Here is a 115,343-nt window from a genome sequence, read left to right as displayed (position 1 = left end):
TATTTCGTGCGTAAAAGAGTTCCTTACGTAAATTTCTTCTCTTATTATGTCTACGTCATATACGATTTTGACAGGTCTTCCTGGACCAAGCATTTTTCACTCTCATTCGTTAAAAGTCCATTTTTTTGTAAAGATATTCCAAAACAGACTTAGCCGAAATAAGACTTTCACTTCTCGTTGGAAGATAAAATCCACCCAGGACTTTGTCCATTGCATATGATAAGATTTCCAAAGGTTACTTATACACGTAAACCGATCCGACAACTGGGTCGACGTTTTTTCTCCTTTCTATGATTTCCAATACATGCTCCGTTATCCTTGATCCTTTTGAAAGAATCTTTGTCCCGTTCACTGAATACAAATCCTCCGCTATTACCATTCCGGGTTTCAGCTCATAAATAGGGGTCTTTGAGATCCTAGAATCCGTCACTACCTCTTTTTCCATTACGTATTCTGCGAGATAACATGCGATGGAAGGATCTAGGACTTTTCCGGAGGCGAAGTAAATGTATTCTAAAATGGCATCCTTTTCTAACTCTTTTGCTAAAACTTCCTCGTAAAATACTATGGCCTGAAGGATTAAGGCTTTTTTCGACATCTGATTACCCCTTAGGCCTTCGGGAAAACCCTCCCCATCGAACCTCTCGTACTGTTCTCCAACAAGAAGTGAAACATTTTGGAAGTCCTTAAGGCATGATAAAATCTTCCTACCTATCAGGGCATGTGACCTATATTGCCGTATTACCTCAAGAGAAGTTGCCTCCTGGCCTTTATGTAGAATTTGGTCAGGCAGTTCAATCTTTCCGACTTCATGTAGTAAAGCTGCTAATGTCAGTTCCTCCTTTTCCTGCTCATTGAGATCGATTTTTTCTGATAGAAAGTAGGCTAGATCTCTGGCGGCATAGGCCCTATCCTTTATTCCCGGTACCTTTAGATCAAGGATGGTGAGGATGAGTTCCTCGAGGTCCCGCACAAAGCTTCTGTTCTTTATAAGGAGCGTTTCAAGTTCCATAACCTTCGATTTAAGTCTCTGGCTTTCAGCATGAAGGAGCAATTTTTTCTCAAAAACGGGTAACAATAATTCATCCATACGCACAAAATCCGATATATAGTCCATCCACTTTGTGCATGATACCTTTTCTGGGTCCAAATAGAGAAAAAGGATAGAAAAGGGCATCTCTTTTTCATCGATTCCCTTACCCAAAAGGTTTCCTGGCGAATAAGCAAGCGCAGTTTCATCAAGCAAGATAACTTCAGGTCTTATGGTCTTAACTATAAGAAGAAATTCGTTTGGTTTTTCAGACACAGAGAAATGAAATTTGGATAAATCCCCTCCGGCAAGCCTCGTTTTTACGCTAAGCTTTCCGCTGAATACAGCAACCCTGTATTTTCCTTTCTCGTTCATCACTTGAATTCTTGAAGCTTAACGCCGATTGAAGATTTTTCCTTCTTAGGCTCCGCTTTCCCCTTCGAAGTGGTAACTATAATTGCCACTCTCCTGTTGGAGAAATCGAACGGTTTATCAGGATTTTTTAGGGCCCTGTCTGCAAGACCTTTTACCATTATTACTTGGTTTTTCTTAAGTCCATTCTCTTCGAGGATCTTTCTTGCCGCATTGGCCCTGTCTACACTTAGTTCCCAGTTTGAGTAGCCGACGGTTATATACGGTCTCGCATCGGTATGTCCCTCAATAATGATCTCATTGTCGAGTTTACCGAGCTCAGCCGCGATCATTTTGAGTAGCTCTTCTGTCTCCTTTTTTACTTTTGCACTTCCTACATCGAAGAAAAGACCTTCCGATGTCTCAATTAACTCTATCCGCATCCCCTCCTCGGTCACTTTGATCTCAACTTTGTCTCGGAATTTTTTGAATTCTGGGTATGAAGCAACAATCTCGCCGATTTTTTTCCCTTGCTCCCTCAGTTTCTCTAATTCCTTTTCTTGTGGGTCAGCAGTAATTGGAGGGTTTTTGGGAAAGAGCAGTGGTTCACCGGTTAAAATCCCAGCTTTTTTTTGGGAAGTGAAAACACCTGGCTCGCGAAAGTAAGCTGCAACTGCCTCTCTTATCTGTTGATTCTGGCTCATTATCCAAAGGACTATAAATAGCGCCATCATCGCTGTCACAAAGTCTGCGTACGCAACCTTCCAAGCTCCACCGTGATGCCCTCCGTGACCTTTTTTCTTTTTGACAACGATTATAGGGGGTACCCTTTCGCTATCCTTCACTTTTCTGTCCTCCTTGAAGCCCTTTTACATACGCTTCCATCTCCTCAAATGTAGGCCTGAAATCACTAGAAATAGATCGTCTTGCGAACTCTATAGCGACCAACGGATTAAAACCTTTCGCGGTGCATATTATTCCATTTTTTATCACCTCGAATAGTCGTGTCTCATCTTCATTGGTTATCTCGATATTGGTTGCTATTGGTTGCAAAAAGCCATAGCACATAAAAACCCCCAAGAAAGTTCCTACTAGAGCTGCTGCAACCTTCTTCCCTACTTGTTCTGCCGGTCCCCCTATTGCCTGCATGGTTATTATAATGCCCAAAACTGCTGCGACGATTCCGAGTCCGGGCATCGAATCTCCTATTTTTGAGAGAATGACGCCTGGCTTCGCACCTTCCGTATGGTGAATCTCTATGTCCTGATCCATTATCATTTCTATCTCATGTGCAGAAACACCTCCCATGATTATAAGTCTTAATGTGTCGGTCAAGAAATTCATGATGTGCTGGTCGTTAAGAAACCTCGGGTATTTTTGGAATATTGGACTCTCTTTAGGTCTTTCGATATGCGCCTCCAGAGCGATAAGACCATCCTTTCTTATGACTTGGAAGAGTTCGTATAGGAGCTTAAGTAGTTCTAGGTACACCGTTTTGTTTATCCTATTACCCTTGATAAGACTTACGACTCTTCTTCCAATTTTTTTTAAAAGATTCGGCGGGGCCGAAATCAGCAGTGCGCCGAGGGCAGCTCCGCCAATTATTATGAATTCCCCAACCTGTAAGAGGACGGGAAAAGGACCACCGGCCTCTGCAAAACCGCCTAAAACTGCCCCTAGAACTACAATAAATCCAAACATGACAAGCATTGGCCAACCTCCGGTCTGGCTGTAACTCTAAAATGATTATCGTCAAATATGGAAAATTCTTGAGATCATTCTCCGGGTAAAACTTTTTCGAAAAATGACCCGATAGGCTTTGCTAAAATAAATGCTTCTTTGTGCTCCTAAAGCATTTCTATTCAGGCTCCGATGGGTCTAAAACTACGGTCTTTACAGTTGGAGGATGACAAAGTTTTGGTAGTGCAGAGTAGGTTGCATCAAAAAGATTATTCTATTGACACTTCTTAAAGTTAAGGATATAAAGATACCAACTGGTAGGTTTCTGAATCTAAGTTTATGAAAAGACGAAAATTTTCCAAAAAAAATACAAATGGCGCTCAAATCTTGGAAATCTTGAATGCGGCGAGCAACCTTTTCAGCAAAAAGGGTTACGTTGAGACAACAATAGATGAGATTGCGAATCTTGCCGGAGTTACAAAAGGTGGGGTGTATTACTACTTCGATTCAAAGGCGGATATCCTTTACAGGATATGTTTAAGTTACGTAGAGGCCGACATAAAGGCGCTAGAAGAAAAGGTCGGAAGGATCCAAGACAGCGAAAAAAAACTTAAGTATATAGTGGATCTCCATATAGGCCACTACGCAAAGCAAAAAAACTACGCTAAAACACTCCTACACGAATCGTATAATTTGCCCAGGAAGTACCTTGCCGATATAAAGGCAAAAGAGAGGAGATATTATGAGATGGTTCTAGAGATTGTCAGCGATCTAGTCGGTGAAGGGACAAAAAAAGAAGTCGCCGTAGCTTTGACTTTCAGTCTTTTTGCCATGATGAACTGGATCTACAAGTGGTACGATCCTAAAGGACCGTTAAAACCAGAAGAGCTTTCAGCGATTGTGTTTAATCTTTTCATGAATGGCCTAAAGGGCATAAGAAAGAGCAGTGCTTTAGGAGGGGGGGATGCCTGATAAGTTCGTAACCACGTATGATCACACAGTTGGTGAGAGACTTCCCCATTTTAGATCCCTATCTGGAATCGAGTACAAAAGAATCTACGATGAGAAATGCTGGAACAAGAAGCTTCCAGATGCAGGCGAGTACCCGTTCACAAGGGGAATTTACAAGGACATGTACAGGAGTAGGCTTTGGACGCGAAGGCAGCAAAGTGGATTTGGAACTCCAGAAGAGAGTAACGAACTACTTAAGTTCCTATTCAAAATGGGGCAGACTGGAATAAACATAGACTCAGATATAGCTTCAAAACTCGGTCTAGACCCAGACTATCCTTTGGCCCAGGCGGATGTAGGTCTCCAGGGTACTTCAATGTGTACTTATGAAGATATGACCGTCCTTTTCAAGGATATACCGATCGATAGGATAAGTACAACCCTTATTTTTCCGCCCCCATCTTCCGCTGTTATGATGGCTCAGTACCTACTTATGGCCGAAGAAAGGGGCATCCCTGCATATCAACTCCAGGGCACGATAATGAACTGTCCTTTCACACAGCTTGTTGGGCCGACCTATCAAGCCAACACGGCTTTTTTTCCGATAGATGTCGCTTTGGAGATAGGACTTGACCTTGTGGAGTATCTTTTAAAGGTAGCTCCCAGATGGAATGTGCTCAACGTAAACTCAAGGAACATAAGGGAATGCGGTGTAGATGCAGTGTGGGAGGCCGCATTCGGTATTTCCTTAGGCATGGATTACGTAAGAAGGCTTATAAGGAGGGGGCTCCATGTGGATAGTTTTGCGCAAAGGATAGGGTTTTTCTGCGCCGTCCATATGGATCTTTTTGAAGAAGTTGCCAAGTTTAGGGCCATGAGGCGGATATGGGCTAGAGTTATGAAGGAGATTTTTGGTGCAAAAAGTGAAAAAAGCATGCAATTTAGATGTGCAGTTCAAACGTCCTCTCTCACTTTTACAGCACAAGAACCATTGAACAATATAGTGAGAGCTTCTATTCAGACACTTGCCGCGATTCTAAGCGGGGTTCAATCGATTCATACAACATGCTACGACGAGGCCTACTGCTTACCGACAGAAAAAGCCCAAAAACTGGCACTTAGAACTCAGGAGATCTTAGCTTACGAAACAGGATGTGCGAAAGTTGTTGATCCTTTGGGTGGCTCATATTTTTTAGAGGCCTTAACTGATGAGTTGGAGGAAAAAATTTGGGAACTTGTAAAAGATATCGAAAAAAGAGGAGGGTTTATAGAATGTTTTAAAAGTGGTTTTGTCGAAAACGTCCTAAATGAAGCAAGGTACAGATTCGCTGAGCAGATTGAAAGTGGGGAGCTTCCAATTGTGGGCCTAAACATATTTAGGGATGAAGAGGCTAATACAGACATCGAGATATTCACCCAAAGACCTGACATGCAGAGACAGAGGATAGAATATGCGATAAACTACAAAAATAAAAAAGGCAGAGATTCAGCATTTAGGGCTCTTAAAGATTTGTATCTGGCAACAAAAAGGGTACCAAGAGAAAACCTTGTCTTACCTATTATGGAGGCTACTAGACAAAGGGCGACCTTGCAAGAGATATGCGATGCCATGAGAGATGCTTTAGGATTCGAAATTCCGCATTAAGGCGATTTAGGGATCGGTAAATGGATGGGGTGACAAAAAAGCGGATAATTATGGCAAAGATGGGTTTGGATGCACACGACAATGCCCTAAGGATAGTTTCAAAGTGGTTAAAAGATTCCGGGTACGAAATCATATACGCGGGCCTTTACAACTCTCCGGAAAAAATCCTAAAGATGGTTATCGAGGAAGATGCAGATGCGATTGGGCTTAGCTTTCACGGTGGAGAGCACCTATACCACACTTCAAGACTTATCGAGCTTTTAAAAACCCACAATCTAACGCACATTAAGATCTTCGTAGGAGGGATCATAGCGCCTTTCGATGTAGAAAAGCTAAAAAAAATGGGTGTTAGTGCTGTTTTCACGCCGGGCTCGAGAAAAGAGGATATCCTAAACGTTATAAAAAAGTCATTCGATGAAAACTAAAGGGGGAAAGATGTTCACGATCGTTGATCTCGTCGTGAAAAATGCGAGGCTTTATCCTCAAAAGATAGCCTACGTTGAGGTAAGGCCCTTAACCAAAAAGAGAAAAGAGATAAGCTGGTCCAGATTTTATGAAGACATAAGAAGGATTGCGACTTACTTGAGGCAAAAAGGCATAAAAAAGGGGAAGCGAGTTGCTTTGCTTGGAAGAAACTCAATAGAATGGCTCTCAGTCTATTTCGGAGTCTTGGCATCAGGGGCATGGATCTGTCCGCTAAATTACAGATTCACGGACGAGGAGATAAAGTACTGTTTAGACACTGCCGAGCCCCAAGCATTCTTCTTCGACGAGGAGTATTTAGAGCGAATAATGGCGATGAGGGATTCGCTAAGTACGGTAAATACCTATGTCTCCTTAGGAAAGAAAGAAGTAGAGGGTGTGGATTTACTACAAACTGTACTCGAAAAAATACCTCCAGAACCTTTAAGAGTTGAGCTAAAAGACGAAGACGAATGTGCCCTTTACTTCACGTCGGGTACAACTGGCACCCCGAAGGCAGTCTTACATCCCCACAGGACGCTTATGGTTTCTGCCCTGGCTGAAGCGATATGCCACGAGTGGAGGCCAAACGACATACAACTCATGATGCCCCCCCTTTACCATTTAGCGATAGGTCATTTGCTCGGTGGACTTATTGTGGGAGGTACTAATGTGCTTTTAACAGAGCTTATAAGACCGGACATTGTGATCGAGACGATATCCAAAGAGAAGTGTACACTCGTCTTTCTTTTAGTTCCATGGGCTTTAGACATAGTAAAAGCGATTGAAGGAAATGAGATAGACCTCGCCATGTATGATCTTAAAAGCCTAAGGCTGATCCATATGGGAGCACAACCTATCCCTCCTGCCCTCATAAGAAGACTCAAAACATACTTTCCTTACGTTGCTTACGACACGACTTACGGGTTAAGTGAGGCGGGTGGCCCAGGCATTACCCACCTAGGTAAGGCTCCCGATTCGAAGCTCGGATCCATAGGAAAACCCACCATTCTTTGGGACGTAAGAATAGTGGATGAAGAAGGAAAGGATGTAAAGATTGGGGAAGTAGGGGAAATAATCGTAAAAGGGAATGGCATAATGAAGGAGTACTATAAAAACCGAGAGGCCACAAGCCAGGCTATAAAGGACGGTTGGCTATACACTGGGGATTTGGCTAAAGTAGACGAGGACGGCTATATCTACATAGTTGATAGGAAAAAAGACGTTATCATTTCTGGAGGAGAAAACATATATCCTGCTGAGATAGAGTCTTGTCTCCATAAGCATCCTAAAATCTTTGATGTGGCAGTTATCGGTGTACCAGACGAAAGGCTCGGTGAAACAGTCGCTGCCATAATAGCTCCAAAACCTGGTGAACGAATAACGGAAGATGAATTGAAAGCATACTGTGAAGCCAATCTGCCAAGGTACAAAAGACCACGCCATTTCTTTTTCGATGAAATTCCCCGAAGCCCCTCTGGGAAAATAGAAAAACCGAAGCTTAGAGCCAAGTACTCAAGGCTGGGAGGTCTTTATGAAGAGGGAAATAGATTTTGACGCATACATAAGGGGAGAAAGACCGAAAAACTTCAAAACCGCATCCGGAATCGAAGTTAAGGAGTTCTATACGATCGAAGACGTAAAAGATAAATCAGAGATCCCCGGTCAGTACCCTTTCACAAGAGGCATTCATCGAGATATGTATAGGGGGCGGTTTTGGACAAGAAGACAGCAGACAGGTTACGGGACCCCGGAAGAGAGTAACAGAAGGATGAAAGCGGTCCTTAGAGCGGGTCAGACGGGTCTAAATATAGATGTGGATGTGGTTGTTAAACTTGGGCTCGATCCGGACCATCCTTTGGCCTTTGGAGACATAGGTCTCGTTGGCACGAGTATCTCTACTTTCGAGGACATGGAAAAGCTATTCGATGGAATCCCCCTCGATAAAGTAAGTACTACTCTAATTGTGTCACCTCCTGCCTCTTTAGTCATAATGGCTATGTACATTCTGCTTGCTCGAAAAAATGGGATTCCAGAGGATGCGCTTATGGGCACGGTCATGAACGACAGTTTCAATCAACTTGTGGGTCCCACAAAAGAGGCGGAACTTCCACTATTTCCAATAGAGGCAAACATAAAGATAGGAATTGACTTGATGGAATACTGTGTAAAAAGGATTCCGAAATGGAACATTCTAAATGTGAATGCTTATAACATGAGGGAGACATGTCTTGATGCAAAGGAAGAAGCTGCTTTTGCCATGTGTATCGCTAAAGAATACATAAAAAGGCTCATCGAGCGAGGATTGGACATAGATGACTTTGCAGGAAGGATAGGCTTTTTCTCTGACATTGGCATGGATTTCTTCGAAGAGATAGCAAAGATCCGGGCGATGAGGCGAATATGGGCCAAAATGCTAAAAGAAGAATTCAAAGTAAAAAAGGAAAGGAGTCTTTGGTTTAGAACCGCAATCCAGACTTCAGGGCTAGCTTTGACGGCAAAGGAGCCTCTAAATAACATAGCTAGGGCAACAATACAGACCTTAGCTGCGGTATTGGCAGGGGCTCAATCAATCCACACCACTTCATACGATGAGGCTTACGCTTTACCCACAGAGGAAGCGCAAAAATTGTCAATCAGAATCCAAGAGATACTCGCTTATGAAACGGGAATAACAAAAGTTGCAGATCCGCTTGGCGGTTCTTACTTTGTAGAATGGCTTACCGACAAATTGGAAGAAGAGATCTTAAAGCTTATGGAAGAAGTCGAAAAAGAAGGTGGCTTTCTCGAATGTTACAAGAAAGGCTGGGTCGATGAGAGAATAGCGAAAGGAAGGAAAAGGTACGCAGAACGTATCGAAAAAAAAGAAGATTTGATCGTTGGGGTGAACATCTTTGAAGATGATGAAGAAAAACCGCCCATTAGTATCTCCAAAGTTTACTCCAGCACCATGCAAAAGAGTAGAATCGATTACGTAAGAGAATACAAAAAGCGAAGAGACACATCCAAAGTAAAACGGGCCCTCGAAAGCGTCTATCGAGAGGCGAAAAAAGGATCTAATGTCTTTTTTCCGATTCTCGATGCCGTAGAAAGTATGGCAACGCTTGGTGAGATCTGCGAAGCTCTAAGGAGGGCATACGATTTTGAGCTTCGCATAGGGTAGATGGGGGAGGAAGATTATGACAAAAAAAAGGATTATCCTTGCAAAACTCGGCCTTGATGGTCACACAAATGGGATAAAGATAGTAGCCAGCTGGCTTATGGAAGCCGGGTTCGAAGTTATATACATGGGCCTTTACAATACACCTGAAAAGGTAGTAAAAGCTGCAATTGAGGAAGATGCTGACATAATCGGTCTAAGTTTTCTTGAGGGTTCTCACATCTATTATGCGGAAAGGGTAATCGAGGTTATGAAGTCTTACGGAATAGAGGGCAAGAAGCTGGTCTTTGGAGGAGTTATCCCTCCGGATGATGTGGAAAGGTTAAAGGAGATCGGAGTTACTGAGGTATTTCTTCCAGGAACGCCAAGAGAGATCATAATCTCAAAGCTTGAAAGTATGATAGGGGAGCGAGATGAGAACTGAGGATAGACTCGTCGAGTTTATACGTAAGTTTTCCTTTGAAGAGATTCCGAATGACGTTCTAACCGTCGTCAAAAACGTAATCCTCAACGTGTGTGGAACCATAGTGGCCGGTGCTAAAGAAGAGGGTATAAAAACTCTCTACGATTACTACAGAAGGATGGGTGGTATACCTGAGGCAACGGTCTTTAGGTTTAACGACCGTCTTCCTGCCGAAAACAGTGCTCTCATAAACGGAGCGATGGCAAGGGCTTTGGATTTCTGTGATGCCATGGTTCCGGGGCTACATATGGGCTCAACGGCCATTCCTTGCGCTTTGGCCGCCTCCGAACTTGTAGGCTACGTTTCTGGAAAAGAGTTTGTTACTGCCGTAACTGTGGGATTGGAGGTTGGATCGAGACTCAATCTTAGTGAGAAGGCTTATGACGGATTCGACCCGACAGGTGTTGTGAGTACCTTTGTTGGGACGTCAGTTGCCGCAAGGCTTTTGAGGCTTGAACATTCAGCGTGTTTAAACGCACTGGGTCTTGCTTTTAATAGATCCGGGGGAAGCTTCCAGTCGAACATAGACGGAACACTTGCGGTTCGCGTAATTCAGGGATGGACCGCCCAAACAGGAATTATGTGCGCAAGGTACGCGAAGGAAGGAATTACTGGTCCGAAAAACTTTTTGGGAGGTATTTACGGATTCTACCATCTTTATGGAAAAGATCTTTTTCGGCCTGAAGATGCGATAAAGGATATAGGCGAAAGCTTTTTGTTAAAAAGGACAGTTTTTAAAAAATATCCAGCATGCGGAGCAATCCAAAGTAGCGTAGAGGCGATTCTTAACCTTAAAAAAGAGCACGAAATCGAACCATCTTACGTTGATAGGATAGAAATCGAAGTAACGCCTTACGTTTTTCGGCTTGTGGGACGTGAGTTCAAGATCGGAGATAATCCCAGAGTGGATGCTCAGTTTAGTCTAAGATATTGTGTAGCAAGCGCTCTCACAAAAGGAAGCTTAAGGCTTGAAGATTTTGAGGAAAAAGCTTTACGGGATCCATCCATTGGTGAGCTAATCCAGAAGATCCAGGTGACACCCAAGAGTGAACTCGATTACGTGGACCATACGGCAGTACGGGTCAAAATAATATGCAAGGATAAAAAAGAGTACTTTATGGCAATAGACATAGCCCCGGGCTTTCCGGGCAATCCTCTAAGCGATGAGGAGCATGTAAAAAGGTTTCTTAATTTGGCGGATTACGCAAAGATAGGAAAAGATAGAGCGGAAAGGATCATAGATTTTGTAAAAAGCGTAGAGAAAAAAGAGGATGTGGGAGAGTTGATCGGATATCTAAGCCACTAAATAGTTACAAAAAGTCAGTACATAAGGCTCAAAATTCAGGTCATTAGAAAAGAGGTAAAAATTGGAACAAATTTCAAAAAAATCGTTGAATATGCTTGACAAAACGGTGCCTATAGTGAAAAATTTTTGTAAAAAAAGAAGAGGGGGTCGCTATGAAGAAACTATTGATTGCAGCTTTAGCTTTTGCGGTCATTTTCACATTTTACGTCCCTAAAGGTTTCGCCCAGCACAAAGTCACACTGAGTTTTGCTCACTTCTGGCCGGCAACGCACTACATCCACGTGCATCAGTTTCCAAGATATTTCAAAATGGTTGAGGAAGCAACCAAAGGAAAGTATGTACTGGACATCAAGTGGTACCCGGCTGAAAGCTTGCTTAAAGCTGCGGATTTGATAGGAGGTGTTGAGAAAGGTATCGCGGATACGGGAACGGCAAGTTTCGGGTATAATCCTGGAAAGTTCCCTGTTATGCTCACACTTACACAGCCCGGAATCGCTCCACCTAATAGTTCGGATGCGGCGGCCCATGCGGGATGGGAATTCTATAAGATCATGAGGCCTAAGGAACTGGACACTGTAAAGATTTTATATGTCTACGCAACCGGTCCTGGTTGGCTCCATTCAAACAAGCCGATAACCAGAATCGACCAGCTCAAAGGAATGAAGATAAGGGTAACCGGTGCTGGAGTTTTAGGTGTTAGAGCTGTTGGAGGAGAGCCTGTCGCTATGCCTATGAGTGAAGTTTACCTCGCAGCTTCCAAGGGTATAATCGACGCATTGGTTTCTCCAGCTGAGACCCTTGAAGGTTGGAAGCATGCCGAGGTTTTCAAATACTCCACCTTCATGCCCTACTTTTACTCCGAGTACTTCTGGGTAGCCATGAACCTTGACAAGTGGAAATCTTTACCTAAGGATCTTCAGGATGCATTCGAAAGTGTCGCAGAGGCAGCTATGAAGGAGGCAGGACAGATATGGCAGTACCAGCAGCAGAGAGGGATAGAATTTGCGAAGAAGAAACCTGGCGGTCATGAGTTTTTGACCCTTCCCGATGCGGAAGTTAAAAAACTCGCAGAACTTCTAAAACCTGTTGAGACAGAATATGCTAAATCTCTAAGAGAAAAGGGCCTAGATGCAGATAGGATCATAAAGACAGCAAAAGATCTGGTCGAAAAATACAACAAACTCACATATCCGGTCTGGAAGCCTTAAATCTGGAAAAGAGAAGGGGGTAATACCCCCTTCTTTTCGTGGGGGTTAAAATGGGCTTGTTTGAGAGAGGAACGGTTATTGTGTCAAAATTTTTCGATTTCGCCGCGCGCCTAGGTGTGTTCGTGATGATGGCTCTCGTCGTTACGGACATAATCATAAGAAGACCGCTTTGGCCTATTCCCGGTCTTTACGACTACGTCTCACTTCTTGGTGCGGCAATCATTTCGCTTGCTATTCCCTTCAGTGCTGTGCAAAAAGGTCATGTTCAAGTGGAAATCTTCGTTTCAAAGTTGCCGTCCCGGGCCCAGGCAGCAATAGATGCCATCATGGGAATTTTGAGTCTTGTATTTTTTGTGATAGTTTCGTGGCAAACCTTTGTTTTAGGTACAGAGGTTAAAAGGTCTGGAGAGGTTTCCATGTCGGCCCATCTTGAGTTTTATCCGTTTATATACCTGGTATCGGTTATGTGCGCTCTCCTCTGCGTCGTACTTATTGTGGACGTAATAAAATCGGCTAAAAAGTTGTCGAGGTGACGGGATGACCCCAGGACAAATAGCTTTGATTGGAATCATTGCCCTTGTTGGGCTCTTTTTACTTAGGATGCCTGTTGCTTTCGCGATGGGACTTGTTGGTTTTTTTGGATTTGCTGCTATGACTTCTTTTAAAGCCGCTTTGGGTATACTGAGTAAGGATATATGGGCTAATTTTTCTTCCTATGCTTTGACAGTAATACCGATGTTTATCCTTATGGGATCTTTGATCTCGTATTCTGGTATTGCTGAAAGGCTCTACAATTCAGCTCATAAAGTGTTCGGTCAGCTTCCGGGAGGTATTGCCATAGCTACTTGCTATGCCTGTGCCGCATTCGGTGCCTGCTGCGGCTCTACGACAGCGGCTGCTGCAACTATGGGAAAGGTTGCTCTTCCTGCCATGAGAAAGTACAACTACGATCTCTCTTTATCCTCCGGGTGTGTTGCGAGCGCTGGTTCATTGGCTATACTTATTCCACCAAGCACTATACTTATCATCTACGGAATTCTCACGGAACAGTCCATTGGAAAGCTCTTCGTTGCTGGAATAATCCCGGGAATAATGCTCGCTACGATCTTTGCGCTTACTGTCTACATAATATGCAAAAGAAGACCTGAGCTTGGTCCTCCGGCAGAAAGGACGAGCCTAACGGAAAAGATAAAGGCAATAAGTGGATTATTAGAAGTCGCAATTCTTTTTCTCGTTATTATGGGTGGACTCATCATCGGAATTTTTACCCCTACCGAAGCTGGGGCCGCGGGTGCTTTTGGGGCATTACTCATAGCGATTGTCAGGAAACAGTTAAAATTTACGGATTTTATAAGTGCACTTGCGGAGACGACGAGAATTACAGCCATGATATTTTTGATTCTCTTTGGAGCGACTGTCTTCGGTCATTTCATGGCTGTAACAAGGGTTCCCTTTATTCTTTCCGAATGGGTTGGAGGGCTAGAGGTTTCTCGCTACGTGATTATGAGTTTTATTATATTCGGGTATTTAATCGGGGGATGTTTTATGGATTCTCTGGCACTAATTACTCTTACTGTTCCGATAATATACCCGGTTGTTATGAAGCTCGGCTTTGATCCGATCTGGTTTGGGGTCATAATAGTTCTGGTCACAGAAATGGGGGTAATTACCCCGCCTGTGGGAATTAACGTTTATGTGCTTAAATCTGTTGCTCCGGATGTGCCGATGGAGATTATATTCAAAGGGATATTTCCTTTTCTTCTGGGTTTAATTGTGTGTACGGCTATCCTTATAGCATTTCCGGAGATTGCGACCTTTTTGCCAAAGTTTGTAACTTACTGAGGACAGGCTATCTACCTATGGAAATAGGCTAAAGTGTAATTGAAGTTTTAAGAAAGAGAAACATAGAAGAAGTATGAAAGCTGGATCCAAAAGAAGTGCAGAATAAAAAAGCCAAAACTACGAAACGATGAGAGAGAAGTTATATTGGAAAATGCTCTCTTCTTCTCTGAGTGAAAAGTAGATCTGAGCCAAAAATGGTATAAAGACTGTTCCTTGTTTTCGTCGGATCTTTTTTGGTTTTTATTCGAATAGCTGTGTTATACTAATGCAAAAAACTAAGGAGAGTGGGAATGATCGATGAAAGGGTTGTAACCAAAGCCATAATCGAAACGTATACCGAAAAACTCCTTTCTGTTCTAGATGTGGATGTGGTTGTTTGCGGAGGGGGTCCTTCCGGGCTTGTAGCTTCTTACTTTCTGGCTAAAGGAGGCCTTAATGTCACAGTTTTTGAGCGGAAGCTTTCGATAGGAGGCGGAATGTGGGGTGGAGGGATGATGTTCAACGAAATCGTCGTGCAAGAAAAAGGAAAAGAGATTTTAGATGAGTTTGGGATACGCACTAAAAAGTACGGAGACGGATACTATACGGCGGATGCGGTTGAGGCCATATGCGGAATATGTTTCAATGCGATAAAGGCAGGGGCAAAAGTATTCAACCTTATAAGCGTTGAAGACCTTGTAGTCAGGAAGGACCGAGTAGTAGGAGTCGTTATAAACTGGACCTCGGTTGAGATGGCCTCTTTACATGTGGATCCTCTTACAGTTATGGCAAAGGCTGTAATTGACGCGACGGGCCATCCAATAGAGGTAGTAAGAGTTTTGGAGAAAAAGATGAACGTTCAGCTTAAAACTCCCTCCGGAAAGGTAGAAGGGGAAAGATGCCTGTGGGCAGAGGTCGCCGAGGATACGACCCTTGAGAATACAAAGGAGGTGTACCCTGGTCTCTACGTAGCTGGCATGGGTGCGAATGCGACATTTGGCTCCTACAGAATGGGACCAATATTTGGAGGTATGCTCCTTTCCGGAAAGAAAGTAGCCGATCTTATATTAAGTGAGATCAAATGAAGAGCCTTGTTTCGGTTGCAGGTCTTGATCCCACATCAGGAGCGGGAATAACAAAGGACCTGGAGATTTTTGCGGGTTTGGGGTTTCACGGTATCGGAATTCCAACATCGATCGTAGTCCAGGGACCCGGCGGAGTTAAATCCATAAGCCGAATACCCTTAGGCACATTTGAAGAAATGTTGAAAGTCTTTGAAAGCGAAGAAATAGAACTCTCAGGTGTAAAGACAGGGGTTCTTGTGGGAGAAGAGTACGTAAAAACTATAAGCGGAATGCTTTCCAACCTAAAAAAGGCAGGAAAACCAGTAGTTGTGGACCCGGTCCTAAAGGCCAAAAACGGTTACGAGTTACTGAGTAGAGAAGGCATCGAGGCGCTCAAAGGTTTTGTTCTCCCAAAATGCACCATATTGACGGCCAACGTAGAAGAGGCTCAGATTTTGGCCGATTCTAAGATTGAGGATTTAGACAATATGAGGGAATGTGCAAAGAGGTTAAAGGATCTCGGACCAGAGGTCGTAATCATAAAAGGTGGCCATTTGAGTGGGGACCCTGTAGACGTCTATTACGATGGACATTCTTTTATAGAGAAAGAGAAAGTGAGGCTCGAAAAGGAGGTACACGGAACGGGCTGTGTATTTTCTTCATCTTTACTTGGTTTTCTGGCCCGCGGACTTAATCCGAGGGAGGCCTTTTTTGAGGCCGAGAATTTGACTTTTTCACTCATTAAAGATTCATACAGGATAAATGCAGACGGTTATTACTATCCGTCACTCTATGAGCGCCTAAGGACCAACGCAGAAAGATTCGAGGCTATAAGCTCCCTCAGAGAGATAAGGGAAAGACTTGAAAGATTAAATCCGGTTGAACTTATTCCAGAGGTTCAGATGAACATATGTTACGCTATACCAGATGCAAGAACTGTTGAGGATGTTTGTGCTTATCCCGGTAGAATCTCAAAGCACAAAGGGAGGATACTCATAAAATCGGACCCTGAGTTTGGAGCCTCAAGCCATGTGGCCCGAACCCTTCTCGCTTTTATGAAGTTTTTCCCGGAGATGAGAAGCTGTGCAAATGTTAAGTTTGACAAGAGTCTTTTGGAGAAGGCAAAAAAAAACGGGCTAAAAGTTGTACTTGCCGATAGGAAATCTGAGCCGGAAAGTATAAAAGAGAAGGAAGGAAGAAGCTTGGAGTTTCTCGTAGAAAAGTCCTTATCTTCAGCCAATTTTGTGCCAGACATTATATACGATGAGGGAGACATAGGAAAGGAACCTATGATAAGGCTTTTTGCTAGAAACCCTTTTGAATTGCTTGAAAAAATGGAGAAATTACTACGATGAGAAACCAAATAATTGAAGCAAGAAACGGAATTATAACTGAAGAGATGAAGAAAATTGCCCAAGATGAAGGGGTTGACCCCGAATTTGTCCGCGAGGGTGTAAAACAGGGAAGGATCGTGATCCTCGCCAATAATAGGCATAAAAACTTCACCCCAAAAGGCGTAGGTCAGGGGCTTTCAATTAAAGTCAATGCCAATATTGGAACGTCCCCGGAAATTTGCGACATAAAGTTAGAGCTTGAGAAACTGGAAATGGCAAAAAAGGCCGGTGCTGACACAGTGATGGATCTGAGTACAGGAGGAGATCTCGACGAAATAAGAAGAATAATCATTGAGCACGCAGAGATACCTGTAGGTACAGTCCCAATTTACCAAGCTGCGATAAATGCTGCAAAAAGAAAGAAGAGTATCGTATATATGGAGGTGGATGAAATCTTCGAAGTGATAGAAAAACACGCAATGGATGGCGTTGATTTTATAACCGTCCACTGCGGAGTGACGAAAAAGACGATAGAAAGGCTGAAAAAACAAGGAAGGATCACGGACATAGTGAGTAGAGGTGGGGCATTCCTTGCGGAATGGATGATGGTGACAGGAAAGGAAAACCCTCTTTACGAACATTTCGATAAGTTGCTGGCCATTGCGAAAAAGTACGACCTAACTTTAAGTTTAGGGGATGGCTTAAGGCCAGGATCCGTAGCTGATGCAACGGATAGAGCCCAGATCGAGGAGCTATTAACCTTAGGGGAACTTGCGCAAGTCGCAAGACAAAACGGAGTGCAGGTGATGATAGAAGGTCCGGGACATGTTCCGATAAATCTTATAGAGACGAACATACTTCTTCAAAAGAAAATCTGTGATGGTGCCCCGTTCTACGTGCTTGGTCCAGTCGTAACGGATATAGCACCTGGATACGACCATATAACATCGGCAATAGGTGGAGCCCTGGCAGGTTTTTATGGGGCCGATTTCCTTTGCTACGTAACCCCGTCGGAGCACCTAGGTCTACCCACGCCTCAGGATGTGTGGGAAGGGGTTATAGTAACGAAAATTGCAGCCCATGCTGCTGACATTGCGAGGGGAAATAAAAAGGCTTTAGAGAAAGACCGGAACATGTCGATCTCGAGGAAGGCCCTAGACTGGGAAGGCCAGATGAAGTATGCCATCGATCCGGAAAAAATAAAAAGCTTCAGGAGGAACAGAAAGCTTAAAAACGACGTTTGTAGCATGTGTGGCGAGTTCTGCGCAATGAAGGTGGTTCAAGACCACTTGAAATCTTAATGGCTTTTTTTTGGCCTACAAGGATATACACCGTCTCGGAGCTTACTTACGAAATAAGAAAATTAATCACTTCAGAGCTTAAAGATGTCCTTGTAGAAGGAGAAATATCCAACCTTAGACTTTACCCGTCTGGTCATCTCTATTTCTCTCTAAAAGACCAAAATTCCGTCATAAAGTGTGTCATGTTCAACTTTTTGGATAGGTACTTTGGAGAGGAGTTAAAAGATGGAATTAGTGTGATTTTAAGAGGAAGAGTCGATGTTTACGAGAAAAGGGGGGAGTATCAGTTTGTGGTTGAAGATGTGGAACCGAGAGGGATTGGACTTTTAGCGCTTAAGTTCGAGCTGCTAAAGAGAAAACTCAAACAAGAAGGAATGTTTGACGCAAAATGGAAAAAAAGGATCCCTCTTCTGCCAGAAAAGGTAGGCATCATAACATCTCCCCACGGAGCTGCAATAAGGGATATGTTGAAAATAATAGATAGAAAGTTCTGCAACATGCACGTTCTAATATACCCCGTTAGGGTTCAGGGAGACGAATCTGCCAATGAAATAATCGAAGGATTGGAATACTTCAACAGAGTAAAAGAAGTCGATGTTATCATCCTTGCCCGAGGCGGTGGTTCTTTAGAAGATCTTGCTCCATTTAACGATGAAAGACTCGCCCGTACGATCTTTGCTTCAAAAATCCCAGTAGTAACAGGAATAGGGCACGAGATTGATTTCACTATAGCAGACTTCGTTTCAGACTTACGGGCACCAACTCCAACTGCGGCTGCCGATTCTGTAGTTCCTGATAAGGGATTACTCAAAGAAAACTTAAAAAGCTTAAAACAGAGGCTTAAAAGGGGTATGGAACTTTTCTTAGAGAAGGCAAAAGCGAGTCTTCTATGTCTATTTATGGAGCTAAGGGAGAACAAAGTTTTCTTTGAAAGGCAAAAGATTTACTTAGATGAGCTGAGTAACGCTCTTTCGGTTGCCATCTCGGAATACATTAAGGAAAAAAGGGACAAGCTCCTTTCTTTCTCCATCAGGCTAGAAAGCTTAAATCCGGAATCTGTTCTAAGAAGGGGCTATAGCATAGCGATCAAAAAAGAGACAGGAAAAGTAATAAAAGACGTAGACCAGGTTGCACTTGATGAAGAGATCTACGTTCGCCTCCACAAAGGAAAACTTCTCTGTGCAGTTCAAGACAAGTCGAACTGAAAACTCCGTTATAAAAACGAAAAGCCTTCTATTTTACCCTTTCTTAAAGAGAAAGATGCTTGTTATGAGTTTTTTAGGTTTCTCTTCTGGGCTTCCTCTACCCCTTAGTTCTGGTACGCTTCAGGCTTATCTTTCGATCTTTGGCGTTGACATAAAGACGATAGGGATATTTGGCCTCGTTGGGCTTCCTTACACATTAAAGTTTCTTTGGGCTCCCATTTTTGACCGTTTCAGTGTTCCTATACTTTCGCGGAGACGGGGATGGATCCTTCTGACACAGATCGTACTTGCTATCTTAATCTTTACCTTTCCTTTTATCGACCCTAAAGCAAAACTAAGGCTTTTGGGAATAATTGCTGTTCTTCTTGCTTTTATCTCTGCATCCCAAGATATCGTAGTCGATGCGTATAGAACTGACTCATTAAAGGAAGAGGAGAGGGGACCAGGCGTCTCTCTCTTTATCATGGGGTACAGGGTAGCCATGCTTATGGCTGGAGCTGGTGCACTTGTCCTCTCAGAAAGAATCGGTTGGCAAATGACTTACGCGTGTCTCTCTTTAATGATGGTTGTGGGTATTTTAGGGACTCTAGCTGGGAAAGAAGAGCAACTTTCAGTTCAAATATGTGAAATTAAAGATTTGGTGGTAAAACCCTTAAGTGCCATTCTTAGGAGAGAAAAATCGCTACTTATGCTAGCATTGGTTATTCTTTACAAACTCGGTGATGCATACCTTGGTGCTATGACTATTCCGTTTCTTATTAGAGGATGCGGCTTCAGCCCAACTGAAGTAGGTACAATCGGGAAAGCTATGGGTATTCTCTTTACTATAGTCGGTGCTTTTTTCGGTGGAGCAATCATGGTAAGATGGAGCCTATGGAAAGCTCTCTTTTACTTTGGGGTTCTTCAGCTGGTATCGAATTTTGGATTTGTTGCGCTTTCGATCTATGGAAAAAGCCTTACACTTCTCGTTCTCTGTGTAGCGTTTGAAAATCTGTCAGGCGGGATGGGAACATCTGCATTTATAGCGTTTCTTATGTCTTTGTGTGACAGAGCCTATAGCGCCACTCAGTTTGCACTTCTTTCGTCGATTTCAGCACTTGGAAGGGTAATTATTTCTCCAAGCTCCGGTTTTGTTGTCGACTACGCAGGCTGGGTTCCCTTCTTTATTATAAGTGCGGCCTTTGCCCTTCCTGGCCTTTTTATTCTTTTTATCGTTAAGGACCATCTAGGGAAAGGAGAGGCAAAATTGCCTCTCCAAAAATCTTCATAGCTTGAATATTAAAAGGAGTGACACGACAAGGGAGTATATGACGAGAGACTCGATCATGGCAAGCCCTATAATCATCGGGGTTACAATTTTTCCGGATGCCCCTGGATTACGGGCGATACCATCGAGGGCTGATACGATTCCCCTTGCCTGTCCCAGTGCTCCCCCGAAAGCTGCAATGGCGACCCCGAACCCAGCGGCAAGAGCGATCATCTGTTTTACAGAGGGATCGAGGGCTGCTTTTTCTTCTGCTGCCATTGCCAGTTCGGTGGAAATTCCCAGAATCAGAAGAAGAACCACGAGCTTTAGCACCTTCTTCATCACGTCTCACCCCTTTCTTTGGATTTTAGTGTTCTTCATGGGATATGGCTCCAGAAAAGTAAGCCATTGAGAGCAGTATAAAAACAAAGGTCTGAACAAAAGCAACGAATAGTCCGAGAAACATAACTGGAAGAGGTATTATGAGTGGTATAAGGCCAAAAAATATGGCCGTTACGAGATGGTCACCGGTTATGTTTCCAAAAAGCCTAAGTCCCAACGATAATGGTCTTGCCAAATGACCTATTATTTCAATAGGGACCATAAGCGGAGCAAGCCACCAGAAAGGTCCAGTAAAATGCCTTAAGTACTTCACTCCGTGTTCCTTAAACCCGTAGTAATGGGTCAAAACAAAAACAGTGAGGGAACATGCAAAGGTGGTATTGACGTTATCGGTTGCGGGTAAAAATCCAGGCACAAGGCCAGAAAGGTTATTAAAAAGGATAAAAAGGGCCAAAGTTCCGACTATCAAAATGAATTCCCTACCTCTCGGTCCCATCGAATCCGTAACAAGTTTGGAGATAGCTTCAACGATCACTTCAACTAGGTTTCGGAAGGTGAATTTCGGTTCAGGTACGATCTCATCCTCGGTTCTTTTTAATTGCCTATAACCGCAGGCTACAACGAATATAAGTATTGCAGAGACAACTATGGCGTTTGACACATGGGGCGGGAGGTCCTTCAAGAAAGGAATGAGAGATGCCCACGTAAAAGCTTCATGTTCCATCTTTGTGTCTTCCTCCCTCGAAGAGAAGCTTTATTAAGGGGATCTGACTAAGGATAATAGAGAAAAACACTGTAGAAAGGCCAAGGACGAAGTATAAGATATCCACATCACCATACACAATAACGAGTGAAACCGCAAAAAGAAGCCCAAAAAATTTTAGAGGAAGCTTTATAAGTAATCCCTTTTTTTCTATTTTGGAGTCCGCAAGACTTCGAAGGATTATCGATTTGAGGAACCGGAAATTGAGACTCATCATCGCGCTTCCGAGAGCAAAGCTCAAAAAATACCGGTAATCTTGGAAAATGAGAAGGATAACGATGGATCCGATGGTTAAAATCCCGACATTTATCTTTTCGATATCTCTAACTATCTCTTCCTTCACTGCTTTCCTTTTCCACTCTTTTTATAACCCTGTATACTGTCCGAAAACCAGAAACTACACCGAAAATTAAAAAGATAACGGTGAGATACGGAAAAGTCCGAAAAACTTTGTCGAGAAAGAAACCCATGCCTATCCCAATGGCAACTGACAAACCCATCTCGATTCCCAAAGAACTGTAACTTAAAAGACTCCTTATATTTTCCTTCATTTTTGGCCCTTCGAGCATTATGTTTGTAACACAGGAGGAGGGGTTAGTCAAACCTTTTTCTCTGAACAAAACCTTTGAAATTTTTAAGGCTATATGTTATCAAGACAAATGTTGGGCCGTTAGCTCAGTCCGGAAGAGCAGCTGACTCTTAATCAGTTGGTCGGAGGTTCAAATCCTTCACGGCCCAAAATTTCTAAAAAATTACTTCTTTGGCGGAAGTTAAGTGTTCGTTAAGTTAGTGACACAAACTGATTTGAACCAAAAAGAAGATATACCTTCTTTTACCTCCTCGCTACTTATTCGGGCGCTTTAGTTCCTTATGAAAACCCCAAAAATTTGTTGACTTTCATTTAGATTTGCTTTAGAGAGTTAAAGCTAGCAAAATCAAAAAATCTTTGAGGGGGTTGAAATGAGGGATTTCGAAAAGGAGCTCGAACTATACGGGGTTACGCGCAGGGATTTCTTAAAGTACTGTGCAGTGCTTGCCGCTTCATTGGGCCTTTCTCAGTACGATGTGAGGCGTCGTCTGGCATATGCCCTTGAGTCGAAAAAACCTCCAGTAATATGGCTTGAAGGACAGGACTGTGCCGGCTGTACGATATCGTTTACGGGGCTTACTGACCCACCGGTTGCATCTATACTTCTTGACAAAATATCGCTCAGATACCACGAGACGATCATGGCCGCTGCTGGTCAGATGGCAGAAGATGTCTTACATGAGACTGCAAAGAAGGGAGGACATGTACTAATAGTCGAAGGGTCCATCCCGGAGGCGGATGATCGGTTCTGCTACGTAGGGGGCAAATCCTTTAAAAAGATAGTTGAAGAATGTGCGGAAAAAGCGGTTGCTATCATAGCTACCGGTGCATGTGCAGCATACGGAGGTATACCAAAGGACACTCCATCAAAAGGTGTTGGTGTTGGAAAAATTGTTAAAGGAAAGACGGTAATTAATCTTCCAACATGTCCGGTACATCCCGACCATCTTCTCGGAACCGTGGTTTACTTCTTGACAACCGGGAAGGTACCAGAACTTGACGAGATAGGAAGGCCAAAGATCTATTTTGGCCAGTCCATCCATGACAACTGCAGAAGGAGAGCCCATTTCGATGCGGGAAGATTCCTAACGGACTGGAATGATCCGAACCAAAAGGAATACTGCCTCATCGAAAGGGGCTGTAAAGGTCCGGCAGCGAAATCTGACTGCGCAATCAGAAGATGGAATGACGGGATAAACTTCTGCATAGATTGTGGTGCCCCTTGTGTTGGCTGCTCAGAACCGGGCTTTTACAGCGAGATGTCTCCCATTTACACAGCAGAGAGCGAAACTTCCCGAAAGATTTACGCTATGAAGGAAAAAGGTCTACTATAGGAGGTGAAGGATGGGACAGAAGATTAAGATAGATCCGGTAACGAGAATAGAAGGACATATGGCAATTGAAGTGGAGATCGAAGGTGGAAAGGTAAAAGAGGCTATAAGCAGTGGTACGATGGCCAGGGGTTTTGAAGCCTTACTTATTGGTCGTGATCCTAGGGATGCATCTTACGTGACAAGCCGGTTTTGTGGGGTTTGCTTTAGCGTTCATCAGCTTTGCTCCGCAAGGGCACAGGATATGGCCTTCGGTGCAAAGGTTCCATGGGGAGGGGAACTCATAAGGAACCTCGTTATGGGAGCAGAATACATATACGACCATCCGCTTCATTTTTATCAGCTTTCGGCCCTCGACTTCATAGATATAATGGCTGTGGCCAACTACAAAGGGAAAGACAAGGATCTTCTCGCAGTAAAAGAAAAGATCCTCCACCTTGTGAAGGTGAAGGATACGTATCCTTTTACTCCGAGATACAAGCCCGACGAGTACTGTGTTAGGGATCCTGATATTGTCATACACGCAATTAAGCACTACATAGACGCTCTTAAGATGCATGCCAAGGCGCGAAATATGGGTGCCATTTGGGGAGGTAGAACACCCCACTATATGAACATCATAGTCGGGGGTGTCACATCCTATCCTGATGTGAATCAGGTATTAAGATTCAGGTCCATGCTCGATGAGCAAAAGAAATTCATAGAGGAAGTCTATATACCTGATGTGATTGCCTTTGCGGAAGGACCGTTGTTTCCGCTTGCAAAGGCAGGGGTTGGTGGTGGACATAGAAACTATCTTGCCTGCGGTGATTTTCCGCTTGATCCGGAACGGAAAAAACTTGTATTCCCAGGGGGGGTCATAGTCAATTTCGATCCGAAGAACTTTAAAGTTTTACCTTTCGACCAGGCAAAGATAACAGAGTCAGTAAAGGCTGCCTGGTACAAAGAGAGGGATCCAGTCCATCCGTACGATGGTGAACAGGTCTTCCATCTCGAAAAGAAGGGAGCTTACACTTTCATCAAAGCGCCTAGATACGACGGTATGGCATTTGAAGTCGGGCCTCTTGCGAGAATGCTTATTGCGAAGAACAAGAAGGTCTTCGATTTTATAAATAAGGGCGCAAAACCGGGAGTGGTTCTGAGGCATTACGCTCGAGCCATTGAAACTAAGTTAATTGTGGATGCGTGTTACAATTGGCTCGACCAGCTTCTCGTAGAGATGACAAAACCTGGTTTCAAGATTCATGATACGGATCACTTTGAACCTCCCAAAGAAGGGATGGGGTATGGATTCCTTGAGGCACCGAGAGGGATGCTGGGTCACTGGATAAGGATAAAAGACAAAAAGATACAGAATTACCAAGCTGTTGTTCCCTCAACATGGAATATATCACCTAGAGACGAGAAAGGTATAAGAGGGCAGTGTGAGCAGGCCCTAATAGGTGTTCCTGTTCCCGATCCCAAAAATCCGATAAACGTGGTACGGGTTATACGTTCGTTCGATCCTTGTATCGCCTGTGCTGTCCACATAGTCAACGGCAATTTCTCACTCGAAAGGTTCATTATCGCTTAAATTGTTGGCGTCCCGTGGTAGGATTTCCCGGGACGCCCATCAAGATAATCGGCAAAGGAAAAAACTAAAAGACACCGTAAGACCAAAATTTACGTTATAATATACGACTGGGTATAAGATCAAAGATGCGCCCATAGCTCAATAGGACAGAGCGTTGGACTACGAATCCAAAGGTTGCAGGTTCGACTCCTGCTGGGCGCACTCAATTTCTTTTAAAGCCTGGGCCGAGTACTCGGCAAGTCTATAGTAGTACTCTGCTTCCTCCAACTTATTCCTTTTTTTTGCTCCGTTTGCCACAATAAGGGATTTTCGTTGAATCTCTTCGAGCGTGATCTTTTTCATCTGGGGAGTTAAAACTCCTGTGTCAAAAATTTTGAGAAGGGCTTTGATCCTCATACGGTCTATCGCCTCGTACTTTTTAGACAGTTGATCCTCATGGCCTCCCCTTTTCACGATTAAGGGTTTTTCAATGAAAAGGACAGGATAGAGGGCAGTAATTCTAAGCCACATATCGTAATCCTCACACACGGGAAGCGATTCATCGAATAGGCCAACTTTTTCGAAAACTTGCCTTTTTATCATGACTGACGAAGGGCTTATGATGCAGAGGGGAAGGCATTTATCGTATATAAATCCGGAGTATTTTTTGTGCTTTTTTTTGGGATTGACCCTTCTTCCGTTCCTTATCCATATTTCATCGGTGTAGGATACGTGGTATCCCAAACTCTCCATAAGGTGAACCTGTGTCGATACCTTTTTTTTGAGCCAGAGATCATCGGAGTCTAAAAATGCAATATATTCACCGTTTGATATCTTTATGCCCAAATTTCGAGCAGAACTTACCCCTCCATTTTCCTTCCATACGTACTTGACGGGATACTTCTTCACTTCTTCTTCGGTCCCGTCGTCGGATCCGTCATCGACAACTATTATCTCTTCGGGCCTGTGATCCTGATTCAAGACAGATTCGATTGCCTCTTTTACGAAATCCCGCCTGTTATACGTGGTTATTATGGCTGAGACCATTTATCTCGAGTTCGATTTGGAACCCCGCAACACCCTCTTTTAAATCCACATGCCAAAGAGGCATAAACATGGTTGACTGATAGTTTCTTTCAAAGCCTTCCTCAGAGAGGGAAACTACTTCCACAGGATGAGTCCAAATCTCTTGCGGTTTTTCCATCCTCATGAATATTTCTACCTCTTGGTACGGATCGAAGAAGCGCGCTATACTCGATGGCTCAATTGCGCCCATCTTTGTGAGGGGAAATCTCTTTTTGTTCAATTCAATATATCTCTCTCCACCCGAACCCAGAAAGGAAAAGTTGAATTCGACCCCCAAAATGAAAGCCTCTTTCACTTCACCTAATATTTCATAAGTCACGATGAACTTATCCTGATACAAAGGAAATTTTACTCTCTTTATGATACTAAGAGGGATACCAGCGTGCCCTTTCCAGAAATGTCCATCTCTTCTGAGAGTGAGAATCAACTCACCTTCTGTCTTATCTATTTTTGCCTCATAAGGCTCCTTCACAAAATCTCCTGGCTCGCAATACTCACATCTATAAAAACTTAGAAAACTGACATCTTTGCCAAGTACGTGGTCGACAAGACATGCCCTTCTATACCAGTCATAATGGAGAAGATTTTCTAGTCCCACCTCCTTAATAAGCAGAAGCTCATGGATAGTTTTGGTACCATCTGTCTTTTCGGCAGGTATTGCCTGCTTTAACTTCTCATGATAAGCCTCGTATCTTCTCCTCAAAGTAGCAACTAAATTGACCTTCTTAGGCTTATAGTCTAATTCGTAAAGAACCCCTCCTTCCCTGAGAAGAAAGTAAGCTTTGACATTTTTCGTATTGAGGATAACTTCCTCAAACCCGTCAAGATTTACATCCTCTAAATAAGCCTCGGGAAAATCCTTTTTGGCCTCGGCTAATATTTCGGCTTCGATAAGGTTTCGGTATACCGTGGAGCGTAGATGTGGAAGGTATAGCCCCCCAAAAACCCCATGCCAGTAAGCGTCGTTGCACTGTGCCTTATAAAGGGCCCTCTTTACTTCTTTGTTATTCTTCTGGTTTTTTGAAACATAAAGCATCTTTTTATGCATATCATTACTTTCTTCATACTTGACAAGGAAGTGTTTGAAATACCCCCCTTCTATGAATTGTCGCAAATTAGGTTTCGAAGTGTTGAATAAGTCGTTATAATCGTTCACCATTTTTGACGGAAGACACCACTCGTCCATCTCCCTGTAAGAATTACAGTTAAGATACGCGACCCCCGAAGGTTTATGATTTTTAATGAATTCTCCGAATGTTGTGGTTTTGATCCATTCTCTATTGTCGCTGAGGTAAGTAAAAAAACTCCTTATCCATCCATTTTTGTACACGTGATCGAAAGTACCGGGCCAAAGTCCGAACTTTTCTCCGTCATCTGCAAAGACTAAGAGATTTCCTGCGTTTTTCTGAACATGTCGAAAGTAACTATCGATTTCGTTCACTTGCTTGAAAGGGATGGCGTATCTTAAGTACTGGAGACCCGCAAATACGCCTATCCTATAGTTTTCAAACTCAGTGAGATAATATCCGTAAAGTTCTCGCTCCGTAAACCCTATGGCGGTAAAATGGTGATCATCGAGGACTATGTAGGACACTTTAGCCTTTGCAAGAATGAGAGGAAGGTGCGGTTCGTAAACCCGTTCGGCAACCCACATCCCTTTAGGATCGTAGTCGAAGACATCTTTTATGAGCTTTTTATGCATCCTTATCTGTCCGATACCGTCCCGCCAAGGAATCATAGTTAAAATAGGTTCGTACATTCCCCCAGTTAGAATCTCCACTCTATTTAACTTTACGAGTCTCTTAAGTCTTTCGATGTAACTTGGCTTCCTATCTATAAGCCATTCCAGCAAATACCCTGAGATGTGAAGATTAAGTTTTATGTTGGCAAATTCCTCAAAAACATCAAGAAAAGGACCATAAGCATGAGCATAGGCTTTCTCGAGTATATCTTCGATGTTTCCGACGGGCTGGTGGAGGTGGAGACAGAAGATAAATTCCATCAACGTCCTTTTTATGGCGGGGACGACGAGATTTGAACTCGCGGCCTCCGGCGTGACAGGCCGGCGTTATAGACCAGGCTTAACTACGTCCCCGCATATACCCTACTGGGAGTATGGTAGGCGGGAGAGGGTTTGAACCTCCGGCCCCCGGCTTGTAAGGCCGATGCTCTCCCACTGAGCTACCCGCCCAGGTGGAACTTAATATACCAAGTTTGGCGAAACTAATCAATCTATGCGATCTCAGCCTTTTCCTCATATATCATTATGGGCCGCTCTTTGTTAAGTATGGTATCCTCGTTGATTACGCACTCCCTGACATTGGGAAGAGAGGGAATCTCGTACATCACGTCGAGCATCACTTTTTCCATAATGGCTCTGAGTCCACGAGCCCCTGTCTTTTTCTTCATTGCCTCTCTTGCTATTGCTCTTAAGGCACCTTCAGTGAATGTTAAAGTCACATTGTCGAGCTCAAATAACTTTTTATACTGCTTGACAATAGCATTCTTTGGGGTTTTCAATATCTCCACAAGCTGGTCCTCTGTAAGTTCATCGAGGGGGGCAATGATTGGGAGCCTTCCAACAAACTCCGGTATCAAACCATATTTTATGAGATCTTCTGGCTGAATCTCCCGTATAAGTTCGGAATACCTTTTATTCCTGCCACCTTCAACCTCCGCACCAAAACCTATGCTTTTTTTGCCTATCCTATTTGCAATGATGTTTTCTATCCCGATGAAAGCCCCGCCACATATAAAAAGGATGTTAGTAGTATCGACTTTTATGTAATCCTGCTGCGGATGCTTTCTCCCACCCTTTGGCGGTACATTTGCTATCGTACCCTCTATTATCTTTAATAGGGCCTGCTGAACACCTTCCCCAGATACATCCCTCGTTATTGATGGACTGTCACTTTTCCTGGAAATCTTGTCGATCTCATCTATGTAAACGATCCCTTTCTCAGCCTTCTCTATGTTGTAATCCGCTGCCTGTAGCAAGTACAGAATTATGTTTTCCACGTCCTCTCCAACATATCCGGCCTCGGTCAAGGTTGTGGCATCAGCTATGGTAAAGGGAACGTGGAGAATCTTTGCAAGTGTTTTGGCAAGGAGGGTCTTTCCTGAGCCTGTAGGTCCAATAAGGAGGATATTGCTTTTTTGGATTTCCACATCGTCACCTGTGGCTTTCGATTCTATCCTTTTGTAATGGTTATAGACCGCAACTGAAAGGATCTTTTTTGCGTATTCCTGTCCAACAACGTATTCATCGAGCTGCTTCATAATCTCGTGGGGCTTTGGTATCGACGTCCTTATGTACTCGAACTTTTCTTTTTTCATCTCCTCCTTAATAATCTCGTTACAGAGCTCCACACACTCATCACATATGTAAACCAAAGGCCCCGCAATAAGCTTCTTTACCTCATCCTGGCTTTTTCCACAGAACGAGCAATGTAACTTCATCGTTCTTCCGTTATTTCTTCTTATCATGCTCATTGCCTCTTCTCCACGATCTTATCGATAATTCCGTATTCGAGAGCCTGCTCGGCACTCATGTAAAAATCCCTTTCGGTATCCCGCGCTATCTTTTCGAGAGGCTGACCCGTATGTTTAGTTAGAATTCTGTTTATTCTATCTTTCATTCTTAAAATCTCTTTCGCCTGAATATCGATGTCGGTTGCCTGACCCTGAAATGCCCCTAATGGCTGATGGATAAGTATCCTGGAATTTGGTAGAGCATACCTTTTACCCTTTTCTCCACCTGCAAGGAGTACCGCCGCCATGGACGCAGCCTGTCCTATGCAGATGGTTGATACGTTAGGCTTTATGTACTGCATGGTATCGTATATGGCAAGCCCACTCGTTATGTATCCTCCAGGCGAATTGATGTAAAGGTAAATATCTTTTTCTGGGTCCTCAGACTCTAAAAAAAGTAACTGGGCTATCACAACATTCGCCGTCTGGTCATCTATAGGTGTGCCAAGAAAGATTATGCGCTCTTTTAAAAGGCGGGAATATATATCGTATGCCCTTTCTCCTCTTCCATCCCTTTCAATGACTATGGGAATTAGGGTCATGGTATCTCCTTGGGTTGAGCCTGTTCGATAAGAAAATCCTTTGTTTTCCTCAAAAGAACTTTACTTCTAATATAACCCAGAAGTCCATTTTTTTCAAAGAATGACCTCACCTCTTCGTAGGACCGTTTCATCTCATCTGCTATCTTTTTTATCTCGGAAATCAGTTCCTCGTCGCTTACTTCTATCGCTTCCTTTTTTGCCACGTTTATGAGGACAATCTCTTCTTTTAGCTCCTCTTTTACCCTCCTTTCCACCTCTTCCCTTAGCTTTTCCTCCTCCTCTTTGAGCAAATTACTGTCCTTCGTTTTCTCCTTGAAGTCCTCGAGAACGTCTTCGATTCTCTTATTCAGATAACGAGGCGGAATGGGAATCTCAATTCCGTCTAGAATCTTGTCGATTACCGTCCTATATATGTATTCCCTTCTTAGTGCTTCCTTTTCCTTTTTAATTGACTCTTTAATCCCTTCCTTGAGTGCCTCCAGGTTTTGAAAACTCAAATCCTTGGCGAATTCATCTGAAAGCTCTGGCAGAACCTTTTCCTTCAATTCCTTTAAGGTCACCTTAAAAAGAACTCTTTTACCGGCCACTTCTTTATCTGGGTAATCCAAAGGAAAATCTATCTCTACGTCCCTTTCCTCCCCTTTTTTCATCCCTACTATCGCATTTTCAAATTCTGGCAAAAACATACCTTTGCCGAGCTCAAGTGGATAGAAGTCCGTTCCTGCCTCTTTTAATGGTTTGCCGTCAAGATAACCCCGATACTTTATTATAGCCACGTCTCCAAATCTAGCTTGATCGTCTTTTTCTTTTTCCCTTATTAAGGCGTGCATGTTTCTTAAGCTTTCCAATCTTTCTACTATCTCGTCATCTTTTACATCGGCCTTTTTTACCTCTACCTCAATGCCCTTGTATTCTTTGATCTCCAATTCAGGAATTACCTCACAATCCATGACATAACCTTCACCGTCCTCCGTTTCGATGAAATCGACTATCGGTCTCACAAGTGGATCGACATTGGCCTTTTCCAGAGCAGAACTTATGGTCTCATCTATGACCTTCCTTTTTGTCTCTTCTTCGATCAGATCAGAATAATAACTGAGTACCAACGCGCGGGGAACCTTCCCCGGTCTAAATCCTCTTATCCTGACTTTTTTTCTTATCTCATCAATCGTCTTTTCCCTTATGTCTTGAACCTTCTCCTTGGGAAGAATGACCTCTATTCTTTTTGTCGTTTTGTCGACATCGATAAGCGAGACTTTCACTCCATCCTCCATTTTTGGCGCCCTAATTATACCGGATAAACCTTCCCTATATCAAGCAGGATCCCTCTTTGTTGACAAAGTGGCTATGCCCATATATTATTTTAGCCCGTGAATCTTACGGCTCTTCCTCTTATTTTCGAAGAGATCGCGGCTCTTTTGGAGATAAAAGGGGAAAACCCCTATAAGGTTAGGGCTTATCAGAATGCGGCAAAAGTACTTTCTCAAATTGACAATCTCGAGGAACTCATAATTGAAGGGCGGCTTAAAAAGATAGAAGGGATAGGGGAGGGCCTCTCGAGAAAAATAGAAGAGTATTACGAAAGGGGAACTATCTCTCTTTATGAAGAGTTAAAAAGAGAATTTCCTCCCTCTATCCTTGAGCTTATGAAGGTTCCCCACCTAGGTCCGAAAAGGATAAGAGTAATTTACGAGAAACTCGGGATAACGAACCTGGGAGAACTGGAATACGCTATCAAAGAGAACCGATTGATGACCCTTTTCGGTTTTGGAAAAAAAACGCAAGAGAAAATACTGGCGGGTATAGAATTCCTAAAAAAGCACCAAAATGAGTTCTTGCTAGTGGATGCTGAACCGAGAGCTTTAATGCTAAAGGAGATTTTAAAAGAGCGTTTCCCTCTATGCCGTGTTGAGATTTGTGGGAGCATCCGTAGAAGAAAAGAAACTGTAAGGGATATAGATGTTCTTGTTGGGGGAGAATCAAAAGAGAAAGTAATCGAATACCTATTGAGGCTCCCCTTAATCCAGGGCCTAATATTTGAAGATGAAAACTCAGCCGTTTTTAAAACAGTTTCGGGAATTAACGTGGAGATAAGAATAGCAGCTCCACCCGAGTATGCACATCTTTTGCTTCATCTGACAGGTAGCGAAAACCACATAAAAAAATTGAAAGCCCATTTCAAAAATGAAGGTCTCAGTCTTAATCCATCTTCGATCACAAATGGCGAAAAACTGATCACCTTAAATACGGAAGAGGAGATTTACAATTTTATAGGGCTCCAGTTTATACCTCCAGAGCTTCGAGAAGATATGGGAGAGCTAGAAGCGGCAAAAAAGAATGGTCTTCCTGAGCTTGTAAAAGAAGAGGACATAAAAGGTCTCTTTCATGTCCATTCTGACTTTAGTGACGGGATCGATCCAATAGAGAAGATTATCGAGTTCTGCAAAAAAATGGGAATGGAGTATGTGGGTATAAGCGATCACAGTAGAAGCGCTTATTATGCGAGGGGTTTAAAAGTTGAGGATTTAAAGAGGCAGTGGGAGATCATAGACGAGATAAATAGGAAGGAGGAAAGCTTTTATGTCTTTAAAGGCATTGAGAGTGACATTCTGCCTGACGGAAGTCTAGATTACCCTCCAGAAATCTTAAGAAATTTTGACTTTGTTATTGCTTCGGTACATTCCCATTTCAATCTCGGAATTAAAGAACAGACAGAAAGGATAAAAAAGGCCCTTGAAAATCCTTATGTGACAATGCTCGGCCATCCAACAGGGAGACTTCTTCTATCAAGGAAAGGATATGCCGTCGATATGGAGGAGATTTTAAGGACTGCAAAAGAAAGGGGGATTGTGATAGAACTTAACTCCAGTCCTTATAGACTAGATATGGACTGGCGCTATTTGAAGATGACAAAATCGAATGGGATTTTGATTTCCATAAATCCCGACGCCCACTCTAAAACCGAGCTTACGGATTTGGCGTACGGTGTGGCCATTGCGAGAAAGGGATGGCTCGAAAAAAAAGACGTTTTAAACACAAGAAGTTCTTCTGAACTGAGGGAGTTTTTCTTGAAAAAGAGAAAAAACAGCCTATGAAAAACGTAGAAGAACTCATAGAACGACTTAAAAATATGCACGGAGAACCGAGGTGTGAACTTAACTTTTCGAATCCTTTGGAACTTACTGTGGCAACGGTTCTTTCAGCCCAGTGCACTGACGAGAGGGTAAATAAGGTAACTGAAAAATTGTTTAAAAAGTACAGATCACTCGATGATTACATTGCTGTTAAGATCGAGGAACTAGAAGAGGACATAAAACCTACGGGATTTTTCAGAAACAAAGCGAAGACGCTGAAAAACATTGCGGAAGAGATAAAAATCCGTTTTTCCGGAAAGGTACCCGAAGATATAGATCTCCTTGCGAGTGTGAAAGGGATTGGAAGAAAGTCAGCCAACATGATAGTGGGTTGCGCTTATAAGAAACCGGCTCTCATTGTAGATACTCACGTAAAAAGGGTAGCGAATAGAATCGGTCTTACCGATTTTGAAGATCCGGAAAGAATAGAGATCGATCTGAAAAAGAAAGTGCCTAGGGATAGATGGTTAGACCTCTCTTTACTCCTTATCCTTCATGGAAGGTACGTTTGTAAGGCTAGAAAACCTGAATGTAACAGATGTGAGCTGAAAAATAGCTGTAATTTCTTCATAAAAGGAGAGAAGTGATGTTTGATAAAGATTCATTGTCCGATGCCGAATGCTTGCGTCTTGCAGAACTTGCCCGCTTAGCAAGGGGTGACATACTCAAAATGACAACCTTAGCCAAATCTGGGCATCCCGGTGGTTCAATGTCATCAGTCGACATTTACATAGTTCTTTTTTCGTACGCAAAACTTACGGAATCCCCGAGAGACAGGATAGTGGTAAGCCACGGTCACACATCGCCAGGAGTTTACGCGGCCCTAGCCCGCACAGGATATCTTCCCCTTGACGAGGTCATCGCTTTTTTTAGAAAAGGTGGAAGTCCCTACGAAGGTCACGTTATAAGGGGTATCCCATTTATAGACTGGTCCACGGGCAATCTGGGTCAGGGGCTTTCTGCGGGTTGTGGGTTCGCTTTAGCTTCAAAGCTCAAAAAAGAGAATATTAACGTCTTTGTGATTATGAGTGACGGGGAACAACAAAAAGGTCAGGTTTCAGAGGCAAGGAGATTCGCCGTTAAGTACGGCCTTAACAACATCAGAGTCATAATAGATTACAACAAACTCCAAATTTGTGGCAGGATCGATAAGGTTATGCCTCAAAATATCGTGGAAAACTACCTTTCCGACGGATGGGATGTCCTAGAAGTAGATGGGCATGATCACAAAGAGATATACACGGCAATAAAAAGATCACTAGAGATAGAAAACCCGGTTTGCATTCTGGCGCATACAGTAATGGGTAAAGGTGTTCCTTTTATGGAAAACAATGAAAAATACCATGGTACTCCGCTTACGGAAGAAGAGTACAGAGAAGCCATAAGAATTTTGGGCATCCATGATGACCTTGAGGAATACAGGGAAAAAAGGAAGGGATGTTGGTCCTTCGAGATCAAACTCGAAAAAGAGGATTTTCAAAGGTACGATGTCGGGAAACCTTTCACTTACCACGAAGAAGAGAAGATCGACAATAGAACGGCGTTTGGTCGGGCCTTAAAAGACATTGCGGACAGAAATATCCCATACGGCAGGTACGTTTCGGTTTTTGACTGCGATCTCGCACCATCGGTTAAAACTGTAGATTTTTCCAAGGCGTATCCAGATTACTTCTTTCAGTGTGGAATCCAGGAACATAGTACCGCAACGTTAGCCGGGGCCGTCTCGATTACGGGGATTCTCACATTTTTTGCCGATTTTGGGGTATTCGGGATAGACGAGACTTACAATCAGCATAGGTTAAACGACATAAACGGAACGAATCTCAAGCTCATCCTTACACACGTAGGTCTCGATGTAGGACAGGATGGAAAGACTCACCAGTGTATCGACTACATAGGACTCGCCCGCAATCTTTTCAGTTACAGAGTGATTGTTCCCTGCGATCCAAACCAGACAGACAGAGTGATAAGATACGTCGCAAGTAGACCCGGTAACTTTATAGTGGCCATGGGCAGAAGTAGATGGCCCGTCATTTACTCTGAGGATGGAAGGCCCCTATACGGTGATTCGTACGAGTTTGAATACGGCAAAGCAGACATTGTGCGAGACGGCAAAGATGCGGTTCTAATAACTTACGGAGGGATGGTTGACCGGGCAATAAGGATAAGGAAAAATTTAGAGAAACACGGTATATCACTTGCCGTAGTCAACATGCCCTGTGTCCTTGAAGTCGACAGAGACACGTTTAAACGTTTTATTTCGTTTCCCCTTGTGATAACGTACGAGGATCACAACGTAAATACCGGCATAGCTCAGGTCCTTTGCAAATTTTTCCTTGAGGAAGGATTTAGAGGAAAGTTTATCTCCTTCGGTGTAAAAAAGTACGGAGTTTCTGGTGATACGGAGGAGACTCTCACTTATGAGAGTCTTGATGTAAATTCCATGACGGAAGCAATTAGACGAGAATTTTCAAGGCTCTAAGAGGAGGATGGAAATGGAAATAAAAAGCATGTACAGAAAGATAGTAAAGGACAACTTCCCTGAAACCATAACCATCGACATTGGAGGTCAGAAGCTTATATTCAGAAAAAGGACATGGAACATTTACGACGAGGACGAAAAATTGAATGTGGAACGGGGCTTAAGGTACGGAGAAAATCCGGACCAGCCCGCAGCCCTTTATGAGCTTATAAACGGTAACGTGATTCTTGGGGATGTTCGGTTTTTCGATCCTGAAAGGGGACTTGTAAGTAAGATAAGAGAGGAGGATATGTTACAGACTGGAAAGCACCCCGGAAAGATAAACCTTACAGATGTGGACAATGCCCTAAACATTTTAAAATTTTTGGATAAAAAGCCGGCCTGTGCCATCATGAAGCACAATAATCCTTCCGGAGTTGCATACGGATCGACCCTCGCAGAAGCTTTTGACAAAGCATTTTGGGCTGACCGAATTGCTGCGTTTGGTGGGGCGGTAGTACTTACAAGGACAGTTGATAAAGAGACTGCCGAACTAGTAGCGAGAAATTACTTTGAAGTTGTGTGTGCTCCTGACTATGAGGGAGGGGCTTTAGACATTTTAAAGAAATGGAAGAACCTTAGAATTCTGAAAATTGAAGAGATTGAGAGGCTCTACGAGTATAAATTCAAACGCTTCCTTGATATAAAGACCTTGATAGACGGCGGGCTTATCGTCCAAGAATCCCAGCCTTTCAAAATAAAAAGTAAGGAAGATCTTAAAATAGCCGAAGCCACGTACAAGGGGAAGACATACAAGATTAATAGACCTCCTACTGAAAAAGAGTACGAGGATATGCTTTTTGGATGGTATGTGGAGGTAGGGGTAACTTCCAACTCGGTTTTATTCGTCAAAGACGAATCGACAGTATCTATTGGGACAGGTGAGCAAGATAGGGTTGGAGTTGTCGAGATAGCGATATTTAAGGCGTACAAAAAATTTATCGACAAAGAGGTCTTCAAAAAATACGGCGTACCTTATGCGGTTTTTAAACTTGAGGCAGAAAGAGGGGAAAGAAACTTGAAGGATCTTCTAGAGATTGAAGAATTGGCTAAAGCTGAGTGTGCAGGACTTAAGGGTTCTGTCCTTGTGTCGGACGGTTTCTTCCCTTTCAGAGATGGTGTTGATGCGGCTATAAAAGAAGGTATAACGGCCGTAATTCAACCGGGAGGTTCGGAAAGGGACTTTGAGGTCATAGAAGCGTGTAACGAAAGGAACGTGACTATGGTTTTCACCGGCCAGAGACTTTTTAAACACTGAAATTTTAAGGATAAAGAGGCAAAGATGTAAGTCCGGTCCTTTCGTCCAGCCCCAAAGCTATATTCATATTCTGGACAGCCTGTCCGGATGCCCCTTTGACTAGATTATCTATTGCTGAAATTACAATGAATCTCCCATCCTCGAAGGCCTTTCCGCCAATGTCACAGAAATTTGAAAACCTAACAAACCTTGTATCAGGAAATAAGTCTTTATCTAGGACCCTTACGAAGTGGTGGGACATGTATTCGGTTCTAAAAATATCTAAGAGCTCCTCCGTTGAGATTTTAGTTTTTAGCTTTCCGTATACGCACGTCAAAATCCCCCTGTTCATGGGTACCAGATGTGGGACGAACGTAATTTTCACATTTTGGAATTTGTTAACCTCTTTTTGAATCTCCGGTTCATGTCTGTGGTTACCTACGTTGTACGCTCTAATCCCTTCCGACACTTCGCAAAAGAGGCTTCCCAATTTTAATTCACGCCCGGCTCCACTAACACCGGATTTGGAATCTATAAATACCTGCCCATCAATAAGACCCCGCTTGAGCAATGGGTAAAGGGCAAGCAACGCCGATGTCACATAGCAGCCGGGATTAGCGATGAGCTTTTTTTTTCTTATGGTGTCTCTGTATATTTCTGGTAATCCGTAAACGCTCTCGGATAAAAGCTCTGGAGCCTTATGAAAGGTATAGTAACGCTCATAGAGAGCCCGATCTTCGAACCTAAAATCCGCGCTGAGATCTATAATGAGGCACTTTCCGTCGTAAAGCTCCTTAGCTTTCTCCATTGATGAACCGTGGGGAAGGCACAAAAAAAAGACATCACATTTTCCTTTGAGATCCTGATCAGTCTTTATAAGCCTTTCTTCGAAAAGCTTAAAAAAAGAGGGAAAGACCTGAGATACTTTTTGTCCCTCGTAAGTATTGGAGGTTATAAAAACTATTTCGACATCGGGGTGGTTAAGAAGTATGGAGAGGAGCACTTGTCCAGTATACCCTGTTGCTCCGACAACTCCCACCCGATACATGGAGGCTTCTATCTCTTGGAGAACTGGAAGCCCCTTCTTGCTCCCCTTCTTCCGTACTTCTTTCTCTCTTTTACCCTTGGATCCCTTCTAAGGAGACCCTCCTTTTTCAGCGCCGGCCTCAAATTCTGATTGTACTCAACAAGGGCTTTAGCTATGCCGTGACCTATTGCCCAAGCTTGGGCAGTAAGTCCTCCTCCCCGGACATTTGCTATGACATCAAATTTTGCAAGAGTATTTGTGACTATGAATGGCCTATTGACCAAGTACCGCCACTCGTAGACGGGAAAGTACTCCTCCAAGCTCCTCCCATTGATAAGATAGTTTCCTTGTCCCTGTTTTATCCACACTCTCGCAACGGCTGTTTTCCTCTTACCAGTTGCGTAGTATCTCTTCTCAGCCACAGATTACCTCCTTCATGTCAAGGGGCTTGGGACTCTGGGCAAAATGTGGATGTTGGCTACCTCTATAAACTTTTAATTTTTTTAACATCTTTCTCCCCAAGCTTCCCTTGGGCAACATTCCTTTAACGGCAAGCTTTAACACTTCTTCTGGCTTCTTTTCTAACATTGTCTTTAGATTCGTGAGTTTTATGCCTCCCGGATAGCCACTGTGACGCGCATAGAATTTGCTAAGGAGCTTTTTCCCCGTAACCTTTATCTTTTCAGCATTTATTACCACCACATAATCCCCGCAGTCGAGGTGCGGGGTGTAAGATGGTTTTGTTTTTCCCATAAGCATTGTGGCAATCTTCGATGCAAGCCGACCGAGGGTCAATCCATTTGCATCTATAAGGTACCAGTCCCTCTTTATCTCTTCCTTTTTTGGAAAGTGCGTCCTCATGATGATTAACCTTTAAAGTAGCCCGTAGTTTAATACATCTCGAGGCACAAGTCAAGAAATTGAGTCTTTTTTAAATCCGGTCATCCTATCTTTTCTGCCCGAAAAATCAGTTAAACGTTTAGATCTTTCTTACTGAAACCATCATGTAACCGTGACTTACAAGGTCGATGAATGAATCTTAAAAAGTACGGTCCAGACGAGGAATCCTATTTTTGTGGAATTTGAAATTATAAACCTCCGTTCTATATACCGTAGGGGCGCGTACGATAACCGAATACAAATGGCTGACACATGGATTTGGTGTCTCTTGTGAAACTTTATCGAAGTCGGCACGATGCAAAAACCTGTCCCTTAATTTAAGGTTTTGAAAAACATTCATCTTTTGAGGCCAAATTGAAAGGGATAGAAACGCCAGTGGAAGGTTTTGATGATGATGAACAAGATTTGTGAAAACTTATGCAAATAGCAAGGAGATTGAAGACCCGTTGGGATCGCCTTGGCGATTTGACAAACGTAGAGATGAAGCTCAACCACCTGATAGGCCTCAGCTACTGATTAGGCTTAACGTTATTTTTGTAAAACGATTTTGATAGACAATTACTTATTACGGATCAATTGGGCAAAGGTGAGTAAGTCCATCATCTAAACCTATACTGAGTTATCCTGCCCGAAGGCTCGATCAATGCCTCGGTGCCTTTAGGGATTATGAGAGTCTCGTTAGTTTTGGTTATTGTTACTTCCACCTCTCCTTGAAATACTAGAAGTCTTAATTTGCTCCCATCCGCTTCACATATAAACTCCGTTCCCCGCGCACCAAATGTGGCGTAGGGTGAGATTGGGCCGGAGGGAGTGCATACATAACCAGGATGAAAAAACTCGCAAACCCATATATAGAATCTCTTTTGCTCTTCCTTTCCTATCTTTTCCTCCATCCATCCCTTTATAGTTCTTAGATCCTCCTTGTACTCATCGATGATCCTTTCAAGTTTCTCCAAATATCTTTTTTGATTCTCGATCTGGACATGGATTTTTCCCTTTAAGAATTCAAAGATCTCTTCCGAAGGATCGTCTTTAGTGATGATAAAACTCGTATCCGGCTCAAGCTTAAGCTTACCTCTACCTTCAAGAAAGACAATCTCAGCTCTTCCATCACGGCCTGTAATTATCATGTCTCCTTCTCGAAAAGTCGAGTATATTTTACATTGAGCGGAACTCTTATCGTTTACATTTATAACCTTTACTTCACCTGAGCAATTTTTTACGACTCCAACGGTTTTTTGCGAAATTATCGTCTCATAGTCTGATTTTAGCCTTCTTTCTTCGATATTTAACCTCTCCAACTCCATAAGGAGTTCCATTCTTTGAGTGCTCAATTTTTTTTGGGTTTCTTTTGCCGTAAGATAGGATTTCTGGGCAAGGGGTTCAGCAAGCATGGCATTCTTTTTCTGTTCTTCGGTTCCTGTAGCCTTTGCTTTCTGAATGTCGGCAAGAAGTTTGGTTACTTCCTTTAAATTTTCCTCATTTTTGGCTATCTTTAGGTCGACTTCTCTTATTTTTTCCTTAACTCTTGTTTTCATATTCTGGATGTCAAAATATATGGAAAGCCAGATTGCTAAAGTCTTCGAGGTCACTTCCGTTGAAAGACAAACTAACAGTAAAGCTGTACTCAAAACTAGTACTACAGATTTGAGGACCATCTAAACAGTCCTATTTCGTATTTTATCATCTGCAACTTCTACATTTTGTACGTTAAGAATAAACTGAGCCAATCACATACCTTATGGTAAGCGTTTATTATCCGATGAATCACGCAAAAAGCATTCTTGACGTGATTGTACCATACTTTGTTTCCGGACTTAATAGAAAAGTTGAGATTAAATACCGAGAGCGCCGAAGCCTACCTAAACCTTTTGTCGAACGGGCTTTTTTTAATTTGTTCAAGTAAAAGTTTTGGAAAAGCGGCTACAAGTAGAGCCGGTAGAATTGAAACCTTATAGGAATCACTCCTAAGAGTTTCTCTCAATTCGAGGAGTTTGACATAAGTCGGCCTTTGTTGATATTTTATTCCACAAAACGGAAAGAGGTGGAAAATGAAGCGGACGTATCAGCCACACAACGTAAGAAGAAAGAGGACACACGGGTTTTTAGTGAGAATGAGGACTAAAGGCGGAAGAAAGGTTATAAATAGGCGACGGGCCAAAGGCCGAAAACAGCTTACCGTTTAAGGGACGATTCTTAGGATCTATCTCAGTCCATGTCCTCTATCTTCCCCAAAGAGGAATCTGGACGCAAAAAAAAACAAAAGCTTTTAAACTCGAACAAAAAAAACTGGGTGAGAATTAGAGAGACGGAACATTTTCGGCTTTTTGAGACGGATGATGACGGTGAAATGACGCCTTTTTACGTTTCTGTTAGTAAAAAAGTAGGCAATGCGGTAAGGAGGAATAGGATTAAGAGGATAACCAGAGAATTTTTAAGACTCCACAGGGACCTTTTGCCAGCCCAAAAAAAAGTGCTTATTAAGGTGAAGAAGATCCCAGAAAACCCTGGTCTTACGACACTGGAGAGCGAATTTTTGGCGCTCTTTAAAGGGGAAAGGCAGGGATGAGAAGAATAGTGGTTCACCTTATAGAGCTTTACAGAATCTTCGTTTCACCTTTTCTTCCCTGTGAGTGCAGATATTATCCTACGTGTTCCGCGTACGCAAAAGAGGCTATAGAAAAAAAGGGGATAGTAAAAGGGATTCTACTTGCTCTAAAAAGGATACTCAGGTGTAATCCTTTTTTTCCCGGAGGTTACGATCCTGTTCCATGATGGAGGAAGCGCATGGAAAAGAGAGTCATACTTGCGTTTATACTGATGCTTCTCGTGCTATTCATCTTCCAGGTTTATTTTACACCCAAGCCTCAGGAGCCCTCCAAAAAAACGGAGAAGAAGCCAGTCGAAAAAAAGATTGAAGGTGAAAGGTTCCCTAAAAAGGTTACACCCTTAAGGTTTTCCCCGAAAGAGATAGTTGTTGAGAATTCAGTATTCAGAGTGACTTTTACGGAGGCAGGCGGTGGAATTAAAAGCGTAAAGCTCAAAGGGTACAAAGAGAGCATAAAGGAAGAGAAGGAAAAAGAGTTAATAGAAGACATAAAGCCTTACTCTTCTATTCCGGCTCTGGGATTTCTCGTAGAAGACAGGCTTCAAGAGGAGCCAGTGTGTCAAGGACCCTCTCATGGTTTAGTTGTCAAAGATTCTCCAAAGGAAATAACATTTGTCTGTTCGCTTTCGAATGGCGGTTCCGTGACAAAGACTTATAAGATATACCCGTCAGAGTACTATATGGATTTTAAAATCGACACGGACACACAAACTGAATCAACACTGGGCCTTGATATTGCGGCCATTTCTGCCACAAAAAAGACACACACTTTCAAAGGACCGTTTGTATTTGATGGTAAAAATTTGGAACAGATAGAAAAGGTTGAAAGGAAGATAACCCCTAAGAAAGATTATAAGTACGCTGGGCTCGATGAGGGCTATTTTGCCATCATATGGATACCGGAAGATAAAAAGCCCGAACTTCTCATCACGAAGACCGAGGAAAACGTTCCGGCTGTGAGATTATTGCCTAAAGGCGAAGATATATCGGGTAAACTTTTTTTTGGTCCAAAAAAGACTGAAATCTTAAAGGCCCTCAACGTTAAAGCAGAAAAGATAATCGACTTTGGATGGTTCGACTTAATAGCAAAACCTCTCGTTGCAATCCTTAATTTTTCCCACAAACTGACCGGTAACTACGGCGTCGACATAATAATCCTCACCATCCTCATAAAGATTCTTTTCCATCCCCTTACAGTGAAGAGCTATAAATCGATGAAAGAGATGCAAAAACTTCAGCCCCAGATTGCTAAGCTGAGAGAAAAGTATAAAGATAACAGAGAAAAGCTCAACCAGGAGCTTATGGAGCTTTATAGGAGAAGAGGGATAAATCCTATGAGCGGTTGTCTCCCGATCCTCATCCAGATTCCGGTCTTCTTTGCTCTCTATAAGGCATTGACGGGTGCTATAGAACTAAGACATGCTCCTTTCGTGCTTTGGATTAAAGATCTATCAGAGCCGGAGGATCTCTTTTCCATAGAGATTGCGGGATTTTCGATCCCCGTTAGGGTTCTTCCACTCGTTATGGGAATCACGCAGGTCATTCAACAAAAGATGACACCTACAGGAGGTGACCCACTTCAGGAAAAGATAATGCTTCTTATGCCAATTTTTTTCACATTTCTTTTTTGGGGGTTTCCTTCTGGGCTTGTCCTATACTGGCTAGTAAATAACGTGGTCTCCATATTCCAGCAGTTAATCATCAACAAAAAAGTAAAATAGGGGGAAAAACATGAATTACGTTGAAGTGGAAGGAAAAACCTACGAAGAGGCAGTAAAAAAAGCTTGCATTGAACTGAACGCAAAAGAAGAAGACCTTGATATAGAAGTTAAGGAGATAGATACAAAAGGGATACTCGGTATTCTTGGATCAAAAAAAGTTCGTATAATAGCGAAGCTGAAAACGAAACATGATGAACTGGAGACTCCGGAAGAGTACGGGAAGAAATTTATAAAGACTTTGATGGATATGCTAGGGCTGGCCTCTGAGGTCACAACAAAAAAAATCAAGGACAGGATTGTGTTTAGCCTTTCCTCAAAAGAAGGCAACATTTTCATCGGGAAAAACGGAGAGGTGATGGAAGCTTTTCAGTACATCTTGAGGCTTGTGATTGCTAAAAAATTTAAGCAAAACTTTAAACTCTTATTCGACATAAACGGTTACAGGGAGAGAAGGAGAAGAGCTCTAATCGATATGGCTAAAAGACTATCGATTAAAGTCAAACGCACAGGAAAGCCAGTAAAGACTGAGCCACTTAACGCCTATGAAAGAAGGACAATACATACCTTCTTTAAGAACGACAAAGGGATTGAGACACGTAGCGAAGGCGAAGGTCCGACAAAGAGAGTGGTGATAAGCTTAAGAAAAGAGAAACGAGATGATGACGGGAAGAGATGATACAATTTGTGCGATTTCAACTCCACCAGGAGAATCAGGAATTGGCATTATAAGGATAAGCGGGCCACTCGCTTATCCTATTTTGAAAAAGATCTTCAGACCAAAATCTCAAGCAAAAGAATTTCTTTCACACAGATTCTATCTGGGAAAAATAGTCGACCCACATACGGAAAAGCAAATAGACGAGGTTCTCGCCGTCTACATGAAAGCTCCTAAGACTTATACGCGGGAAGACGTAGTTGAGATCCACTCCCATGGCGGATATTTCGTAGAACAGAGGATTTTGAGCGTTGTCTTAAACTGCGGCGCAAGACTTGCGGAACCAGGGGAATTCACAAAAAGGGCTTTCCTCAACGGCAGGATCGATCTCTTGCAGGCCGAATCTGTCATAAACATCATCCAGAGCGAAAGTGAAGAGGAACTCGATTGTGCTCTTGCCCAGCTTGATGGAAAACTGTCTAAAAGGATCGGAAAAATAAAAGACGACATAAAACTGGCCCTTGCCCTTGTGGAAGCTAAAATAGATTTCCCGGAGGAGGAAATCCCAGTCGACCTAGAAGAGATCCTTTCTTTAGCGGAAAGGGCAAAGAGGCATATCGCATATCTTTTAGAGTCATATAGCAGGGGAAAGATAATAAGGGAAGGGTATCTGGTTCTGCTTTACGGTAGAACGAATGTGGGTAAATCGAGCCTTCTAAACGAAATCGTCCTAAAAGAAAGGGCTATCGTCACTCCGATTCCAGGAACAACAAGGGATCTAATTGAGGATGTGATAAATCTAAAAGGGATAAAGGTTAGGATCGTAGATACGGCGGGAATAAGAGAGCCCCAGGATCTCGTAGAGAAAGAGGGTATAGAGAGAGTGAAAAGGAAAATTTCGGAGGCTGATCTCATCCTTTGGGTTATAGATGGTTCTTCGCCTCTTACAGATCAAGACCTGAAAATTTACGAAGAGCTGAAAGGATCGGATGTAATTGCAGTGGTCAATAAAATCGATCTTGAAGTGAAGCTAGATTTGAGATCTTTCGAAGAAAATGGGGTCGATTATGTAAAGACTTCAGCCCTCACGGGTGAAGGAATAGGAGAGCTCAAAGAGGCGATATACAGAAGAATCATAGGAAAAACGCAAAAAAGAGGAAGAGTCATAATAACGAGCCTTAGGCACAAAAACGCACTGGAAAGAGCGAAAGAATGTTTAGAGCGGGCCATATTAGGTGTAAAAACTGGCCTTTCTGAGGAATTTTTAGCATTCGAGCTAAACGAGGCGTTGTCTAAGATTGGAGAGATCACAGGAGAAATCTACACTGACGAAATTTTAGACGAAATATTCACAAGATTCTGCATCGGTAAGTGAGATGAAACTCAAGCTTGATCACATAGGGTTCGTGACGACAGAGAGGGAAAGAGTGGAAAGCATATTAAGAAGGATAGGGCTGGAATCGATCACTAAGCATGTGCCAGATGAAATTCAGAAAGTTTCGGCTTCTTTTGCTGATATAGGAGAGAATGACAGGGTATACCTTGAGATTTTAACGCCAACCTCTTCCGATTCACCCATATCTAATTTTCTTCAAAAAAAAGGACCGGGACTACACCATCTCTGTTTTGAAGTGGAAGATATCGAAGAGGCGAAAAAGATCTTTGTCCAAGCAGGATTCAGAGTTGTCGTAGAACCGAGGGAATGTGAGGCTTACGACATAAATCTGGGAAGAAATCCAAAAAAGACAACAAAGATCGCTTTTCTTTTCATCCCAAATTTCCTACTTGTGGAACTGATAGAAAAAGAGTAAATCCCATCTCCACGCCTTAAAGAGTGGCTCTTTTAAAAAGGGTTGCAAAAAAATAAGAAGAGAGAAGAAAGGTGTAATAAGTCGTAAGGGAAGAAATAATAAAGCCGATATAAGGGATAGCAATCAAAGCTTTTGATACAAAAAGAGCAAAAAAGGCACAGATAAAACCCGTAATGTATGGGACAGATACTTCTTTTATGGCCACAAGTATTTTTTCATAATCGAAGGCATCCTTTATGTGCATCTTCTGAGCGTAGACCGAAAAGGCGAAGGGAAGTGGAAAACTGAAGATGAAAAAAAGAGGGTAGGAAAAAAATGTCAGAACCTTTCCTATAAAACCGACAATGCCTTCCATGTTCGAGAAAAAGTAACCTATAGAGAGAATGAAAGAGGGAAGGGCGAAATAGATAACACATATAATAACTATCCTTAGGCCCTCAACCCAGATCTGGGATTTGTTTTCCCATGTTGGAATTCCTATATTGCCAAAAAGAAACGTTTTTGCCATCTTCACTACGTAACCTATGGAAAAGAAATTGAGAATGGGGATATAGATCGCAAGACCCGGAAGGACCCAGCGAATGAGGTACTTTGAATCGAACGTATACCGAACGAAGGTCAAAAGGTTCATAATTTGCCTTTACTTTTTTAGAGATTCTAAGAAATCCAGAAATGGCTGTCCGGTGTAACCTGTCATTCCGCCATCAAGAACTATAGTTTCTCCGTTTATGTATTGTGCTTCCTCCGAGGCAAGAAAAAGAACGAGGGACACGAATTCATGGATCTCTGCCATTCTCCCTAATGGTGTACGTTTGGAAAGAAAATCGACGAAAATTTCTCTTTTAATCAGACTTTCGTTCATTCCTCCCTTTATAAAACCGGGTGCCAACGCACATACGGTGACGCCTTTCTGCGCCCACTCGTAACCCAGAATTCTGGTCATTGAGATTATTGCAGCCTTACTTACTGCGTAGGGAAGGAACCCTTTTTCGCCGAATAAAGCTGCTTGAGATGCGATGTTTATTATTCGGCCTCTTTTTCTTTCGAGCATCTTTTTACCAAAGTGGTAGGTTACATAAAAGGTCCCCTTAATGTTTACGTCTATTACTCTTTCGAAATCCTCCTTTTTCAGTTTTTCAGATGGAAGAATGGGGTTTATCACCGCTGCGTTGTTAATAAGAACATCAACCCTTCCGTGCCTTCCTGCAAAGTCTTCGCTAATCTCTTCAATCCTCTGATAATCTGAAATGTCCCCCTCATATACCACAAGATTTCCCTTCTCTGCGTACTCATTTTTTAATGCTTCGAGCCTTCCTTTATCCCTTCCGTTTGTACCTACTATAGCTCCCTCTTTTAAGAAAGCTGAAACGAGCGCTTTCCCTAAACCCCTAGATCCACCAGTTACAAAAACTACTTTGTCTTTGAACCTCATATTTCCCCTCCATAGAAAGATCTGACTCTCTCATCAAATTTACAGATAAGATCCGCATTTTTTGTTATATCCTCACCTGTAACCGACTTCCACACAAATGGTCTTTCCATGCAAAGGTAAATGAAAAGATCAGAGTCCTTTTCTTTGAGACATTCGTAAATGTGTTTATAAGCATTTATTCTTTGAGCCTTTAAATACCTCATTTTTCCGTCTTCGCCAAGAATGAATTCACCAAAGAACAGGTTTTTTCTCTTTTCCTCGAGTAGAACCCTAAATAACGATCTTGGAAATCTAAGTGCACCTAGACTGACCCATATGACCCTTTTTAAGTCGATTGTTCTTGCTATATCATCTATTAATGCTCCGTAATCCTTTTCGAAACCTGGATATATTATTATGGGATCGAAATGTAAGCCTACATAAAGACCCACATCTATTGCTTTTTTTAAAGCGAGCAACCTTTTCCTTAACGGACTTGTCCTTTTTTCTTCGTTTTTTATGATCTTTTCTGGTGCAACTGAGAACGATATCACAGTGTATCTGTTCAGATACGGCAGAAGATGGTCAATATACGCCCATTTTGACTTAAGTTCTAATATAGCCCTCCTCCGAGTACCGAAAAATTCTATAAGCGGGACATTAAGCCTCAAAATCCTATCAAGGGCGAGACTGTCAGAGAGTTCACCGGTACAGAATCTCATAACTTGGTTAGGTTCATTTTCAATCTCGGCATCTATCTGGGAAATAATGTACCTAATATCATTTACGGCCTTGATTTCACTAGAATTCAAATAAGTCCTCAAAACGCAGTAGGAGCAGAAAAGAACACAACCCTCGATCATGTCGATTATCTTCAAACCGCAACATATATGATTTTTCGTACCGGGACAATCCCTTACGATATGCCCCTTAGGCTCGACTAATCTTACCCTGTGTAAGGGCGAAGATTTTTTCAAAGTACCCCCTTCCTAAAGCTACTTGTAATTTTTTTAAAGCTAGATCGACATCTTCGACAGATTTGGCCAAGATCGATATTTCCATCTCCTCTTTTTCGAAGAAGGGATCCACCTTTATCTTTGTGGTATTTGGCAACTTTATCATACCCAAGATTCCAAAAAATTCCGTGCAGAGCGCGGAAATTGAAGGAGAAACTTCTTTTTTGAGTAAAAATTTGGCTTCGTCAATCGTCTGAGCTTGCTCGAATGTAGAAAATGGGATATCACCGAATTTTACTTCCGCAAGGAGAACAAGCTCCAAAAATTCCCGTAGCGAACTTTCAGTTATTTTTTTATTTTGAAGAAAGTTAAGTAGTTTTTTCCTGCTTTCCTCTGTAAGATCGAAAAAGTAGCCTATTGTTTTCATAGAGAGGGAATTTTGACAAAAATAGAACTTGATCGTTTCTTCCTCACTCGCTATCTTAATACAAAGACTCTTTATTTTTTGACTTCTTCCAAGACCAAAAAAACCCATAAGCTCGAATATCTCATCATCCGAGAACCCGAACTCACACATTTTTGCAATAGCATGTGCCTTTTCTACTATATTTAAGCCCCGTGCGATATTGGCAAGGATAGCAATCATAAGCGCCCGATAAGGCTCAACTGAGAGTACGTACGCTGGAACGGCTTCTAACTCTAATTTCGAAGCGTACCTTATTCTTCTTAAACCATCAATGACTTTAAGAGGCTTTCCAGCTAAAAGGAGGACAGGAGTTATTAAACGGGTCTTTCCGATGTACCATTCGAGTCTTGGATCATCATGAGGAAAGGAGATAGTATAGGTATTGTCGGTTAAATCTACGTCGGAAATGTCTACGTAAACTAGATCGCCATGCTCCTTCAAAATCTGGTTCCGGACTCTACAAGGTTCGGGTCAGATTGTAATCTTTGAAAAAGTATTCGAAATTCTCATCTTCTAGGAATTCGTCTATTGTTATCTCCCTTGTTACCACACTACTTCCACACTCGGGACAGAAGAGATTCTTCCTGTCGAAGCAGTAAAAAGAGAAGCCGCACAGATTGCACGTATATTCTTCTAAAAATCTCCTCACCATACCTCCTTCGATCTTTAAAAAGATTTTTGTTGAAAAAGGAGATTTTTTCAATGTACCCTAGTCTAAGTATAATCCCCCTTACCAAAAAAATCAATAACGGGGGTTATTGCCGATAAATCACCATCCGAACAAAAGTAAAGGAGGCTAAAGATGCGCTATGACCCAGAGCTTAACGACCACGGATTACCTTACAATCCGTACAAATCCTGCGTTATACCAAGACCGATCGGTTGGATATCGACCGTTAGCCCCGAGGGTATTCACAACTTGGCTCCCTTCAGTCAGTTTCAAAGCCTCAACTTTGATCCCCCTTACGTTATCTTCTCGGCTAATCAAAACACAAAGGGCCAAAAGAAGGACACGATCATAAATATAGAAAGGACTGGAGAGTTCGGATACAGCATGGCTACCTACGACTTAAGGGAAAAAGTCAACATCACAGCAATGGAGGTTCCTTTTGAAATCGATGAATTTGAACTTGCGGGTCTTTCGAAGGAACCATCTTTAAAAATAAAGCCCAGTCTTGTTGCAGAATCGCCTATAAAATTCGAATGTGTCTTACACCAGCTCATAAGGATACCGGGAAGGAGTCCTATGGGCACAATCGATGTTGTAATAGGCAGAGTTGTAATGATCCACATAGATGATGGTGTGATAGGACAAGATGGAAAGGTAGACGTTCTCAAGATAAAACCCCTTGCCCGGCTCGGTTATAACGATTATACTTTTGTGAATAATCTTTTCGAAATGGTGATTCCCGGCGGAAATGAAGCTTTAATCAGGGGAATGTGCGGGGAGCGACGTCAATAAGGTGAAAAATCTTTTGTTTGAGTAAAAGATCGGACATGAACATAAAGACAGAAGGACTGGACTTAATCCTACTTTAAATGTTTAATATCTACGTTGCTGAGTATGGCGGGTCCACAAAGACTCTCTGCAGAGCTTACACTTGAAGAGGTTGATCTTCATAGGTACTTTGACTGCAAACACTACAGAAGGTGTCTTGTCTTTGCGGCTGTCATGAAATGGGTGTCTTTTAGCTGCAAGGACTGTAAAAACTTTCTAAGATCAAAAAAAGGATATATGGGCAAATGTTCTATCTCCGAAAGACTCGGCTCGTAAAGCGCGAAAGCTATGAACCTTATGCCATCAAAACGGTTCAAAGGGAATCAAGAATCATCTTAGAATTTGAAAACTTTTTCGTTACTGAAAAAATAGCCAAAACTCACCTTTAGAAATTAAGATTTGATAAAACTCAAAAAAAGCAAAAAAACTCATATTTTTGTGAGTGAAATATTTTATTACGGTAACGAATAGGAGTGTGCCAATTAGACCCGGGCCCGCATGAAAGATAGATTAGAGAATATGTGCGGAAATTCTATGGGAGGCCAAAAGCTCAAATTAGCTGTGGAACATAACCCATAAGGAGCTTGAGGGTGAAAAAATAAAAAAACCCGGGAAACCCGGGTTTAGTTTAAAGGTTAATGTTTGAGTACTTTTTGTCTGGTCTTTGGACTCTTTTGTTTTCTAGTACCTCCAAGGCTCTGCATATGTACTTTCTTGTGTACCTAGGCATAATGACGTCATCCACATAACCCCTCTCTGCAGCTTGGTACGGGTTTTCGAGTTTGGATCTATACTCTTCTATGAGCCTTTTTGCCGTCTCTTTCGGATTTTCAGACTGTTTTATCTCTTTTGCATAAATTACACTTGCTGCTGTCTCAGCCCCAACTATGTTGATTTTTGCGGTTGGCCACGCAAACACGAGATCCGCTCCGATACTTTTGTCAAGCATCGCGTAATGGGCGCCCGCGTAAGACTTGCCTATGATGACCGAAATTAGAGGAACAGTTGCCTCGGACCAGGCAAAAAGAGTTTTTGCACCATGGCGGAGAATACCTCTCCATTCATGGTAAGAACCTATCCAGAATGCTGGACAGTCAACGAAAGTGACAACTGGTATGTTAAAAAGGTCGCAGAATCTTACAAATCTTGCAAGCTTGTCAGATGCGTCGCAGTCAAGCCCGCCCATCAGGACTTTTGGCTGATTAGCAACTATACCAGCTACCCTTCCGTCGAAACGGGCAAATCCCACAATGAGGTTTTGGGCAAAGTATTTATGAATCTCGAAGAAGCTGCCTTTGTCGACAACCATCTCGATTAAGGGTTTCATATCGTAAGGCACTCTCAAGTTTGGATCGGGAAGGAACTCATCCAGTTCTGGGATCTCTCTTTCGGGATCGTCGTATCTTTCGCCTCTCGGAGGCTTCTCCTTATTGTTGGAAGGAAGGTACGAGAGAAGCTTTTTACAAAGCTCTATGCACTCGTAATCGTCTTCGCCGACTATGTGGGTACTTCCGGCTTTTTTCGCGTGAGGCTCCCAGCCGCAGAGTTCTTCGAGTGTGATATCTTCACCGGTCTGAGTTTTGACAAAGGCAGGTCCCGCTATCCCTATGAATCCGGTTTTTTTACTCTGAATTAGGAAGTCGTTCATGATGGGATGGTACGCTTGGCCACCAAGACATGGTCCAAGAAGGAGGGCAATCTGCGGAATTACGCCAGAGGCAAGAGTCTGGGCTCTAAAGAGCCATCCGTATGCTTCAAGACAGTCCATACCTTCTTGGAGTCTCGCTCCCGCCGAGTCATTTATGCCGATGAAAGGCCAACCTTTCTCCATAGCAAACTGGACCGCCCAGACAAATTTTTTTCCGTGGTATTCTCCGTAAGTACCGGCCATGGAGGTGTAATCTTCTGAGGCAATGACGACATACCTGCCGTTTACCTTGCCGTACCCTGTGATCACACCTTCTGCGGGTATGTATCTATCGGCCATTCCAAATTTCGTCTGTCTGTGTGTGACAAAGAGCCCAACCTCAGTAAAAGTGCCAGGATCACACAAAAGCTCTATTCTTTCCCTTGCGTTGGTCTGACCTTTCTCTTTTCTTTTTCTTAACTCCTCTTCGCCACCCATAGCAAGCGCTCTCTGTCTTCTGGCCATGTATTCTTCGTAGATCTTATCGAACTTTCCCATTAGGTTCCTCCTGGATTATGTTATTTTTTTCACATTGTATTATATGATTTCCACAAAACCCTTGTCAATAAATTTAGTACCCAAATCTCTAACCAAGAACTTAGATTGTCGAAAATTCGGGTTGACACCTATTCTCGCGAAATTGTAAAAAAGAAAAAAAACTGGGGAGATGGGATGGACGAAAACTTAAAAGAACTGCTTCGAGAGTGGGACAAAAAACACGTCTGGCATCCATTCACACAGATGAAGGAATACGTGGAGAGTGATCCCCTAATAATAGAGAGAGGGGATGGCTTTTACCTAATTGACGTTGATGGCAAAAGATACATAGATGGAACTTCATCCATATGGGTCAACGTCTTCGGGTACACAAGAGAGGAACTCATAAAAGCCATAGTTGAGCAGGCATACAAGCTTCCCCATTCAACTCTGCTCGGCCTTGCAAATATTCCATCGATATTACTAGCTAAGAGGCTTACAGAGTTACTGCCCGAGGGTCTAAATAAAGTCTTTTATTCGGATAATGGCTCAACAGCCGTTGAGGTTGCTTTGAAGATGGCATTCCATTTTTGGCAGCATAAAGGAGAAAAAAAGCGAAGGTCGTTCGTCTGTTTTAGAAACGGCTATCACGGAGACACTCTAGGCGCAGTAAGTGTAGGCGGCATCGACCTATTCCATAAGATTTATAGGCCCCTACTTTTTAAGTCTTACAAGGCGCCTTCGCCTTACTGTTACAGATGTCCTTTGAAGCTGGACAGGTCAAAATGTGCAATGGAGTGTGCCTCAATCTTCGAACATATTGTCATGGAACACAAAGACGAGCTATGTGGCGTCATTATAGAACCTTACGTTCAAGGAGCGGGGGGCATAATAGTCCAGCCGGAGGGTTTTCTGTCAAGGGTTTGGAAGGTGACCAAGGAAAACGACCTTCTCTTTATCGCCGATGAAGTTGCGACAGGATTTGGTAGAACAGGAACACTTTTTGCCTGTGAGAGAGAAGGTGTAAGGCCTGATATTATTTGTCTTGCTAAGGGCATCACAGGAGGTTATCTCCCTCTTGCCGCAACCGTTACAACTGATGAGATATACGAGGCCTTCCTTGGTAGTTATGAAGAATTCAAAACGTTCTTTCACGGCCATACGTACACTGGAAATCCCATAGCCTGTAACCTCGGATTGGCAAATCTAGAACTTTTCGAAAAAGAGAATCTCTTGGAAAAAATCAGAGCCAAAATAGAATTCGCAAGAGGAGAACTAGGGCGGTTTAATGAATTGGCACATGTTGGCGATGTAAGACAGGGTGGAATGATGATAGGAATCGAGCTTGTTCAGACAAAAAAAGACAAAAAATCGTATCCGCCGGAAAGAAAGATGGGGCAAAAGGTTATTCTAAAAGCAAGAGAAATGGGCCTTATAATTAGACCACTTGGAGATGTGGTAGTTATTATGCCTCCCTTAGCGATAGATGAGGAAACGCTAAAAAAAATATTCGACATAGTCTTCGAAAGTATTTATGAGGTTACCGAAAAGGAGGGGTGATAGTTTTGAAGATCGGCAAAATCTTCCTAAAGAACTTAAGAATATTTATAAGTCTAGCAGTGATCTTAAGCCTTTTTCTTTCTGGAATAGCTCAGAAATGTGAGGCAACGGATGTAAAAGAAGGACCAACCGGTGAAAGCATCCTATTTGACCTTTTGGTATTGAGACCTGCTGGCATAACGGCGTGTGCTCTTGGTATTTTGGCATCGATCCTTTCTATCCCTTTTAGTTTGGGAACCCAGGATACGGAATACATTGGAAAGAAGCTAATTCACGAACCATTTGAGTACACATTTTTAAGGCCCCTGGGCCAGATAGAACCTATAATAGATAAATAATGGGGGGAAATCATGAAAAAAGCGTTAATTTCCACCATCTTCGTAATTTTTTGCCTTTTTGTTGGAGTTTCGGGTTTAGAAGCAAAACTTGTCGTCAAATACGGACACGTCGCTCCGCCAGTTCATGGACAGCACCAGGGAACCTTGGCTTTTGCGAAATACGTAAACGAAAAGACGAACGGTGAGGTGGAAGTTCAAGTCTTCCCGCTTGGACAACTGGGCGGAGAAAGATCGATGACGGAACAGGTTCAGGCAGGAACGCTCCATATGACTTCTGTAACCGCTGGGGTCTTGTCGAATTATGTGCCCGAAGTTGCCATAATAGAACTTCCTTTCATATTCCCGACGAGGGAAGTCGCCTACAAGGTCCTGGATGATAAGGAAGTAAAGGAGAGACTTGCAAAATACTGTGATCAGAAAGGTTTTGTTTTTATTGGTTACACGGAAAACGAGTTCAGGGATATTACTAACTCAAAAAGGCCCATAAAGAGACCATCCGATCTCAAGGGACTCAAAATTAGGGTTATCGAAAGCCCGCTCCACATAGAAACATTCAAGGCACTCGGTGCAAATCCAACACCAATGCCTTTCCCCGAGGTGTATAACGCGCTACAGCAGAGAATAATCGACGGTCAGGATAACCCGCTTTATACATCGATCCTCATGAAGTTTACTGAAGTAAACAAGTATGCAACGATAACAAACCATATACTTACGGAGTGCTTGACGGTTGTAAACAAAGCTTTTTGGAATACCCTTACCCCTGATCAGCAAAGGATTTTCAAAGAGGCTGCAGACGTGCAGATAAAGGTGAATAGGGAAGTAAACGCAAAACACAGGGAAGAGGCTGTCGAGAAGGCAAAGGCTCAGAATGTTGAAGTCTACGTCCTAAGCGAAAAGGAAAGGAACGAATTTAAAAAAGCGGTAAAACCTGTTCACGAAAAGTTTAGGACCGTTGTAGGTCCTGAGTGGTACGACTTTTTCGTGAAAAAGATAGAATACTACTCAAAGCGCAGATGAAAAGGGTGTAGCCCTTTTCTTCTCGTAGCATGGGAATTATAAGGAAACTTCAAGCAATCGAGGAAGGCGTCATCGCTTTTCTCATTCTCTTTCTTGCCTTTATTACTTTTTTAGAAACCGTTTTTAGGTACACCATCTCTTTTACCTTCATGTGGTTTAACGAGTTTGCGAACTATACCTTGATATTTATGACTTTTCTCGGGGCTTCACTGGGAGTCAAATACGGAACCCATTTTTCGATGGAAGCCCTAACCGAAAGTCTACCAGATCGGACGGGCCATCTTCTAAAATTGCTTGCCTATATTGTTTCGTCCTTCATATGCTCAGTTTTTGTTTATTACGGACTAACCCATGTTATTCATCTCAAAAAATTCGGGGTCAAAAGTTCTGCCATGCAAATACCGATGTTTCTGCCTTACTTTTCCATCCCAGTCTTTTCTGCCATCATGGCACTTAGATTCTTTTTCCTGTCTGTAAGTCACTTCATCTCATTTTTAAGAAAAGAACCATTAAAGAAATTGACGCGGGAAAGCTAAATGGATTTGAGCATAATACTTCTCTGTTTCTCTCTCTTTCTCGTACTTAGTGTTCCGATAGCGCTTGTTTTAGCGTCAACGACAGCAATCTACCTTGCTTTCCTAACGAAGACCCCTCTCACCTCACTTATTCAGCAACTTTTCAACGGCCTTGACAATTTTGTACTCATTGCGGTTCCCCTCTTCATACTTTCTGGAAATGTAATGGGAGAAGGAAAATTAGCTGAAAAACTCGTTTCAATCATGAATCTTGTGGTGGGAAGATTTACAGGTGGGCTAGCTATTGCTTCAGTACTTTCGTGTGTATTTTTTGCCGCTATCTCCGGTTCCTCTCCGGCAACCGTTATCGCGATAGGTAGCATAATGATGCCGGCCCTGATTAAGGCTGGCTACGACGAAAAATTTTCAATAGGGCTTTTAACATCCGCAGGATCGTTGGGAATTCTAATACCTCCCAGTATACCTATGATACTTTATGCTCTAGTTATGCATGTTTCGGTTGCCGAGATCTTCCTTGCGGGGTTCCTTCCTGGTTTTTTTATCGGCACCTGCCTTATGGTTTACTCATACATCCTATCTAGAATCAACGGGTGGGGAACTCAAAAAAATTACAGTTTAAATGAGGCAAAAAGGATATTAAAAGAGGGAATTTGGGCACTTCTCCTTCCCTTTCTCGTACTTGGCGGGATTTACGGAGGTGTCTTTACACCCACTGAAGCAGCGGCCGTCTCCGCTATCTATGCCATATTTGTTGAAATGTTTATATATAAGGAGCTTACATTTGGAAAGATAGTAAAGATAGCAAAAAACTCTGCCATCCTTTCTGGTTGCCTTCTCTTTATTCTCTCATGCGCAATGACCTTCGTTTGGCTTTTAACGATTGAGCAGATACCCCAGAGGCTTGCAGAGCTCATAGTTTCGTACATTCAAGCCAAGTGGCTTTTCCTTTTGGCGATAAATGCACTTCTAATCGTGATCGGCAGTTTCATGGATATAGTGACAGCAGTGATCGTTATTTCCCCGATCCTTTTGGAGACTTTAAAGGCGTTCAATATAGACCCGGTCCATTTCGGCATAGTGATGATAGTAAACATAGAGTGCGGATTTCTGACACCTCCTTTTGGGCTAAACTTATTCGTATCGATGGCGATCATGAAAAAAAGCCTTGTGGAAGTATCGAAAATGGTATTTCCCTACCTTCTCATCTTCATAGGGTGCCTTTTCGTCATGACCTACATTCCTCAAATATCGCTTCTACTTCCAGAGGTATTTATGAGAAAGTGATCTAAAAGCAACTGTGATAAAAAGTGCAAAAGCGACGAGAGCTATGAACCAGTCCCCATACTTCACATAGAACGTCTCTCCTTTCCTTAGAGAAATTTTGGATGTAAGGATCTCCTCCGTGAACAAAGAAGTCTTAGATATGACTCTTCCTTTGGGATCTATTACCGCGCTTATCCCTGTATTTGCGGATCTTACTACGAACCTATCTGTTTCAATGGCTCGAAAAATGTAAAAAGCAAAATGCTGGTAGGGAGCAGAGCTTCTGTCGTACCAGGCATCGTTAGTTAGGTTTATAAGGATTTCGGCTCCCTCGATCACAGTCTTTCTCGATATCTGGGGAAAGATCCCTTCGTAACAGATAAGAACGCCGATTCTGCCAAATCCAGGTAACAGTAGGGGCTCGTGGCTCTTTCCTGGGCTAAAATCCTCGCCTGCTACGCTAATTTTCTCAAGGAAAGGAAAGTATTCTATAAGGGGTGTATATTCTCCGAATGGTACCAAATGGACTTTCCTGTAAATACCGATGACTTTTCCATAGGAATCGAAAAGAAAAGCTGAGTTGTAAAGTTTTTTCGTCTCATCCCTTGAGAGGGCTCCCACAAGGAGGGGAACGTTAAGGATTCGCACAAACTTCGAAAACTCGTCTACCATCAAACCTCCTTCCTCAAGGGTAAAAGGCAGTGCTGTCTCGGGCCAGACTATAAGGTTACTTTCTTGCGGTACACCCAACGTTATCGATATATGTTTTTTTAAAGTTTCCAATTTATACTCATCAGTCCATTTAACATCTTGACGTATGGATGCCTGAATTACCGAAACAATTTTTGTGCTTTTCATTTCTTCATCCGAAATTAGCCTTATAAGACCATAAAAAATCGTAACGACAACGAGCATAGTAACAAAGACAGAAAAAAAGAACTCCGCCTTGGATTTTAAATTTCTAGTCAAAAGTAGAAAGAGCAGGCAGTTAATCGATACTATGACATAAGAAACGTAGTAAGGACCCGCAAAGGAGCATATTTGAATAAAGGGAAGAAAATTGTATTGAGAGTAGGCCAAAAGCGACCACGGAAAACCAGTGAGCATATAGGTCCTCAAATACTCTAAAAGTGTCCAGAAAAAAGGTGCAGAAAAATAAACAGGTATTCGGAGTACTGACTCCGTGAGGCTTGATATGTAGGTAAACGCACCAACATACAAAGCCAGATAGGTTGAGAGTAGAAGCATACAGGCCATACTCGATAGAAGATTTATTCCACCGTACTTTGTCATTGCAATCACGACCCAATAGAGGAGCCCAATGTAGGCAACGATTCCAGATTTGAGACCGAAAAAAAAATCAGCTTTCGACCCGTCCCGTCTCATTGAGTAAAAAAGGGGAACGAGACAAAAATAAGCAAGAAAGAAAAAAGGAAAAGGCGGTTGTGAAAGGACCATCAAAAGTCCGGAAGAAAAAGGGAAAAGAAAATCAGGACTTAAACTTCGATTTCTCAGAATCCGGAATTTGTCCATAGATTGATGTTGATTTTAAAAGATTCATAAGCTTTTTCTCCATATACCTCATCCTTCGCCTTTCTCTTTCGCTCTCTTCATGGTCGTAACCGATTATGTGCAAAATGCCGTGAATTATAAGTTCAAAAAGTCGCTGATAGAAGGGAATGTTTGCGCCTTCTGCCTCTTTGGCAGCTCTCTCTAGAGAGATTATTATGTCTCCCATAATATTCTGAGTGAAAAGCAAATCTTCTTGTTTGAGATACGAAAAAGAAATGACGTTTGTTGGCCGATCCCTCTTTAGGAACCTTCTATTGAATTCTTTTATACCCTCGTCATCCGTAAAAAGAATGTTAAGTGTCTTATCGCTAAGTCCTAAAAAGGCTAATAACTCTTCCGTTACCCTTCTTATTAGCCTTTTGTCCGTTTTTAGTCTTTTCTGCCTGTCTTGCAGTACCACTGGCATAGTCTTTCCTGTCCGGATATTCAATACGGTGGTGGAACATGGCTGTAAGAATGTTTGTGAAGCTTTTTTGTATCGCGTGGAGATCCTTAAGAGTCAATTCACACTCATCGAGCTGCCCGTCCAGGAATATCTCCTCTATTATCTTTTGGACGTGCGACTCTATCCTTTTAGGCGTTGGATCTTCCAAAACCCTACTCGATGCCTCAACCTGGTCGGCAAGCATCACTATCCCAGCCTCCTTTGTCTGGGGCTTTGGTCCGGGATATCGAAAGTCTTTTTCTTCTACGATCTGTATCGAAGGATCTTCCCGTTCTTTAGCCCTGTTGTAGAAAAAGGCGCATAAGCTTTTACCGTGATGCTGATGAATTATGTCCCGTATCTTTTTTCCAAGCTTATACTTTTCTGCAAGTTCGACACCTTCTTTAACGTGGGATAAGATGATAAGGGCGCTCATGTTCGGGGTCAGATTTTTATGCGCATCCTCAAAACCTTTTCTATTTTCGACGTAGTAGTGGGGCATCTTTAACTTTCCTATATCGTGGTAATAAGCTCCAACCCTAGCAAGTAGAGGATGGGCACCGATACTTTCCGCAGCTGCTTTACAGAGGTTTCCCACTATTATGCTGTGATGATACGTCCCTGGAGCATTCACCATCATCTGTTCGAGGAGGGGATGTTCGAGATTTGCAAGCTCCAGGAGCTTTATGTCTGTTGTGTAATCGAAGAGGTTCTCTATGATAGGTAGAAGACCGAGGGCTAAGAAACTGCTCACTATGCCGGATAAGAAGACAAAACCTATCCTGTAAATTATATTTTCAGTGCCGACTCCAGTGATACCCGCAAAGAGAAGGACAAAGAGATTTGCGATGATAGAAGAATAAAGACCTGCCTTTAAAATCGTGTTTCTGCTTTCACACTGTCTTGAGAAATAGCTTGCAAGAATGGATGAGACTAATACATGGACGGAAAAGTGGAACTCGTAGGTCATAAGGATAGTTATGGCCGTAAGTATGGACGAAAAGACAAAAGCCGCTTCTGAAAATAGGGCTATCCTTAAGAGCATCCCATAGAGGAATACAGGTGCGAAGTAAAGAAGATCCGTTTTAAATCGAGGTGAAATAGAATCTGAGAGTGCCCAAACGGCTTTTATGGTGGAAAGCACAAAGAGTGTGAGAGATAAAGCAAAGATGAGGTCTTTTTCAGTGATCTGGTACTTTTTTATGTTCTTTTCTGCAAATTCGTGGATAATGGTTGTGAAAAAAAAGACAAAAAGAAGGAAGAATAAAGGTTTTAACAAAGTCCTTGGCCGTTCTTTTTCTTTGCTTCTTAAGGCATTCAGTTTCTTTAAATGTTCCGTGCTTACCCTTTCCCCCTCCCTTATGACCATCTCGTCCTTTTTTAGGGTCAGCGAAAGTTCGGGAACGTATGTCTCCTGTTTTGCTTTTATGTTTTTTTTGGCGATATCACCCTCCTTATACTCCGGAACTGAGAGAGGAATCTCCGCCGTAAATAGGAGGGCTGCAAAAAGGGAAAATACGAAAAAGATGAGAATCTTTTTTATTAAAACGGACGAGGGAGGCCTATCCTTTCCGTTCTGAGCGTTCATTACTGCTATTCGCCTTCCTTTTCTCGTACGCCTTGATTATTTTCCTTACAAGCGGATGTCTTACAACGTCTCTTTCGGTAAAGTAAACGAAGCGTATTCCTTTTATCCCTTTAAGTATCGTTTGAATCTCAACCAGACCGCTTAGTTTTTTGTCGGGAAGATCTATCTGAGTAACGTCTCCGGTTATAACTGTCTTAGAAGAGAAACCGAGCCTTGTAAGAAACATCTTCATCTGGTCGGAGAGGGTGTTCTGAGCCTCATCGAGAATTATGAATGCGTCATTTAAAGTTCTTCCGCGCATAAAGGCCAAAGGAGCGATTTCTATGACCCCCTTTTCTATAAGTCTCGACGCTCTTTCGAACTCAACCATGTCGTATAAGGCGTCGTAGAGGGGGCGCAAGTAAGGGTTAACCTTATCGTACATGGTCCCGGGTAAGAAACCGAGTTTTTCTCCGGCCTCAATTGCCGGTCTTGTAAGTACAATCTTGGATACCTCTTTTCCGAAGTAAAAGTTGAGTGCCATGGCCATGGCAAGATAAGTCTTTCCAGTACCAGCAGGACCTATAGCTATTACTATGTCGTGTTTTTTTATGGCATCGATGTACTCCCTTTGGTTCTTAGACCTCGGCGTTATAATCTTCCTTGTGGGCTGGATAATTATCTGATCTTCAGCAAGCCCATATCTCGTTCCCGTTACAGTATAGACAACCTCATCTATATCGTCCAAACTGACATGATACCCTTTTTTCACCCTCTCGTGTAGCTCTTTAAGCACTATGTTTGTAGTCTCAACGTCCTTTTTGTTTCCTGTGATTGTTAAGTAATTTCCACGGACATTCGCCTTTATGTTGAAATGCTTACGGAGGTACTTTATGTTTTCATCGCGGGGACCAAAGAGATTACGGGCAGTATCTATATCTTCAAAAGAGATCCTCAGGAAACCTTCCTCAATCGTGCCGTCCAATAAACCTTTTATCCTCCCTCGACTGCGATATTATTTATACCATAAACGGGTAACCGAATGCCAATTCCAAAAATCTTGTTAAACCTCCAGGCGTTATTTAAAATAATGCTATGCAAAAGATTCTCATAATTGACGACGAAAAAGACATACTTGAAAGTCTTTCCTCGATATTAGAGGATGAGGGCTTTTCAGTTTTAAAAGCGGAGGACGGAAAGAAAGGGATTGCCGTTTATGAAAGGGAAAATCCAGATCTCGTGATACTGGATATTTGGATGCCGGAGATGGATGGGATAGAGGTGCTAAAGAGGATTAAGAGGGTAAATAAGGAAGCTAAGGTTGTCGTTATATCCGGGCACGGTAATATCTCAACAGCCGTAGAGGCTGTTAAGAAAGGAGCGATAGACTTCCTCGAAAAGCCTTTATCCTTGGAAAAAGTGCTTGAGGTTATAGGGAGGTGTCTTAGCGATTCAAAGGAGACTCCGCTTAAGGAAACGTCCTTCGAAATGAAGTCCATCCTTACAGGCGAAAGAACCTTCATTCAAAAGACAATAGGCAAAAGCATAGTGCTTTACGGTCACGGTTTACACACAGGAGTGAAAACCGGGATGATTCTTCTTCCCATGCCTGAAAACACAGGCATAATATTTGAACATGTGCCAGATGGGGAGAGGATACCTGCCTTTATCGATCACGTATACTCTATCGGTTACGCTTCTTCTCTTAAAGGAAGAAACTGTATAGTAAGGACCATAGAACATCTCATGGCGAGCTGTCATATGTTCGGCATTACAAACCTATTAGTTAAGGTTTCCGAAGAGGTCCCTATTCTTGATGGTTCTGCTGCTCAAATATGCGAAAAGTTTCAGGAAGCTGGGATTGTAGAACAATCCGCCCATGTAGAACCGATAGTAGTAAAGGAACCTTTCGTACTCGATAACTTGCCGCAAAGGAAATACCTATCGATAGAGCCGTCCGATGAACTTATTGTAGATTTTACCATCGAGAGCCGTCCCCCTATAAACTATCAGAATTACGTCTTCAAAGGGGGGCTTGACGAATTCGTAAAAGAGATAGCACCGTCAAGGACTTACGGTTTTCTAAGTGACTTTGAGATGCTTTCGAGGATGGGTTTTGGGGAGGGAGGAAGGATAAACAACGTGATCCTTTTAGATGGAGAAAAGGTCATAAATACTAAGCTAAGATACGAGGATGAATTTGTAAGGCACAAAATCCTCGATCTACTAGGTGACCTTTACCTTCTCAATAGACCAGTCATAGGAAAAATAACGGCAAGACACACCGGACACTTAGAAAACATAGCTTTAGTCAAGGAGCTAAAGAGAATTTACGGATTATAAAATCGAGAACCCTTTCTACGTCATCTGGTCCAAAAACCGGAAGATCGGTATCGAGTTTCTCTTTAGCCACAACTGCCAAAATATAGGGATCTTCTTTAAAGAGGGCTCCTTCCTTTTCGGAGTAAACCTCTATCTTTGGAAATTTCGAACCTTTGAAACCCTCCGCAAGAACGATATCCACATCACCTAAAAAATCATCGACGATTTTTTCGAGGGAAAGTTCTCGTTCCGTCTTTTTTGTGACTAAAAGAAACTTATCGGAGACTAAAAGTACCGGATCAGCTCCTGCATTTGCAAGCCTTTGGGTGTCTTTATCTTCGTTCTCTAACGAGTGATGCGTATGCTTGACCGCTCCCACTTTTAGGCCTTTCTCTTTTGCGGCTCGAATTAGTTTTTCTAGAAACGTAGTTTTTCCACTCTTTGACCAACCAACGATGGCAAGGATTGGGATAGTCCGATTAGGCATTCTCGGGGTATTTAAGGAAGTAAAAACAGAAAGCTGCAACCACAAGTGCGTGATTTATTGTTCCTTTCATTATGAGTTGAGGTATGTCTTTTAAGGGCACAAGGACTACTTCTATGTCCTCATTGGGGTCCAAATTCTTTTTGCCAACCTCTTTCACGTTTTTTACGAGAAACGTACTACACTCATTGTCAAATAAGGCAGGATTTGGGTTAACAGAGCCAAGAAATTCGACATAGTCTCCCGAATAACCAGTCTCCTCCAGTAACTCTCTTTTTGCCGCTTCTTCAGGAGTTTCGTTATCCACAAGTCCTCCGGGAATCTCTAAGCAGAAGCTTTGAGATCCAAACCTAAACTGCCTTATCATTACAACCTTTCTGTCTTCTGTGAGTGGGATTACGTTGACCCAGGGGGGAGTGTGGATTGTGTAAAATTGAGAGACCTTTCCTGTCCTGGGGCATAAGGCATTCTGTACACCTACTTTGAAGATTTTGAAGTCGGAAGCCATGTAAGAGTCTAAAATTTCCCATTCTCTTAGCATATCTTAAGATCTCCAATAAAAATTGTGCCTGGGACGAGAGTCGAACTCGTACAGAGCAACGGGGCTCCGAGGGATTTTAAGTCCCTTGCGTCTACCAGTTCCGCCACCCAGGCACTTAAGGAGTTATTTATAACAATTTCAGCGGCCTGTCAAATTATCCAAGGCTGAGATCTAGAATCATCATAAGTAGAAATCCTGTCATAAAGCCAAGAGTCGGTATATCTGTATTTCCGCCACTTTGGGACTCTGGTATAAGGTCCTCAATGACCACATAAATCATTGTTCCTGCGGCAAAGCCCATAACGTAGGGAAGGGCAGAAGAGAAAAAAGATGTCGCAATTGCTCCAATTAGAGCAAAGACCGGTTCCACCGCACCTGAAAACTGTCCGTAAAGAAAGGATCGAAAATTGGAAAGCCCGCTTTTTCTTAAAGGAAATGTAACTGCCATCCCTTCGGGCAAATTCTGTAGTCCAATTCCAAACGCCAAGGCGTAAGGAGAATAATGACTTAGATTTGAAGGATCCAGGAAGGATGCGGCGTAGGAAACACCTATCGCTAGACCCTCGGGAATATTGTGGAGAGTCATGGCAAGAAAGAGCAAGGTATACTTTTTTAGATCGACTCTCAATCCTTCATAGGAACCTTCTTTGAAATACGGATGGATATGGGGTAAAAAATAATCGACGATTCTCAAAAAGAAAACCCCTATTACGAATCCCAAAGAGACAGGAAGCCACTTGAACTCATGGAAAGTCTCACTCATCTCAAGAGCAGGGAGGATGAGGGACCAGAAACTAGCAGAAGTCATAACACCAGCTGCAAATCCGAGCGTAAGATAGTTTAGTTTAGTCGGCGCACTTTTAAACAAAAAAACAGTCGATGCACCAAGTGCCGTAAGAGCCCATGTCATAACACCAGCTAAAAAGGCGGGAACTACAGGTCCATATTCCATTTTAAAGACATTTATCGGTTAAAGTCTTTTTATGGCCTCGTTTGCCGCAATTAGAATTGGGTCCCAGACGGTCGCAAAAGGCGGAGCATACCCCAGGTCAATTGAGGCCACATCATGAACAGTCATGCGATTATGTATACAGCTTGCTAATGTGTCTATCCGTAGTGCGACACCTTCTTCTCCTACCATCTGCGCACCAAGAAGAAGTCCTGTTTTCTTATCGACTATGTAAGTTATTCTGATGGTCTTTCCCGCGGGGTAAGCTCTGCTTCTCGAGCTTCCAGTTATTGTAACTTTTATGAAATCGATCCCCTCTCTTTGGGCCTCAATTGATGATATTCCAGTCCTTGCCACTTCAAGTTCAAACACTTTGGTCATGGCTGTACCTAAAACTCCCTTAAAAAGGCTTCTTTTTCCTGATGCATTTTCACCGGCTATCCTTCCTTGCCTATTTGCTGTCGTTCCAAGAGGGATGTACACTTTCTTCCCTGTTACCAAATGGAAAGATTCGGCGCAGTCACCCGCAGCGAATACGTTTTCGATATTGGTTCTTGTGTTTTCATCGACAGCTATAGCGTTGGCCGTCCCGAGTGTTATACCAGCCCTTAGGGCTATTTCGGAATTGGGCTTGACCCCTATGGCAAGAATGACCATATCCGTCAGAATCTCCTCGGCATCAGTGATGACGCTGGTTACTCTTTTATTCATAGTTCCAAAACCAAAAAGGCTGGTGTTCTTAAGAATGCGCACGTTATGCTTTTTAAGAATCTCCTCAACAGATTGAGTTATCTCTTCCTCCATTGTGCCCAAAATTCTGTCCATCTTTTCGACGATCGTAACATTGATCCCCCTTTTCCTTAAACTTTCAGACATCTCAATCCCAATATAGCCTCCGCCCACAATCACCGCATCTTTTGGCCTTGTTTTTTCTATAAACTCTTTTATCATAAGCCCGTCTTTGAGCGTTCTGATCGTAAATATGCCCTCTGAATCTATTCCAGGCACATCCGGTCTTATTGGCGAGGCACCTAGAGCGAGCACAAGGGTGTCGAAACCGTACTCTTCCTCTTTTCCGTCGTTGTGATCTTTAACCGAGACTTTACCTTTTTCCACATCTATATCTATGACCTCCTTGTGAAGTAGGACCTTAATACCCCTTTCTTTTTCGGCTACATCTGGAGTTAGGACTATGAGCTGTTCGAAATCCTTTACGTCCCCAGAGATAAAGTAGGGAAGGCTACAAGTGGCATAAGAAATATAGCCATCCTTCTCTAAAACGATAACCTCCGCACTTTTGTTTATCCTTTTTGCTGCGGAAGCCGCACTCATTCCTGCGGCATTTCCGCCCACAACGATAATTCTTTGGCTCCTTTCCATACTATCCTCCATAAGTCTTGCAGTGTAAAAGATATTATGCCAAATTTCTTGTGAGCACAAAACAATTTTAATCCGGGACTTTTAAACTTTCTGAGAAAAGATTATCAGGGAGCTTACGTGGTCCCAGTATTTCCAAACTTCAAGGAGATAACAATAGATGATAGAGTTCACATTGAGAGGATAATCAGGGCCTATAGGCCCACAACATCAGAATGGACATTCACGAACCTCTTTATGTGGAGAAAATACTATGGACTTAGGTGGGCGGTAGTCGATGAGACCCTTTTTTGCGTTTGTGAGGCGGATCCTAAAAGAGTCTATGGCTTCCAGCCTATCGGTGTAAGAGATAGAAAGACCTTGTTTGCCTTCATTGAATGGCTAAAACGAAAAACTTCGTCGAAGAAAGCGATAATAGAAAGGGCCGATATGAGATTCGTGAAAGAGATTCTCGGGACTCAAAATGTTTCGGTGTTTCCTCAAAGGGACCACTTCGATTACGTTTATTCGAGGGACGATTTAGCCTATCTCAGAGGGAAAAGGTACCGAATCCCAAGAAACCATATAAATAGGCTTTTGAGGATTTACCCTCTCGAATTCCAGATTCTGGAAAGGGATCACATGGAAGGCTGTATCGAAGTACACAGAAGGTGGGTAGAAAAGAAAAAAGACCCAAAAGACAAAAGCCTTGTTGCGGAGTTTGAGGCCGTCTGCGAGCTCTTTGACAATTATGAGAAATTGAATCTAATTGGAGGAGTAATTTTACTCGGAAAAAAGGTAGTTGCTTTTTCCATAGGCGAGATGTTAAACGACACGACCATGGTCGTCCATGTTGAAAAAGCAGACCCTGAATACCCGGGTCTTTTCAGTCTCATAAATCAGAAGTTCAGTGAAATTTGCGCAAAAGACGCAATTTACATCAATAGAGAGCAGGATCTTGGTATACCGGGACTACGAAGGGCAAAGATCTCTTACCACCCCCACCACTTGGAAGAAAAATTTCGAATTGAGATAGAATGAAACCGAGGCTTGTAAGATAAAAATGGCATATGTTATAAAAATGATGGTGGAGAGATGTCCGAGCGGCCGAAGGAGCACGACTGGAAATCGTGTGTTCCGCTAAAAAGCGGAACCGAGGGTTCAAATCCCTCTCTCTCCGCCAGAAGTGCTGACTTGCTTTTTCCTTTCGTAGATGGTTTGTATTTCAGAAAAGATCTTCTCTGCCCACTTTATCTACAAGAGGACTGATTCCTTCCCTTGAATAGAGTTTAAACAGAAAAATTTTGGAGAGTTTCTTTCAGATGAAGGTTCAAAGATCCTTAAGGTTGCCAGTTATTACTAATCCATGCCTTGTGCCAATTGTATCGAGGTACCGGCACACTCAAATGTGTGGTGCTACATAAGTTCAGTTTTCTTTTCTGACTGATGGAACGATAAGAAACTGAGACCTGCTAGATACTTGGAGATAGATCTTCCTGTGGGAAAATTTTTGAAAAGTTCTACGGGGTACAAGTTGCTTCCTGGGTAGCTCATTTTGGAGTAAAAAAGCGAACCATCTGAGTATTGATAGAGGGGAAAAGTTTTTCTATCGATTTTCGCTTTCTCTAACTTGGTGAATGATGGGGGTTAAATCTCAAGGAAAGACCGAAAGATTGAAACGTTAAAGAAGGGAAGTTGGTGAAGGAGAAAGATCGTTAATTTTCTTTTGGGATACGAGCACGGACTAAAAAATGGATTAGCAGAAATCAGAATCTGGAAAAATTTTGCTGAGAGGAAGGCTTGAAATATGAGAATAGCTCGAGGACGGATCTTTCATAAAAAATGGTACGACGATAAGTCCTATGGATCAGATGGTTCAATACGATACACTCTAGGCACCCATGAAATGAGATTTGGATTCGACTACACTAGATTCAAAGACGACGGAGCCAAGCGGCTCCACAAAGACACTAGAGGACCTCTCAGGGAACCGAACTACGTAAACTCCGAAACCTTTGGTCTTTATGTCGTAGATGAGATTCAAATAACTCCCAAATTAATGATAAGTCCGGCCATACGATACGTAAGTTACGATGGAAATGCAGGGCCTTCCGGAAAAAAAGAAAGGATAAAGGATATAGAGATGGAAGGTCTTTCCCCATCGGTTAGACTTACTTACAGTCTTACACCTAGATCCCTTCTTTACCTTACTGTGGCGCAGGTTCTAAGGGTCCCTACCCCGCCCGAACATTACTGGCATTTTTCTCCCGATGCTGGAGTTTATACTGGAGATCTCCCACTTAAAAAGGAGCACGGATTTTTAATTCAGGCAGGATGGAAGAGTCAGCTACCCTCTAAAACCTCAGTGGAGGTGCATCCATATTACTACAGGGTTAAAAACTACATCCACTTCGATCTCATAAACTACGTTTCTTACAACATCCCGAAAGCTACTCTTTATGGTTGTGAGATTGAGGTTGCACAAGAGTTCAAAAAAGGATTTTCAGCCTTTGGGAACTATAGTTTTCAGAGAAGTCATACAGAGGACGACCCTTTAACGCGAAAATTCCTGGATCCTAGGGATAGGGACTTTGACGAGATCCCAACTCTACCCTAACACAAACTCAACCTAGGATTGCAGTACAAGGGTGAAAAAGGTGAAAGAATAAGGCTCTATGGAAGGCTTGTCTCTTCCCAAAAGGTCATATACAACAATAATACTATTCCTAATCCTAATCTTAGAGTAAGAACTCAAGGTTCATACTTTACACTCGATTTGGAAGCGAGTTTTCCTCTGACCAGAAATATACAATTTTGGGCTACTTGCATAACGTTTTTAACGAAAAGTACCAAGAGAGGTTTGGATATCCTGCAGCGGGAAGGAACTGGGGCATTGGACTTAGAGGGAACTTTTGATGAAAAGGGTAACTCTCTTTGGGCTTATATGTCTTTGTATTCTCCCATCTATAACTGAGGGAAAAAGTGCTTATGAGATCCTATGTGCACTAGATTCTGAGCCCATAACGATTAACCCCTTCTTCCTTACGGATCTTAACTCTCACATGATTTCCAATCTCATTTATAGAGGGCTTACCTCCATAGATAACTCGGGCCAACCAGTCCCGGAGCTTGCCTACTCATGGGAGGTAAAGGACAAAGGAAGGATGGTAATATTCAGGCTAAAGGATAACGTTTACTGGCACGATGGAAAAAGATTTAGCTCAGAGGATGTGATTTTCACCTACGAACTTTTGAGTTCTTTACAAGTTCCATCTCCAAAAAAGGGTTCGCTTGGTCCAGTAAAAGAAATAAGAGCTCAAGATCCCAAAACAGTGATTGTCACGTATTATGAGCCCTTCGGTTCTGCTTTCAAAAGCTGGACAATCGGTATTTTGCCCAAGCACTTAAAAGATAGCGTTCTTCATCATGCTTCAGATAGGACTCCGATAGGTACAGGCCCTTATAGACTCGTAAAATGGCGAAGGGGCGAGTTTATGGAGTTTGAGAGTTTTTCAAGGTTTTACGGAAAACTACCTAACATTAAAAAAATAAAGCTCAAGTTTATTCCGGATCCAGCGATCCGCTATTTAGAGTTAAAAACAGGAAGACTTCATGCGGCGGAAGTACCTCTGTCTTTTGCTTTAGATAATCCGAAAGAAAACCTGAACAAATACCAGTTTGAATCGTTCCGCTACACTTGCCTAGGCTTTAACTTATCGAACCCACTTTTTGCTAACGAGAAATTCAGAAAGGCAATAGCTTACGCTATAAACAAAGAGGAAATTATAAGCGTGGTCCTCTTAGGGAAGGGCAGGATCTCTTTGGGGCCTTATCCGAGGAATGTATGGTATTACGACGATAGTGTCAAACCTATCCCTTACGATCCAGAAACCGCAAAGAAGATTTTTAAAACGATGAACTTAGAAAAGGTGGAATTCAGTATTTCTGTAAACGTAGAAAATAAGGAGGCTCAAAGGGTTGCAGAGCTAATTGTGGAACAACTAAAAAAGATTGGAGTAAGAGTAAAAATAAGGTTATTCGATTGGCAGACCTTAAGGCACGGAATGCTTGAAGAAAAGGAGTTCGATTCGGTGATCCTCTCGAGAGCCTATCTCTGGGACCCTGATATTTTCGATCTCTGGCATTCATCAAAAGCTACAAAAGGTGGCTGGAACCTTTTTTCATTCAGGGACAGGGAGGTCGATAAACTCTTGGAAGAAGGACGAAGAACCTTTGACAGGTCAAAAAGAGCCCAAATCTACAAAAAAGTCCAAAGACTCCTATACGAAAAGCAGGCCTGCCTTTTCCTCTATGAAACCCCTCTTCTCTTTTTAGCCAGTAAAAAACTAAAAGGAATCGAACCTAGTCCCCACGGATTTTTACATGGAATCGAGAATTGGAGAATCCAAGATTAGATTTGACTCTCTCTCTTTACGATTGCGGTTAACATAGACCCGAAAAAGAACCTTTTTAAGGTATATCCTTTCGGTAAAGCCTTTTAACTTTAAAATCGGATCTATCTTTCGCAAAAAAACCTACCTTTTTTCAGGAAGATATCCATAGATGTGTTTCGAGAGATTCAAAGGGCGATTATGCAAATACGAAAAAGACCTATTGATTGCTTTTTTATAAGCGTAGAACTAGCCATAAATTTGCTAAAAACTGGCCGATCCGAATTACAGTTATGGCATCTCCCCCAAAGAAAAGATATTGGTTTGTAACATTTATCGATTTTTAGTGTTATTAAAAAAAGACCCGCCCTGTACAGGGTCGCTTTTACTTGGTGGATTATGATTTTGATTTTTCTTGACAACCTACCTTAAGATGGATATTACTAATCTCCTAAACGTAGCAAAGGAGGAGCCCATGGGAAAAGTCAATCTCTGTGTCTTTTTTCTATTTATCTTTGGCTTTTTCGTGCCTTATGCGACTAGTCAAACGGAAGAGCGACTCGAACCGATTGTTGTGACTGCAACAAGAGTAGAGACCCCTCTCGAAATTGCACCGGGCAGTGTCCATGTTGTGACAAGAGGTGAGATCGAAATTAAGTCGCCGTTAACCATAGACGAGGTTTTGAACGAGCTTCCTGGAGTATACGTGAGGAGAGGGAAGGGTCTTATGGATACACTCTCATCAATAACGTTGAGGGGAATTCCAGACCAGAAAAGGACGCTTATCCTGATGAATGGGATACCGCTTAACAATGCCTATACGGGAAGCGTAAGAATGGGAGGATACTATCCCGAGGATCTCGAAAGGGTTGAAGTTGTCAAAGGACCTTTTTCTGCCCTCTACGGTGGATACGCTATGGGTGGGGTTGTAAACTTTATCACGAAGATGCCCGAAAAAAAGGAGCTTACGCTAAAGACTGGGTACGGATCGGCATGGAAGAAGAACGATGCAATGGAAGATTTGAGAAGATTTTACGTCTCCTATGGGGATAAGATCTTGGGTAAACTCAGCCTATTTTTAAGTTATGGCTGGCAAGGAACTGACGGTTACCCAACCGATTTGAACGTGCAGACGACTAAACCACCGGCAAACATCACAGGATATGAAGTTACGAGAACGAGGGAAGGGAGGACAGCATACATTATAGGCCACAGGGGAGATAACGAGTGGTGGGACGATAGTATCACGATCAAGGCTCAGTATGAATTTGGAAAAGACGGTAAGATAAATCTCTCTTTTGGGAGGAATAGGTATAGGTACGATTATGACGAGCCCGAAACCTTTCTTAGGGATGCGCAAGGAAACCCTGTATGGAGTTATACAGTGGGCAGGGTTACAGTAGGGGAAAACACTTTTCTTCCAGGAGGAGGAGGGGGTATTCAGAACCAGTATAGTTTAGGGTTCGAGACAAAAATTCGCGACGAATTAAAGATGAAGCTGACTCTTTCCCTTTTACAATTACCCGATAGCTGGTACGTTACAACTTCATCCCAAGCAACGAGGGCTGGTTGCGGCGCAGATCCGAAGGAGTGTGGCTACGTTTCAAACACACCTTCTACTGCTTACTTGGGTGACGTTCAGTTCAGCTTTCCCCTTTTCAAAAACCATACATTTACGTTGGGTGGTTCTTGGAGGTTGGGACATGCCAATACGAAAGAGTACTACCTAAAAGACTGGAGAGACGAAGATTCAAGAGCCGGTCTCAAATATGAATCGGAGGGGAGAGATAGGACTCTGGCTTTCTTTGTACAAGACGAAATATCAATAGGGGACAAGATCATCTTTTATGTTGGGTTCAGACAAGACTTCTGGAAGACGTACGATGGATACGCAAATGATGTCGGAAGGCTTGGGTATCCGAAGGCCTATCCAGCAAAAAGCGCATCATCGTTTAGTCCTAAGTTAGCCTTTGTGTACAAACACTCAGAATTTGCAACTTTAAGGGGATCTATCGGCAGGGCATTTAGGCCACCCACCGTGTACGAACTTTATAGAACATGGACAACTGCTGCTGGAACTACCTATGCAGGTAATCCCTATCTCGATCCGGAATATACCCTTTCTTGGGATTTAGGTCTTGAGGGGAGATTTCGAACTGGATTAAGGATTTCGCTTACTTACTTCGAGAACCATATGAAAGACCTTATTTATCGGAGGGCCGTAACTAGCCAATTTTTTGAATTTGTGAATGTGGGAAAAGCAGAATCTCGTGGCATTGAAATACAGGCGGATCAAAAACTGGGCAAGTGGATAAAAATATACGGAAACATGACATATACTGATAGTGAGATAAAAAAGAATCCGGCCAGCCCGGCTTCTCGTGGATGTAGGCTTACCTATACCCCCCATCTTACTGGAAACGTGGGTATAGACTTTGAAAAATCCCCCTGGTCTTTAAAACTTTACGGAAGATACGTAGATAAGGTCTACGCTACAGATGACAACCGGGACAGGGTTAATAACGTTTATGGATCTTACGATCCATATTTTGTCGTAGAGGGAAAAGTATCGTATGAACTAACAAAGTACGCGAAACTCAGTCTCTCAATGGATAACATCTTTAACAGAAAGTACTATTACTACTACAGGGCTCCCGGACGCTCATGGTTCACAGAATTGACACTAAAGTTTTAGCTTTTCTTTTTGCGGCATTACTTTTATTTAGCGCTCCTTCCTCTGGCAAGACAGTAACAGTCGTCGATAAACTAGGAAGGAGAGTCGAGGTTGAAGTTCCGGTGAAAAGGGCGATAATTGTAATATCATACGAACTTATTCCAGCTCTTAACATTTGGGATCAGGTCGTAGGGGTGTCGCGCTGGGCGGATGAAATCTGTAGCGTCTATAAAGCCTTTTACAGTCTGAATCCCCTACTTAGGAAGCCAGTTATTGGCACGGGTTCAGATATAAGTGTGGAGAACGTCCTAAAACTTAGACCAGATGTTTTGATAACCTGGACGGTGAACGAAAATATCATAAGTTTTATCCAGAGCAAAGGAATTAAAGTCATAGGCATATATCCGGAAAGCCTAAACGAGCTGGTAAGCGATATAAAGATGCACGGGCTTCTATTTGGAAAAGAAGAGAGGAGTGAAGAAGTCGTAAAAATAATGAACGAGTTTTTGTCCCGAATTAGCACAAGGATCAATAAAGTACCGCATCCACAGCGAAAAAAGGTTGTGCATCTTGGAAGCAGTCCTACTAGGGTTTCTGGTGGAATAGGTGTAACAAATGAGATGTTGGCACTTGCTGGCGGAATAAACGTGGCAGGCCATATAAAGCAGAGGAGTGTGGATGTTTCTATTGAGAAACTGATTGAGTGGAATCCGGATGTAATATTTATCTGGGGATCAGCGCGCTACGATAGGGAATCGATTCTTACGAATCCCCAGTGGAGAAGCATAAAGGCCGTAAGAGAAGGTAAAGTTTATAAGCTTCCTAGATGGTCCACGTGGTCACCGAGACTTGCTCCCAATGTGCTTTACATTGCGGTAAGGATCTATCCAGAACTTTTTAAAGATATTAATTTTGAAGATGTTACGGACGGATTTTACAGGGCAGTTTTTGGACTGCCGTACAAGATTATCTCAGTACACGAAAGTAATTAAGGTTGGAGCAGTCATTCTATCTCCAATCATTACTGCCATCGTGGCTATCTTTTCGGGAGCGTATAATGTCGATTATCATCTGGTGATAAAAGTAATTCTTGATGAGATCTTTTCGATCTATGGACTTGGCGATACTCCGGAAAAAACCATAATAATGGATATTAGAATGCCAAGGATTCTACTTGCGGGGATTGTGGGTTGTTCCCTCTCTTCCGCCGGTGTTTGCCTACAGGGTATATTCCGTAATCCGCTCGTAGATCCATTTATACTTGGAATATCGGCCGGAGCCGCACTTGGGTGTGCCATAACGATCGGGTTTTTTGATTTTCTACCTTTGCAGATGATGGCTTTTATTTTTGCTTTAATAGCTGTAGGGCTTGCTTATGGAATATCCAAAACCCAGGAGGATGTGCCGAGACTGGCGCTTATTCTTTCGGGTGTAGTTGTTTCTGCTTTTTTTACCGCGCTTGTATCAATCATTAAGTTCCTCGTGGACCCTCATAGGCTTCAAGCGATTGTTTTTTGGCTTATGGGAAGTTTCTCTCTGTCTGATTGGAGATCGGTATGGATTGGGTCTTGCGGCATCGTCCTCGGTGTTCTCCCTGCTTTCCTTATGAGATGGAGGTTAAACGCTATGAGCATGGGCGACGAAGAAGCTTTAGCTTTAGGTGTTAACGTAAAAAGGGAACGTTTTCTTTTTATTGCGTTATCCACATTCGCAACAGCAGTTTCTACTTCGCTATGTGGGATAATAGGATGGGTAGGGCTTATGGTTCCCCATCTCGTACGGATGCTCGTTGGACCAGACCACAGGGTGCTATTTCCACTTAGTCTCTGCCTCGGAGCCGCATTCATGATTGGAGCAGATACCGTGTCTCGGAGCATTACCGGTTTTGACATCCCCGTAGGAATAGTTACGGCTCTTACAGGCGCACCTTTCTTTGTTTACCTTATGAAGAGAGGACGTGAGGTGACTTGGGGAAAGTAACGTTGAGAGTTGAAGATGTGCATTTCAAGCACAAAAAACAAGGCGCAGAGGTGCTCAAGGGGATAAGCTTTGAAGCAGAAAGGGGCACAGTTACAGCTATCCTTGGCCCAAATGGTTCTGGAAAGACTACTCTTTTAAAATGTATATGCGGTTTGTGGAAGTGCCAAAAAGGTAGCATAACCTTTGAGGGTAAAAACGTTGATAAACTCACAGTAAAGGAAAGGGCAAAGCTATTCTCTTTCGTATTTCAAGATCACTACCCCACATTTCCCTACAGTGTTCTAGACGTCGTTCTTTTGGGCAGAACTAGCTACGTGGGGCTCTTTTCTGTTCCTAAGCATAAGGATTTTGAGATAGCTTTACAGGCGATAAAAATGGTAGGGATAGAATATTTGAAGGACGTTCCTTACACACAAATCAGCGGAGGAGAACGTCAGCTATCCTTAGTTGCCAGGGCCCTGGCTCAGGATGCACCCTGTATGCTCCTTGATGAACCCACAAGCCACCTCGATTTTAAAAACCAAATTGAGATCTTAAAACGGGTAAGAGAGCTTGCCTTGAGACAAAGCTTAACCGTCATTATGACGCTTCATGATCCAAACCTTGCCCTTCTTCTTACAGACAAGACGATAGTGATAAATTCAGGCGTAAAGATAGCGGAAGGTCCTTCCAAAGATGTTATAACTCCAGATGTTATAAGAGCTGTTTACGGAATAGAGGCTAAAGTTGTCTCAGTTGGCGAACAAAGACTCGTATACCCTAGTATATAGGAGGTACAAATGGTCAGAGTTGTCGCAGTGGTCTGGCAGAGTTACTACAATATGCTTCATAAAGCTTCCAAAAACATAAAGCTTTTTCCGGTTTCTGTGTACTCCTCACGGGTACTCGAACAAGACCCGACCTATCTAAAGAGGGTGTTAAAGGAGTTAGATGAGGCCGACATTATCTTCTGTTATAGATCGAGCGAAGCCTTTTGGGAAGAGATTGAAAAGAAAATAAAAGAAAGAAAAAAAGCTTCAAGGATCCTCTATCTCGGACATGACCCATCTTACTGGACTTTATCGAATGTGGACCCAGAGGTCATGACAAAGGCGTATACCTATTTAGTGATGAACGGTGAAAAGAATCTAACAAATATGCTTTTGTTTTTGGTTTCCAGCCTTTTTGAACTTAATGTGTCATACGAAGAACCGGAATATGTGCCCTATGAGGGACTTTATCATCCCAGGTCTCCAGTGATTTTCACCAATGTACAGGAATACCTTGAGTGGTATCGTCCAAAAATAGGTCCAACAGTCGGAATTATATTTTCGAGGTACTACTGGGTAAATAAGAACACAGAGGTGGAAGATTTACTCATAACTGAGCTGGAGAAAAGGGGATTCAACGTCATATCAGGGTTTGCATACTCAATAAAGGATGAAAGTTTGAAAACGAAAGCCACTGGAGATTTGATCTTAGAGTGGTTTATAGACGGAAACGGTCAATCCAGAATCGATCTTTTTGTAAAACTTATCTCGTTTTTCTTAGGTGCAAGTCGCGAAAAGAAAAGGGAAAGCACTGAAATCACTTCGTATGGTGTGGAAATTTTAAAAAAGTTAAATGTGCCTGTTCTTTCCCCCCTGGGATCTTACTATATGACACAGGAGGAGTGGGAAGAAAGGGAGTTAGGAATGGATGTTGCGTGGAGTGTGGCTCTTCCAGAGTTTGAGGGAGTTATAGAGCCGATTCTGATTTCTACCCAGAAAGACGAAAAAGAATTTGAAAGGAGAAAAGCACCCGTTGAGGAGAGGATAAAAAAACTTGTAGACAGAATTTCAAGGTGGATTGAGCTCAGAAGAACCCCTGTGAAACAGAGGAGGATGGTCTTTGTTCTTCATAACAATCCTTGTGCGTCGGTCGAAGCAACGGTCGGTTCAGCAGCGCATCTTGATAGTTTGGAGAGCGTCGCCAAAATACTAAAGAGTTTAAAGGAGGCTGGCTACGAAGTTAAACCTCCGGAAAGTGGAAAAGCTCTTATCGATTTGATAATGTCGAAAAAAGCTATATCAGAGTTCAGGTGGACTACAGTTGAAGAAATAGTCGAAAAAGGCGGTGCTCTGGCCTTTGTTGAGAAGTCTAAATACTTAGAATGGTTCTACGAGCTTCCTGAAAAGACTAGAACACGGATAATTGAGTCGTGGGGAGAGCCCCCGGGTGAATACAGAAATGGTATTCCACCTGCTATGCTTTACAACGGAAAGATCGTAATAACAGGGGTGAGTTTCGGAAATGCTCTAGTTATGGTCCAGCCCAAAAGGGGCTGTGCGGGCTCCCGTTGCGATGGTCAAGTCTGTAGAATCCTCCACGATCCTGACACCCCTCCCCCCCACCACTATCTTGCCACTTATAGGTGGATATCGCGGGAATATAGGGCACATGTGGTAATCCATGTGGGTACGCACGGAAATCTAGAATTTTTGCCTGGAAAAGGTGTGGGTCTTTCAGAGTCATGTTTGCCAGATATCGCCATAGATACGGTTCCGCACCTGTACATATACAATGCTGATAACCCACCTGAGGGAACTATTGCGAAAAGGCGAAGTTATGCGGTTCTTATAGATCATATGCAAACCGTGCTAAAAGAAGGGGGCCTCTATAGTGAGCTTTCAGAACTTGACAGGTTACTTCTAGAATATCAGGAAGCACAGAATAAAGAGCCAGCTCGGATTCATGTTCTAGAACACATGATAATAGACACACTATTTAGAGCCAATCTTCACAAAGAAATCATGGTTAACTTTGATGGTAAGAGAGTTTTTCTGGATAAGCTTTCGCACGAAGATCTACATCGCATAAACTTTTCTGAGATCATAAGCGAAATACATGGTAAGCTCTCCCTTATAAGGAACACCCAGATCCAGGACGGAATGCACATCTTTGGGTGCTTGCCCGAAGGAGAAAGAAAAGTTAACCTCATCTATTCCATTATGCGTTACGACGCGGGAAGCAGAGTATCACTAAGACGGGAGGTGGCGAAAATTCTCGGTTATGATCTTTCAGATTTAATATCGAACCCAGAGAAAGTGGATAAAAAAAGCGGCAAATCCTATGGAGCTATTTTGGAAGACATAGATAGACTTGGAAAAGAGATTATAAGAGAAGTATTGATGGAGGGATAGAGATGGACGTCTTAGAAAGGATAGACTGGAACGATCCAAACTGGAAGGAAATAAAAAATAGAATACTTGAGCTGGACAAAAAAATCAGAGAATCAAAAGAGATCGATTCTTTAATCAATGCGCTATCTGGGGGTTATGTTCCTGCCGGTCCCTCAGGCCTTATAACCCGTGGGGGTGAGGACGTTTTGCCGACAGGAAGGAATTTTTACTCCCTTGATCCCCTAAAAGTACCCACTCCAAGCGCTTACGAAGTTGGAAAAGCTCTCGCGGACAAGCTTCTACGAAAATATCTTGATGAGGAAGGCCGTTACCCCGAAAATGTGGCAATTTACTGGCAGTGTTCTGACATTATGTGGGCTCAAGGAGAAGGCATGGGACAGATTCTCTCTTTACTTGGTGTAAGACCCATCTGGCTTAGCAATGGTAGAATAAATGGTTTTGAAGTAATTCCAGTATCCAAACTTAAGAGGCCAAGAATCGATGTGACCATAAGGGTGTCGGGCATCACAAGAGACAATTTTCCCATGTGCATAGAACTCCTAGATGAAGCCATCCAGGAAGTCGCTAGACTCGATGAGCCGGAAGATTTAAATTTTGTGAGAAAACATGCGCTTGAACAACTTTCCCACAATGGGGGAGATCTCCGTTCTGCTACTTTACGGATCTTTTGTTCTATGCCTGGCACTTACCAGGCAGGCACCCAGCTTGCGGTATACGCATCTGCATGGAAAGAAGAAAAAGATCTGGCAGAGGTTTTTCTTTACTGGAACGGATATGCATACGGTAAAGGAATATGGGGTGAAAAAAAACACAAAGAATTGGCCAACGTCTTAAAAAGCGTTGACCTGACCTATAACAAGGTAGTTTCAGATGAGTACGATCTTTTTGGGTGCTGTTGCTATTTCGGCGCCCATGGAGGAATAACCGTAGCTGCTAGATCTCTAAGTGGCAAAGACGTCAAGACCTATTACGGTGATACCAGAAATCCCGAACATGTGGATGTGAGAAGCCTGTCAGATGAGATAAGAAGGATTGTGAGAACTAAATTGCTAAATCCCAAATGGATAGAAGGAATGAAAAGACATGGCTACAAAGGTGCTTCTGACATTTCGAAAAGGATAGGAAGAGTATACGGGTGGGAAGCTACTACAAGAGAAGTCGACGACTGGATTTTCGATGAAATCACAAAAACTTTTCTCTTAGACGCGGAAAACCGAAGATTTTTCGAGGAGCACAATCCTTATGCCATGGAAGAGATTGCGCGAAGATTACTTGAGGCTATGGAAAGGGGGCTTTGGAATCCGGCAGAGGATGTAAAAGAGGCACTCAAATCCTTGTATCTTGAAATAGAGGGTTGGATCGAAGAGAAAATGGGTGATACGAAAGGCCACTTTCAGGGAGGAAGCATAGATGTGATAACTAAAGAAGAAATTGAGCACTGGAAACAGAAGATGCGGGAGGTAATTGGATGATCTTTCCTTTTACCGCAATAGTGGATCAGGAGGAGATGAAGCTCGGCCTAATCCTGAATGTTATTGACCCTACAATTGGAGGAGTCCTCATCATGGGGGAAAAAGGGACGGCAAAATCTACAGCTGTCCGTGCTCTTGCAGATTTGTTGCCCCATTTAGACTCTATAAAGGGATGTCCTTTCGGTTGTGCCCCGGAAGGGCCATTTTGCAACTATTGTGCTGAAAAAGTGAAAGATGGGCAGAGTATTGAGATAGAGAAGAAAAAAATGAAAGTAGTTGAACTTCCACTGGGTGTGACAGAAGACAGACTTGTCGGCACCCTGGATGTGGAACAGGCAATAAAAACAGGAGAAAAGAGGTTCGAACCCGGAATTTTGGCCGAAGCGAACAGAAATTTTCTTTACGTGGACGAGGTGAACCTCCTAGAAGACCACATTGTGGACCTGCTTTTGGATTCTGCGGCTATGGGAGTAAACATAGTAGAAAGGGAGGGTATCTCGTTTTCACACCCGGCACGATTCATCCTTGTTGGCACGATGAACCCGGAAGAGGGGGAACTACGACCACAGCTTCTTGATCGGTTCGGACTCTGCGTGGTGGTTAATGCCCTGAGAGAAAAACATTTAAGAGTAGAGATACTAAAAAGAAAAAAAAGTTTTGACGATGATCCACACGGCTTCCTTTCACAGTGGGAAAAAGAACAAGAAGCACTAAGGCAAAAGATATCAAAGGCCAAAAACATACTAGGTAGTGTCCGAGTAACCGAGGAAGCTTACAATACCGTGGTAGAGATCACATCTTCATTGAGCTTGGATGGACATAGGGGGGACATTGTTATGCTTAAGGCTTCCCGAGCCCTTTCTGCCTTTGAAGGAAAGGATGAAGTGACAAAAGAACACATAAAGAAGGTGGCACCTTTTGCCCTAAGACATAGGTTAAAAAGGTTACCCTTTGAGGATCCAGTAAATGTCGACTCGCTTCTTACCATCCTGGACAAAATCTAAAATAGGTTTTTTCGATTTTGTTGGATCTGAAAGCGCGAAGCTAGGCTTGATCTTAAACGCAATAGATATGCGATCAGGGGGGATTCTGCTTTTAGGGAAAAAAGGTACAGGAAAATCCACATTACTTTCAGCATTTGGTGAGCTTTTAGGTATTTTGGGTTTAAATTTTGCCTGGCTGCCCTTGAATGTAACAGAAGATTCACTTTTGGGTTCTCTTGACCTAGAAGAAACGGTAAAGAAAGGCAAAAGAATCTATCAAAAGGGCATACTTTCAAGAATCAATGGCGGTTTTCTTTTCGTGGAAGATATCAACCTTTTCCCGCCTTACGTACTTTCGCTCATTACCGAAACCCAGTCGAGAGGGGAACTCATCGTGGAAAGAGAAGGAATTGAGGTCAGGGAGCCATGTAATTTTGTTATCTGTGCTACTATGAATCCAGAAGAAGGGGAGATTTCGCCGCACATTATGGATCGATTCGGAATGTGCGCATTCCTCGATGGAGCAAAAGACAAGGACAGAAGAAAAGAGATTCTCAGAACAAATCTCCTTGATTTCCATAAGAAGGAAGACCTTTTTCACCTGGTTAAAAAGATAAATTTATCTAAGGATCTATTAAGGAACATCAAGACACTGGGGGATACAGTCTCATACATAGCCGATTTGGTTCTATCCCATAATGTGGAAGGGCACAGGGCAGACTTGTTTCTCCTTTATGCTGCCTTAGCTTATGCGGCCTACTTTGGCGAAAGCGAGCTTATGCCTCATCACGTGGATGCAGTAAGTGAGCTTGTTCTTAATCACAGATCCAAAAAGAGGGAAGATCTGCGAGATGAAAAACCTCAGACTACCCAAACCCATGAACTACAAAACGAGAGAAAGAAAGATAGAAATTCCAAAGGTTCAGAAGGGACGCATCCTTCTGGAATGGAAGCTCAAATTAGGAATGGATCTTCAGACAAAGAAGAAGTCTTTCCGGTTGGAGAAAGGTTTGCGGTTAGAAAATTTGCCTTGAGAAAGGACCGGATTGTAAGAAAGGCTAAAGGCAGAAGAACAGATACCAGATGTTACGACAAAGGGGGAAGATACGTAAAAAGCTCAATGCAGAAGAAAGGGGAGATAGCGATAGACGCTACAATACGAGCGGCGGCACCTTTTCAAAAATTAAGGGGGAGGAGAGATCTCCTTATAATCAAGGAAGAGGATTTACGATACAAGGAAAAAGAAAGAAAAATGCGCCATTTTGTGATATTTCTCGTAGACGGCTCAGGCTCAATGGGAGTTGAAAGAAGAATGGTTGTGGCCAAGGGAGCTATCTTTTCACTACTTGCAGACTGCTACCAAAAAAGGGAGAAGGTCTCGATGATAGTTTTTAGGAACGATAAGGCTGAGATCGTGCTACCGCCTACTTCTTCCTACGAGTTTGCAAAAAAAAGGTTGGAACAGATTCCAACAGGTGGAAAGACCCCTCTTTCCGCTGGTCTCACGGAGACCGTTAAACTCATAAAGACATCTGGATACAAAGAGCCTGAAGCTAGGTTTTTGGTTTTCATACTAACTGACGGAAAAGCGAATGTCCCATTGGGAAATAAACCCGTTGTGGAAGAACTCAGAGATATTTGTCTCTACATGCGTTATCTTCCACGCACTGACTACATAGTAATCGATACTGAAAAAAGAGGAAGTCTTTTAAAATTTGAATTAGCTCAAAAAATAGCCGAGTGGCTTGGCGCAAAGTACTATATGCTGGAAGAGATAAGAGTCCAGTCTATCTTAAGCTCTATGCATGTAGGTATTCGATTTTGAGAGCGTGAGACGAGCTAAAAACCACAATCAAAGTATCACTGAGAGTTTAGAAAATTTTACAAATCCGGACAAAGGAGAATGGGCGGATGGCCACGAAGTAGCGAAGTACTCTTGAATGGAGCTACTCGGTCCGCTATAGTTGGGGATGTTTTTAAAATTGCGTGAAAATAATATTTAAGAGGGGGTTTTTAGAATCGAATAAACAGGATAACTGTGGACTACTCAAATCCGTTGTCTAAATGGTAGTTGAACGATCATCTGTGTAGTCCGTTCCTATATGACGAGTATTACCCTTAGAACACAATTTCATTTTGCTTTTGAATGTGATCATCATCGGACCGTCGTTTACCCATTCTTCTCTGTTCTTTACGGCTTGTACACTGGCTAGACTTGGATATATGAAAGTCTCGATTACTCTCAATATAGGGTTGGCTCCTTTCCTCCTAATAGCATGTGCGAAAGAGTCTTTCACGGGCAATATCAAACGCTTCCCTTAGGATTCTACCTCTATAGTCTTTTTAACCAAAAACGCTATAACTCCCGTATCTATTTTTTTGGTGCTTCACCTCAGAGAATGGAAGAGAAGTTCTTCTGATCGAGTAGCAGCTAATGCATCTTCGTCGATGAGATGTGCCCATCCTAAAGAGTTGATTGGGATAGACTTCATATTTTCTAACCTTAAAGGGATATAGTGTTTTCTTGCTGTCTAAATCTTTTCCAGAATGGTTTTTTTTGACTTAGGGAACCTGAGTTTACTTCTCTAACTGAAATTTCTTACCCTTCTGTTTGCTAAAATGTTTTTTCCTTCATTACCTCCTAATTTATAATAACGACCCTATGGCTATTAATGTTCTTGTTGGGGGCGTCAAGTGTAAAAGAAGTACATTGGCAATTTCTTGATAAAAAATGATATTGCTCCAGTAAGTCCCAAATTTTCTAAAGTAACGGTAAGATTTGTCATCAACAAATATGCAGAGCTTCAAAGAAGAGATAAAATCCCAAAAAGTAACTTCACTAAAACACTCTATTTGTCGACGGTTTGTCAAAATGTCACTTTAACATGAAAAATTGTGACAAAATCCCAGGAGACCGAAAAACTCCTTATATAGCTTTGCTTTCAAAGCGATGCCCATTTTTGTGATTACAGGCATGTGACAGGCTGGCAAAACTACTTTTCTGCTTAATGAGCCATTTCTTAAGGAACGTCCGTATTTTAGCTTTGATAATTTCTCTTATCTTGAGGCTGCAAAGATTAAACCCGAAGCCCTTTTTACCCAGAACGTTTTACCACACCAATATACCTTTCATTACTTGAAGCATCTTTTATCATAAACTGATTAAATCTCTAAAGAGTACATTTGAGTGATTCAGGATTGGCCTCTTATCTTTTAGCTGTAAGCTCCCTTGATGGAGACCTTTAAGGAGGCGCACTTTTTGAAACCTATGTAGCCCAGAGTCTCTTTTCCATATTTTTGGCATATTCAGGGAAGGTATGAGGTAGACTTTATCGTTGAGGCTGAAAACAGTTGCATAGCTATTGAAGTAAAGGCGGCGGAGAAATGGGAAGAAAAAGACCTCTCTGGACTTAAGCCTTTATGAATTCATCGCCAAACTGCATAGCAGGTATAATTGGATATAAAGGCTACAATGTAGTAAGACTTGGAGAGAAACTCTGGACAATACCACTTGGCATCCTTCTTTCTTAGCCCAACTTGATCTACAAAAAAAGCTATTCATTGTGTTAAAGGCTGTATCACAATGCATTCGGCAAAACTCAAATCTTTCATTTTCGAGCTTTTTTGTCAATCCCTAATTTTGCGTTATACTTCCCGCTTTTGAGAGGTCGAATAAGACTGCTGAATCCCAAACAAACGGTCTGGACCAGAATAAACTCAAGCAAGAAAATTCATTTTTAAATATAACCTTTCCACTTACCAAACTTCCGTTGGCCAAATTCCAGGTACAGAGCTGTCTTTAGCCGCACTCAGAATAAAAATGGTTGGTTTGGGTTGCTGTAGAAAAATTTACAAGCTTCTCGGACCAAACAGATAAGAATCCCGTTTCGGTTTCGGAAGTATGTACGCAGCGATCAAGTCTGAAAAGAAAAACCATGACAAATGCCTTTATGGGCGACCAGTTTTTGATTGTTTGGGTACTCGTGGCTTGTTTCAGGGAACATTTGGGAGAAACCTTATCCCACAGATCGCCTGAGTTCTGGAATGCAGAATGCGGTTTCTCGACTGGCTTTAGATAAGCCTCTTGAGGTCCTTAGACGGTATACAATGCATAGAGATTTCAAGCGCTCTTTTATTTCTCCGGCTGGGGTAAAGTGCGTGGAAGCGTCATGATCTTGCTACGTCTCGAAAGAGGCTTAGAACCTTGTATGCGAAAGTAGTCCGAGAAGGGATTATTCGAGCAGTATGGGAATCCGGAAAGTATGATGAGTGTGAGCGGTATAATGAAGAATATGTCCTCATTTGGAACGACACCTTTTTATGGAAATATGTTTATTATAGACTTTTACTTACGCTACTTTAATGACCAGAAAGAAAACAATTTGTAAAAGCCAACGAAATGACACATAGACGGAGGATGTCGAATGAGGTTTTCAGTTCTACACCCAAAATTAGGGCTCGCAGTCCCTAAGTGAAAAGCCGAAAAAAAACTTTTCACTTGAACTGATAACTTAGGTAGACCTTTATCCCCTTCTCTTCGGCATAGTTTTTTACGAGCGGGTGCACCTGGTGGGTGACGCAGATGAGAAGTTTTTCCACTGGGAAGATTTTTGAAAGCTTGTTTACTTTATTCAGGAATTTAGTTACATCCGCCTTGGTTAACTGAGTTTTTACTTCCCCAATGATCACGAGTTCCTTTCCGTTAGCTCTCCCTTTCCCGATTATGTTCACTTCCTCGTAATGCTCGGGTGATATCTTCACATAGTCTCTTATCAGCTCACCAACGACCTCAACATTTAAATCCTTCTTAAGAAGCGCGGGAAGATACTTGTATGCTTCATTCTCGAGGAGGTATCCCACCGTATGGGCAAGACCTCCGAGGTTCTCCCTTGTCTTTTGATGTTCATCGGTGAGCCTCTTTAAAGCAATCGCCAGCTCATTTAACCTTTCCTCAGTCTTTTTCTGAGCCTCCGCCAGCTCATTTAACCTAATTTCCGTCTTCCTTTGAGCCTCTGCCAGCTCATTTAACCTTTCCTCAGTCTTTTTCTGAGCCTCCGCCAGCTCATTTAACCTAATTTCCGTCTTTTTCTGAGCCCCGGCAAGTTCACCTATTGTTAACTCAGTTCTTTTTTGTGCCTCTGCGAGTTCGCTTAATTTTAATTCCGTTCTTTTTTGTGCCTCGGCAAGTTCTCTGACAAGTTCGGCTAGGCGGTTTACTTCTTTTTTTAGTTCGGTAAAATCCTCTTTTTTTACAGCTTCGCCGATACTTTTTTCTATGCTTTTGAAAATGGTAATCAGTACGGATCTTAGCGTAGGTTCTAGTTTTTCAAGTTCTTCAAACACTTCGACGCTTAATAGCATAGCATTATAGTATATCTGACTGTATGAGTGCCATCAACAATTTCCGCGAAAAAGAAAAATAAATAGAGTCGGGAATTTTTTGCTATTGGATACTTCAATGTGTTGCCAAATACAGTTAATTTCTTAACACGTCACGTTATTATCATCCACCAAAGATTCCGATCTTTTCTAACGGATCCAAATTTCTCATTGAAGTGTGGGGAGTCCTGCCTACGAAGGAGAGTCCTCTACTTTTTTTGCCTTTTCGAACGCTTCTTTACCTTCTTTTAATGCATGGTAGGCGATACCTGCTGCGCCGAGAGAGTCGATAAGTCCGAGACCGAAAATTTCATATCCGAGGCTTGATAGAAGTAAGATAAAAGAAAGATACATGCATGCCCTCGTACAATGCGCATCCTCCACTATAGCCTCGGATCCAAGTATATTGCCTACGCTAAGCTTGGCCTTCATAAGCAAAGCCATTGTAAGAATTGAAACGATTGAGATCACTATTCCTATTATTGTTGTTTCGGGCTTTCTGCCAAAATAAGCATTAAGAAAGGCAGTGGCGAACAGGCCCGCCGACAGTATATAAAAAGCGGAACCCGTTATTCTGAGCGCAAGTTTTTCAAATCTATAAGTACCCTTAAACTCCTCACCTTCCATCCGCCTTATCCCGAGATATATGCCAAGTCCAGACATGACCTCAACAAAAGAGTCAAGACCAAATCCGAAAAGGGCTATTGTTTCATCTTCCACACCAAAGTAAACGGATACAATCCCCTCAAGAATGTTGTAAAAAATTGTGAAAAGAGCTAATCTCCGTGCCTTTCTGTAAAAGCTGGCTACGCTTTCTGAAATTCCAAAAACCTCCTTGCCTTGTTTTCCGTAAGGTACCATATAAGGAACAGGAATTCTACAATTTATTCAGTTTATTTTGTAAGACCTAAAATCTCCTACAAGTGAGTATCGCCATCCGTAACTCTGGATTCGTACAAAGAAACCCAGTTCTTGAGCGATTTTTTTGATTCTATCCGGAAAGACGGGAAGAACCTCACTTCCAATGAGACTTTCAAGCCGGAAAATAAAGCTTCCTAACTTACTTCGCGGATCGATCTCCAAAAGATAGAGTTTTCCTTTTGGCCTTATGACCCTTCTTATCTCGTCCATTGCCTTTTTTTGGTCAGAAAAATGGTGAAAGGAAAAAGCACAGACGACAAGGTCGAAGGTACTATCGTCAAAGGGAAGCTCTTCTGCTCTTCCCACCACCTTTTTATCAAAGGGGGTAGCAAGTTTTAGCATTCTTATGGAGAGATCGAATAGAACAAACTGGACATCTCTTCTCTCTTCAAGAAAAAAACACGACGGAATACCAGCCCCAGACCCAAGATCTATAATAATTCCCCCGTAAGTCAAGCCTTTCACAAGAAGCCCCAGATCCGTCTTCGAGCCGGACGGATAAAAAAGAGGCGAAAAGAACCGGAAGAATGTCGGAAAAAGATCAAAGATGCTCTTTTTCAGTCTCCCTCCCTAAGAAGAGAGTCTCTTCCTTTAGGATTTCCCCGTTTCTTCCGACAGTTATAAGCTTTATCGGCATACTTATGCTTGCCTCATCCATTGCCGTCTTCAAAATCGATAAAAAACCCCTGCAACAGGGGATTTCCATTATTGCAAGGGTTATGTCCTTGGGGCCAGCAGACTCAATTATCTCTTTAAGCTTCTTGACATAAGTGCCCGCATGATCTAACTTGGGACATCCTATGAGGAGTTTTTTTCCATCAAGTATCCTTTTATGAAAGTCGGGATAAGCGTAGGCCACACAATCTGAGGCGATAAGGAGACTTTGATTCCGCAACTGCGGTGAGTGAGGAACAATTAATCTTATCTGGATTGGCCAGTTGCCTAAGACGCCTTCGTTGGCAATTTGGATTTCGCATACATGCTCTTTGCCGTGTTCCTCAAAGGGTTCTGCCTCTTTCAGAACGATTTTTAATGCCCCCTTTGGACAAATATTTATACAAGCGCCAAACCCGTCACATAAACTTTCCGATACGAGCCTCGCCTTCCCATCTATTATTTTTATAGCTCCCTCCTCGCACGATGTTACACATAGACCGCACCCATCACAGAGTGTCTCGTCGATCTCAACTATGTTTCTTTTTACCTTTCTCATCTTTTCCTCCTTCTGTTTATTGCTAATAAAATGTCCTTTTCCAGCTCTAGACCCAATTTTTTTTAAGATCAGTATAGTAAAACGCGAATTGCGATTCCTTGACCTAAGTCAAAAACCTTTTTTTCGCAGATGAAACGAGGAAATGAAGACAATGGGAAAGCGAAGAAAAACACAAAAAATACTTAATAACGGATTTGTCTAGGAGGGAAAACGTTATGAAACCACCTGAGCCGTAACCCTAGACTGGTGTTGACCTTCTGATTTCCGAATTTTTTATTGAATACCGTACTTTTTCTTCAGGAACTCCAGCCCTGTTACAGGATATAGAGCATAGGTCAGGATATCCTCCATCTTGTCAGATATACCGGCAAGTGCTTCCTTTGCCTTTGGAAGTTCTGGCTCCAGAATGTCAGCAGGTCTACAAGTGATTGGAGTTTCTCCCCTTTCATAGCCCTTAAGAACTATCTTTCTTACTTCCTCATTTACGGGTGCGGGAGGTCTTCCGTACAATCCGAAGAAGTAGTCTTTTACCTCCTTAGACACCATCTTATACCTTCCAGCAAGAACGTTGAACACGGCTTGAGCACCAACTATCTGGCTTGTCGGTGTGACAAGAGGAGGAAAACCCATATCCTCCCTCGTTCTTGGTATTTCTTCAAAAACTTCCTTCAGTCTGTGGAGCGCTTTCATCTGCTTCAGTTGCGAGATCAAATTGCTTATCATTCCACCAGGTATCTGGTGCATCAAAACGCCTATATCTATAACAGAAAATTTTGTGCTGTCAGCGAAGGAAATGTATTTCGGTATGATACTTTCAAGATATTCGCCTATTTCGGAAAGTAAATTAAGATCCATATCGATCTCATAGGGTGTGTTCTTCAAAGTTACTATGAGTGGCTCTATCGCCGGATGGGATGACCTATAAGCAAAAGGAGCCACAGCCGTATCAATGCCATCTACTCCCGCCTCTATAGCTTTTAAAAGAGCCATAGAGGCCATTCCGCTAGTAAAATGCGTATGAAGATGGACAGGTATCTTTATCTCTGATTTGAGAGCCTTAACAAGTTCGTATGCATCATAAGGTGATATTAGTCCTGCCATGTCCTTTATGCATAATGAGTCTGCCCCCATCTCCTCTATTATCTTTGCCTTTTTTACATAATACTCAAGGTTGAATATTGGACCACCAAGCCTTTTTTCAGTAAGAGAATAGCAAATTGTCCCCTGAATATGCTTGTTACATTTTTTTATGGTTTTAAAGCATGTGACGAAGTTCCTCTCGTCGTTTAACGCATCGAAGACCCGGAAAATGTCAATTCCAAGTTCTGCGGCCTTTTCCACAAAGGCTTCTACCACGTCGTCTGCGTAATTCCTATATCCCACAAGGTTCTGACCGCGAAGAAGCATCTGGAACTTGGTATTTGGCATTCTTTCCTTTAAAACCCTTAATCTCTCCCATGGGTCTTCGTTAAGGAACCTTGTCATGACGTCAAATGTAGCCCCTCCCCACACTTCCATAGAATAAAATCCCAAAGCGTCCATCTTCTCCGCTATGGGGAGCATGTCCTCAGTCTTCATTCTCGTTGCAAACAGCGACTGGTGACCATCTCTAAATGTCACATCTGTAATTTTAAGAGGAGATTTTGGGGGCATGGAATCCTCCAGAGTCATACTAATTTTTTTCCAACTAATCTTTCGTAAGCCTCAAGATAACGAATTCTCGTTTTTTCTACTATCTCGTCTGGGAGCCAAGGAGCGGGAGGTGTCTTATTCCATCCTATCGAAGTCAGATAGTCCCTCAAAAATTGCTTGTCGAAGCTTTTTTGCGGTCCTCCAGGTTTATACTCATCCATTGGCCAAAACCGGGAAGAGTCAGGGGTTAAAAGCTCATCTATAAGGATAAGCTCTCCATCTTTGAGACCAAACTCCATCTTGGTATCTGCTATTATTATTCCCCTCTTTTCGGCGTATTCCCTTGCCTTTTTGTATACCTCAATTGATATGTCCCGAATCTTTTTTGCCAATTCATCCCCAACCATTCTTCTTACCTCATCGAATGTGAGATTCTCGTCGTGGCCGACTTCTGCTTTGGTCGTTGGGGTGAAGATCGGTTCATCGAGTTTAGACGATTCTACTAAACCGTCGGGAAGTTTTATACCGCAAACTTCCTTCTTTTTTTTGTATTCTTCCCACGCTGAACCGGATATGTATCCCCTCACAATGCATTCAACAGGGATCGGCTTTGCCTTAAAAACTAGCATAGACCTACCTTCTAAAACGTCCCTGTATTTTTTGCAAACATCCGGAAAGTCCTCTACATCCACAGAGATCATGTGGTTTGGGACGATGTCTTTTACGAAATCGAACCAGAACCTGGATAGCTGGGTGAGCACCTTTCCTTTATCAGGGACGGGATTAGGCATAACCACATCGAACGCGGATATTCTGTCAGTGGCAACGATAAGAAGTCTATCTCCGAAATCATATATGTCCCGAACCTTGCCCCTAGTCTTCAATGGAATGTCTGGAAAATCTGTCTTTGATACTAACACACTACCTCCCTTAGACTTTTCTTTCTTCGCCGAATTGAAAGACACTGAGTAAGTGAAGCCTGAGCAGATCTCCCTTTTTCAGCCCATTCTCGAAGATTTCTTCCTCAGGCAGGTGGAGTTCATTCCAATATCCGACTATTTCGCCTATCATTTCCCTATTTATCTCTTTCAACTTATTTCCGTTTCTGTCGAGTGTAGCCTCAAGAAAGCACCTTATCTTATTCCCCACAACTATCTCCATCCGGTTTCTAAAGCCTGAGGGGATCTCCACGTAGAGATCCCCCGGCTCCCCTTTTAACTCGGCTACGATAATTTCAGGACCCTCCGACTCTTTAAAAAATCCGAGAACTCTGGGTTCCTTCCACATCATCCGAGCTCGGCCCCGCAAACACCGCAGTACTTGAAATCGTCTGGTAGGTATTTAGCTCCGCACTTGGCGCAAGATTTCATAGGTGGACCCCATATATAGGTGCGGCTCTTTCCTTCTATGTCCTTCTTTCTCATACCTCGGTAGTCGACTTTCCGTTTCTCCAAGAAAGCGCTGAAGCCTTCTATTGGCTCGGCCGTTGCATAATGGATCGATAGCCAATCCCTCGCGTGCTGGAGTGTCGTCCAAGCAAGATCTGTCCAGAAGTTGCACTGTACCTTTGTGTATCTCATACAGTCTGGGAATTTGTCTATAAGTTTTTCGCATACCCTCTCTACCGCCTCGTCGAGTTTTTCGTACGGAACAACTTCATTTACAAGTCCCCACTGCAAAGCTGTCTTTGCATCTATCTCATCTCCCACCATTACCATCCAGCGTGCCCTTTTGTCACCAATGACAAGCGGCAACCACTGGGTAGCTCCTCCAGCCGACACACTTCCTGTTCTTGTTCCTGGCTGTATGAATCTAGCATGCTCGGCAGCGATGGAAATATCGCAGGCCAGATTTATCTCATTGCCACCGCCAGCAACCACCCCGTTGATCCTGGCAATAATAGGTTTTCCGCAGGTGCGGATTAGATAAAGCATCCTTTCATAGTATTCCCACCACATGTAAAACTCGTGTGGTCTTGCAGGATAGATCGTAGAGTAAGTTCCTGCATCCCCACCTGTGCAAAATGCCTTGTCTCCCGCACCTGTTATGATACCAACTGCAATTTTGTCGTCAACAAGAATATCGTGAAGGGCCTCGCAGATCTCTGCAAGCTCAGTTCCCGTGTATGCGTTGTACCTGTGAGGTCTATTGAGGGTGATCTTTGCTACCCAATCCTTTTTCTCATAAATAATTTCCTGGAAGCCAAATTCTTCAGGGTCCCTACCTCTGAACAGCTTTTCGTATTTGTCTTTTCCGTTCATAAGCAACCTCCTTTCTGGGTTTTGGATATTTTAAAATTCACAGATTTTTAATACCACCTCCTTTTTATTCACAATCGGTACTTTTTAAGTCCAGTATACGTGTCGTGAATTATACTCTACGGAAGGACGGAAGTCAACGAAAGTTGTGCATAATGGCACGAAGGTCAAAGTTACGCCTCTTTACCGTAAATAAAATGACATCGTTTTTTCGATTGGATATTTCCAAAAACAAAAAGTACAAGTAAAAAATCTGGCACAATGGAGTTAAAAAATTCGAACTCCATTCAATATTACAGTGAGCACTGACAAGAAAAATAACGTGGGGTTGTAAAATTTGTCTTGACAATCTCTCTCTTTTCGTAGAAAAATAAATGCGCTAATTAAGTGAACAAAATAACAAGCTTTTTTCTAAAACAGAGTTTAATTAATAAAATGACGGAGGGATTATGCGTAAGGTCGTTATGCAGGGTAATGAAGCCATAGCAAGAGGTGCATGGGAGGCGGGAGTTAAAGTGGCAGCCGCCTATCCTGGAACTCCAAGCAGCGAAATACTTAGGGCCTTTGCTGAGAAGTATCCGGAAGTATATGCGGAGTGGTCTGTAAACGAGATGGTGGCAGTCCAGGTCGCAGGAGGTGCAGCCCTTGCAGGAGTAAGGGCGATGGCATCAATGAAACATGTAGGAATGAATGTAGCATCTGACGCCTTTATGACATTTTCCTACACAGGAGTCAAAGGAGGTCTTGTAATTCTCATTGCTGACGACCCTTTTTCCCACAGTTCCCAGAATGAACAGGACAGCAGGAACTGGGCAAGATTCGGAAAGGTTCCGATGCTTGAACCGTCAGATTCCCAGGAATGTAAAGATTTTACGAAGCTCGCCTTCGAAATAAGTGAGCAATTCGACACGCCTGTTCTTGTGAGATCCGAAACTAGAGTCTCCCACTCGGATTCTCTTGTCGTCTTGGGGGAGAGAGTTGAACCGAACTACAATCTTGGTCTGGATCTTAAGGATGCACCGAAATACACGATGGTTCCTATGAACGTGCGACAGAGAAGAAAATTCGTGGAAGAACGGATGAAGAGGCTCGAAGAGTATGCCGACACTTTCAAATACAACGTGATGGAGATAAATGATACAAGGTACGGAATAATATCTAGCGGAGTTTCATACCTTTATGCAAAAGAGGTCTTTCCCGACTGGTCTTTCTTGAAACTAGGGATGGTTTGGCCCCTTCCAAAGAAACTCCTATCCGAGTTCTTTAAGAAAGTTAAAAAGGTTGCGATTGTTGAGGAACTTGATCCATTTCTGGAAACAGAGATAAGGGCCCTTGGATTTAAAGTGTGGCATGGAAAAGATGTAATCCCAACGATGTATGAGCTCTCTCCTGAAATAGTGGAAAAAGCTTTTAAAGGTAAGAAATACAAGGCCCCTGCTACTCGATACGATACGACAAAGCTACCGCCCAGGCCTCCTATTCTCTGTGCCGGATGTTCCCACAGACCACTTTTTTATGCCTTAAAAAAGCTTCGACTGTTCGTCTTCGGGGACATAGGCTGCTACACCCTTGCAACTGCTCCACCCTTGGAAGCGATTCATTCAACCATTTGTATGGGTGCTGGTGTTGGTATGGCACATGGTGCGATGAAGGCTCTCGGTAAGGAAGGTCTCGGCAAGTCGTGTGCTGTACTCGGAGACTCTACCTTTTTGCACGCTGGTATGCCACCGCTTCTCGATGTTGCTTATAATAAAGGAAATTCGACAACGATAATCTTGGACAATTCGACAACTGCTATGACTGGGCATCAAGAGCACCCAGGAACGGGCTATACTGCTAGGATGGAACCGACAGTAGCTGTAAGCTACGAAGAAATTGGTAGGGCACTCGGCATAAAAAGCATAAGGTATGTGAATCCGTATAATGTTAAGGAGACAATGGAGATAATAAGGGAGGAGGTCAATAAGGACGAACCGTCCTTGATCATTTGTAAGGACAGCCCCTGCATCCTTTTGAGGAGAGCAAAACCTCTTGAAAAATTTAAGTACCGTTGCTATTTCGTAGATACTGACAAGTGTAGGGGTTGCAAAGCTTGTCTTGAGATAAACTGTCCGGCAATTAGCTGGAGAGCCCAAGAGGGTGTGACCGCGGATGGACATAAAAGGAAGGGTGTGACGTACATAAACCCTGATCAATGTGTGGGGTGTAGTGTTTGTGAACAGATTTGTAGATTTGAGGCTATAAGACCGCAAGTAAGTTAAAAAACCGGAGGAAAAGATGATAAAAAACAACAGAAAGGTAACGAACATATTTCTTTCCGGAGTCGGAGGCCAGGGGACGATCCTGGCGAGTAATATTTTGGCAGAGGTTCTTTCTAATGCCGGCTATGATGTGAAAAAGGCCGAAGTCCACGGTATGGCTCAGAGGGGTGGAGCTGTGACCACGCACTTTAGGTTTGGAGAGAAAGTTTACTCCCCTCTCATTAAATACGGCGAGGTTGACTATCTGGTCGCCTTTGAGCTTTTAGAGGGGTTAAGGTACATAAATTGGTTAAGAGACGACGGTACAGTGATACTGAACAATCACAAGATGTATCCGCCAGTTGTAAATTTGGGGGAGATGGAGTATCCAGAAGATATACCTGGAATTTTTAGAAAATTTTTTAAGAACAACGTTTACATTGTCGATGGCGTAGAAATTGCAAGAAAACTTGGGAACATTCAGGCAGCCAACGTGGTTATGTTGGGCGCTTTCTCCAACTTCTTTCCCGAAATAAAGGAAGAGTTGTGGCTCGATGCCATAAAAACGCTTTTGGCAGAAAAACTCCAAGAGTTAAATCTTAAGGCGTTTTTAGAGGGTAGGCGTGCCCTTACGCCTAAGTAAGAGGACATCATTTGTCCTCTTCGTTCTTTTTTTATCGGTAAACTCGGCGTACGGTGTGGATGTATTTTTTTTGGACAACGGACTAAGGCTGATTTTAGAGGAAAGACCTGGGACAGGGGTTGTCGCGTTACAGATTTGGGTGAAGGTCGGAAGTAAGTACGAAAGACATGAGAACTCCGGAATTACCCATTTCATTGAACATCTAATCTTTAAGGGCTCTAAAAACTTAAAAGCCAACGAGATAGCCGCGAATATAGAGGCTCTTGGTGGCTCGATAAATGCATATACTTCTTATGACAATACCGTATACCATGTCGTTATTCCCAAAGAATCTTTTGTCGATGGGTTTTTACTTCTAAATGAGGCTGTGTTTAATCCTACCTTTCCGGAAGAAGAAATCGAAAAAGAAAAGAAAGTTGTGATTGAAGAAATCAGGATGGGAGAAGATGATCCTGAAAAAAAACTCTACAAAGAACTTTTCAGTCTTGCTTACGGAGAGTGCCCTTACGGTAGACCTATAATTGGGTTTCCAGAGACAGTTAGTCTATTTTCCAGAGAGGATATCGTCTCGTACTTTGAGGAGCATTATGGAGCCAATACTACAACTTTAGTGGTAGTGGGAGACTTTGAGAAAGAAAAAGTCCTTAAACTAGCTAAAGACACAGTTGGACAATTAAAAACTGGAAAGAGAGACTATATTGCGACAAGCTGTGCAAGACCGAAAGGTCTCGTAAAGATCATAAGACGGAATGTTCTTGAAAGCTATCTGGCTATATCATACCCTATCCCGAACATTTTGCATGAAGACATCCCGGCCCTAAAAGTAGTCAGCGCACTTCTTACAGCTGGTGAGAGTTCGAGATTGATCTTGGAACTTAAGAATAACCGGAGAATTATCACTGGTGCGTCTTCGTTTGTGTTTGCACCTGAGGATGAAGGGCTTTTTGTGGTTTACATGAACTTCAAGGGACAAGATTACAGAAACGTAATTGAAGCCGTGGAAGCGGAAATAAAAAGGTTGGCAAAAAAGGTAGAGGAATGGGAGTTAATCAAAGCAAAGAATCAAATCAGGGCATCCTACGTGTACGGGAGCGAAACGCCACAGGGCAGGGCAAGGATGCTTGGCTATTACGCCACTCTTACAAGCGATGTCTACTTTGTGGATAAGTTTCTTAAAAAAGTGGAAATGGTCGGTCCGGAAGACGTAAAGCGCGTGGTCGAAAGGTATATCAGTGAAAATATGAGAACCACAGTTTGTATCCTTCCTATTGAAGATGAAAAAGAGAGTAACCCTTATTATGGCGAACTCAGAAATGGTCTGAGGTACGTCATAAACAGAAAAACTGATGCGCCACTTTTTGCATTTTCTATTGGTTTCATTGGTGGAGTAAAAGATGAGCCTCCAAAAAAGAACGGAATCTTCAATGTCCTATCGAAAATGTTCCTCAAAGGGACGAAGAAAAAGACAGCCTTTGAACTTGCTACCTCTATAGACACTTTGGCGGGTTATGTGGATCCTTTCTGCGGGTACTATCTTTTTGGGCTTTCGGGTAAATTTATGAGCAAAGATTTTCGTGATGCGTTAAGTCTTTTAAAGGAGATGCTTTTAGAGACCGAATTTCGCGAGGAGGAACTTAGAAGTGTCAAAAATGAAATCTTCTCCGAACTGAGGCTTAAGGAAGATGACCCGTTTTCTTATTCATTTAGAAGGTTCCATTCCCTGCTTTATAAAGACCATCCTTACGGAAAGGATCCGTCAGGTACTTTTGAGGATGTGGCCTCCATCACTATTGAAGATTTGAGGTCTATTTATGAGACCCATGTGAGTCCAAAAAACTGTGTGCTTGCAATATCAGGTGATTTAGACGTGCACGAGGTTGAAAAGCTCATAAAAGAGCTATTTTCCAACTGGACCGGCCCTAAAAAGGAGCTAAAAAAAGAAAAGATTACCACCCAAACCGGAAGCGTTCATCTCGAGAAGGAAATCTTCCAAACCCACATGATTTTTGGATTTCCAGGTGTTGCCTTTACAGAAGAGGACAGGTTTAAAATGGAGATCATAGATGCCATTCTTTCTGGTATGGGGGGAAGGATCTATCGGGTACTGAGAGAGAAGAATCCATACGCGTACGCTACTAGCTTTTTCAATCAGATGGGTTTCGATTCAGGCTCCATCGGTATATATGCCGCATTCGATCCTGCCAATTTAAATAACGTGAGAACAGCTGTGGAAAAGGAACTGGAGAGTCTTATGAAGGATGGCTTTTCTTTAAAAGAGATAGACCGTGCAAAGAAATATCTCGTTGGAAATTACCTTATCTCGATGCAGTCGAATAGTTTTATAGCTCATAGGATGATGGTAGACACAATTTACGGATTAGGTCACGACTTTTTCAAAAGGTGGCCTAAAAGGATAATGGAAGTTACACCTTTTGAGTTGAATGAGGCTCTAAAAAAGTACTTAAGACCAGAAAAGAGTCTAGTAGTGACTGTCGGAAAAAGACCCTAAGTCCCGACCCCTGCACCTTTGCTTACGACGTCTACGTATTTCAGCTTCAAATCGCAAAGCGTATTTTCAATTAACCTTTCCTCTTCTTCGGTCAGGTTCCCTTTGGTCTTTTCTTTGAGAATCTCTATAAGTGCTATCGTCTGCCTTGCCCTATCCAGGTCGATTCTTTTTTCGCTAGTTAATGGATCTGGCAGTTCACCTAAGGAAACGAGCGCTGAGCTAGAAAGAGAAAGTATAAAAGTGGAAAACGTCCAGGCTTCTTTCATATCCAAATACCCCCTCAAAGCAGATTCTCTAGTTTGAGCGGCACAAAATGGGTCATTCTGTTTCGGAGTATTTGATAGAGGAGATAGTTCCTCTTTATACCATCAAGCATAAGTCTCTCAAATTCTTCTTTGCTCTCTACCGGGACATTATTGATCTTCAAGATAAGATCCCCGGCTCTCAATCCTGATGAATGCCCAACACCACCTTTTGTGACTTTGCACACGATGGCGCCTTTTTTCTCCTTTACCCTATACTTTAAACGAGTGTAGGCGCTCAGATCGGAAACCCTTATGTCCAAAAGACTGGAGTCAACCATAGTAGGTCTAAAATTGATGATGTCTTTTACGTCCATAACTATTCGTTTATCTTCGTTATTGCGCATAATCCGGATCTCTAGAGTCTCTTTCCCTTCTCTTATCATATTTGTTATCTCTTTCAGCTTCAAACCTTCCTTTATTTTTTTTCTGTTTATTTCCACTATTCGGTCCCCTTTTTTTAGTCCATAAATGTGAGCGGGACTTTTCTCTATGACCTTTTTTACGAGAAGTACGTTATAAGGACCTTCCTTTAATTTTTCAACGAATATTCCTATTATCGGTTTGTCCTTCTTTGCCTCTATTAGATTGGCTATCATCCTCTCGATGTCGTAGGCTGGAATGGCAAAACCTATCCCTTTTCCTTCACCTAAAACTGCAGTTACAATTCCGATTAGGTTTCCCTCCGAATCAAGAAGGGCACCTCCGCTATTACCTGGGTTTATGGCGGCGTCCGTCTGTATGAGATTGGCAAATACCCGACCCTCAACCTTAAGATTCCTACCCAAAGCACTGATAACACCCGTGGAGACTGAACTCGAGAGCCCGTATGGATTGCCTATGACTACTACACTTTCTCCGACCATCAGATCTTTTCTTTTTTTAAGTTTCAGATACGGAAAGGGTCCGTCACTTCTTATTTTTAAGACCGCAAGATCGAACTCGGGATCACAACCTAAAACGTCCGCCTCATATTCTTTTCCGTTGATGAATGTGACTCTTATCCGGATGGCTTTTGAGATGAGATGCTCATTAGTTAGGACAATCCCCGTAGGATCTATAACCACACCTGAACCAATATTTTCGTAGAGATCTTCTTCGTCCTCATATTCATCGGAAAATAATCGATTAAAAACGTTGGGTTGCCTTTGGGTCAATTCTGCAATATATTCTTCCGTTTTTATGTTTACAATTGCAGGACTGACCCTTTTGACGACAGAAACAACAGACGAATACTTTGCTAAACCTTGGGAGGTGAAGAAAAGCACAAAGATAAAAAGGAAAAAAGAGATGAGGTTTTTACAACCAGTCATCCTCCATTTTCTTTCTTTTCTTTATTATCCTTTTTACGGCATCGAGTATGATATTTGCGATCTCCTCCTTGCTCATTTCGGGAATATGTCTTACCTTTCCGTGTGCGTCTATGATAGTAACTTCGTTTCTATCGGAACCGAATCCGATTCCCTCCTTTGCGACGTTATTTGCGACGATCATGTCTAGGTTCTTCTTTTTTAGCTTTTCGTATGCATTCTCCACTAAGTTTTCGGTCTCGGCAGCAAATCCCACAAGGATCCTGTTTCCTTTGATCTTTCCAAGTTCGGCAAGTATATCAGGATTCTTTTCAAGTTCTATAACGTAAGTTTCATCACCGTCCGTTTTTTTTATCTTCCTTATACTTTCATTTTTGCATCTAAAATCGGAAACCGCTGCTGCCTTTACTATTACCGTTGCCTGTTCGAAATGCTTTAACACCGCGTCCCTCATCTCTAAGGCTGTTCTTACTTTTACCAGATTGATATCATTCCTAGGTGGAGGAAGGTAAGTCATCCCACTTATGAGTGTAACCTCAGCTCCCCTTCTTTTAGCAATCTTTGCTAATGCGTACCCCATTTTGCCGGATGATCTGTTCGTTATGCATCTTACAGGGTCTATGAACTCCACAGTAGGACCTGCGGTAATAAGTATCCTTTCGTTTGCTAAATCCTTTTCGGTAAAGATGTCCTCCATCTTTTCCAGAATGTCTTGGATAGGAGGAAGCCTTCCTTTACCCTTAGTACCACATGCAAGGTCTCCTATTCCCGGCTCCATAAGCTCGTATCCGGCCTCTTTTAACTTCTGAACGTTCATCTGTACTATTTTGCTTTCCCACATTTTAGTGTTCATGGATGGCACAAATAGAACAGGTACTGTGGTCGCCATAACCATAGTGGTTAAAAAGTCATCGGCAATACCGTTGGCGATCTTTCCTATAATATTTGCCGTTGCCGGAACTATCACCATCTGGTCTGCTATATCCGAAAGTGCGATATGTCCTATCTTTGAACCCGAAAATAACTGAAACATCTCGTGGATAACGGGATGTCCAGAAAGGGTCTGAAATGTGAGAGGAGAGACAAACTGCATGGCGTTTTTTGTCATTACAACATGGACGCTAGCCCCTCTCCTTGTGAGTTCCCTCACAAGTTCGCAGGTTTTATACGCCGCGATACCGCCTGTGACCGCTATTATGATCTCCTTGTTTCTCAGATTTGTGTACACTCTCCCACCTCAGATGTTCAATCCTGATCTTCTTATGAGCCTTGTAACAATATTCGCCTTTGGAATGTCAAAAGGGGAGACTATGTCAACCTTACCAATTTCAGTTCCCTCAAGTCTAAAAACAATTTCTCCAAGCTTCTGTCCCTCTTTGATTTCTCCATGTATTCGCTCTGAGAGTTCAACAGCCATATCTGGCGTGTGGCCCCCATCCTTTCTTACCGGATACTTAAATGAAGAGGAAGCCATACCTTTGAATTTTGTGATTTTTCCATCCGGAAGAAATATATCCTTATTGATGATTTCGCGCTCCCTCACAAGCTCCTTCAAGGACCACTCTGAAAAAGTCTTATTTATAAGCTCCATCGCGAAATCGTCGCGAGCCTTGGCAGTAGGACTTCCCATGATGACAGCTATTATCCTGAAATCCCCTTTCTTGGCTGTCACAGCAATGTTATATCCGCAAATCTTAAGATATCCCGTTTTAAGTCCGTCCACCAACCCCTCCATTCGGGTAAGTAGTCTATTGTGATTTACTATTTTTAAGTTGCCATTTCTTAAGGTCTCCGTTTTTATTGATGTCCATTCTAGGATCTTGGGATACTTTAGAAGTTCCCTTGCAAGGATAGCCACGTCTTTTGCAGTTGTGAGATCCGTGTCGGTTTGGCTTAAGCGGGGAAGACCATGGACAGACTTATAGAGGGTCTTTGTTAGGCCGAGGGCTTTTGCTTTGCGATTCATTAGTTGAACAAAATCTTCTGCGGTCTGCGCCAATCTTTCAGCAATGGCGTATGCCGCGTCATTTGCAGATGCCACAAGTGTCGCCTTCATAAGTTCTTCCAGAGTAAAAAGCTCACCCTCTTTGAGATAAATCTGGCTCCCACCCATCTTTGAAGCTTCTTTTGATACTCTTATCTTTTCGTCTAGACTTATCTCATTCGCCTTTAACTTTTCCAGTACTATTAGGGAAAGCATGAGTTTCGTTAAACTCGCAGGGGCTATCCTTTCATCTTCATTTTCCGAAGCTAGCTTAACCCCAGTTCTCTCTTCGATGACTATGAAGGATCTGTAAGGTTTTATGGAATCATTCTTTGCTCGATTAGATGCCCCGTACCCAGAGTCGGTAGAAAGGATCAGAAAAAATGGGAGCGCTATAAGCGCTAGTATCCTCATGTCCGGACTTTCTCAAGAAAGGGTTTTACTAGATCTATGGGGATGGGGAATATTATCGTTGAGTTCTTCTCTGTTGAGATCTCTATGAGGGTCTGTAAGTATCTGAGCTGCAGAGCTATTGGATTTCTAGACAGTATATCAGAAGCCTCTGCAAGCCTTGTGGCTGCCTGGAATTCACCTTCTGCTCCTATGATCTTTGCTCTTCTTTCCCTTTCTGCTTCAGCCTGTCTTGCTATCGCTCTAAGCATCTCCTGGGGAAGATCTACGTTCTTTATTTCCACGTTTGAGACCTTTATACCCCAAGATTCGGTATGTTGATCGAGAATCTCCTGGAGCCTGTCATTTATCTTCTCGCGATGTGCCAAAAGCTCATCCAGTTCTGCCTGACCAAGCACACTTCTAAGAGTCGTCTGAGCAAGCTGACTTGTGGCGTACAAGTAATTTTCAACGCTAATTATTGCCTTTAGAGCATCTATGACCCTAAAGTATACAACCGCATTTACCTTTATAGATACGTTGTCCCTCGTTATTACGTCTTGGGGTGGAACGTCTAAGACTACCGTTCTTAAGCTCACCTTCACCATCCTATCTATCACAGGAATGAGGAGTACAAGACCTGGTCCTTTCGGCGCTCCTAAAACCCTTCCTAGCCTGAAGACTACACCCCTTTCGTACTCGTTGAGTATCTTTATTGCGCTTGCGAGTATAAATATCGTGAGGATGATGAAAAAGGCGTAAATCGGTATCATGGGCCTACCTCCTTCTTTTTTACCTTAAGAATCAAGCCATCAACTCTTTCCACTATGACCCTTTCCCCTTGTTCTATGGGTTCTGAGCTTTTAGCGTTCCATATCTCGCCGTGTATTAAAACTTTTCCATCATCGTGGATAAAGGTTTTGGCCAAACCTTCTTCTCCTACAAGCCCTTCTTTTCCGGTTTTCACTTTGGAAAACTGGGCCTTCACAGCATAAGAAAGTACTCCCAAAAAGAAGAGGGCTGACATTAAAGTTACCGCAAGGATCGACTTCCAGGAGATTGAAAGAACGCTAGAGGGAAGATCTACAAGCATTATAGATCCAAGTACTATCGAGATTATACCTGCTATGGCCAGCAACCCGTGACTTACAACCTTTAGCTCCAAAATGAAGAATATTATGCCGAGTATGATTAAGAAAAGTCCCGCATAACTTATAGGAAGAGCCTGAAATGAATAAAGAGCAAGTATTAAGCATATTCCCCCTATAACACCTGGAAAGATCGAACCTGGATTATAAATCTCGAAGAGAATGCCATAAAGGCCTATCATCATGAGGATGTATGCCACATTGGGATCACTGATGTAAGAAAGGAACCTGAATTTGAAAGGCATCTCTATTTCAGTTACTTTTTTGTTTTTTGTGTTGAGGGTCCTCTTTCCAGTTCGAGTCTCAACAGTTTTTCCGTGAATTTTTTGGACGAGTTCGTCTAAATCATTGGCTACAACATCGATGACGTTCTGTTTTAATGCTTCTTCAGCCGTTATGGAAGCACTCTCTCTTACAGCTCTCGATGCCCATTCCACGTTTCTCTTTCTCTTCATGGCAATACTTTTTGCGTAAGCTTCTGCATCTCTTACGACCTTCTTCATCATTTCCTTGTCAACCTTTTCCTTCCCTATTGTTACCGGGTGCGCAGCCCCAACGTTTGTACCAGGTGCCATGGCGGCTATGTGAGAAGCAAGAAGGATTATGCTACCTGCGGATGCTGCCCTGGCACCGGGCGGAGCAACGTAAACTACGATCGGGACATCCGACTCCATTATCGATTTAACTATATCCCTCATTGAAGTATCGAGCCCACCTGGTGTATCAAGAAGGACAATCAAAGCCTCCGCATTTTTCTTTTCCGCCCTTTCTATGGCTTCTTTTATAAAACCTGCAATAGGCGGATTTATCACTCCCTGAACCCTAATCTTTAGAAGTTCATCCGAGAAGGCAAAATCTATTTCAGCCGCCAAAATAAAGTAGAGAAAAAAAATGGGGATGTATGCTAATTTTAGCTTCATAAGTCTTTTTGGAATTTTTCCTTTAGCCTTTTTTCCACATTGGGAGGCACGAACTCTTTTACAGAGCCACCGAAGGAGGCAACCTCTTTTACTGTTCGGGAGCTCACAAAGAAGAAGTCTTTGCTCGTCATCATAAATATGGTATCCATTGCCGGATTTAATGTTCTATTGACTGAGGCCATCTGGAATTCATACTCAAAGTCGCTCATAGCCCTGAGTCCCCGGATGACAAAATTCGCCTTTACCCTTCTTAAATAGTCCACTAGAAGTCCATCAAAACTATCTACAACGACATTTTTTCTGTCTTTTACGACCTCCCGTATCATCTCCTCTCTCTCTTCGACAGTAAAGAGTGCCTGCTTTCCAATATTTTTCGCTACCGCGATGATTACCTTATCGAATAGACGGAGTCCTCTATCTAGGATGTCCAGATGACCGTAAGTGATAGGATCGAATGAACCAGGGTACACAGCTACCTTCTTTGCCATTTAATTCGCTCCTTTCGTCCTAAATACCGTGACGCAGCTGTCCCCGTACTTTTTTGTGACCGCTTCCTTCGAGGGTGCGATCTTTGGAACCTCTTTTTTTGAATGCTCAACGATTATGAATGAATCTTCCTTGTGCAATGGATAAAGTTCAAGTCTCATAAGGGTTTCATTTACATGGCCCATCCCGTACGGAGGGTCAAAGAAAATTATATCATACTTGGCGCCCCTTTTATAAAGAAAAGGGATCGCCTGGTAGACATCCATCCTTAAAACAGAACACTTCACCTTAAGTCCCAAAAGTTCCACATTCCGTTCTAAAACCCTTATCATTCTTTCATCCTTTTCCACAAGGGTTGCGGACTCTGCCCCCCTGCTTAGGGCTTCAAACGAAAATATCCCGGAGCCAGCAAATAGTTCGAGCACAGTATAACCGCAAATATCTCCAATCATGCTGAATATTGCCTCCCTCACTTTTGAGGATGTGTAGCGTACGGTCTTGATATTAGAGATGGTAACCGTTCTTCCCTTAAGGGATCCTCCAGTTATTCTAAGTGCCACCTTCCTGAACTACGAAAAGAGCTCCTCCTTCACCTTTTGGATTCTCCTAAGACCTTTTACCTCCTCAGCAAAAAGCGGAAGCTCCACAAAACCAAAGTAGCTAAATTTTTCCTTTAGCATTCTTATGTAATTTTCTTGCATGGCCTTTCTTGACCTGTGAAATTCGCAATCGGCTTCCTTGATGACGTTATTGATGACTACATAATCAACGGAAAGGCCATTTTCCTTAAATTCCTTTATGATCCTTTCTGTAAGAGAGATCCCTAACGCCTCGGGTATAGTTATTATGACATACCTCGTCTTCTGCTTGTCCCTGATGAAGTACACTATCTTTTCGGCCAGTTTTTCCCAGCTGGCTATAATTTCTAGAAGGGTTCTTTTGGATTCCTTAAGCCTTATGGCATCTTTTAACCTCTCAAAATAACTGTAAAGGTTCATGTAGAATTTTGTTGCCGCCTCCATGTGCCGGAGGAAAAGGTGGGGCAATTTTAAAAGTCTAAGTGTATGACCGGCAGGCGCAGTGTCCCACACGACTAAGTCATACTTTGAACCTTCAACGAGCTCTATTATGAAGTGGAGCATGTACTCCTCTTCTATCCCAGGTGCTGTTCCAACATAGTCGACAAAATCGTACTCCACGTTTGCAAAAGAAGATATGACCTCATATATTTCCTCGCCGAACCGCTCCTTCCACCTACGGAGTATTACATCTGAGGAAATTTCAAGGCCGTAAAGCTCTAAATCGGTCAAAATTCTCTTTTCTTCGTTTCCTATTTCCGTTTCGAAGATATCAGAAAGGGAAGGAGTAGGATCGCTCGATATGATAAGAACCTTTTTATTCCTTTCGGCTGCCTCGAGTGCTATGGCTGAAGCGCAGGTCGTCTTTCCTACCCCGCCTTTTCCTCCAACCATAATGAGGTTAGGCTCACCTGAAAACAAATCTTTAAGTGACATGGTCTTTATTTATGCATCATAAACCCGTGCCATGTCCAGTGAAAAATGCTGGAGTTTAGTCTAAGGGATAGGTTATTCTATCTCCCATGGTGCTTGTTGATTCTCACTGCCATCTGGAACTAGAAGAATTCGACAGGGACAGGGATGAGATACTTCTTGAGTCAAAAAGGGAAGGACTCGCTTACATCCTTATCTGCGGCACCGAAAAAAGATACTTCGATAAGGTTTTGGAGATAACGAATAAATACGACTTCGTTTTCGGAGCTTTAGGTATCCATCCTCACTCGAGCATTGAATGGAAGAATGTGTCGCCCGCTCATCTTAAAAAGCTTTTCGCACACGAAAAGATCGTAGCTTACGGAGAAATCGGTCTCGATTTTTACAAGAATTACTCTCCACCTGACATTCAGAGGGATGCGTTTGCCTCACAGTTAAAATTCGCTAAAGAGAACGGGCTTCCAATTATAGTACACTCGAGGAGTGCAGAGACTGAGACGATAGAATTTTTAGACCTCTACTACGGAGAAGGCCAAAAGGGGGTCATACACTGCTTCTCGTACGACAAAGATGCGGCAAAAAAATTCCTTGACAGGGGATTTTTTATTTCCATTCCCGGAACGGTGACTTACAAAAATAGTACTAAGATAGTCGAAGTTGTAAAATACTTACCCATAGACTCACTACTTGTCGAAACCGATGCTCCTTTTCTTGCCCCGTATCCAAAAGTGGGGGAGAGAAACTTGCCCTATTACGTAAAGTACACCTTCCAGAGGATTGCTGAAATCAAGGGAATTGGTGTGGATCTTTTGGGAGAATCGGTCGTAAACAACTTTAAAAGACTCTTTCTTGGAGGAATTAATGAAGCCAGCAGTAATAGTCGTGGACATGATAGTGGCAAATCTTACCGATAAAAACGAGGAAGCAATTAAAATTGTCGAACCATTGAAAAGCTTTTTGAAGATCATGAGGGAGGGAAACTTCCCGGTCGTTTTTGCCTGTGACAGCTTTCTCGAAGAAGATTTCATCTTCAAAGGTAAACTAAAAAAGCATGCTATACGGGGAACTGAAGAGGTAAAACCTTTTCCCGGTCTTGGAATCGAAAAGACGGACATAATTTTAGAAAAACGGAGGTTTAGTGCTTTTTTTAAGACCGACTTAGATCAAACACTAAGGACACTTGGTGTAGATACCGTTCTGGTCTGCGGGATTAACACTCACTTTTGCGTTCTTGCGACAGCTTTTGACGCGGTATGCCTGGACTTCTTCACGATAATTTTAGAGGATCTATCTGCAGCCTATAAGAAAGAGATACATAGGACGGTTATTGAGCTTTACAGATTTACCGCCATGTATCCGCTTCTTAGAGTAATGAAATCTGACGAATTTTTAAAAGAACTAAAAGATTCGTGAAAAAAAGACGAAGATTAATAGGGTTAGCAATACTTCTCGGTATTGGGATTTTGGCTTTCTGTATTTCAATCTGGTTTTTAAAAAAAGAGAGCCTTACACCAATCTCAAAGGAATACGTTCAGGAAGTAGAGCTTTACCTTCCGGTAGATTATAATTCGCTACATGTCAAGCGAATAGTTTTAAAAAGTCCAAAGGAGACAGACAAGCTTGCCCTTCTACTAATAGAGAAATTGAAGGAGGAAAAAGTTGTTCCTTCGGGAACTGAAATTCTTCACTTTGCGCTCGATGATGATGGGGTAATTTATCTTGATCTTTCGCCGCACCTGCTTGAAGGAGTTGATGAAAGCTCCGAACTTGTCGTGGTATACAGTATTGTAAATACTTTCATAGCCAATATTAAGAACGCGAGAAAAGTGCAACTTCTTGTAGATGGAGAACCGTTGTATACTATAAGTGGTCTAATTTACACACTATGGCCACTCGAATACACAAGGGAGGTCACGGGGGATTGAATGATAAACCCAAAATTTTTGAGGGAAAAGAGAGAAGTTCTTATTGAGGCGCTAAGAAAAAGGGGAACCGATATTGCCATAGAAAGGCTCTTTGAACTTGACGAAAAAAGAAGGGTATTGATTCGTGAGGTGGAATCTAAAAAGAACGAAAAAAACAGACTTTCAGATGAGATTGCTAGAATGAAGAGGCAAAATCTGGATACAAGCGAGAAGATCGAGTTCATGAGGGCTCTTGGGAAAGAGATAGAGGAAAAAGAGAAAGAACTGAGAGAAGTTGAGAAAGAGTGGGAGAATCTCCTTCTTTGCGTGCCTAACATTCCTCATGAGTCTGTACCGGAAGGAAAGGACGAAAACGACAATAAGATCGTAAAGATCTGGGGAGAAAAACCTAACTTCAACTTTAATCCTTTGCCCCATTGGGAGCTCGGAGAAAGACTCGACATCCTCGACTTTAAAAGGGCATCAAAAATTGCCGGCTCAAGATTCACCCTCTATAAGGCACAGGGAGCCCTCCTTGAAAGGGCACTCATAAACTTTATGCTCGATTTACACACAAAAGAACACAATTACATTGAAGTTCTACCGCCGTTTATAGTTAACCGACAAACGATGCAGGGTACAGGTCAGCTCCCAAAATTCGAAGATGACCTTTTCAAACTGGAAGGTCTCGACTATTTTCTCATCCCCACAGCCGAGGTTCCAGTAACTAACATTTTCAGTGATGAAATCTTAAGAGAGGAAGACTTGCCGATAAAACTCTGCTCCTACACTCCTTGCTTCAGAAAGGAAGCGGGAGCTCACGGTCGCGATACAAGGGGTCTTACAAGACAACACCAGTTCAACAAGGTGGAACTTGTAAAATTTGTAAAACCTGAAGAGTCGTATGAAGAACTAGAAAGCCTGCTTCTAGATGCCGAAGATGTGTTAAAAAGACTTAACATACATTATAGGGTTTCCCTCCTTTGTACAGGCGATCTTGGTTTCTCATCCGCAAAAACATACGACATTGAGGTCTGGCTGCCAGGCCAAAATATATATAGAGAGGTGTCGTCCTGCAGCAACTTCGAAGATTTTCAATCAAGGAGGGCAAAGATAAGGTACAGAAAGAAGAATGGAAAGATCGAGCTTGTTCATACGCTTAATGGTTCGGGTCTTGCCGTAGGAAGAACCGTAATGGCGATCATGGAAAATTATCAGACAGAGGATGGAAAGATTATAATCCCTGAGGTTTTAAGACCCTACATGCACGGACTAACCTATATAGGATAGAGTCACAAGACTCTCCTTCGCCACACGTACACAAGAGGGCTCGCAACAAAAACCGAAGAATATGTCCCGATTACCACCCCCAGAAAGAGCGCCAATGAGAAATCGAAAAGCACTGGTCCTCCCAGAAGAAGGATCGCACTTATCGCAAGAAGGGTCGTCAAAGAAGTGATAATAGTTCTAGACAAAACCTCGTTTATGCTCCTATTGATTATCTCTTCAAATGTGAATTTTGTTATAAGTTTTGACATGTTCTCGCGTATTCTGTCGAAGACGACAATCGTGTCTGTCAAAGAATAACCAGCGATTGTAAGAAGTGCCGTGATCAATAGGATGTTTATCTCTTTTCCGAGCACGTAGAATATCCCGAGGACTGCAAGTACATCGTGAAAAGTGGCTATAGTTGCCGCAACACCGAAAACAAATGTAAATCTCCAAGCGATATAGATCACAATTGAAATAACTGCTATGACTATTGCAATTATCGCGTTCCTCTTTAGCTCCCTTCCAACGGAAGGACCAACTGTTGTAACTCCTAAAATCTGGAAGTCCTTTTCGCCAAAGTAAGATTTAAGGACCGAGCTTACCCTTTCTGCCTCCACATTGGGATCTGCTTTTTCGTACTTCGTCTTTATAAAAAAGTCCGTTGTACCTCTTATCTCTTGGATTTGAGCTCTGTCTATGCCTCCTTCCCTTAAAACTTCCCTTAGTTCCCCAACAGGAATCTGTCTACTGAAACGTAGGTGAATATGGAGTCCGCCAGTGAAATCAACACTCATGTTGGCCTTTCCGAGGGATACCATTAGAAGTGCAAAAAGGCCCAAAGCGACAAGAGAAGAGGAAAGAAGAAAAGCCTTCTTTCTCTGAGATAGAAAATCGAAATTCGTCTTTTTTATGATTTCAAAAAATTCCATCAAATGCTGAGACTCCGTGGTTTGTATTTCATAATGATCCAGTCAAATATGGCTTTGGATCCAAAAACAGCCGTAAAAAGATTGATTATGATACCTATGCTCAATGTTACTGCAAATCCCCTTATGGGGCCTGTTCCAAAGATAAAGAGGATGAATGTGGTAATGAGTGTTGTCACGTGGGAGTCGAAGATGGTGACCCAAGCTTTCTCATATCCACTCTCTATTGCTGCCCTCGGTGTCTTTCCGAGTCTAAGTTCCTCCCTTATTCTCTCGAAAATGAGTACGTTCGTATCGACACCCATGCCGATTGTGAGAATTATCCCCGCGATACCCGGCAAAGTGAGAGTCGCTTTTAAGGCAGTAAAAGCACCAAAAAGATAGATCATGTTAAGAAGAAGTGCGATATTAGCTATCACCCCGGATCCGCGGTAATAAAAGACCATAAAGCCTACCACAAGCAATGCTCCGAGTATAGATGCCCGAACACCCCTTCTTATTGAATCTTGGCCCAAGGTCGGACCTATAGTTATATTCTGAACCACTTTGACCGGTGCCGGAAGAGCTCCAGCCCTCAAAACTATTGCAAGATCCTTTGCCTCATCCATGGTGAAGGCACCGGTTATTGACGCTTTGCCTCCTGAAATTCTCTCCTTTATCACCGGTGCCGAGTACACGACGTTGTCGAGTATTATCGCCAGCCGTCTACCCACGTTTTCGGCGGTAATTCTCTCGAATATACGCGCTCCCTCTGAGTTAAACTCTAAAGCAACGTAAGGTTCACTTCCAAGCTCCCCTCCTATCTTTACAGAAGCATCGGTCAAAAACTCGCCGGTGAGAACCGTCTGTTTCTTAAGAAGAATTGGTACTTTTGTTTCGACTCCAGTTTCTCTACTCTTAACCCTCATCGGTAAGACCTCACTTCCCTCTGGAGGCGGCCCACCGGTATACGTTTTCATATTCTCTTCATCCACAAGCTTAAACTCCAGCATAGCCGTCTTTCCTATTACATCGAGAGCTCTCTGCGGATCCTTTACCCCGGGAAGCTGGATAAGTATTCGATCCTCCCCTTCTTTTGTAATCACCGGTTCTACAACTCCAAATTGATCTATTCTGTTCCTGATAATTTCGAGCGCCTGAAGTGTCGCATTCTCTTTAATGTCCAAGAAATGGTTTTCAGGAAGTACGAATGTGACTTCAATCTCATCAATCTTTTCTTTTTGATTTACAAACTTCAAATCGGGAAATTCGTTCATAACTAAGGTAAAAAGCCTGTCTTTGTGTTCAGGCCTCAAAGATACGGTGATCTCTGTCTCTTTTCTTCCGAGGGAAAGGAACCTCACCCCATGCCTTATCATCGAGTCTTTTAACGTCTCGACCTTTCTGTCCATAACCGAATTCAAAAGTTTTTCAGTATCCATTTCGAGAAGGAGATGTATACCGCCTTTCAAATCGAGACCGAGATTTATCTTATCCGTAGGAAGGTACTTCTTAAGACTACCTTTTATCTCCACGAAATTGGGAAGACAGTATACACACGAGATCAAAAGAAACACGGCGACAAGAGTAAAACGGAACTTCAAGGATCTAAGCAATCCAAGCCCTCTGCCAAAGATATAGGACGGCGTAAAAACCTATCCAGATTATACCTGCGGATAGTAATTGTCAAGAGAAAAGCAAAAACTACTTCTTCTTTAAAGCCTCCAGTACAACTTTGGGTGACAAAGGTAATCTTCTTATTCTTACTCCAGTCGCATTAAAGAACGCATTCGCAATTGCCGGCGCAACGGGTGTTACACCTGGCTCTCCTATTCCTCCGATCTTCTCCTTACTATCTAGTATCTTAACTTTTATCTCAGGTACCTCGCTCATCCTTATTATCCTGTAGTCGTCAAAATTCGAACTTTTTACTCCTCCTTTCTCAAACACTATCTCTTCTTTAAGAGCCGTGCTGACACCTAGAACGATGGCCCCTTCAATCTGAGAGACAGCGTTTTGAGGGTTCACGCAAGGACCGCAGTCCACGGCACAACAAACTTTCTCAACCCTTATCGAACCGGTTTTCTCGTCCACCGAAATCTCCGCAACCTGCGCAACGTAAGTACCAAAGCAGGAATGCTGTGCGATACCTATGCCCTTGCCCTTTGGTAATTTTCTTCCCCAGCCTGCCATTTCTTTTACTGCCTCAAGTACAGCCCTTGCTCTAGGGTTGTTCCTGAGAAGATGCATACGAAACTCAATAGGATCCTTTTTCACAAAATGGGCAAGTTCATCTATGAAACACTCAACTACAAAAGCATTTGGCGCATTTTGCACCGATCTCCAGGGAGCAGCTGGTATTGGAAGCTCAGAAAGATACTGTTCCACGTAAAAATTTGGAAACTCGTAAACGGTAGAACTAAAAACCGGAGGTGGTGGTGAATCCACAATCCCCCAGAGACAGAAATAGTCAACACCATTCTTTATAGCGGCAGGGTTGTAAAATCTGAGAATGGAGGTACAGACAACTTTATGGTGCCACCCTATAACATTTCCTGCTCCGTCAAGGGCGGCTTTAATCCTTTGACAGGTTGCGGCCCTGAACCAGTCACGCTTTATGTCGTCTTCTCTCGTCCAGACAAGCTTAATGGGCCTGTCAACCTGTTTTGCTATTTCGCATGCCTCAATAACATAATCTGTCATGGCCTTTCTGCCTAAACCGCAACCCAAAAAAGTGGTGTTTACATGGATCTTTTCGGGTGGAATCCCCAAAACCCTGGATGCTGCCATTCTGGTTCCAGTTTGAGATTGGGTCGGAGCCCATATTTCACATTTATCTTTTTGAAAGTGTACGGTGATGTTTATGGGTTCCATAAGGGCGTGGGAGATGTGGGGCACGTAATAGATAGCCTCATAAACGGATTTTGCTTCAGAAAGTGCCCTCTGTATATCACCCTCGTTTTTGGCCACAACGCCTGGTTTGTCAAGACATTCCATAAAGTACTTCTCCACATATGGACTGTCCATATGAGGATGAGAACCTTCGTCCCACTTTACATTTAAAGCTTCCACACCTTTATATGCCGAGTAAAAATCATCAGCCAGAACCGCAATCCCCTGGGGAATCTTTAAAACCTTCTTCACACCCTTAATGGCCATCGCGGCTTTCTCATCGTATAATAGTGGTTTGGCATTGTATGCGGGTGGATGGGCGACTACCGCGTATAGCATATTAGGCACTTCCACGTCCAGACCAAAAATTGCCTTACCTTCCACTTTATCTGGAATGTCGACCCTTCTTATGGACTTCCCCATGTATCTAAATTCCTTTTCGTCTTTGAGGGGCGGATTTTCCGGTACCGGAAGCTTTGAAGCATAAGGAACCAGCTTTCCGTACGTTATCTTTTTTCCTGACTTTTTGTGGATGACAGTACTCAGCTTTGCAAAACATTCTTCCTCGGGAACTTTCCAGAGATCTGAAGCTGCTTTAACCAACATGACTCTACCTGCCGCACCTGCCTTTCTTAGTACGTCATAAAATCCTCTGATGCTTGCACTTGCAACGGTGATCTGGGCGCGAAGAATCGGGTTTCTGAACGCGTCGTCAGACCCTTTTTGTTTTATCGTAACAAGTTTCCAGTCTGCCTCAAGTTCATCAGCTATAATCATTGGTTGGGAAGTCATAGAGCCTTGACCCATCTCAGAATTACCAAAGTATATCGTAACCCTGTTATCGGGAGTTATCTCGTACCACACGGTGGGCTGAAACTTTTCTATGTCCTTTTTTTCTGATGCGTTTATTATCTTTGGACCGAAGGGTGTAAGAGTTATTGCTATAACAAATCCTGTCGTTTTTAGAAACGTTCTTCTTGTCATAATCAAATCCTTCATTTTCCTCCCCCCTTCCTTAAAAGTTCAATCGCTTTTTTGACGGCTCTTTTCATACGGGGATATGTTCCGCAACGGCATATTATGTCATCCATCTCTTTTATGATCTTTTCTGGATCCGGATTTGGCGTTTTAGAGATAAGGTATGCTACCTGCATTATCGTTCCGGGCTGGCAGAAACCGCATTGAGGAACCTGTTCGATAATCCAGGCCCTCTTTACCGGATGGTTTTTGGGAAGACCCTCTATTGTCACTATCCTCTTTCCTTGAACATCCCCGACGGCCACTACACACGAACGTTTTGCAACACCATCGATATGGACGGTACAGGCTCCGCATTCCCCTATCCCACATGCATACTTCGTCCCGGTGAGTTTTAAGTGGTCCCTAAGAACCCAGATAAGGGGCGTGTCAGGAGGAACATCGATTTTATATACTTTGCCGTTGACGTTTAGGGAAATCATACAAACCCCCTTTCGTGAGATTCATTTTCGATTTTTGTTCATCTTAAGCGCGTTTGTCAAGAGAAAATTGGCTTGTAAAAAAAGGGCTTTCAAAACTCCTGGAAGCCTCAAAAACCAAATGTTGAGAAGGCATCCCTCCGTCGTTTTTGCTTGACATAGGAAAAAGAAATTGTTTAATATACAGAGTTTTTTTAAGACGCCCCTAATCCCTCGGCAAAAGGGATTATTTTTTGGAGGTTTTTGATGCCTACGATTAACCAATTGGTTAGGCACGAGAGGAAAAGTGTCAAAAGAAAAAGTGCGGCTCCCGCCCTTACCGGTTGTCCTCAGAAAAGAGGGGTTTGTATAAGGGTTTACACCACTACTCCGAAAAAACCGAATTCGGCTTTGAGAAAAGTTGCTCGTGTCAGGCTGACAAACGGGATAGAAGTCACGGCTTACATCCCTGGGATAGGTCACAATTTGCAGGAGCACTCGGTTGTGCTTATAAGGGGTGGTAGGGTTAAAGATCTTCCTGGCGTGAGGTACCATGTGATAAGGGGAGCGCTGGATGCGGCAGGTGTGGCAAATAGGAAGAAGAGTAGGTCTAAGTACGGTACGAAAAGACCCAAGCAGTAAAGGGGGGAAAGTATGCCTAGAAGGGGTCATGTAAAAAGGAGAGAAGTACCGCCTGATGCAAAGTACGGGGATCCGCTTGTCCAAAAACTCATAAACTGTGTTATGTGGGATGGAAAGAAAACCATCGCAACACGGATCGTCTATGAGGCTTTTGACATAATACAGAAGAAAATGAAGGAGAACCCCTTAAAGATATTTCACAAAGCCGTTGAAAATGTGAAACCAGAGCTGGAAGTTAAACCGAGGAGAGTTGGAGGAGCAACGTACCAGGTACCGGTTGAGGTGAGACCTGAAAGACAGATTTCTCTGAGTATTCGTTGGCTCATCAAATATGCCAGGGAAAGGTCGGAAAGGACCATGAAAGAAAAGTTGGCCGCGGAGATAATGGATGCCTATAACAACAAAGGTGGTGCCATAAAGAAGAAGGAAGATACTCATAAGATGGCCGAAGCTAACAAGGCTTTTGCACACTACAGGTGGTGAAATTATTTAACGGAGGTCTTATATGTCCAAGAAAAAATTCGAACGGACCAAACCCCACGTGAACATAGGTACCATAGGCCACATAGACCACGGAAAGACCACCCTTACATCCGCAATAACAAGGGTATTGGAAAAAAAGGGTCTTGCCACATGGGTACCCTTTGATCAGATAGATAAAGCACCTGAGGAAAAGGAAAGAGGAATAACTATCGCAGTTGCCCATGTTGAGTACGAAACTCCAAAGAGACACTATGCTCATGTAGACTGCCCTGGCCATGCAGACTACATAAAGAACATG

Annotated in this window: 106 protein-coding genes, 6 tRNA genes and 2 pseudogenes (1 of these 114 cut by a window edge); 58 read left to right on the top strand and 56 right to left on the bottom strand. The window is 42.7% G+C overall.

The window, feature by feature from the left end; translation table 11 throughout:
- From NZ583_06030 to motA, 4 genes are all read right to left on the bottom strand, one after another.
- A protein-coding gene (locus NZ583_06030) for a PilZ domain-containing protein (GenBank protein ID MCS7281165.1) crosses the window boundary here: on the bottom strand, window positions 1-93 show its start. The gene continues 579 nt to the left of window position 1, outside the view; 93 of the gene's 672 nt are visible here — the first part of the coding sequence; its start codon is at window positions 91-93; its stop codon lies off the left edge, out of view.
- A 142-nt stretch (window positions 94-235) separates the two neighbouring features.
- Window positions 236-1,405: an HD domain-containing protein gene (locus tag NZ583_06025; protein ID MCS7281164.1), complete on the bottom strand. Its 1,170-nt coding sequence runs from the start codon at window positions 1,403-1,405 to the stop codon at window positions 236-238.
- Window positions 1,405-2,226 carry an OmpA family protein gene (locus tag NZ583_06020; GenBank protein ID MCS7281163.1) on the bottom strand — a complete coding sequence of 274 codons (822 nt, stop codon included), beginning with the start codon at window positions 2,224-2,226 and terminating at the stop codon, window positions 1,405-1,407. The genes NZ583_06025 and NZ583_06020 overlap by 1 nt, the downstream gene beginning before the upstream one ends.
- Window positions 2,216-3,091, bottom strand: a complete 876-nt coding sequence (motA, locus tag NZ583_06015) for a flagellar motor stator protein MotA (protein ID MCS7281162.1) — start codon at window positions 3,089-3,091, stop codon at window positions 2,216-2,218. Before motA ends, NZ583_06020 begins: the two co-directional genes overlap by 11 nt.
- A 309-nt stretch (window positions 3,092-3,400) precedes the next feature.
- On the opposite strand from motA, the gene NZ583_06010 reads away from it, so the two are divergent.
- From NZ583_06010 to NZ583_05940, 15 genes are all read left to right on the top strand, one after another.
- Entirely contained in the window at window positions 3,401-4,033 is a 633-nt protein-coding gene (locus NZ583_06010) for a TetR/AcrR family transcriptional regulator (protein MCS7281161.1), read from the top strand.
- Window positions 4,026-5,657, top strand: coding sequence for an acyl-CoA mutase large subunit family protein (locus tag NZ583_06005; protein ID MCS7281160.1), 1,632 nt, complete (start codon window positions 4,026-4,028; stop codon window positions 5,655-5,657). The genes NZ583_06010 and NZ583_06005 overlap by 8 nt, the downstream gene beginning before the upstream one ends.
- 20 nt (window positions 5,658-5,677) lie before the next feature.
- Window positions 5,678-6,082: a cobalamin-dependent protein gene (locus NZ583_06000; protein ID MCS7281159.1), complete on the top strand. Its 405-nt coding sequence runs from the start codon at window positions 5,678-5,680 to the stop codon at window positions 6,080-6,082.
- Between the two features lie 10 nt (window positions 6,083-6,092).
- Complete coding sequence (locus NZ583_05995) at window positions 6,093-7,676, top strand: acyl--CoA ligase (protein ID MCS7281158.1); 1,584 nt, start codon at window positions 6,093-6,095, stop codon at window positions 7,674-7,676.
- Window positions 7,654-9,282 carry an acyl-CoA mutase large subunit family protein gene (locus NZ583_05990; GenBank protein ID MCS7281157.1) on the top strand — a complete coding sequence of 543 codons (1,629 nt, stop codon included), beginning with the start codon at window positions 7,654-7,656 and terminating at the stop codon, window positions 9,280-9,282. Before NZ583_05995 ends, NZ583_05990 begins: the two co-directional genes overlap by 23 nt.
- Before the next feature lie 16 nt (window positions 9,283-9,298).
- Complete coding sequence (locus NZ583_05985) at window positions 9,299-9,703, top strand: cobalamin B12-binding domain-containing protein (protein MCS7281156.1); 405 nt, start codon at window positions 9,299-9,301, stop codon at window positions 9,701-9,703.
- The gene (locus NZ583_05980) at window positions 9,693-11,048 is read left to right on the top strand and encodes an MmgE/PrpD family protein (protein ID MCS7281155.1); all 1,356 of its coding nucleotides are present in this window, start codon (window positions 9,693-9,695) and stop codon (window positions 11,046-11,048) included. The genes NZ583_05985 and NZ583_05980 overlap by 11 nt, the downstream gene beginning before the upstream one ends.
- Window positions 11,049-11,200: 152 nt before the next feature.
- On the top strand, window positions 11,201-12,256 hold the full coding sequence (locus NZ583_05975) for a TRAP transporter substrate-binding protein (GenBank protein MCS7281154.1): 1,056 nt from the start codon (window positions 11,201-11,203) through the stop codon (window positions 12,254-12,256).
- A 50-nt stretch (window positions 12,257-12,306) separates the two neighbouring features.
- Complete coding sequence (locus tag NZ583_05970) at window positions 12,307-12,789, top strand: TRAP transporter small permease (GenBank protein MCS7281153.1); 483 nt, start codon at window positions 12,307-12,309, stop codon at window positions 12,787-12,789.
- A gap of 4 nt (window positions 12,790-12,793) precedes the next feature.
- Window positions 12,794-14,098 (top strand): TRAP transporter large permease, encoded by a 1,305-nt coding sequence (locus NZ583_05965; protein MCS7281152.1) that lies wholly within the window; start codon window positions 12,794-12,796, stop codon window positions 14,096-14,098.
- Between the two features lie 290 nt (window positions 14,099-14,388).
- Entirely contained in the window at window positions 14,389-15,162 is a 774-nt protein-coding gene (locus NZ583_05960) for a sulfide-dependent adenosine diphosphate thiazole synthase (GenBank protein MCS7281151.1), read from the top strand.
- The gene (locus NZ583_05955) at window positions 15,159-16,496 is read left to right on the top strand and encodes a PfkB family carbohydrate kinase (GenBank protein ID MCS7281150.1); all 1,338 of its coding nucleotides are present in this window, start codon (window positions 15,159-15,161) and stop codon (window positions 16,494-16,496) included. Before NZ583_05960 ends, NZ583_05955 begins: the two co-directional genes overlap by 4 nt.
- On the top strand, window positions 16,493-17,776 hold the full coding sequence (gene thiC, locus NZ583_05950; GenBank protein MCS7281149.1) for a phosphomethylpyrimidine synthase ThiC: 1,284 nt from the start codon (window positions 16,493-16,495) through the stop codon (window positions 17,774-17,776). The genes NZ583_05955 and thiC overlap by 4 nt, the downstream gene beginning before the upstream one ends.
- Window positions 17,776-18,981: an exodeoxyribonuclease VII large subunit gene (gene xseA, locus NZ583_05945; protein MCS7281148.1), complete on the top strand. Its 1,206-nt coding sequence runs from the start codon at window positions 17,776-17,778 to the stop codon at window positions 18,979-18,981. Before thiC ends, xseA begins: the two co-directional genes overlap by 1 nt.
- A complete protein-coding gene (locus NZ583_05940) occupies window positions 18,914-20,251 on the top strand; it encodes an MFS transporter (GenBank protein ID MCS7281147.1) in 1,338 nt (445 codons plus the stop codon). The genes xseA and NZ583_05940 overlap by 68 nt, the downstream gene beginning before the upstream one ends.
- On the opposite strand, the gene atpE is transcribed toward NZ583_05940, so the two are convergent.
- The 4 genes from atpE to NZ583_05920 all read right to left on the bottom strand — a co-directional run bounded on the left by atpE (window position 20,246) and on the right by NZ583_05920 (window position 21,883).
- Complete coding sequence (gene atpE / locus NZ583_05935) at window positions 20,246-20,461, bottom strand: ATP synthase F0 subunit C (protein MCS7281146.1); 216 nt, start codon at window positions 20,459-20,461, stop codon at window positions 20,246-20,248. The two genes, NZ583_05940 and atpE, sit on opposite strands and share 6 nt — an antisense overlap.
- 133 nt (window positions 20,462-20,594) lie before the next feature.
- Window positions 20,595-21,293, bottom strand: coding sequence for a F0F1 ATP synthase subunit A (gene atpB / locus NZ583_05930; GenBank protein MCS7281145.1), 699 nt, complete (start codon window positions 21,291-21,293; stop codon window positions 20,595-20,597).
- Window positions 21,283-21,675 carry an ATP synthase subunit I gene (locus NZ583_05925; protein ID MCS7281144.1) on the bottom strand — a complete coding sequence of 131 codons (393 nt, stop codon included), beginning with the start codon at window positions 21,673-21,675 and terminating at the stop codon, window positions 21,283-21,285. The genes atpB and NZ583_05925 overlap by 11 nt, the downstream gene beginning before the upstream one ends.
- On the bottom strand, window positions 21,656-21,883 hold the full coding sequence (locus NZ583_05920) for an AtpZ/AtpI family protein (GenBank protein ID MCS7281143.1): 228 nt from the start codon (window positions 21,881-21,883) through the stop codon (window positions 21,656-21,658). The genes NZ583_05925 and NZ583_05920 overlap by 20 nt, the downstream gene beginning before the upstream one ends.
- A gap of 113 nt (window positions 21,884-21,996) precedes the next feature.
- On the opposite strand from NZ583_05920, the gene NZ583_05915 reads away from it, so the two are divergent.
- The 4 genes from NZ583_05915 to NZ583_05900 all read left to right on the top strand — a co-directional run bounded on the left by NZ583_05915 (window position 21,997) and on the right by NZ583_05900 (window position 25,026).
- Window positions 21,997-22,070, top strand: a tRNA-Lys gene (locus NZ583_05915).
- A gap of 222 nt (window positions 22,071-22,292) precedes the next feature.
- A complete protein-coding gene (locus NZ583_05910) occupies window positions 22,293-23,255 on the top strand; it encodes a hydrogenase small subunit (protein ID MCS7281142.1) in 963 nt (320 codons plus the stop codon).
- Between the two features lie 10 nt (window positions 23,256-23,265).
- On the top strand, window positions 23,266-24,825 hold the full coding sequence (locus NZ583_05905) for a nickel-dependent hydrogenase large subunit (protein MCS7281141.1): 1,560 nt from the start codon (window positions 23,266-23,268) through the stop codon (window positions 24,823-24,825).
- Window positions 24,826-24,952: 127 nt separating this feature from the next.
- Window positions 24,953-25,026, top strand: a tRNA-Arg gene (locus NZ583_05900).
- On the opposite strand, the gene NZ583_05895 is transcribed toward NZ583_05900, so the two are convergent.
- From NZ583_05895 to tig, 7 genes are all read right to left on the bottom strand, one after another.
- Window positions 24,985-25,851 carry a glycosyltransferase family 2 protein gene (locus NZ583_05895; protein MCS7281140.1) on the bottom strand — a complete coding sequence of 289 codons (867 nt, stop codon included), beginning with the start codon at window positions 25,849-25,851 and terminating at the stop codon, window positions 24,985-24,987. The two genes, NZ583_05900 and NZ583_05895, sit on opposite strands and share 42 nt — an antisense overlap.
- On the bottom strand, window positions 25,823-27,892 hold the full coding sequence (locus NZ583_05890; GenBank protein MCS7281139.1) for a DUF1926 domain-containing protein: 2,070 nt from the start codon (window positions 27,890-27,892) through the stop codon (window positions 25,823-25,825). Before NZ583_05890 ends, NZ583_05895 begins: the two co-directional genes overlap by 29 nt.
- A gap of 14 nt (window positions 27,893-27,906) precedes the next feature.
- A tRNA-Asp gene (locus tag NZ583_05885) sits at window positions 27,907-27,985 on the bottom strand.
- A gap of 21 nt (window positions 27,986-28,006) precedes the next feature.
- Window positions 28,007-28,081: transfer RNA gene (locus tag NZ583_05880), tRNA-Val, on the bottom strand.
- A gap of 41 nt (window positions 28,082-28,122) precedes the next feature.
- On the bottom strand, window positions 28,123-29,373 hold the full coding sequence (gene clpX, locus NZ583_05875; protein ID MCS7281138.1) for an ATP-dependent Clp protease ATP-binding subunit ClpX: 1,251 nt from the start codon (window positions 29,371-29,373) through the stop codon (window positions 28,123-28,125).
- 5 nt (window positions 29,374-29,378) lie between these two features.
- Entirely contained in the window at window positions 29,379-29,963 is a 585-nt protein-coding gene (gene clpP, locus NZ583_05870) for an ATP-dependent Clp endopeptidase proteolytic subunit ClpP (GenBank protein ID MCS7281137.1), read from the bottom strand.
- Complete coding sequence (tig, locus tag NZ583_05865; GenBank protein MCS7281136.1) at window positions 29,960-31,237, bottom strand: trigger factor; 1,278 nt, start codon at window positions 31,235-31,237, stop codon at window positions 29,960-29,962. Before tig ends, clpP begins: the two co-directional genes overlap by 4 nt.
- A 96-nt stretch (window positions 31,238-31,333) precedes the next feature.
- Here tig and polX point away from each other — a divergent pair, with 96 nt between their 5' ends.
- The 4 genes from polX to NZ583_05845 are packed head-to-tail and all read left to right on the top strand — an operon-like array spanning window position 31,334 to window position 36,876.
- Window positions 31,334-33,058 (top strand): DNA polymerase/3'-5' exonuclease PolX, encoded by a 1,725-nt coding sequence (gene polX / locus NZ583_05860; GenBank protein MCS7281135.1) that lies wholly within the window; start codon window positions 31,334-31,336, stop codon window positions 33,056-33,058.
- On the top strand, window positions 33,055-33,684 hold the full coding sequence (gene nth / locus NZ583_05855; protein ID MCS7281134.1) for an endonuclease III: 630 nt from the start codon (window positions 33,055-33,057) through the stop codon (window positions 33,682-33,684). The genes polX and nth overlap by 4 nt, the downstream gene beginning before the upstream one ends.
- A complete protein-coding gene (locus NZ583_05850; protein MCS7281133.1) occupies window positions 33,684-35,579 on the top strand; it encodes a transketolase in 1,896 nt (631 codons plus the stop codon). Before nth ends, NZ583_05850 begins: the two co-directional genes overlap by 1 nt.
- Window positions 35,580-35,586: 7 nt before the next feature.
- The gene (locus NZ583_05845; GenBank protein ID MCS7281132.1) at window positions 35,587-36,876 is read left to right on the top strand and encodes an IMP cyclohydrolase; all 1,290 of its coding nucleotides are present in this window, start codon (window positions 35,587-35,589) and stop codon (window positions 36,874-36,876) included.
- 4 nt (window positions 36,877-36,880) lie between these two features.
- On the opposite strand, the gene argC is transcribed toward NZ583_05845, so the two are convergent.
- The 4 genes from argC to NZ583_05825 all read right to left on the bottom strand — a co-directional run bounded on the left by argC (window position 36,881) and on the right by NZ583_05825 (window position 40,320).
- Window positions 36,881-37,903, bottom strand: coding sequence for an N-acetyl-gamma-glutamyl-phosphate reductase (gene argC / locus NZ583_05840; protein ID MCS7281131.1), 1,023 nt, complete (start codon window positions 37,901-37,903; stop codon window positions 36,881-36,883).
- An 8-nt stretch (window positions 37,904-37,911) separates the two neighbouring features.
- A complete protein-coding gene (gene rpsI / locus NZ583_05835; protein ID MCS7281130.1) occupies window positions 37,912-38,304 on the bottom strand; it encodes a 30S ribosomal protein S9 in 393 nt (130 codons plus the stop codon).
- The gene (rplM, locus tag NZ583_05830) at window positions 38,297-38,743 is read right to left on the bottom strand and encodes a 50S ribosomal protein L13 (protein ID MCS7281129.1); all 447 of its coding nucleotides are present in this window, start codon (window positions 38,741-38,743) and stop codon (window positions 38,297-38,299) included. Before rplM ends, rpsI begins: the two co-directional genes overlap by 8 nt.
- 638 nt (window positions 38,744-39,381) lie before the next feature.
- On the bottom strand, window positions 39,382-40,320 hold the full coding sequence (locus tag NZ583_05825; protein ID MCS7281128.1) for a FecR family protein: 939 nt from the start codon (window positions 40,318-40,320) through the stop codon (window positions 39,382-39,384).
- 513 nt (window positions 40,321-40,833) lie between these two features.
- Between NZ583_05825 and rpmH the strand changes: the two genes are divergently transcribed.
- The 7 genes from rpmH to NZ583_05790 all read left to right on the top strand — a co-directional run bounded on the left by rpmH (window position 40,834) and on the right by NZ583_05790 (window position 45,577).
- Window positions 40,834-40,968: a 50S ribosomal protein L34 gene (rpmH, locus tag NZ583_05820; GenBank protein MCS7281127.1), complete on the top strand. Its 135-nt coding sequence runs from the start codon at window positions 40,834-40,836 to the stop codon at window positions 40,966-40,968.
- A gap of 107 nt (window positions 40,969-41,075) precedes the next feature.
- On the top strand, window positions 41,076-41,351 hold the full coding sequence (rnpA, locus tag NZ583_05815) for a ribonuclease P protein component (protein MCS7281126.1): 276 nt from the start codon (window positions 41,076-41,078) through the stop codon (window positions 41,349-41,351).
- Window positions 41,348-41,557, top strand: a complete 210-nt coding sequence (gene yidD, locus NZ583_05810; GenBank protein MCS7281125.1) for a membrane protein insertion efficiency factor YidD — start codon at window positions 41,348-41,350, stop codon at window positions 41,555-41,557. The genes rnpA and yidD overlap by 4 nt, the downstream gene beginning before the upstream one ends.
- Window positions 41,558-41,569: 12 nt before the next feature.
- On the top strand, window positions 41,570-43,111 hold the full coding sequence (gene yidC, locus NZ583_05805) for a membrane protein insertase YidC (GenBank protein ID MCS7281124.1): 1,542 nt from the start codon (window positions 41,570-41,572) through the stop codon (window positions 43,109-43,111).
- Between the two features lie 10 nt (window positions 43,112-43,121).
- Window positions 43,122-43,787 (top strand): protein jag, encoded by a 666-nt coding sequence (locus NZ583_05800; GenBank protein ID MCS7281123.1) that lies wholly within the window; start codon window positions 43,122-43,124, stop codon window positions 43,785-43,787.
- On the top strand, window positions 43,768-45,141 hold the full coding sequence (gene mnmE, locus NZ583_05795) for a tRNA uridine-5-carboxymethylaminomethyl(34) synthesis GTPase MnmE (GenBank protein ID MCS7281122.1): 1,374 nt from the start codon (window positions 43,768-43,770) through the stop codon (window positions 45,139-45,141). The genes NZ583_05800 and mnmE overlap by 20 nt, the downstream gene beginning before the upstream one ends.
- 1 nt (window position 45,142) lies before the next feature.
- Window positions 45,143-45,577, top strand: coding sequence for a VOC family protein (locus NZ583_05790; GenBank protein ID MCS7281121.1), 435 nt, complete (start codon window positions 45,143-45,145; stop codon window positions 45,575-45,577).
- Window positions 45,578-45,593: 16 nt separating this feature from the next.
- Here the strand turns inward: NZ583_05790 and NZ583_05785 are convergent, their stop codons facing one another.
- The 5 genes from NZ583_05785 to NZ583_05765 are packed head-to-tail and all read right to left on the bottom strand — an operon-like array spanning window position 45,594 to window position 49,062.
- A complete protein-coding gene (locus NZ583_05785) occupies window positions 45,594-46,208 on the bottom strand; it encodes a DUF4013 domain-containing protein (protein ID MCS7281120.1) in 615 nt (204 codons plus the stop codon).
- A 9-nt stretch (window positions 46,209-46,217) separates the two neighbouring features.
- Window positions 46,218-47,009 carry an SDR family oxidoreductase gene (locus NZ583_05780; protein MCS7281119.1) on the bottom strand — a complete coding sequence of 264 codons (792 nt, stop codon included), beginning with the start codon at window positions 47,007-47,009 and terminating at the stop codon, window positions 46,218-46,220.
- Entirely contained in the window at window positions 47,006-47,965 is a 960-nt protein-coding gene (locus NZ583_05775; GenBank protein ID MCS7281118.1) for a hypothetical protein, read from the bottom strand. Before NZ583_05775 ends, NZ583_05780 begins: the two co-directional genes overlap by 4 nt.
- Window positions 47,919-48,851, bottom strand: a complete 933-nt coding sequence (locus tag NZ583_05770) for a ParB/RepB/Spo0J family partition protein (protein ID MCS7281117.1) — start codon at window positions 48,849-48,851, stop codon at window positions 47,919-47,921. Before NZ583_05770 ends, NZ583_05775 begins: the two co-directional genes overlap by 47 nt.
- Window positions 48,852-48,867: 16 nt before the next feature.
- On the bottom strand, window positions 48,868-49,062 hold the full coding sequence (locus tag NZ583_05765; GenBank protein ID MCS7281116.1) for a hypothetical protein: 195 nt from the start codon (window positions 49,060-49,062) through the stop codon (window positions 48,868-48,870).
- Between the two features lie 150 nt (window positions 49,063-49,212).
- Here NZ583_05765 and NZ583_05760 point away from each other — a divergent pair, with 150 nt between their 5' ends.
- Complete coding sequence (locus NZ583_05760) at window positions 49,213-49,872, top strand: flavin reductase family protein (protein ID MCS7281115.1); 660 nt, start codon at window positions 49,213-49,215, stop codon at window positions 49,870-49,872.
- A 179-nt stretch (window positions 49,873-50,051) separates the two neighbouring features.
- Here NZ583_05760 and NZ583_05755 read toward each other — a convergent pair whose 3' ends face one another.
- Both NZ583_05755 and NZ583_05750 read right to left on the bottom strand, forming a co-directional pair.
- Window positions 50,052-50,225, bottom strand: coding sequence for a hypothetical protein (locus NZ583_05755; GenBank protein MCS7281114.1), 174 nt, complete (start codon window positions 50,223-50,225; stop codon window positions 50,052-50,054).
- A 311-nt stretch (window positions 50,226-50,536) separates the two neighbouring features.
- Window positions 50,537-52,093 carry an acyl-CoA carboxylase subunit beta gene (locus NZ583_05750; protein ID MCS7281113.1) on the bottom strand — a complete coding sequence of 519 codons (1,557 nt, stop codon included), beginning with the start codon at window positions 52,091-52,093 and terminating at the stop codon, window positions 50,537-50,539.
- 174 nt (window positions 52,094-52,267) lie between these two features.
- Between NZ583_05750 and bioA the strand changes: the two genes are divergently transcribed.
- Genes bioA through NZ583_05725 form a run of 5 tightly spaced genes read left to right on the top strand, consistent with a single transcriptional unit; the run spans window position 52,268 to window position 56,810 of the window.
- Window positions 52,268-53,632 carry an adenosylmethionine--8-amino-7-oxononanoate transaminase gene (gene bioA, locus NZ583_05745; protein ID MCS7281112.1) on the top strand — a complete coding sequence of 455 codons (1,365 nt, stop codon included), beginning with the start codon at window positions 52,268-52,270 and terminating at the stop codon, window positions 53,630-53,632.
- Window positions 53,629-53,970, top strand: coding sequence for a hypothetical protein (locus NZ583_05740; protein ID MCS7281111.1), 342 nt, complete (start codon window positions 53,629-53,631; stop codon window positions 53,968-53,970). The genes bioA and NZ583_05740 overlap by 4 nt, the downstream gene beginning before the upstream one ends.
- Window positions 53,971-53,982: 12 nt before the next feature.
- Window positions 53,983-54,990, top strand: coding sequence for a DctP family TRAP transporter solute-binding subunit (locus NZ583_05735; protein ID MCS7281110.1), 1,008 nt, complete (start codon window positions 53,983-53,985; stop codon window positions 54,988-54,990).
- Between the two features lie 29 nt (window positions 54,991-55,019).
- Window positions 55,020-55,526: a TRAP transporter small permease gene (locus NZ583_05730; protein ID MCS7281109.1), complete on the top strand. Its 507-nt coding sequence runs from the start codon at window positions 55,020-55,022 to the stop codon at window positions 55,524-55,526.
- A complete protein-coding gene (locus NZ583_05725; GenBank protein MCS7281108.1) occupies window positions 55,527-56,810 on the top strand; it encodes a TRAP transporter large permease in 1,284 nt (427 codons plus the stop codon).
- On the opposite strand, the gene lnt is transcribed toward NZ583_05725, so the two are convergent.
- The 4 genes from lnt to NZ583_05705 are packed head-to-tail and all read right to left on the bottom strand — an operon-like array spanning window position 56,781 to window position 61,337.
- The gene (gene lnt, locus NZ583_05720; GenBank protein ID MCS7281107.1) at window positions 56,781-58,247 is read right to left on the bottom strand and encodes an apolipoprotein N-acyltransferase; all 1,467 of its coding nucleotides are present in this window, start codon (window positions 58,245-58,247) and stop codon (window positions 56,781-56,783) included. The two genes, NZ583_05725 and lnt, sit on opposite strands and share 30 nt — an antisense overlap.
- A gap of 31 nt (window positions 58,248-58,278) precedes the next feature.
- Entirely contained in the window at window positions 58,279-58,767 is a 489-nt protein-coding gene (ybeY, locus tag NZ583_05715; GenBank protein MCS7281106.1) for an rRNA maturation RNase YbeY, read from the bottom strand.
- Complete coding sequence (locus tag NZ583_05710; protein ID MCS7281105.1) at window positions 58,670-60,373, bottom strand: HDIG domain-containing protein; 1,704 nt, start codon at window positions 60,371-60,373, stop codon at window positions 58,670-58,672. Before NZ583_05710 ends, ybeY begins: the two co-directional genes overlap by 98 nt.
- Window positions 60,348-61,337 carry a PhoH family protein gene (locus tag NZ583_05705; GenBank protein ID MCS7281104.1) on the bottom strand — a complete coding sequence of 330 codons (990 nt, stop codon included), beginning with the start codon at window positions 61,335-61,337 and terminating at the stop codon, window positions 60,348-60,350. Before NZ583_05705 ends, NZ583_05710 begins: the two co-directional genes overlap by 26 nt.
- Window positions 61,338-61,447: 110 nt before the next feature.
- Between NZ583_05705 and lpxC the strand changes: the two genes are divergently transcribed.
- A complete protein-coding gene (gene lpxC, locus NZ583_05700) occupies window positions 61,448-62,695 on the top strand; it encodes a UDP-3-O-acyl-N-acetylglucosamine deacetylase (protein ID MCS7281103.1) in 1,248 nt (415 codons plus the stop codon).
- Here the strand turns inward: lpxC and mobB are convergent.
- The 5 genes from mobB to NZ583_05675 form a co-directional block, all read right to left on the bottom strand.
- Window positions 62,664-63,161: a molybdopterin-guanine dinucleotide biosynthesis protein B gene (gene mobB, locus NZ583_05695; GenBank protein ID MCS7281102.1), complete on the bottom strand. Its 498-nt coding sequence runs from the start codon at window positions 63,159-63,161 to the stop codon at window positions 62,664-62,666. The two genes, lpxC and mobB, sit on opposite strands and share 32 nt — an antisense overlap.
- Window positions 63,154-63,699: an NUDIX hydrolase gene (locus NZ583_05690; protein ID MCS7281101.1), complete on the bottom strand. Its 546-nt coding sequence runs from the start codon at window positions 63,697-63,699 to the stop codon at window positions 63,154-63,156. Before NZ583_05690 ends, mobB begins: the two co-directional genes overlap by 8 nt.
- Before the next feature lie 25 nt (window positions 63,700-63,724).
- Window positions 63,725-63,812: transfer RNA gene (locus NZ583_05685), tRNA-Leu, on the bottom strand.
- 41 nt (window positions 63,813-63,853) lie between these two features.
- Complete coding sequence (locus NZ583_05680; GenBank protein MCS7281100.1) at window positions 63,854-64,651, bottom strand: ZIP family metal transporter; 798 nt, start codon at window positions 64,649-64,651, stop codon at window positions 63,854-63,856.
- A gap of 18 nt (window positions 64,652-64,669) precedes the next feature.
- Window positions 64,670-66,028, bottom strand: coding sequence for an FAD-dependent oxidoreductase (locus tag NZ583_05675; GenBank protein ID MCS7281099.1), 1,359 nt, complete (start codon window positions 66,026-66,028; stop codon window positions 64,670-64,672).
- A 117-nt stretch (window positions 66,029-66,145) separates the two neighbouring features.
- Here NZ583_05675 and NZ583_05670 point away from each other — a divergent pair, with 117 nt between their 5' ends.
- From NZ583_05670 to NZ583_05620, 11 genes and pseudogenes are all read left to right on the top strand, one after another.
- Window positions 66,146-67,045 carry a phosphatidylglycerol lysyltransferase domain-containing protein gene (locus tag NZ583_05670; protein ID MCS7281098.1) on the top strand — a complete coding sequence of 300 codons (900 nt, stop codon included), beginning with the start codon at window positions 66,146-66,148 and terminating at the stop codon, window positions 67,043-67,045.
- A gap of 48 nt (window positions 67,046-67,093) precedes the next feature.
- A tRNA-Ser gene (locus tag NZ583_05665) sits at window positions 67,094-67,187 on the top strand.
- A gap of 624 nt (window positions 67,188-67,811) precedes the next feature.
- Entirely contained in the window at window positions 67,812-68,621 is an 810-nt protein-coding gene (locus NZ583_05660; protein ID MCS7281097.1) for a TonB-dependent receptor, read from the top strand.
- Between the two features lie 298 nt (window positions 68,622-68,919).
- Window positions 68,920-70,419: an ABC transporter substrate-binding protein gene (locus NZ583_05655; GenBank protein MCS7281096.1), complete on the top strand. Its 1,500-nt coding sequence runs from the start codon at window positions 68,920-68,922 to the stop codon at window positions 70,417-70,419.
- Between the two features lie 451 nt (window positions 70,420-70,870).
- Window positions 70,871-73,090, top strand: a complete 2,220-nt coding sequence (locus NZ583_05650) for a TonB-dependent receptor (protein ID MCS7281095.1) — start codon at window positions 70,871-70,873, stop codon at window positions 73,088-73,090.
- Window positions 73,060-74,061 carry an ABC transporter substrate-binding protein gene (locus NZ583_05645; protein MCS7281094.1) on the top strand — a complete coding sequence of 334 codons (1,002 nt, stop codon included), beginning with the start codon at window positions 73,060-73,062 and terminating at the stop codon, window positions 74,059-74,061. The genes NZ583_05650 and NZ583_05645 overlap by 31 nt, the downstream gene beginning before the upstream one ends.
- Window positions 73,988-75,049, top strand: a complete 1,062-nt coding sequence (locus NZ583_05640) for an iron ABC transporter permease (protein ID MCS7281093.1) — start codon at window positions 73,988-73,990, stop codon at window positions 75,047-75,049. Before NZ583_05645 ends, NZ583_05640 begins: the two co-directional genes overlap by 74 nt.
- Window positions 75,037-75,819, top strand: coding sequence for an ABC transporter ATP-binding protein (locus tag NZ583_05635; GenBank protein MCS7281092.1), 783 nt, complete (start codon window positions 75,037-75,039; stop codon window positions 75,817-75,819). The genes NZ583_05640 and NZ583_05635 overlap by 13 nt, the downstream gene beginning before the upstream one ends.
- 9 nt (window positions 75,820-75,828) lie before the next feature.
- Window positions 75,829-79,682: pseudogene (gene cobN / locus NZ583_05630) on the top strand (cobaltochelatase subunit CobN).
- On the top strand, window positions 79,679-80,686 hold the full coding sequence (locus tag NZ583_05625; protein MCS7281091.1) for an AAA family ATPase: 1,008 nt from the start codon (window positions 79,679-79,681) through the stop codon (window positions 80,684-80,686). Before cobN ends, NZ583_05625 begins: the two are co-directional and overlap by 4 nt.
- Window positions 80,649-82,490, top strand: coding sequence for a VWA domain-containing protein (locus NZ583_05620; GenBank protein MCS7281090.1), 1,842 nt, complete (start codon window positions 80,649-80,651; stop codon window positions 82,488-82,490). The genes NZ583_05625 and NZ583_05620 overlap by 38 nt, the downstream gene beginning before the upstream one ends.
- A gap of 2,669 nt (window positions 82,491-85,159) precedes the next feature.
- Here NZ583_05620 and NZ583_05615 read toward each other — a convergent pair.
- The 8 genes and pseudogenes from NZ583_05615 to NZ583_05580 form a co-directional block, all read right to left on the bottom strand.
- Window positions 85,160-86,026 (bottom strand): chordopoxvirus fusion protein, encoded by an 867-nt coding sequence (locus NZ583_05615; GenBank protein ID MCS7281089.1) that lies wholly within the window; start codon window positions 86,024-86,026, stop codon window positions 85,160-85,162.
- A 210-nt stretch (window positions 86,027-86,236) separates the two neighbouring features.
- The gene (locus NZ583_05610; protein ID MCS7281088.1) at window positions 86,237-86,905 is read right to left on the bottom strand and encodes a hypothetical protein; all 669 of its coding nucleotides are present in this window, start codon (window positions 86,903-86,905) and stop codon (window positions 86,237-86,239) included.
- Between the two features lie 27 nt (window positions 86,906-86,932).
- Window positions 86,933-87,430 carry a class I SAM-dependent methyltransferase gene (locus NZ583_05605; GenBank protein MCS7281087.1) on the bottom strand — a complete coding sequence of 166 codons (498 nt, stop codon included), beginning with the start codon at window positions 87,428-87,430 and terminating at the stop codon, window positions 86,933-86,935.
- Between the two features lie 76 nt (window positions 87,431-87,506).
- On the bottom strand, window positions 87,507-88,178 hold the full coding sequence (locus NZ583_05600; GenBank protein MCS7281086.1) for a 4Fe-4S binding protein: 672 nt from the start codon (window positions 88,176-88,178) through the stop codon (window positions 87,507-87,509).
- A 276-nt stretch (window positions 88,179-88,454) separates the two neighbouring features.
- Window positions 88,455-89,831 (bottom strand): annotated as a pseudogene (locus NZ583_05595) (pyruvate carboxylase subunit B).
- Between the two features lie 14 nt (window positions 89,832-89,845).
- Entirely contained in the window at window positions 89,846-90,775 is a 930-nt protein-coding gene (locus NZ583_05590) for a phosphoribosylaminoimidazolesuccinocarboxamide synthase (protein ID MCS7281085.1), read from the bottom strand.
- Window positions 90,741-91,100, bottom strand: a complete 360-nt coding sequence (locus NZ583_05585; GenBank protein MCS7281084.1) for a hypothetical protein — start codon at window positions 91,098-91,100, stop codon at window positions 90,741-90,743. Before NZ583_05585 ends, NZ583_05590 begins: the two co-directional genes overlap by 35 nt.
- A complete protein-coding gene (locus NZ583_05580; protein ID MCS7281083.1) occupies window positions 91,097-92,071 on the bottom strand; it encodes an enoyl-CoA hydratase/isomerase family protein in 975 nt (324 codons plus the stop codon). The genes NZ583_05585 and NZ583_05580 overlap by 4 nt, the downstream gene beginning before the upstream one ends.
- 446 nt (window positions 92,072-92,517) lie before the next feature.
- Here NZ583_05580 and iorA point away from each other — a divergent pair, with 446 nt between their 5' ends.
- The 3 genes from iorA to NZ583_05565 are packed head-to-tail and all read left to right on the top strand — an operon-like array spanning window position 92,518 to window position 97,460.
- The gene (gene iorA / locus NZ583_05575) at window positions 92,518-94,329 is read left to right on the top strand and encodes an indolepyruvate ferredoxin oxidoreductase subunit alpha (GenBank protein ID MCS7281082.1); all 1,812 of its coding nucleotides are present in this window, start codon (window positions 92,518-92,520) and stop codon (window positions 94,327-94,329) included.
- 16 nt (window positions 94,330-94,345) lie between these two features.
- Window positions 94,346-94,951, top strand: a complete 606-nt coding sequence (locus NZ583_05570) for an indolepyruvate oxidoreductase subunit beta (GenBank protein MCS7281081.1) — start codon at window positions 94,346-94,348, stop codon at window positions 94,949-94,951.
- 55 nt (window positions 94,952-95,006) lie between these two features.
- Window positions 95,007-97,460, top strand: coding sequence for an insulinase family protein (locus NZ583_05565; GenBank protein MCS7281080.1), 2,454 nt, complete (start codon window positions 95,007-95,009; stop codon window positions 97,458-97,460).
- On the opposite strand, the gene NZ583_05560 is transcribed toward NZ583_05565, so the two are convergent.
- The 9 genes from NZ583_05560 to NZ583_05520 are packed head-to-tail and all read right to left on the bottom strand — an operon-like array spanning window position 97,457 to window position 105,514.
- Entirely contained in the window at window positions 97,457-97,726 is a 270-nt protein-coding gene (locus NZ583_05560) for a DUF1844 domain-containing protein (protein MCS7281079.1), read from the bottom strand. The two genes, NZ583_05565 and NZ583_05560, sit on opposite strands and share 4 nt — an antisense overlap.
- Window positions 97,727-97,740: 14 nt before the next feature.
- Window positions 97,741-99,075 (bottom strand): trypsin-like peptidase domain-containing protein, encoded by a 1,335-nt coding sequence (locus tag NZ583_05555; protein MCS7281078.1) that lies wholly within the window; start codon window positions 99,073-99,075, stop codon window positions 97,741-97,743.
- Complete coding sequence (gene coaBC, locus NZ583_05550) at window positions 99,062-100,300, bottom strand: bifunctional phosphopantothenoylcysteine decarboxylase/phosphopantothenate--cysteine ligase CoaBC (GenBank protein ID MCS7281077.1); 1,239 nt, start codon at window positions 100,298-100,300, stop codon at window positions 99,062-99,064. The genes NZ583_05555 and coaBC overlap by 14 nt, the downstream gene beginning before the upstream one ends.
- 9 nt (window positions 100,301-100,309) lie before the next feature.
- Window positions 100,310-101,470 carry a D-alanyl-D-alanine carboxypeptidase gene (locus NZ583_05545; protein ID MCS7281076.1) on the bottom strand — a complete coding sequence of 387 codons (1,161 nt, stop codon included), beginning with the start codon at window positions 101,468-101,470 and terminating at the stop codon, window positions 100,310-100,312.
- Window positions 101,467-102,219 carry a slipin family protein gene (locus NZ583_05540; protein ID MCS7281075.1) on the bottom strand — a complete coding sequence of 251 codons (753 nt, stop codon included), beginning with the start codon at window positions 102,217-102,219 and terminating at the stop codon, window positions 101,467-101,469. Before NZ583_05540 ends, NZ583_05545 begins: the two co-directional genes overlap by 4 nt.
- On the bottom strand, window positions 102,216-103,514 hold the full coding sequence (locus NZ583_05535; GenBank protein MCS7281074.1) for a nodulation protein NfeD: 1,299 nt from the start codon (window positions 103,512-103,514) through the stop codon (window positions 102,216-102,218). The genes NZ583_05540 and NZ583_05535 overlap by 4 nt, the downstream gene beginning before the upstream one ends.
- Window positions 103,511-104,002, bottom strand: a complete 492-nt coding sequence (gene coaD / locus NZ583_05530) for a pantetheine-phosphate adenylyltransferase (GenBank protein MCS7281073.1) — start codon at window positions 104,000-104,002, stop codon at window positions 103,511-103,513. Before coaD ends, NZ583_05535 begins: the two co-directional genes overlap by 4 nt.
- Window positions 104,003-104,560, bottom strand: a complete 558-nt coding sequence (rsmD, locus tag NZ583_05525; GenBank protein ID MCS7281072.1) for a 16S rRNA (guanine(966)-N(2))-methyltransferase RsmD — start codon at window positions 104,558-104,560, stop codon at window positions 104,003-104,005.
- 9 nt (window positions 104,561-104,569) lie between these two features.
- Window positions 104,570-105,514, bottom strand: coding sequence for an ArsA family ATPase (locus NZ583_05520; GenBank protein MCS7281071.1), 945 nt, complete (start codon window positions 105,512-105,514; stop codon window positions 104,570-104,572).
- Window positions 105,515-105,600: 86 nt separating this feature from the next.
- Between NZ583_05520 and NZ583_05515 the strand changes: the two genes are divergently transcribed.
- From NZ583_05515 to serS, 4 genes are read left to right on the top strand one after another with little or no spacing between them, the layout of a single operon-like run.
- On the top strand, window positions 105,601-106,425 hold the full coding sequence (locus NZ583_05515) for a TatD family hydrolase (GenBank protein MCS7281070.1): 825 nt from the start codon (window positions 105,601-105,603) through the stop codon (window positions 106,423-106,425).
- Window positions 106,373-106,924, top strand: a complete 552-nt coding sequence (locus tag NZ583_05510) for a cysteine hydrolase (GenBank protein ID MCS7281069.1) — start codon at window positions 106,373-106,375, stop codon at window positions 106,922-106,924. The genes NZ583_05515 and NZ583_05510 overlap by 53 nt, the downstream gene beginning before the upstream one ends.
- A complete protein-coding gene (locus NZ583_05505; GenBank protein ID MCS7281068.1) occupies window positions 106,921-107,436 on the top strand; it encodes a GerMN domain-containing protein in 516 nt (171 codons plus the stop codon). The genes NZ583_05510 and NZ583_05505 overlap by 4 nt, the downstream gene beginning before the upstream one ends.
- The gene (gene serS, locus NZ583_05500) at window positions 107,437-108,705 is read left to right on the top strand and encodes a serine--tRNA ligase (GenBank protein ID MCS7281067.1); all 1,269 of its coding nucleotides are present in this window, start codon (window positions 107,437-107,439) and stop codon (window positions 108,703-108,705) included.
- A 2-nt stretch (window positions 108,706-108,707) separates the two neighbouring features.
- Here the strand turns inward: serS and secF are convergent, their stop codons facing one another.
- The 4 genes from secF to NZ583_05480 all read right to left on the bottom strand — a co-directional run bounded on the left by secF (window position 108,708) and on the right by NZ583_05480 (window position 113,944).
- Window positions 108,708-109,616: a protein translocase subunit SecF gene (secF, locus tag NZ583_05495; GenBank protein MCS7281066.1), complete on the bottom strand. Its 909-nt coding sequence runs from the start codon at window positions 109,614-109,616 to the stop codon at window positions 108,708-108,710.
- A complete protein-coding gene (secD, locus tag NZ583_05490; protein ID MCS7281065.1) occupies window positions 109,616-111,208 on the bottom strand; it encodes a protein translocase subunit SecD in 1,593 nt (530 codons plus the stop codon). The genes secF and secD overlap by 1 nt, the downstream gene beginning before the upstream one ends.
- Window positions 111,209-111,296: 88 nt before the next feature.
- The gene (locus NZ583_05485; protein ID MCS7281064.1) at window positions 111,297-113,483 is read right to left on the bottom strand and encodes a xanthine dehydrogenase family protein molybdopterin-binding subunit; all 2,187 of its coding nucleotides are present in this window, start codon (window positions 113,481-113,483) and stop codon (window positions 111,297-111,299) included.
- Window positions 113,480-113,944 (bottom strand): (2Fe-2S)-binding protein, encoded by a 465-nt coding sequence (locus NZ583_05480; GenBank protein ID MCS7281063.1) that lies wholly within the window; start codon window positions 113,942-113,944, stop codon window positions 113,480-113,482. The genes NZ583_05485 and NZ583_05480 overlap by 4 nt, the downstream gene beginning before the upstream one ends.
- Window positions 113,945-114,187: 243 nt before the next feature.
- Here NZ583_05480 and rpsL point away from each other — a divergent pair, with 243 nt between their 5' ends.
- The 3 genes from rpsL to NZ583_05465 form a co-directional block, all read left to right on the top strand.
- A complete protein-coding gene (rpsL, locus tag NZ583_05475) occupies window positions 114,188-114,562 on the top strand; it encodes a 30S ribosomal protein S12 (protein MCS7281062.1) in 375 nt (124 codons plus the stop codon).
- Between the two features lie 12 nt (window positions 114,563-114,574).
- On the top strand, window positions 114,575-115,045 hold the full coding sequence (gene rpsG, locus NZ583_05470) for a 30S ribosomal protein S7 (GenBank protein MCS7281061.1): 471 nt from the start codon (window positions 114,575-114,577) through the stop codon (window positions 115,043-115,045).
- 22 nt (window positions 115,046-115,067) lie between these two features.
- On the top strand, window positions 115,068-115,343 hold a 276-nt coding region (locus tag NZ583_05465; protein ID MCS7281060.1), incomplete at its 3' end, for a GTP-binding protein.

The organism is Thermodesulfobacteriota bacterium (assembly GCA_025062045.1).
Classification (GTDB): domain Bacteria; phylum Desulfobacterota; class Syntrophorhabdia; order Syntrophorhabdales; family JANXAF01; genus JANXAF01.
Note: the sequence above shows the minus strand (reverse complement) of the source record. Positions and strands in the feature narration are given on the sequence as shown.

Excerpts from the sequence above, each read along its gene's own strand:
- NZ583_05555 (MCS7281078.1), bottom strand. The coding sequence starts at position 99,075 with ATGACTGGTTGTAAAAACCTCATCTCTTTTTTCCTTTTTATCTTTGTG.
- NZ583_06000 (MCS7281159.1), top strand. The coding sequence starts at position 5,678 with ATGGATGGGGTGACAAAAAAGCGGATAATTATGGCAAAGATGGGTTTG.
- yidC (MCS7281124.1), top strand. The coding sequence starts at position 41,570 with ATGGAAAAGAGAGTCATACTTGCGTTTATACTGATGCTTCTCGTGCTA.
- NZ583_05540 (MCS7281075.1), bottom strand. The coding sequence starts at position 102,219 with ATGATACCGATTTACGCCTTTTTCATCATCCTCACGATATTTATACTC.
- NZ583_05980 (MCS7281155.1), top strand. The coding sequence starts at position 9,693 with ATGAGAACTGAGGATAGACTCGTCGAGTTTATACGTAAGTTTTCCTTT.
- NZ583_05510 (MCS7281069.1), top strand. The coding sequence starts at position 106,373 with ATGAAGCCAGCAGTAATAGTCGTGGACATGATAGTGGCAAATCTTACC.
- NZ583_05960 (MCS7281151.1), top strand. The coding sequence starts at position 14,389 with ATGATCGATGAAAGGGTTGTAACCAAAGCCATAATCGAAACGTATACC.
- bioA (MCS7281112.1), top strand. The coding sequence starts at position 52,268 with ATGGACGAAAACTTAAAAGAACTGCTTCGAGAGTGGGACAAAAAACAC.
- NZ583_05660 (MCS7281097.1), top strand. The coding sequence starts at position 67,812 with ATGAGAATAGCTCGAGGACGGATCTTTCATAAAAAATGGTACGACGAT.
- NZ583_05480 (MCS7281063.1), bottom strand. The coding sequence starts at position 113,944 with ATGATTTCCCTAAACGTCAACGGCAAAGTATATAAAATCGATGTTCCT.
- mobB (MCS7281102.1), bottom strand. The coding sequence starts at position 63,161 with ATGCCTAATCGGACTATCCCAATCCTTGCCATCGTTGGTTGGTCAAAG.
- rpmH (MCS7281127.1), top strand. The coding sequence starts at position 40,834 with ATGAAGCGGACGTATCAGCCACACAACGTAAGAAGAAAGAGGACACAC.
- NZ583_05570 (MCS7281081.1), top strand. The coding sequence starts at position 94,346 with ATGATAAAAAACAACAGAAAGGTAACGAACATATTTCTTTCCGGAGTC.
- NZ583_05675 (MCS7281099.1), bottom strand. The coding sequence starts at position 66,028 with ATGGAAAGGAGCCAAAGAATTATCGTTGTGGGCGGAAATGCCGCAGGA.
- NZ583_05850 (MCS7281133.1), top strand. The coding sequence starts at position 33,684 with ATGTTTGATAAAGATTCATTGTCCGATGCCGAATGCTTGCGTCTTGCA.
- NZ583_05645 (MCS7281094.1), top strand. The coding sequence starts at position 73,060 with ATGGTTCACAGAATTGACACTAAAGTTTTAGCTTTTCTTTTTGCGGCA.
- motA (MCS7281162.1), bottom strand. The coding sequence starts at position 3,091 with ATGCTTGTCATGTTTGGATTTATTGTAGTTCTAGGGGCAGTTTTAGGC.
- NZ583_05520 (MCS7281071.1), bottom strand. The coding sequence starts at position 105,514 with ATGTCACTTAAAGATTTGTTTTCAGGTGAGCCTAACCTCATTATGGTT.
- nth (MCS7281134.1), top strand. The coding sequence starts at position 33,055 with ATGAAAAACGTAGAAGAACTCATAGAACGACTTAAAAATATGCACGGA.
- NZ583_05955 (MCS7281150.1), top strand. The coding sequence starts at position 15,159 with ATGAAGAGCCTTGTTTCGGTTGCAGGTCTTGATCCCACATCAGGAGCG.
- NZ583_05780 (MCS7281119.1), bottom strand. The coding sequence starts at position 47,009 with ATGAGGTTCAAAGACAAAGTAGTTTTTGTAACTGGTGGATCTAGGGGT.
- NZ583_05990 (MCS7281157.1), top strand. The coding sequence starts at position 7,654 with ATGAAGAGGGAAATAGATTTTGACGCATACATAAGGGGAGAAAGACCG.
- NZ583_05610 (MCS7281088.1), bottom strand. The coding sequence starts at position 86,905 with ATGGTACCTTACGGAAAACAAGGCAAGGAGGTTTTTGGAATTTCAGAA.
- NZ583_06005 (MCS7281160.1), top strand. The coding sequence starts at position 4,026 with ATGCCTGATAAGTTCGTAACCACGTATGATCACACAGTTGGTGAGAGA.
- NZ583_05985 (MCS7281156.1), top strand. The coding sequence starts at position 9,299 with ATGACAAAAAAAAGGATTATCCTTGCAAAACTCGGCCTTGATGGTCAC.
- NZ583_05750 (MCS7281113.1), bottom strand. The coding sequence starts at position 52,093 with ATGGGAAAGTTCGATAAGATCTACGAAGAATACATGGCCAGAAGACAG.
- lpxC (MCS7281103.1), top strand. The coding sequence starts at position 61,448 with ATGCAAAAGATTCTCATAATTGACGACGAAAAAGACATACTTGAAAGT.
- NZ583_05600 (MCS7281086.1), bottom strand. The coding sequence starts at position 88,178 with ATGAGAAAGGTAAAAAGAAACATAGTTGAGATCGACGAGACACTCTGT.
- NZ583_05800 (MCS7281123.1), top strand. The coding sequence starts at position 43,122 with ATGAATTACGTTGAAGTGGAAGGAAAAACCTACGAAGAGGCAGTAAAA.
- NZ583_05765 (MCS7281116.1), bottom strand. The coding sequence starts at position 49,062 with ATGGTGAGGAGATTTTTAGAAGAATATACGTGCAATCTGTGCGGCTTC.
- NZ583_05710 (MCS7281105.1), bottom strand. The coding sequence starts at position 60,373 with ATGAACGCTCAGAACGGAAAGGATAGGCCTCCCTCGTCCGTTTTAATA.
- NZ583_05970 (MCS7281153.1), top strand. The coding sequence starts at position 12,307 with ATGGGCTTGTTTGAGAGAGGAACGGTTATTGTGTCAAAATTTTTCGAT.
- NZ583_06025 (MCS7281164.1), bottom strand. The coding sequence starts at position 1,405 with ATGAACGAGAAAGGAAAATACAGGGTTGCTGTATTCAGCGGAAAGCTT.
- NZ583_05730 (MCS7281109.1), top strand. The coding sequence starts at position 55,020 with ATGGGAATTATAAGGAAACTTCAAGCAATCGAGGAAGGCGTCATCGCT.
- NZ583_05895 (MCS7281140.1), bottom strand. The coding sequence starts at position 25,851 with ATGGTCTCAGCCATAATAACCACGTATAACAGGCGGGATTTCGTAAAA.
- NZ583_05650 (MCS7281095.1), top strand. The coding sequence starts at position 70,871 with ATGGGAAAAGTCAATCTCTGTGTCTTTTTTCTATTTATCTTTGGCTTT.
- NZ583_05545 (MCS7281076.1), bottom strand. The coding sequence starts at position 101,470 with ATGAGGATACTAGCGCTTATAGCGCTCCCATTTTTTCTGATCCTTTCT.
- ybeY (MCS7281106.1), bottom strand. The coding sequence starts at position 58,767 with ATGCCAGTGGTACTGCAAGACAGGCAGAAAAGACTAAAAACGGACAAA.
- NZ583_05585 (MCS7281084.1), bottom strand. The coding sequence starts at position 91,100 with ATGATGTGGAAGGAACCCAGAGTTCTCGGATTTTTTAAAGAGTCGGAG.
- NZ583_05995 (MCS7281158.1), top strand. The coding sequence starts at position 6,093 with ATGTTCACGATCGTTGATCTCGTCGTGAAAAATGCGAGGCTTTATCCT.
- xseA (MCS7281148.1), top strand. The coding sequence starts at position 17,776 with ATGGCTTTTTTTTGGCCTACAAGGATATACACCGTCTCGGAGCTTACT.
- NZ583_05920 (MCS7281143.1), bottom strand. The coding sequence starts at position 21,883 with ATGAAGGAAAATATAAGGAGTCTTTTAAGTTACAGTTCTTTGGGAATC.
- NZ583_05535 (MCS7281074.1), bottom strand. The coding sequence starts at position 103,514 with ATGAAGCTAAAATTAGCATACATCCCCATTTTTTTTCTCTACTTTATT.
- argC (MCS7281131.1), bottom strand. The coding sequence starts at position 37,903 with ATGTATCGGGTGGGAGTTGTCGGAGCAACAGGGTATACTGGACAAGTG.
- NZ583_05725 (MCS7281108.1), top strand. The coding sequence starts at position 55,527 with ATGGATTTGAGCATAATACTTCTCTGTTTCTCTCTCTTTCTCGTACTT.
- NZ583_05690 (MCS7281101.1), bottom strand. The coding sequence starts at position 63,699 with ATGCTAAGAGAATGGGAAATTTTAGACTCTTACATGGCTTCCGACTTC.
- NZ583_05560 (MCS7281079.1), bottom strand. The coding sequence starts at position 97,726 with ATGAAAGAAGCCTGGACGTTTTCCACTTTTATACTTTCTCTTTCTAGC.
- NZ583_05845 (MCS7281132.1), top strand. The coding sequence starts at position 35,587 with ATGGAAATGGAAATAAAAAGCATGTACAGAAAGATAGTAAAGGACAAC.
- atpE (MCS7281146.1), bottom strand. The coding sequence starts at position 20,461 with ATGATCGCTCTTGCCGCTGGGTTCGGGGTCGCCATTGCAGCTTTCGGG.
- NZ583_05680 (MCS7281100.1), bottom strand. The coding sequence starts at position 64,651 with ATGGAATATGGACCTGTAGTTCCCGCCTTTTTAGCTGGTGTTATGACA.
- NZ583_05785 (MCS7281120.1), bottom strand. The coding sequence starts at position 46,208 with ATGAACCTTTTGACCTTCGTTCGGTATACGTTCGATTCAAAGTACCTC.
- NZ583_05790 (MCS7281121.1), top strand. The coding sequence starts at position 45,143 with ATGAAACTCAAGCTTGATCACATAGGGTTCGTGACGACAGAGAGGGAA.
- NZ583_05580 (MCS7281083.1), bottom strand. The coding sequence starts at position 92,071 with ATGAACGGAAAAGACAAATACGAAAAGCTGTTCAGAGGTAGGGACCCT.
- NZ583_05735 (MCS7281110.1), top strand. The coding sequence starts at position 53,983 with ATGAAAAAAGCGTTAATTTCCACCATCTTCGTAATTTTTTGCCTTTTT.
- serS (MCS7281067.1), top strand. The coding sequence starts at position 107,437 with ATGATAAACCCAAAATTTTTGAGGGAAAAGAGAGAAGTTCTTATTGAG.
- NZ583_05655 (MCS7281096.1), top strand. The coding sequence starts at position 68,920 with ATGAAAAGGGTAACTCTCTTTGGGCTTATATGTCTTTGTATTCTCCCA.
- NZ583_05640 (MCS7281093.1), top strand. The coding sequence starts at position 73,988 with ATGTTACGGACGGATTTTACAGGGCAGTTTTTGGACTGCCGTACAAGA.
- NZ583_05515 (MCS7281070.1), top strand. The coding sequence starts at position 105,601 with ATGGTGCTTGTTGATTCTCACTGCCATCTGGAACTAGAAGAATTCGAC.
- NZ583_05825 (MCS7281128.1), bottom strand. The coding sequence starts at position 40,320 with ATGAAAACAAGAGTTAAGGAAAAAATAAGAGAAGTCGACCTAAAGATA.
- thiC (MCS7281149.1), top strand. The coding sequence starts at position 16,493 with ATGAGAAACCAAATAATTGAAGCAAGAAACGGAATTATAACTGAAGAG.
- NZ583_05910 (MCS7281142.1), top strand. The coding sequence starts at position 22,293 with ATGAGGGATTTCGAAAAGGAGCTCGAACTATACGGGGTTACGCGCAGG.
- rplM (MCS7281129.1), bottom strand. The coding sequence starts at position 38,743 with ATGAGGACGCACTTTCCAAAAAAGGAAGAGATAAAGAGGGACTGGTAC.
- iorA (MCS7281082.1), top strand. The coding sequence starts at position 92,518 with ATGCGTAAGGTCGTTATGCAGGGTAATGAAGCCATAGCAAGAGGTGCA.
- rpsG (MCS7281061.1), top strand. The coding sequence starts at position 114,575 with ATGCCTAGAAGGGGTCATGTAAAAAGGAGAGAAGTACCGCCTGATGCA.
- NZ583_05965 (MCS7281152.1), top strand. The coding sequence starts at position 12,794 with ATGACCCCAGGACAAATAGCTTTGATTGGAATCATTGCCCTTGTTGGG.
- atpB (MCS7281145.1), bottom strand. The coding sequence starts at position 21,293 with ATGGAACATGAAGCTTTTACGTGGGCATCTCTCATTCCTTTCTTGAAG.
- secF (MCS7281066.1), bottom strand. The coding sequence starts at position 109,616 with ATGGAATTTTTTGAAATCATAAAAAAGACGAATTTCGATTTTCTATCT.
- NZ583_05890 (MCS7281139.1), bottom strand. The coding sequence starts at position 27,892 with ATGGAATTTATCTTCTGTCTCCACCTCCACCAGCCCGTCGGAAACATC.
- NZ583_05615 (MCS7281089.1), bottom strand. The coding sequence starts at position 86,026 with ATGCTATTAAGCGTCGAAGTGTTTGAAGAACTTGAAAAACTAGAACCT.
- NZ583_05485 (MCS7281064.1), bottom strand. The coding sequence starts at position 113,483 with ATGAAGGATTTGATTATGACAAGAAGAACGTTTCTAAAAACGACAGGA.
- NZ583_05975 (MCS7281154.1), top strand. The coding sequence starts at position 11,201 with ATGAAGAAACTATTGATTGCAGCTTTAGCTTTTGCGGTCATTTTCACA.
- clpP (MCS7281137.1), bottom strand. The coding sequence starts at position 29,963 with ATGACCCTAATTCCCATAGTCATTGAAAGGGATGGAAGAGGAGAAAGG.
- rpsL (MCS7281062.1), top strand. The coding sequence starts at position 114,188 with ATGCCTACGATTAACCAATTGGTTAGGCACGAGAGGAAAAGTGTCAAA.
- NZ583_05625 (MCS7281091.1), top strand. The coding sequence starts at position 79,679 with ATGATCTTTCCTTTTACCGCAATAGTGGATCAGGAGGAGATGAAGCTC.
- NZ583_05620 (MCS7281090.1), top strand. The coding sequence starts at position 80,649 with ATGTCGACTCGCTTCTTACCATCCTGGACAAAATCTAAAATAGGTTTT.
- coaD (MCS7281073.1), bottom strand. The coding sequence starts at position 104,002 with ATGGCAAAGAAGGTAGCTGTGTACCCTGGTTCATTCGATCCTATCACT.
- mnmE (MCS7281122.1), top strand. The coding sequence starts at position 43,768 with ATGATGACGGGAAGAGATGATACAATTTGTGCGATTTCAACTCCACCA.
- yidD (MCS7281125.1), top strand. The coding sequence starts at position 41,348 with ATGAGAAGAATAGTGGTTCACCTTATAGAGCTTTACAGAATCTTCGTT.
- NZ583_05760 (MCS7281115.1), top strand. The coding sequence starts at position 49,213 with ATGCGCTATGACCCAGAGCTTAACGACCACGGATTACCTTACAATCCG.
- NZ583_05940 (MCS7281147.1), top strand. The coding sequence starts at position 18,914 with ATGAAGAGATCTACGTTCGCCTCCACAAAGGAAAACTTCTCTGTGCAG.
- NZ583_05905 (MCS7281141.1), top strand. The coding sequence starts at position 23,266 with ATGGGACAGAAGATTAAGATAGATCCGGTAACGAGAATAGAAGGACAT.
- tig (MCS7281136.1), bottom strand. The coding sequence starts at position 31,237 with ATGGAGGATGGAGTGAAAGTCTCGCTTATCGATGTCGACAAAACGACA.
- NZ583_06010 (MCS7281161.1), top strand. The coding sequence starts at position 3,401 with ATGAAAAGACGAAAATTTTCCAAAAAAAATACAAATGGCGCTCAAATC.
- lnt (MCS7281107.1), bottom strand. The coding sequence starts at position 58,247 with ATGGTCCTTTCACAACCGCCTTTTCCTTTTTTCTTTCTTGCTTATTTT.